At 70.2% G+C, this 113,012-nt stretch carries 100 protein-coding genes, 1 other RNA gene and 2 pseudogenes (1 of these 103 running past the window's edge); 38 read left to right on the top strand and 65 right to left on the bottom strand.

Annotation, left to right across the window (positions count from 1 at the left end; all coding sequences use genetic code 11):
• Positions 1–503: the 5' portion of a type I glutamate--ammonia ligase gene (gene glnA, locus AB0Q90_RS06835; protein WP_363159447.1), read on the bottom strand. Its footprint begins 859 nt before the window's first position; the window shows 503 of its 1,362 coding nt (coding positions 1–503); its start codon is at positions 501–503; the stop codon falls past the left edge of the window.
• A 312-nt stretch (positions 504–815) separates the two neighbouring features.
• Between glnA and AB0Q90_RS06830 the strand changes: the two genes are divergently transcribed.
• Positions 816–1,994: a globin domain-containing protein gene (locus tag AB0Q90_RS06830; protein ID WP_363159448.1), complete on the top strand. Its 1,179-nt coding sequence runs from the start codon at positions 816–818 to the stop codon at positions 1,992–1,994.
• On the opposite strand, the gene AB0Q90_RS06825 is transcribed toward AB0Q90_RS06830, so the two are convergent.
• Complete coding sequence (locus AB0Q90_RS06825) at positions 1,976–2,431, bottom strand: Rrf2 family transcriptional regulator (RefSeq protein WP_363159449.1); 456 nt, start codon at positions 2,429–2,431, stop codon at positions 1,976–1,978. The genes AB0Q90_RS06830 and AB0Q90_RS06825 overlap by 19 nt on opposite strands.
• Positions 2,432–2,597: 166 nt before the next feature.
• Here AB0Q90_RS06825 and AB0Q90_RS06820 point away from each other — a divergent pair, with 166 nt between their 5' ends.
• On the top strand, positions 2,598–3,260 hold the full coding sequence (locus tag AB0Q90_RS06820; protein ID WP_363159450.1) for a DUF3105 domain-containing protein: 663 nt from the start codon (positions 2,598–2,600) through the stop codon (positions 3,258–3,260).
• Positions 3,257–3,874: a DUF305 domain-containing protein gene (locus tag AB0Q90_RS06815; RefSeq protein ID WP_363159451.1), complete on the top strand. Its 618-nt coding sequence runs from the start codon at positions 3,257–3,259 to the stop codon at positions 3,872–3,874. Before AB0Q90_RS06820 ends, AB0Q90_RS06815 begins: the two co-directional genes overlap by 4 nt.
• A gap of 171 nt (positions 3,875–4,045) precedes the next feature.
• Here the strand turns inward: AB0Q90_RS06815 and AB0Q90_RS06810 are convergent, their stop codons facing one another.
• The 4 genes from AB0Q90_RS06810 to AB0Q90_RS06795 form a co-directional block, all read right to left on the bottom strand.
• Entirely contained in the window at positions 4,046–5,266 is a 1,221-nt protein-coding gene (locus AB0Q90_RS06810; protein ID WP_363159452.1) for an MFS transporter, read from the bottom strand.
• Positions 5,267–5,381: 115 nt separating this feature from the next.
• Complete coding sequence (locus AB0Q90_RS06805; RefSeq protein ID WP_363159453.1) at positions 5,382–6,434, bottom strand: endonuclease/exonuclease/phosphatase family protein; 1,053 nt, start codon at positions 6,432–6,434, stop codon at positions 5,382–5,384.
• Positions 6,435–6,614: 180 nt separating this feature from the next.
• Positions 6,615–7,256: a TetR/AcrR family transcriptional regulator gene (locus tag AB0Q90_RS06800; protein ID WP_363159454.1), complete on the bottom strand. Its 642-nt coding sequence runs from the start codon at positions 7,254–7,256 to the stop codon at positions 6,615–6,617.
• Between the two features lie 51 nt (positions 7,257–7,307).
• Positions 7,308–8,858 (bottom strand): MFS transporter, encoded by a 1,551-nt coding sequence (locus AB0Q90_RS06795; protein WP_363159455.1) that lies wholly within the window; start codon positions 8,856–8,858, stop codon positions 7,308–7,310.
• Between the two features lie 192 nt (positions 8,859–9,050).
• On the opposite strand from AB0Q90_RS06795, the gene panB reads away from it, so the two are divergent.
• From panB to AB0Q90_RS06780, 3 genes are all read left to right on the top strand, one after another.
• Entirely contained in the window at positions 9,051–9,938 is an 888-nt protein-coding gene (gene panB, locus AB0Q90_RS06790; protein WP_363159456.1) for a 3-methyl-2-oxobutanoate hydroxymethyltransferase, read from the top strand.
• A gap of 135 nt (positions 9,939–10,073) precedes the next feature.
• Complete coding sequence (locus AB0Q90_RS06785) at positions 10,074–11,099, top strand: ATP-binding cassette domain-containing protein (protein ID WP_363159457.1); 1,026 nt, start codon at positions 10,074–10,076, stop codon at positions 11,097–11,099.
• Positions 11,096–11,908 carry an ABC transporter permease gene (locus AB0Q90_RS06780; RefSeq protein WP_363159458.1) on the top strand — a complete coding sequence of 271 codons (813 nt, stop codon included), beginning with the start codon at positions 11,096–11,098 and terminating at the stop codon, positions 11,906–11,908. The genes AB0Q90_RS06785 and AB0Q90_RS06780 overlap by 4 nt, the downstream gene beginning before the upstream one ends.
• Positions 11,909–11,917: 9 nt before the next feature.
• On the opposite strand, the gene AB0Q90_RS06775 is transcribed toward AB0Q90_RS06780, so the two are convergent.
• Both AB0Q90_RS06775 and AB0Q90_RS06770 read right to left on the bottom strand, forming a co-directional pair.
• Complete coding sequence (locus AB0Q90_RS06775; protein ID WP_363159459.1) at positions 11,918–15,169, bottom strand: BTAD domain-containing putative transcriptional regulator; 3,252 nt, start codon at positions 15,167–15,169, stop codon at positions 11,918–11,920.
• Between the two features lie 35 nt (positions 15,170–15,204).
• Entirely contained in the window at positions 15,205–15,894 is a 690-nt protein-coding gene (locus AB0Q90_RS06770; RefSeq protein WP_363159460.1) for a DUF6578 domain-containing protein, read from the bottom strand.
• Positions 15,895–15,997: 103 nt separating this feature from the next.
• Between AB0Q90_RS06770 and AB0Q90_RS06765 the strand changes: the two genes are divergently transcribed.
• Positions 15,998–16,798 (top strand): site-2 protease family protein, encoded by an 801-nt coding sequence (locus AB0Q90_RS06765; protein WP_363159461.1) that lies wholly within the window; start codon positions 15,998–16,000, stop codon positions 16,796–16,798.
• Here AB0Q90_RS06765 and AB0Q90_RS06760 read toward each other — a convergent pair.
• From AB0Q90_RS06760 to AB0Q90_RS06750, 3 genes are read right to left on the bottom strand one after another with little or no spacing between them, the layout of a single operon-like run.
• Positions 16,788–16,970, bottom strand: a complete 183-nt coding sequence (locus tag AB0Q90_RS06760; protein ID WP_363159462.1) for a hypothetical protein — start codon at positions 16,968–16,970, stop codon at positions 16,788–16,790. The genes AB0Q90_RS06765 and AB0Q90_RS06760 overlap by 11 nt on opposite strands.
• Positions 16,971–17,029: 59 nt before the next feature.
• A complete protein-coding gene (gene npdG / locus AB0Q90_RS06755; RefSeq protein ID WP_363159463.1) occupies positions 17,030–17,737 on the bottom strand; it encodes an NADPH-dependent F420 reductase in 708 nt (235 codons plus the stop codon).
• Positions 17,738–17,774: 37 nt separating this feature from the next.
• On the bottom strand, positions 17,775–18,866 hold the full coding sequence (locus AB0Q90_RS06750) for a sialidase family protein (protein ID WP_363159464.1): 1,092 nt from the start codon (positions 18,864–18,866) through the stop codon (positions 17,775–17,777).
• Between the two features lie 80 nt (positions 18,867–18,946).
• On the opposite strand from AB0Q90_RS06750, the gene AB0Q90_RS06745 reads away from it, so the two are divergent.
• Both AB0Q90_RS06745 and AB0Q90_RS06740 read left to right on the top strand, forming a co-directional pair.
• Entirely contained in the window at positions 18,947–19,549 is a 603-nt protein-coding gene (locus tag AB0Q90_RS06745; RefSeq protein WP_363159465.1) for a hypothetical protein, read from the top strand.
• 181 nt (positions 19,550–19,730) lie between these two features.
• Positions 19,731–20,999: an MFS transporter gene (locus tag AB0Q90_RS06740; protein ID WP_363159466.1), complete on the top strand. Its 1,269-nt coding sequence runs from the start codon at positions 19,731–19,733 to the stop codon at positions 20,997–20,999.
• Here AB0Q90_RS06740 and AB0Q90_RS06735 read toward each other — a convergent pair whose 3' ends face one another.
• Positions 21,000–21,230 carry a hypothetical protein gene (locus AB0Q90_RS06735; protein WP_363159467.1) on the bottom strand — a complete coding sequence of 77 codons (231 nt, stop codon included), beginning with the start codon at positions 21,228–21,230 and terminating at the stop codon, positions 21,000–21,002.
• Positions 21,231–21,288: 58 nt separating this feature from the next.
• On the opposite strand from AB0Q90_RS06735, the gene map reads away from it, so the two are divergent.
• Together map and AB0Q90_RS06725 are read left to right on the top strand one after the other, a co-directional pair.
• Complete coding sequence (gene map / locus AB0Q90_RS06730; RefSeq protein WP_363159468.1) at positions 21,289–22,146, top strand: type I methionyl aminopeptidase; 858 nt, start codon at positions 21,289–21,291, stop codon at positions 22,144–22,146.
• A gap of 120 nt (positions 22,147–22,266) precedes the next feature.
• Complete coding sequence (locus AB0Q90_RS06725) at positions 22,267–22,914, top strand: biliverdin-producing heme oxygenase (RefSeq protein WP_363159469.1); 648 nt, start codon at positions 22,267–22,269, stop codon at positions 22,912–22,914.
• Positions 22,915–23,057: 143 nt separating this feature from the next.
• Here the strand turns inward: AB0Q90_RS06725 and AB0Q90_RS06720 are convergent, their stop codons facing one another.
• The 4 genes from AB0Q90_RS06720 to AB0Q90_RS06705 are packed head-to-tail and all read right to left on the bottom strand — an operon-like array spanning position 23,058 to position 27,514.
• Entirely contained in the window at positions 23,058–23,702 is a 645-nt protein-coding gene (locus AB0Q90_RS06720) for a PhzF family phenazine biosynthesis protein (RefSeq protein ID WP_363159470.1), read from the bottom strand.
• Positions 23,695–24,561: a hypothetical protein gene (locus AB0Q90_RS06715; protein WP_363159471.1), complete on the bottom strand. Its 867-nt coding sequence runs from the start codon at positions 24,559–24,561 to the stop codon at positions 23,695–23,697. The genes AB0Q90_RS06720 and AB0Q90_RS06715 overlap by 8 nt, the downstream gene beginning before the upstream one ends.
• 10 nt (positions 24,562–24,571) lie before the next feature.
• Entirely contained in the window at positions 24,572–26,056 is a 1,485-nt protein-coding gene (locus tag AB0Q90_RS06710; RefSeq protein WP_363159472.1) for an HtaA domain-containing protein, read from the bottom strand.
• 33 nt (positions 26,057–26,089) lie between these two features.
• Positions 26,090–27,514, bottom strand: coding sequence for an HtaA domain-containing protein (locus AB0Q90_RS06705; RefSeq protein WP_363159474.1), 1,425 nt, complete (start codon positions 27,512–27,514; stop codon positions 26,090–26,092).
• A gap of 180 nt (positions 27,515–27,694) precedes the next feature.
• Between AB0Q90_RS06705 and AB0Q90_RS06700 the strand changes: the two genes are divergently transcribed.
• The 7 genes from AB0Q90_RS06700 to AB0Q90_RS06670 all read left to right on the top strand — a co-directional run bounded on the left by AB0Q90_RS06700 (position 27,695) and on the right by AB0Q90_RS06670 (position 35,294).
• Positions 27,695–28,693: an ABC transporter substrate-binding protein gene (locus AB0Q90_RS06700; protein WP_363159475.1), complete on the top strand. Its 999-nt coding sequence runs from the start codon at positions 27,695–27,697 to the stop codon at positions 28,691–28,693.
• Complete coding sequence (locus AB0Q90_RS06695) at positions 28,690–29,769, top strand: iron ABC transporter permease (protein WP_363159476.1); 1,080 nt, start codon at positions 28,690–28,692, stop codon at positions 29,767–29,769. Before AB0Q90_RS06700 ends, AB0Q90_RS06695 begins: the two co-directional genes overlap by 4 nt.
• A 202-nt stretch (positions 29,770–29,971) precedes the next feature.
• A complete protein-coding gene (locus tag AB0Q90_RS06690; protein ID WP_363159477.1) occupies positions 29,972–30,793 on the top strand; it encodes a heme ABC transporter ATP-binding protein in 822 nt (273 codons plus the stop codon).
• Between the two features lie 207 nt (positions 30,794–31,000).
• Complete coding sequence (efeO, locus tag AB0Q90_RS06685; RefSeq protein WP_363159479.1) at positions 31,001–32,161, top strand: iron uptake system protein EfeO; 1,161 nt, start codon at positions 31,001–31,003, stop codon at positions 32,159–32,161.
• A gap of 11 nt (positions 32,162–32,172) precedes the next feature.
• Positions 32,173–33,456, top strand: coding sequence for an iron uptake transporter deferrochelatase/peroxidase subunit (gene efeB, locus AB0Q90_RS06680; RefSeq protein ID WP_363159480.1), 1,284 nt, complete (start codon positions 32,173–32,175; stop codon positions 33,454–33,456).
• A 4-nt stretch (positions 33,457–33,460) separates the two neighbouring features.
• Positions 33,461–34,333 carry an iron uptake transporter permease EfeU gene (gene efeU, locus AB0Q90_RS06675; protein ID WP_363159481.1) on the top strand — a complete coding sequence of 291 codons (873 nt, stop codon included), beginning with the start codon at positions 33,461–33,463 and terminating at the stop codon, positions 34,331–34,333.
• Positions 34,293–35,294, top strand: a complete 1,002-nt coding sequence (locus AB0Q90_RS06670; RefSeq protein ID WP_363159482.1) for a hypothetical protein — start codon at positions 34,293–34,295, stop codon at positions 35,292–35,294. The genes efeU and AB0Q90_RS06670 overlap by 41 nt, the downstream gene beginning before the upstream one ends.
• Positions 35,295–35,345: 51 nt before the next feature.
• On the opposite strand, the gene AB0Q90_RS06665 is transcribed toward AB0Q90_RS06670, so the two are convergent.
• Positions 35,346–36,098 (bottom strand): bifunctional DNA primase/polymerase, encoded by a 753-nt coding sequence (locus AB0Q90_RS06665; protein ID WP_363159483.1) that lies wholly within the window; start codon positions 36,096–36,098, stop codon positions 35,346–35,348.
• A gap of 148 nt (positions 36,099–36,246) precedes the next feature.
• A complete protein-coding gene (locus AB0Q90_RS06660) occupies positions 36,247–36,873 on the bottom strand; it encodes a TetR/AcrR family transcriptional regulator (RefSeq protein WP_363159484.1) in 627 nt (208 codons plus the stop codon).
• A 113-nt stretch (positions 36,874–36,986) separates the two neighbouring features.
• Here AB0Q90_RS06660 and AB0Q90_RS06655 point away from each other — a divergent pair, with 113 nt between their 5' ends.
• Complete coding sequence (locus AB0Q90_RS06655) at positions 36,987–37,172, top strand: DUF6243 family protein (protein WP_363159486.1); 186 nt, start codon at positions 36,987–36,989, stop codon at positions 37,170–37,172.
• 39 nt (positions 37,173–37,211) lie between these two features.
• Here AB0Q90_RS06655 and AB0Q90_RS06650 read toward each other — a convergent pair whose 3' ends face one another.
• Genes AB0Q90_RS06650 through AB0Q90_RS06640 form a run of 3 tightly spaced genes read right to left on the bottom strand, consistent with a single transcriptional unit; the run spans position 37,212 to position 38,901 of the window.
• A complete protein-coding gene (locus AB0Q90_RS06650; RefSeq protein ID WP_363159487.1) occupies positions 37,212–37,661 on the bottom strand; it encodes a hypothetical protein in 450 nt (149 codons plus the stop codon).
• Positions 37,658–37,972, bottom strand: coding sequence for a hypothetical protein (locus AB0Q90_RS06645; RefSeq protein WP_363159488.1), 315 nt, complete (start codon positions 37,970–37,972; stop codon positions 37,658–37,660). The genes AB0Q90_RS06650 and AB0Q90_RS06645 overlap by 4 nt, the downstream gene beginning before the upstream one ends.
• A gap of 44 nt (positions 37,973–38,016) precedes the next feature.
• Positions 38,017–38,901 carry a hypothetical protein gene (locus AB0Q90_RS06640; protein WP_363159489.1) on the bottom strand — a complete coding sequence of 295 codons (885 nt, stop codon included), beginning with the start codon at positions 38,899–38,901 and terminating at the stop codon, positions 38,017–38,019.
• A gap of 189 nt (positions 38,902–39,090) precedes the next feature.
• On the opposite strand from AB0Q90_RS06640, the gene AB0Q90_RS06635 reads away from it, so the two are divergent.
• Positions 39,091–39,648: a hypothetical protein gene (locus AB0Q90_RS06635; protein ID WP_363159490.1), complete on the top strand. Its 558-nt coding sequence runs from the start codon at positions 39,091–39,093 to the stop codon at positions 39,646–39,648.
• A gap of 31 nt (positions 39,649–39,679) precedes the next feature.
• On the opposite strand, the gene AB0Q90_RS06630 is transcribed toward AB0Q90_RS06635, so the two are convergent.
• Positions 39,680–40,033: a hypothetical protein gene (locus AB0Q90_RS06630; protein WP_363159491.1), complete on the bottom strand. Its 354-nt coding sequence runs from the start codon at positions 40,031–40,033 to the stop codon at positions 39,680–39,682.
• Positions 40,034–40,365: 332 nt separating this feature from the next.
• On the opposite strand from AB0Q90_RS06630, the gene AB0Q90_RS06625 reads away from it, so the two are divergent.
• Together AB0Q90_RS06625 and AB0Q90_RS06620 are read left to right on the top strand one after the other, a co-directional pair.
• The gene (locus AB0Q90_RS06625; protein WP_363159492.1) at positions 40,366–41,079 is read left to right on the top strand and encodes a hypothetical protein; all 714 of its coding nucleotides are present in this window, start codon (positions 40,366–40,368) and stop codon (positions 41,077–41,079) included.
• Positions 41,080–41,354: 275 nt separating this feature from the next.
• Positions 41,355–41,753, top strand: coding sequence for a DUF4440 domain-containing protein (locus AB0Q90_RS06620; RefSeq protein ID WP_363159493.1), 399 nt, complete (start codon positions 41,355–41,357; stop codon positions 41,751–41,753).
• 174 nt (positions 41,754–41,927) lie between these two features.
• Here the strand turns inward: AB0Q90_RS06620 and AB0Q90_RS06615 are convergent.
• From AB0Q90_RS06615 to AB0Q90_RS06605, 3 genes and pseudogenes are all read right to left on the bottom strand, one after another.
• Positions 41,928–42,032: pseudogene (locus tag AB0Q90_RS06615) on the bottom strand (IS5/IS1182 family transposase); the annotation flags it as partial.
• Positions 42,033–42,492: 460 nt separating this feature from the next.
• The gene (locus tag AB0Q90_RS06610; RefSeq protein WP_363159494.1) at positions 42,493–43,710 is read right to left on the bottom strand and encodes a hypothetical protein; all 1,218 of its coding nucleotides are present in this window, start codon (positions 43,708–43,710) and stop codon (positions 42,493–42,495) included.
• A gap of 588 nt (positions 43,711–44,298) precedes the next feature.
• On the bottom strand, positions 44,299–52,992 hold the full coding sequence (locus AB0Q90_RS06605; protein ID WP_363159495.1) for a DNRLRE domain-containing protein: 8,694 nt from the start codon (positions 52,990–52,992) through the stop codon (positions 44,299–44,301).
• 312 nt (positions 52,993–53,304) lie between these two features.
• Here AB0Q90_RS06605 and AB0Q90_RS06600 point away from each other — a divergent pair, with 312 nt between their 5' ends.
• Together AB0Q90_RS06600 and AB0Q90_RS06595 are read left to right on the top strand one after the other, a co-directional pair.
• Complete coding sequence (locus tag AB0Q90_RS06600) at positions 53,305–53,811, top strand: hypothetical protein (RefSeq protein ID WP_363159496.1); 507 nt, start codon at positions 53,305–53,307, stop codon at positions 53,809–53,811.
• The gene (locus tag AB0Q90_RS06595) at positions 53,808–54,773 is read left to right on the top strand and encodes a L,D-transpeptidase family protein (RefSeq protein WP_363159497.1); all 966 of its coding nucleotides are present in this window, start codon (positions 53,808–53,810) and stop codon (positions 54,771–54,773) included. The genes AB0Q90_RS06600 and AB0Q90_RS06595 overlap by 4 nt, the downstream gene beginning before the upstream one ends.
• A 21-nt stretch (positions 54,774–54,794) precedes the next feature.
• Here the strand turns inward: AB0Q90_RS06595 and AB0Q90_RS06590 are convergent, their stop codons facing one another.
• Positions 54,795–55,793 (bottom strand): small ribosomal subunit Rsm22 family protein, encoded by a 999-nt coding sequence (locus AB0Q90_RS06590; protein ID WP_363159498.1) that lies wholly within the window; start codon positions 55,791–55,793, stop codon positions 54,795–54,797.
• 211 nt (positions 55,794–56,004) lie between these two features.
• Between AB0Q90_RS06590 and AB0Q90_RS06585 the strand changes: the two genes are divergently transcribed.
• A complete protein-coding gene (locus AB0Q90_RS06585; RefSeq protein ID WP_363159499.1) occupies positions 56,005–56,355 on the top strand; it encodes a type II toxin-antitoxin system Phd/YefM family antitoxin in 351 nt (116 codons plus the stop codon).
• 315 nt (positions 56,356–56,670) lie between these two features.
• Here AB0Q90_RS06585 and AB0Q90_RS06580 read toward each other — a convergent pair whose 3' ends face one another.
• Positions 56,671–57,213: an ATP-binding protein gene (locus tag AB0Q90_RS06580; protein ID WP_363159500.1), complete on the bottom strand. Its 543-nt coding sequence runs from the start codon at positions 57,211–57,213 to the stop codon at positions 56,671–56,673.
• Between the two features lie 132 nt (positions 57,214–57,345).
• On the opposite strand from AB0Q90_RS06580, the gene AB0Q90_RS06575 reads away from it, so the two are divergent.
• Together AB0Q90_RS06575 and AB0Q90_RS06570 are read left to right on the top strand one after the other, a co-directional pair.
• Positions 57,346–58,254, top strand: a complete 909-nt coding sequence (locus AB0Q90_RS06575; RefSeq protein WP_363159501.1) for a helix-turn-helix transcriptional regulator — start codon at positions 57,346–57,348, stop codon at positions 58,252–58,254.
• A complete protein-coding gene (locus AB0Q90_RS06570) occupies positions 58,251–58,448 on the top strand; it encodes a DUF397 domain-containing protein (protein ID WP_363159502.1) in 198 nt (65 codons plus the stop codon). Before AB0Q90_RS06575 ends, AB0Q90_RS06570 begins: the two co-directional genes overlap by 4 nt.
• Positions 58,449–58,608: 160 nt before the next feature.
• On the opposite strand, the gene AB0Q90_RS06565 is transcribed toward AB0Q90_RS06570, so the two are convergent.
• The 3 genes from AB0Q90_RS06565 to AB0Q90_RS06555 form a co-directional block, all read right to left on the bottom strand.
• The gene (locus tag AB0Q90_RS06565; RefSeq protein WP_363159503.1) at positions 58,609–58,971 is read right to left on the bottom strand and encodes a hypothetical protein; all 363 of its coding nucleotides are present in this window, start codon (positions 58,969–58,971) and stop codon (positions 58,609–58,611) included.
• Positions 58,972–59,748: 777 nt separating this feature from the next.
• Entirely contained in the window at positions 59,749–60,918 is a 1,170-nt protein-coding gene (locus AB0Q90_RS06560) for a serine hydrolase domain-containing protein (RefSeq protein ID WP_363159504.1), read from the bottom strand.
• Positions 60,876–62,174 (bottom strand): multidrug effflux MFS transporter, encoded by a 1,299-nt coding sequence (locus AB0Q90_RS06555; protein WP_363159506.1) that lies wholly within the window; start codon positions 62,172–62,174, stop codon positions 60,876–60,878. Before AB0Q90_RS06555 ends, AB0Q90_RS06560 begins: the two co-directional genes overlap by 43 nt.
• 85 nt (positions 62,175–62,259) lie before the next feature.
• Between AB0Q90_RS06555 and AB0Q90_RS06550 the strand changes: the two genes are divergently transcribed.
• On the top strand, positions 62,260–63,276 hold the full coding sequence (locus tag AB0Q90_RS06550) for a Gfo/Idh/MocA family oxidoreductase (protein ID WP_363159507.1): 1,017 nt from the start codon (positions 62,260–62,262) through the stop codon (positions 63,274–63,276).
• Here the strand turns inward: AB0Q90_RS06550 and AB0Q90_RS06545 are convergent.
• Positions 63,263–64,903, bottom strand: coding sequence for an alkaline phosphatase D family protein (locus tag AB0Q90_RS06545; protein WP_363159508.1), 1,641 nt, complete (start codon positions 64,901–64,903; stop codon positions 63,263–63,265). The two genes, AB0Q90_RS06550 and AB0Q90_RS06545, sit on opposite strands and share 14 nt — an antisense overlap.
• 138 nt (positions 64,904–65,041) lie before the next feature.
• Between AB0Q90_RS06545 and AB0Q90_RS06540 the strand changes: the two genes are divergently transcribed.
• From AB0Q90_RS06540 to AB0Q90_RS06530, 3 genes are all read left to right on the top strand, one after another.
• Complete coding sequence (locus AB0Q90_RS06540; protein WP_363159509.1) at positions 65,042–65,818, top strand: SDR family oxidoreductase; 777 nt, start codon at positions 65,042–65,044, stop codon at positions 65,816–65,818.
• Between the two features lie 355 nt (positions 65,819–66,173).
• Positions 66,174–67,607 (top strand): ABC transporter permease, encoded by a 1,434-nt coding sequence (locus tag AB0Q90_RS06535; protein WP_363159510.1) that lies wholly within the window; start codon positions 66,174–66,176, stop codon positions 67,605–67,607.
• A gap of 24 nt (positions 67,608–67,631) precedes the next feature.
• Positions 67,632–68,318, top strand: coding sequence for an ABC transporter ATP-binding protein (locus tag AB0Q90_RS06530; RefSeq protein ID WP_363159511.1), 687 nt, complete (start codon positions 67,632–67,634; stop codon positions 68,316–68,318).
• Between the two features lie 49 nt (positions 68,319–68,367).
• On the opposite strand, the gene AB0Q90_RS06525 is transcribed toward AB0Q90_RS06530, so the two are convergent.
• On the bottom strand, positions 68,368–70,560 hold the full coding sequence (locus AB0Q90_RS06525) for an MMPL family transporter (RefSeq protein WP_363159512.1): 2,193 nt from the start codon (positions 70,558–70,560) through the stop codon (positions 68,368–68,370).
• Positions 70,561–70,923: 363 nt separating this feature from the next.
• Here AB0Q90_RS06525 and AB0Q90_RS06520 point away from each other — a divergent pair, with 363 nt between their 5' ends.
• Positions 70,924–72,114, top strand: coding sequence for a hypothetical protein (locus tag AB0Q90_RS06520; RefSeq protein WP_363159513.1), 1,191 nt, complete (start codon positions 70,924–70,926; stop codon positions 72,112–72,114).
• 62 nt (positions 72,115–72,176) lie between these two features.
• Here AB0Q90_RS06520 and AB0Q90_RS06515 read toward each other — a convergent pair whose 3' ends face one another.
• The 20 genes from AB0Q90_RS06515 to AB0Q90_RS06420 form a co-directional block, all read right to left on the bottom strand.
• Positions 72,177–73,352: a hydroxymethylglutaryl-CoA synthase gene (locus AB0Q90_RS06515; protein WP_363159514.1), complete on the bottom strand. Its 1,176-nt coding sequence runs from the start codon at positions 73,350–73,352 to the stop codon at positions 72,177–72,179.
• Between the two features lie 3 nt (positions 73,353–73,355).
• Complete coding sequence (locus AB0Q90_RS06510) at positions 73,356–74,417, bottom strand: hydroxymethylglutaryl-CoA reductase (RefSeq protein ID WP_363159515.1); 1,062 nt, start codon at positions 74,415–74,417, stop codon at positions 73,356–73,358.
• Positions 74,414–75,505, bottom strand: a complete 1,092-nt coding sequence (fni, locus tag AB0Q90_RS06505) for a type 2 isopentenyl-diphosphate Delta-isomerase (protein ID WP_363159516.1) — start codon at positions 75,503–75,505, stop codon at positions 74,414–74,416. Before fni ends, AB0Q90_RS06510 begins: the two co-directional genes overlap by 4 nt.
• Positions 75,495–76,655 (bottom strand): phosphomevalonate kinase, encoded by a 1,161-nt coding sequence (locus tag AB0Q90_RS06500; RefSeq protein ID WP_363159517.1) that lies wholly within the window; start codon positions 76,653–76,655, stop codon positions 75,495–75,497. The genes fni and AB0Q90_RS06500 overlap by 11 nt, the downstream gene beginning before the upstream one ends.
• A gap of 341 nt (positions 76,656–76,996) precedes the next feature.
• Positions 76,997–78,013, bottom strand: coding sequence for a diphosphomevalonate decarboxylase (mvaD, locus tag AB0Q90_RS06495; RefSeq protein ID WP_363159518.1), 1,017 nt, complete (start codon positions 78,011–78,013; stop codon positions 76,997–76,999).
• On the bottom strand, positions 78,003–78,929 hold the full coding sequence (gene mvk, locus AB0Q90_RS06490) for a mevalonate kinase (RefSeq protein ID WP_363159519.1): 927 nt from the start codon (positions 78,927–78,929) through the stop codon (positions 78,003–78,005). The genes mvaD and mvk overlap by 11 nt, the downstream gene beginning before the upstream one ends.
• 160 nt (positions 78,930–79,089) lie before the next feature.
• On the bottom strand, positions 79,090–80,328 hold the full coding sequence (locus AB0Q90_RS06485) for a polyprenyl synthetase family protein (RefSeq protein WP_363159520.1): 1,239 nt from the start codon (positions 80,326–80,328) through the stop codon (positions 79,090–79,092).
• Positions 80,329–80,332: 4 nt separating this feature from the next.
• The gene (locus AB0Q90_RS06480; RefSeq protein ID WP_363159521.1) at positions 80,333–81,334 is read right to left on the bottom strand and encodes a UbiA family prenyltransferase; all 1,002 of its coding nucleotides are present in this window, start codon (positions 81,332–81,334) and stop codon (positions 80,333–80,335) included.
• A 43-nt stretch (positions 81,335–81,377) separates the two neighbouring features.
• Positions 81,378–82,568 carry a flavin-dependent oxidoreductase gene (locus AB0Q90_RS06475; RefSeq protein ID WP_363159522.1) on the bottom strand — a complete coding sequence of 397 codons (1,191 nt, stop codon included), beginning with the start codon at positions 82,566–82,568 and terminating at the stop codon, positions 81,378–81,380.
• Between the two features lie 40 nt (positions 82,569–82,608).
• On the bottom strand, positions 82,609–82,938 hold the full coding sequence (locus tag AB0Q90_RS06470) for an antibiotic biosynthesis monooxygenase family protein (RefSeq protein WP_363159523.1): 330 nt from the start codon (positions 82,936–82,938) through the stop codon (positions 82,609–82,611).
• A 96-nt stretch (positions 82,939–83,034) separates the two neighbouring features.
• Positions 83,035–84,651, bottom strand: coding sequence for an NAD(P)/FAD-dependent oxidoreductase (locus tag AB0Q90_RS06465; RefSeq protein ID WP_363159524.1), 1,617 nt, complete (start codon positions 84,649–84,651; stop codon positions 83,035–83,037).
• 58 nt (positions 84,652–84,709) lie between these two features.
• Positions 84,710–85,345 (bottom strand): phenazine biosynthesis FMN-dependent oxidase PhzG, encoded by a 636-nt coding sequence (gene phzG, locus AB0Q90_RS06460; protein ID WP_363159525.1) that lies wholly within the window; start codon positions 85,343–85,345, stop codon positions 84,710–84,712.
• Positions 85,346–85,355: 10 nt separating this feature from the next.
• Positions 85,356–86,531 (bottom strand): PhzF family phenazine biosynthesis isomerase, encoded by a 1,176-nt coding sequence (locus AB0Q90_RS06455; protein WP_363159526.1) that lies wholly within the window; start codon positions 86,529–86,531, stop codon positions 85,356–85,358.
• Positions 86,518–88,401 carry an anthranilate synthase family protein gene (locus AB0Q90_RS06450; RefSeq protein WP_363159527.1) on the bottom strand — a complete coding sequence of 628 codons (1,884 nt, stop codon included), beginning with the start codon at positions 88,399–88,401 and terminating at the stop codon, positions 86,518–86,520. The genes AB0Q90_RS06455 and AB0Q90_RS06450 overlap by 14 nt, the downstream gene beginning before the upstream one ends.
• Positions 88,398–89,030, bottom strand: a complete 633-nt coding sequence (locus AB0Q90_RS06445; protein WP_365732706.1) for an isochorismatase family protein — start codon at positions 89,028–89,030, stop codon at positions 88,398–88,400. The genes AB0Q90_RS06450 and AB0Q90_RS06445 overlap by 4 nt, the downstream gene beginning before the upstream one ends.
• Positions 89,027–90,256, bottom strand: coding sequence for a 3-deoxy-7-phosphoheptulonate synthase (locus AB0Q90_RS06440; RefSeq protein ID WP_363159529.1), 1,230 nt, complete (start codon positions 90,254–90,256; stop codon positions 89,027–89,029). The genes AB0Q90_RS06445 and AB0Q90_RS06440 overlap by 4 nt, the downstream gene beginning before the upstream one ends.
• A gap of 55 nt (positions 90,257–90,311) precedes the next feature.
• Positions 90,312–90,800 (bottom strand): PhzA/PhzB family protein, encoded by a 489-nt coding sequence (locus AB0Q90_RS06435; protein ID WP_363159530.1) that lies wholly within the window; start codon positions 90,798–90,800, stop codon positions 90,312–90,314.
• 221 nt (positions 90,801–91,021) lie between these two features.
• Complete coding sequence (locus AB0Q90_RS06430; RefSeq protein ID WP_363159531.1) at positions 91,022–92,275, bottom strand: sigma-70 family RNA polymerase sigma factor; 1,254 nt, start codon at positions 92,273–92,275, stop codon at positions 91,022–91,024.
• A 25-nt stretch (positions 92,276–92,300) separates the two neighbouring features.
• Positions 92,301–92,654, bottom strand: coding sequence for a YciI family protein (locus AB0Q90_RS06425; protein ID WP_363159532.1), 354 nt, complete (start codon positions 92,652–92,654; stop codon positions 92,301–92,303).
• A gap of 94 nt (positions 92,655–92,748) precedes the next feature.
• Entirely contained in the window at positions 92,749–93,075 is a 327-nt protein-coding gene (locus tag AB0Q90_RS06420) for a nuclear transport factor 2 family protein (protein ID WP_363159533.1), read from the bottom strand.
• 132 nt (positions 93,076–93,207) lie between these two features.
• Between AB0Q90_RS06420 and AB0Q90_RS06415 the strand changes: the two genes are divergently transcribed.
• Positions 93,208–93,765, top strand: coding sequence for a DoxX family membrane protein (locus AB0Q90_RS06415; protein WP_363159534.1), 558 nt, complete (start codon positions 93,208–93,210; stop codon positions 93,763–93,765).
• A gap of 37 nt (positions 93,766–93,802) precedes the next feature.
• Here the strand turns inward: AB0Q90_RS06415 and AB0Q90_RS06410 are convergent, their stop codons facing one another.
• The 6 genes from AB0Q90_RS06410 to AB0Q90_RS06385 all read right to left on the bottom strand — a co-directional run bounded on the left by AB0Q90_RS06410 (position 93,803) and on the right by AB0Q90_RS06385 (position 98,829).
• Positions 93,803–94,192, bottom strand: coding sequence for a metalloregulator ArsR/SmtB family transcription factor (locus AB0Q90_RS06410; protein ID WP_363159536.1), 390 nt, complete (start codon positions 94,190–94,192; stop codon positions 93,803–93,805).
• A gap of 63 nt (positions 94,193–94,255) precedes the next feature.
• The gene (locus tag AB0Q90_RS06405) at positions 94,256–94,987 is read right to left on the bottom strand and encodes a response regulator transcription factor (RefSeq protein ID WP_363159537.1); all 732 of its coding nucleotides are present in this window, start codon (positions 94,985–94,987) and stop codon (positions 94,256–94,258) included.
• Positions 94,988–95,127: 140 nt separating this feature from the next.
• Positions 95,128–96,000: a phosphate ABC transporter ATP-binding protein PstB gene (pstB, locus tag AB0Q90_RS06400; protein WP_363159538.1), complete on the bottom strand. Its 873-nt coding sequence runs from the start codon at positions 95,998–96,000 to the stop codon at positions 95,128–95,130.
• Between the two features lie 5 nt (positions 96,001–96,005).
• The gene (gene pstA / locus AB0Q90_RS06395) at positions 96,006–96,914 is read right to left on the bottom strand and encodes a phosphate ABC transporter permease PstA (RefSeq protein ID WP_363159540.1); all 909 of its coding nucleotides are present in this window, start codon (positions 96,912–96,914) and stop codon (positions 96,006–96,008) included.
• Positions 96,911–97,861 carry a phosphate ABC transporter permease subunit PstC gene (gene pstC, locus AB0Q90_RS06390; RefSeq protein WP_363159542.1) on the bottom strand — a complete coding sequence of 317 codons (951 nt, stop codon included), beginning with the start codon at positions 97,859–97,861 and terminating at the stop codon, positions 96,911–96,913. The genes pstA and pstC overlap by 4 nt, the downstream gene beginning before the upstream one ends.
• Positions 97,858–98,829 carry a PstS family phosphate ABC transporter substrate-binding protein gene (locus tag AB0Q90_RS06385; protein ID WP_363159543.1) on the bottom strand — a complete coding sequence of 324 codons (972 nt, stop codon included), beginning with the start codon at positions 98,827–98,829 and terminating at the stop codon, positions 97,858–97,860. The genes pstC and AB0Q90_RS06385 overlap by 4 nt, the downstream gene beginning before the upstream one ends.
• A 1,441-nt stretch (positions 98,830–100,270) precedes the next feature.
• Here AB0Q90_RS06385 and AB0Q90_RS06380 point away from each other — a divergent pair.
• The 3 genes from AB0Q90_RS06380 (at position 100,271) to AB0Q90_RS06370 (ending at position 102,058) form a co-directional block, all read left to right on the top strand.
• Positions 100,271–100,879, top strand: a complete 609-nt coding sequence (locus tag AB0Q90_RS06380; RefSeq protein ID WP_363159544.1) for a hypothetical protein — start codon at positions 100,271–100,273, stop codon at positions 100,877–100,879.
• Positions 100,880–101,011: 132 nt separating this feature from the next.
• Positions 101,012–101,392, top strand: a complete 381-nt coding sequence (locus AB0Q90_RS06375) for a hypothetical protein (protein ID WP_363159545.1) — start codon at positions 101,012–101,014, stop codon at positions 101,390–101,392.
• 537 nt (positions 101,393–101,929) lie between these two features.
• Positions 101,930–102,058, top strand: coding sequence for a DUF6408 family protein (locus AB0Q90_RS06370; protein ID WP_363159546.1), 129 nt, complete (start codon positions 101,930–101,932; stop codon positions 102,056–102,058).
• A 52-nt stretch (positions 102,059–102,110) separates the two neighbouring features.
• Here AB0Q90_RS06370 and AB0Q90_RS06365 read toward each other — a convergent pair whose 3' ends face one another.
• The 6 genes and pseudogenes from AB0Q90_RS06365 to AB0Q90_RS06340 form a co-directional block, all read right to left on the bottom strand.
• On the bottom strand, positions 102,111–104,117 hold the full coding sequence (locus AB0Q90_RS06365; RefSeq protein ID WP_363159547.1) for a DUF2075 domain-containing protein: 2,007 nt from the start codon (positions 104,115–104,117) through the stop codon (positions 102,111–102,113).
• 289 nt (positions 104,118–104,406) lie between these two features.
• Complete coding sequence (locus tag AB0Q90_RS06360; protein WP_363159548.1) at positions 104,407–106,317, bottom strand: DUF2075 domain-containing protein; 1,911 nt, start codon at positions 106,315–106,317, stop codon at positions 104,407–104,409.
• 306 nt (positions 106,318–106,623) lie between these two features.
• An RNA gene (rnpB, locus tag AB0Q90_RS06355) (RNase P RNA component class A) lies at positions 106,624–107,026 on the bottom strand.
• A gap of 103 nt (positions 107,027–107,129) precedes the next feature.
• Positions 107,130–107,879 (bottom strand): annotated as a pseudogene (locus tag AB0Q90_RS06350) (DMT family transporter); the annotation flags it as partial.
• A gap of 54 nt (positions 107,880–107,933) precedes the next feature.
• Positions 107,934–108,746: an AraC family transcriptional regulator gene (locus AB0Q90_RS06345; protein ID WP_363159550.1), complete on the bottom strand. Its 813-nt coding sequence runs from the start codon at positions 108,744–108,746 to the stop codon at positions 107,934–107,936.
• Positions 108,747–108,836: 90 nt separating this feature from the next.
• Entirely contained in the window at positions 108,837–110,273 is a 1,437-nt protein-coding gene (locus AB0Q90_RS06340) for an RNB domain-containing ribonuclease (protein WP_363159551.1), read from the bottom strand.
• A 75-nt stretch (positions 110,274–110,348) separates the two neighbouring features.
• On the opposite strand from AB0Q90_RS06340, the gene yaaA reads away from it, so the two are divergent.
• Both yaaA and AB0Q90_RS06330 read left to right on the top strand, forming a co-directional pair.
• On the top strand, positions 110,349–111,131 hold the full coding sequence (gene yaaA, locus AB0Q90_RS06335) for a peroxide stress protein YaaA (RefSeq protein ID WP_363159552.1): 783 nt from the start codon (positions 110,349–110,351) through the stop codon (positions 111,129–111,131).
• 213 nt (positions 111,132–111,344) lie between these two features.
• The gene (locus AB0Q90_RS06330; protein ID WP_363159553.1) at positions 111,345–111,977 is read left to right on the top strand and encodes a bifunctional 4-hydroxy-2-oxoglutarate aldolase/2-dehydro-3-deoxy-phosphogluconate aldolase; all 633 of its coding nucleotides are present in this window, start codon (positions 111,345–111,347) and stop codon (positions 111,975–111,977) included.
• Here the strand turns inward: AB0Q90_RS06330 and AB0Q90_RS06325 are convergent.
• On the bottom strand, positions 111,952–113,012 hold a 1,061-nt coding region (locus AB0Q90_RS06325; RefSeq protein ID WP_365732701.1), incomplete at its 5' end, for a bifunctional RNase H/acid phosphatase. The two genes, AB0Q90_RS06330 and AB0Q90_RS06325, sit on opposite strands and share 26 nt — an antisense overlap.

Below are 113,012 nucleotides of genomic sequence, written 5' to 3'. Positions count from 1 at the left end.
CGGCGGAAGTCCATGCCGATGTTCTGCGGGGTGTGGTCGAAGTAGCCCGAGTTGTCGGCGGGGGTGGGGCGTGAGCCGTCCAGCGGCCTGTCCTTCAGGAGGAAGAACTCGATCTCGGGGTGGGTGTAGAAGGTGAAGCCCAGGTCCGAGGTGCGGGCCAGGGCTCGCTTGAGGACGTAGCGCGGGTCCGCGAAGGACGGGGAGCCGTCCGGCATCAGGATGTCGCAGAACATGCGGGCCGTGCCGGGGGCCTCGGCGCGCCACGGCAGGATCTGGAACGTGGACGGGTCCGGCTTGGCGATCATGTCGGACTCGTAGACCCGGGCGAAGCCCTCGATCGCGGAGCCGTCGAAGCCGATGCCCTCGTCGAAGGCCTGTTCCAGTTCGGCCGGGGCCACGGCGACGGACTTGAGGAAGCCCAGCACGTCCGTGAACCACAGGCGTACGAACCGGATGTCGCGCTCCTCCAACGTACGGAGCACGAACTCCTGCTGCTTGTCCATCTTCCGCTTCCCCATCCTTGCTGGTCAGGCCGCCTTCCCCTCGCGCCACGGGAGGCGGTCGGGCACCTGAGCATCCCACCACAACACCATTTCATGCGCGTTGCCGACCTTGATCGTCGAACCGACCTCGGCCTGAACGCCTCACGACTGGCAGGTGTACGGCTCTGGTGCCCATCTTGCCTGCTCGGACAGACATACGTAATGCCCGGCCCCGGTCGGCTGTCCCGGCCGGGGACCCCGCTTTAATTGGTATTTCAGATGCAAGTTTTAATGGGTCCTGTCCGTCGAGTCGACAGCCCGAAGGAGATCCCGATGCTGTCCGAAAAGTCCGCCATCACCGTCCGCGCCACCCTCCCCGCCGTCGGTGCCAACCTCGGCGAGATCACCGAGCGCTTCTACGCCGGTCTCTTCGCCGCCCACCCCGAGCTGCTGCGCGACCTGTTCAACCGCGGCAACCAGGCCGCCGGCACCCAGCGCCAGGCCCTCGCCGGTTCCATCGCCGCGTTCGCCACGCACCTGCTGGAGCACCCGGACCGGCGGCCCGACGCCATGCTCGCCCGCATCGCTCACAAGCACGCCTCCCTCGGGGTCACGCCCGAGCAGTACGAGGTCGTCCACAAGCACCTGTTCGCCGCCATCGCCGACGTCCTCGGCGAGGCCGTCACGCCCGAGGTCGCCGCCGCCTGGGACGAGGTCTACTGGCTGATGGCGAACGCGCTCGTGGCCCTGGAGAAGCGGCTGTACGAGGAGGCCCGCGAGCCGGGCTGGCGGGAGTGGGAGGTCGTGGAGCGCGTCCAGGAGACCTCCGATGTCGTCACCTTCCGGCTGCGTCCCCTCGACGGTGGGCCGGTGGCGGACTTCCGGGCCGGCCAGTACGTCTCGGTGCGTGTCCCGCTCGCCGACGGTGCCCGGCAGATACGGCAGTACAGCCTGTCCGGGGCGCCCGGGTCGACGCTGCGGCAGATCAGCGTCAAGCGGGTGGCCGACGGGGAGGTCTCGGATCATCTCCACACGCGTGTGGACGAGGGTGGTGTGGTCGAGCTGTCCGCTCCCTACGGTGACCTCGTTCTGGGCAGTACCGGTGAGGCACCTTTGCTGCTCGCCTCCGCGGGGATCGGTGTGACGCCGATGGTCGCCATGCTGGCCCAGCTCGCCGAGGACGGGCACGAGGGGTCCGTCACGGTCGTGCACGGTGACCGGTCGCCCGGCGAGCATGCCCTGCGCGCCGAGCAGGAGGCGTACGCGGGGAAGCTCGCGGATGCGCGTGTGTCTTTCTGGTACGAGGAGGGGGCGGACGCGGATGCCCGTTCCGGGCTGGTCGACCTCGGGGACGTCGACGTAACGGAGGGCACGCGCGCGTACCTGTGCGGGCCGCTGCCCTTCATGCGGGTCGTGCGGGAGCAGCTGATCGGCAAGGGCGTGGCTCCGGCCGATATTCACTACGAGGTGTTCGGGCCCGACCTGTGGCTGGCTCAGACGTCGCGCGCCTGACGAGGCGCTCTCCTGCCGATCTCCAGCAGCAGCGGGCCCGTCGGCGCTTCCACCATGTCCCCCACCGTCAGCGGGTCCAGCGAGGCGTAGAAAGCCTCCTGGGCCCTGCGCAGGGCCCCGCGCAGGCGGCAGGCCGAGTGCAGGGGGCAGGGGGTGGTGCCCTCGCATTCGACGACGTCGCCGTCGCCCTCGAAGGTGCGGACCACCGCGCCCACGGACGCCGTGCGGCCCTTCTCGGTGAGGGCCAGGCCGCCGCCGCGGCCACGGCGGGCGTCGACCAGGCCCTGGTGCTGGAGTTCGGCGACGACCTTCGCGGTGTGCGTGTAGGGCACGCCCATGTCCGCGGCGACCTCGCGGGTCGTGGGCGTGGACGTGTCGGGGACGGCGAGTCGCATGAGGACCCGCAGGGCGAGGTCGGTGGAGCGCAGCAGCCGCATACCGGAAGGCTAGGTAATGCGCATCTGCGCTTCAAATTATTCGCCGGGGTACCTGTCGATTCGGTAGCGATCCGGCCCTTTCCTGTGACCTCCCTTCGGGAGGCCACTTGCTCCCCATTACGATCAGCGGACTCGACCGTCCCTTTCCCCAGAAGGACATCACGCCATGGGATCCGCCAAGAAGAACTCCGCGGCGCGCAAGGCCCGCATAGAAGAGATGCGGCGCGCCGAGCAGGCTCGCGAGCGTCGCAACCGGATCCTCACGATCGGCGCCAGCGTGGTGGTCGTCGTCGGCCTCGTCGTCGGCGGTGTGGTGCTGGTCCAGTCGCAGGACGACGACAGCGACTCGGTGGCCGACTCCAAGACGACCGGCTCCCTCGTCGCCGGCGCGGACGGGGTGAGCACCTGGAAGGGCGGCAAGCTCTCCCAGACCCACGTCACCAAGAAGGTGAAGTACCCGGTGCAGCCGCCGGTCGGCGGTGACCACAACCCGGTCTGGCAGAACTGCAACGGCGACGTCTACACCGAGGCCCTGGCGAACGAGAACGCCGTGCACTCGCTGGAGCACGGCGCGGTCTGGGTGACGTACACCAGCAAGGCGTCCAAGGCCGAGGTCGAGGCGCTGGCGGCGAAGGTGAAGAAGACGCCGTACACGCTGATGAGCCCGTACGAGGACCAGAAGGACCCGATCATGCTCTCGGCCTGGGGGGCGCAGCGCACGGTGACCGGCGCGAGCGACCCGAACCTCGGCAAGTTCTTCGAGAAGTACGTCCAGGGCGAGCAGACGCCCGAGCCGGGTGCGGCCTGCACGGGCGGTAAGGCTCAGTGAGGAAGCACGTCGGCTGGATCGCGGGGTCCGCGGCGGCGGTGCTCGTCGCGGCCGGAGCGATCACCTACGCCGTCGCCTCGGACGGGGGTTCGGACCGGACCCCCGCCGCCGACTCGGCGGACGCCGGTTTCGCGCGCGACATGGCGGTGCACCATCAGCAGGCCGTGGAGATGTCGTACATCGTGCGCGACCGCACCGACGACACCGAGGTGCGGCGCCTGGCCTACGACATCGCGCAGACCCAGGCCAACCAGCGCGGCATGATGCTCGGCTGGCTGGATCTGTGGAAGCTGCCGAAGGTGTCGTCGCAGCCGCCGATGGACTGGATGGGCATGAGCGACATGGCCTCCGGCGAGGACGGCGCGCTGATGCCCGGCATGGCGACCAACGCCGACATGAAGAAGCTGGAGGGGCTCAGCGGCAAGGCCGCCGAGGTCTTGTACCTCCAGCTCATGACCGAGCACCACAAGGGCGGCATCCACATGGCCGAGGGCTGCGTCGAGCGGTGTTCGGTGGACGTGGAGAAGCGGCTCGCGCAGGGCATGGTGGTCGGGCAGGAGTCGGAGATCCAGCTCATGGCGGACATGCTGCGGGACCGCGGCGAGAAGCCCTGACGCTCCGCTGGAACGGCCGCATCGTGCGTTGTGCCGTCGGCCGGCTGCGGCGCCGTCGTGGCTGGTCGCTCCCCCACGCTCGGCTTCGCTCGCGCGGGGGGACCCCCATCGCGGCGGAGCCGCATTTCGATACAGCCCCGCGCCCCTTCAGGGCGCTCCTGGCCGCAGCCGTCAGCCGCTCACCGTCTCCGCCTCCTGCGGTACGTGCGCGGCGACCAGCCGTTCCCGGCCGGCCCGCGGAGCGACCCCGCGCCGGTCCACCGCGTACGCCGCCGTCGCCACCGCCAGGCCGAGCACGGCCAGCCCGGCGCCGGCCACCGCCGGGGAGGTGACGCCGAAGCCCGCGGCCAGGGCGAGGCCGCCGATCCAGGCGCCGCCCGCGTTGGCCAGGTTGAACGCGGCCTGGTTCGCGGAGGACGCCAGGGACGGGGCCGTGGCCGCCTTCTCCATGACCATCAGCTGGAGCGGGGAGCCGGTGACGAAGGCCGCCGTGCCGAGCATGACGACCGCCAGGGCCGCGCTCCAGGCCGTCTCCATCAGCAGCGGGAACAGGGCCAGGACCAGCGCCAGCGAGGCCAGGCCCGCGAAGAGCGTGGCCCGCATCGCGTGGTCGGCCAGCCGTCCGCCGAGCAGGTTGCCCACCGTGGCGCCGACGCCGAACAGCGCGAGCAGCAGCGTGACGCTGGCGTCGGCGTACCCGGCGGCGTCGGTGAGCATCGGGGTGATGTAGCTGTAGGCGGCGAAGAGCGCGCCGAAGCCCGCCACCGTGGTGCCGAGGGCCAGCCAGACCGGGAGGGACTTCAGTGCGGCCAGTTCGCCGCGCAGGCCGGTGGCCGGGGCGTGGGCGTCGTCGTGCGGGATCAGCAGGGCCAGCGAGGCGATCGCGGCGACGCCGATCGCGCTGACGGCGAGGAAGGTGGCCCGCCAGCCCAGGTGCTGGCCCATGAGCGTGGCGGCGGGGACGCCGACGACGTTGGCGACCGTGAGGCCCAGGAACATCAGGGAGACCGAGCGGGCCTTGCGCTCCGGCGCGACCATGCTCGTGGCGACGACCGCGCCGACGCCGAAGAAGGCGCCGTGCGGCAGGCCGCTGAGGAAGCGGGCGGCGAGCAGCCAGCCGTTGTCGGGCGCGAGGGCCGACAGGGCGTTGCCGGCCACGAACAGCGCCATCAGGCCGATCAGGACCCGGCGGCGGGACATCCGGGCCGTGACGGCCGCGAGCAGCGGGGCGCCGATGACGACGCCGAGGGCGTAGGCCGAGACCAGGTGGCCGGCGGTCGGCAGCGAGATGCCGAGGTCGTCGGCGACGTCGGGCAGCAGGCCCATCATCACGAACTCGGTCGTACCGATGCCGAAGGCGCCGACGGCCAGGGCGAGCAGGGCCAGGGGCATGGAGGGGCCTGTGCCTTTCGAGGAGCGGGGTTCCGTACCATCTTATGTTCAAGTACGGAACAAAGCCTCTCGGGCTCAGTATTCCGGCGGGTTACGACCGGGTTGACGGGGGCTTTCAGGACGCGGTTGTGTCGACTTTCACACGCGCCGCCACCGGCAGGTGGTCACTGCCCGTCTCCGGCAGCGTCCACGAGCTCACCGGCTCGATGCCCTTCACCAGGATCTGGTCGATCCGGGCCATCGGGAACGACGCCGGCCAGCTGAACCCGAACCCGCTGCCCGCCGCGCCCTGCGTGGAGCGCATCTGGGAGGTGACGGCGTTCAGCGCGCGGTCGTTCATCGTGCCGTTCAGGTCGCCGAGCAGCACGCTGTGGGGCAGCTTCTCGGCGGCGATGGCCTCACCGAGGGCGTCGGCGCTCTTGTCGCGCTGCCGGGCGGTGAACCCGGCCTCCAGCTTCACCCGCACCGACGGCAGATGGGCGACGTACACCGCGACCTGCCCGGACGGCGTGGTCACCGCGGCGCGCATGGCCCGCGTCCAGCCCAGCTTGATGTCGACGGCCTTGACCCCGCTCAGCGGGTACTTGCTCCACAGCCCGACCGTGCCCTGCACCGAGTGGTACTTGTACGTCGACGCCAGCGCCTCCTCGTACACCGGCACCGCCGACGCGGTCAGCTCCTCCAGCGCCAGCACGTCCGCTCCGGAGGCGGCGACGTCACGGGCGGTGCCGGCCGGGTCCGGGTTCTCGGCGTTGACGTTGTGCGTCGCGATGGTGAGGTCGCCGCCCGGCGCGGTCTTGTCGCTGACGAGCCCGCCGAAGAGGTTCAGCCATACCGTCGCCGGCAGCAGTACCGCGATCAGCGCGGTGGCGGACTTGCGGATCAGGGCCAGCACGAGCAGTACCGGGATGAGGACGCCCAGCCAGGGCAGGAAGGTCTCGGTGAGGCTGCCGAGGTTGCCGATCCGGTTCGGGATCTGCGCGTGCAGCAGCATCACCAGGGCGGTGATCACCGCGAGCGCGGCGACGACCGTGCCCCGGCGCCAGATCCGCGGGTCACCGCGCCAGCCCGCGACCAGCCGCTCCAGCAGGCGCCGGAAGCGGTTTCCCCGACGCTCGGGTCCCGAGCCGCCGTTGTCCGTCTCCGTCATGTATGCCTGCTGCGCCATACCGTCGCCTCACTGCCTGCCGTGCACACCATCATCCCCGCGTCTTACGACCCTAGGGGATGATCGGTTCTCTTCCTGCCGTCCCATGACGGCCGTACGGGCACGAGGACGAACAAGTCCGCTTTCGGAGTTCCGGATACGGGGTCCAAAGCGCGCTCTGTGACGAAACGCGCACATCCGCTACGTGCGCGGGGAACTGACGGACGGTGAGCTGACGGGTCGTAGGCCTTCGAGCAGCAGGTCGACGATCTGCTCGGCCAGGTGCTCGGGGAGGTCGGCGTCCGGGCGCATGACGGAGCGGACCAGCATGGGGCCCACGAACAGGTCGTAGACCAGTTCGAGGTCGCCGTCCGGGCGCAGTTCGCCGTTCTCCACGCCGCGGCGCAGGACGTCGATGCCGAGCCTGCGCCGGGGTGCGACGACGCCGTGCTGGTACGCCGCCCAGATCTTCGGGCTGCTTCTCATCTGGGCGTAGACGTTGTGCAGGATCGCCGAGGACCGGCTGGCCAGTCCGCGGCGGCGCAGCGTCTCCAGGAGCACGACGAGGTCGTCGCGCATCGAGGTGCCGGGGAGTTCGGGGTCCTCGGGTTCGGCGCTGCGGATGACGTCGACGAAGAGTTCCTCCTTGCCGCTCCAGCGGCGGTAGATGGTGGCCTTGCCGACGCCGGCGGTGCGGGCGATGCGCTCGATGGAGAGTTCGGCGAGGGAGACGCCGTCCTCCAGGAGTCTCATGACGCCTTCGATGATGGCGCGTTCCACGGACTCGCTGCGGGGGCGGCCCCTGTGGGGGCCCTCTGTCCTGGGTGCGTCAGCGAGGTTCACGTGGGGGGTTCCTTTCCGTGTGCTTCAGGGATTATCCGCGGCTGCGCGCCCCTATCGGGGCGCCTGCCTGCCCGGGAGGAACAGGGCTACGACCACTGCGCCCACCACCGCTATGCCCGCTCCCCATACGGCCGTGACGTGCATCGCGTGCAGGAAGGCCTCGTCCGCCGCGGCGATCAGGGGCTTGCCTGCAGGGCCCAGTTTCTCGGCGATGCCGAGGGTGGCCTCGATGGAGTCACCTGCCGTGTGCCGCAGGGACGGGGGGACGGTGGTGAGGTCGTCCTCCATGGCGCCGCGGTACGCCGTCGAGAGGACCGAGCCGAGGACCGCGATGCCCAGCGCCCCGCCCACCTGGCGGAAGGTGTTGCTGAGGGCGGAGGCCGAGCCGGCCTTCTCGCGGGGCAGGGCCTGCATGATGACGACGCTGACCGGGGTCATGATGTGCGCCATTCCGGTGCCCATCAGGAAGAAGATCACTTCCAGGAGCCAGATCGGGGTGTCCGCGTCGAACGTGGCGAAGGCGGCCAGCGTGGCGGCGATGAGCAGCATGCCCGCGGTCGTGGTGGCGCGGTTGCCGAAGCGGTCGACGAGCAGACGCGCGCGCGGGGCGAAGACCAGCTGGGCGGCGGCGAGCGGGAGCATCAGCAGGCCGGTCTCCAGGGGCGAGTGACCGCGCACGCTCTGGAGGTAGAAGACCGAGAAGAAGGTCACGCCCATCAGTGCGAAGAAGACCAGCGCGATGGCGGCGATCGCGGCCGAGAAGACCTTGTCGCGGAAGTACCGCATGTCCACGGACGGGTGGTCGCTGCGTATCTCGAAGACGACGAAGGCGACGAGGACGGCGAGACCCGCGGCGATCGTCGACAGCACGGTGACGTCCGTGAAGTCGGCCAGCTCGCCGCCCCGGATGATGCCGTAGACCAGCAGGACCAGGCCGACGACGGACAGGGCGACGCCGGTGGGGTCGATGCGGCCGGGGGCCGGGTCGCGGGAGTCGGGGACCAGCCACAGCATCAGGGCGAGGGCGAGGGCGACGATCGGGACGTTGATGAGGAAGACGGAGCCCCACCAGAAGTGGTCGAGGAGGACACCGCCGGTGATCGGGCCGATGGCGATGGCGAGGCCGACGCCGCCGGCCCAGATGCCGATGGCCTTGGGCTGTTCCTCGCGTTCGAAGACGTTCATGAGGACGGCGAGGGTGGCGGGCATCACGAAGGCGGCGCCCAGGCCCATGACGGCGCGGAAGCCGATGAGCTCGCCCGGTGAGCCGGCGAAGGCGGCCAGCGCGGAGCCGAGGCCGAAGACGGTGAGACCGCCGAGCAGGACCTTCTTGCGGCCGAGCCGGTCGCCGAGGAGGCCGGCGCTGAACAGCAGTCCGGCGAAGACGAGGGTGTAGGCGTTGATCGCCCATTCCAGCTCGCTCTGGGTGGCGCCGAGGCCGGTCGGGGCGGGCGTCGAGATCGTCTTGAGGGCGACGTTCAGGATCGAGTTGTCCAGGACGACGATCAGCAGGCTGAGCATGAGGACACCGAGGATGGCCCAGCGGCGGCGGTGCACCGCCTCGGGTATCCGGGGGGCGGGCGGAGCGGAGGTAGAAGCCATGCGGCCGAGCCTAGGGAATTTACGATACGAGACCGTGCCGTATCGTAATTCTTTTACCCGGCTCTTACGTCCGGCTCGGGTTCCGCTCGACGTGACGGGGGTCCCCTAGCCCCGCTTGGCACGAGGTGCCACCATGGAGGGGATCCGGGGACGCCGTCAGGGCGCCTCGAGATGACGTAAGGAGCCGTTGCCATGACGCAGCTTTCGGCTGCCCAGAGCGCACAGGGCGCGCAGGCCAAACCGACCTCCGACGGCAGCAAGGCGCTGTACGGGGGCAAGAGCACGCGCCGCATCACCGTTCGCGACATCGCCGCCGCCAAGGAGCGCGGCGAGAAGTGGCCCATGCTCACCGCGTACGACGCGATGACCGCGTCCGTCTTCGACGAGGCCGGGATCCCGGTCATGCTCGTCGGTGACTCGGCGGGCAACTGCCACCTCGGGTACGAGACGACCGTGCCCGTCACGCTCGACGAGATGACCATGCTGTCGGCGGCGGTCGTACGGGGCACCTCGCGCGCCCTGATCGTCGGCGACCTGCCCTTCGGGTCCTACCAGGAGGGTCCCGTGCAGGCGCTGCGGTCGGCGACCCGGCTGGTGAAGGAGGCCGGGGTGCAGGCCGTGAAGCTGGAGGGCGGCGAGCGGTCGCACGAGCAGATCCGGCTGCTGGTCGAGTCCGGGATCCCGGTGATGGCCCACATCGGGCTGACCCCGCAGTCCGTGAACGCGATGGGCTATCGCGTGCAGGGGCGCGGCGAGGAGGCGGCGCAGCAGTTGCTGCGGGACGCCAAGGCCGTGCAGGACGCGGGGGCGTTCGCGGTGGTGCTGGAGCTGGTTCCGGCGGAGCTGGCGGCCGAGGTGACGCGCGTGCTGCACATTCCGACCGTCGGGATCGGGGCCGGGGCCGAGACGGACGCGCAGGTGCTGGTCTGGACGGACATGCTCGGTCTCACCGGTGGCCGGGTGCCGAAGTTCGTGAAGAAGTACGCCAACCTCCGTGAGGTCATGGGCGACGCGGTGAAGGCGTTTGCGGAGGACGTCGTCGGCGGAACGTTCCCCCTTGAGGAGCACTCCGTCCACTAGGACCACTGCGGCACAGAGGCAGCCCGCCGATTTCCCCCGTCGGCGGGCTGCTGTTTTGTCCCGGCGCACCCCCTGTCGGCGGTCTGTCGGCGGCCTGTCGGTCGTTTGTCGGTGGGGACTGACACCGTCCTTGGCATGACGCGAATCGACAACAACCCCAGCGGCGCGGGCAGCGCCGTCACCGTGCGGGGGCTGGTCAAGCACTACGGCGAGACCAAGGCGCTGGACGGCGTCGATCTGGATGTGCAGGAGGGCACCGTGATGGGGGTGCTCGGGCCGAACGGGGCCGGCAAGACCACCCTCGTGCGGATCCTGTCCACCCTGCTGGCCCCGGACGCGGGACAGGCCACCGTCGTCGGGTACGACGTGGTCCGGCAGCCCCGGCATCTGCGCCGGGTGATCGGCCTCACCGGCCAGTACGCCTCCGTCGACGAGAAGCTTCCGGGCTGGGAGAACCTGTATCTCATCGGGCGGCTGCTCGATCTGTCGCGGAAGGACGCCCGGGCCCGGGCCGACGAGCTGCTGGAGCGGTTCTCCCTGACGGACGCGGCCAGGCGGCCCGCGGCGACGTACTCCGGCGGTATGCGGCGCCGGCTGGATCTGGCCGCCTCGATGATCGGGCGGCCCGCCGTCCTCTTCCTCGACGAGCCCACCACCGGCCTCGACCCCCGCACCCGCAACGAGGTCTGGGACGAGGTCAAGGCCATGGTCGGGGACGGTGTCACCGTCCTGCTGACCACCCAGTACATGGAGGAGGCCGAGCAGCTCGCCTCCGAGCTGACCGTCGTGGACCGCGGCAAGGTCATCGCCCAGGGCGGCATCGACGAGCTGAAGTCGAAGGTCGGCGGACGGACGCTGCGCGTGCAGCCGGCCGATCCGCTGCAACTGCGCCCGCTCGCCGCCTACCTCGACGGTCTCGGCATCACCGGGCTCGCCGCCACCACCGTGGACTCCGAACGCGGCGCCCTGCTGGTCCCGATCCTCAGCGACGAGCAGCTCACCGCCGTCGTCGGCGCCGTCACGTCACGCGGCGTCACCCTGTCCGCCGTCACCACCGAACTGCCCAGCCTGGACGAGGTGTTCCTGTCCCTCACCGGCCACCGCGCCAGTGCCCCGCAGGACGTCGTACCCGCCGAAGCCCGCGAGGAGGTCGCCGTATGAGCGCCGTCACCACACCTGTCGCAGCCGACGTCCGTATCCCGCTGCGCGGGCATCTGCGGCACACCAGTGCCCTCATCCGCCGCAATCTGCTGTGGATCCGGCAGGACCCGGAGTCGATGGCCGACGCCGTGCTGATGCCGGTGATCTTCACCCTGCTGTTCGTGTACGTCTTCGGCGGCTCGATCGGGCTGGCCCTCGGCGGGGGCCAGGACGCCTATGTGCAGTACGTGATTCCCGGCATGCTGGCGATGATGAGCATGACGATGGCGCAGGGCGTCGGCACCGGCTTCAGCCAGGACTTCAACTCCGGTGTCATGGACCGCTTCCGGTCCCTGCCGATCGGGCGCGGCTCGGTGCTGTTCGCGAAGATCGCGGTGGAGGTGGTGCGCATGCTCTTCGCGACCACCCTGCTGCTGCTGGTCGCCCTCGCGGTCGGTTTCGACGTCACCAACTGGGGCGGTCTGCTGGCGGCGGTGGCGCTGTCCGCGGTGTTCGCCTCGTCGATCATGTGGGTGTTCCTCACCCTGGGCGTGATCATGAAGAGCGCGCAGTCCGTGCAGGCGATGGGCTTCCTGGTGCTGTTCCCGCTCCAGTTCGGCTCGTCGATCTTCGCGCCGACGGACTCGATGCCGGGCTGGCTCCAGGCGTTCACCGACTACAACCCGCTGTCCACGCTGGCGGACGCGGCACGCGGACTGATGGTGGGCGGCCCGGTCGCGCAGGACCTGTGGGTGACGCTGGGCTGGTCGGCGGCCATCACCGCGGTGATGGCACCGGTCGCGATCCACAAGTTCCGTACCAAGAGCTGACCTTGCGCGTCAGACGAGGGCGGCGGCCTCCTTCGAGGAGAGGGCGCCGCCTTCGGCGTATGCGGCCCGGTACGTCTCGTCGTCGAGTGCGGCGCGCACCGCGGCGACCGCCGTCCGGACTCCCACGCGCTCCAGGCGGGTGCGCCGATGCCCCGTCGGCATGGCCGCTTCGGCGGCCCCGAGGCAGCGGGCGGCGTCACGGGCGTCGCTGTCGGCCAGGGCCAGCGCGGCGACGACGAGGTACATCGAGAGCAGCTGCGGGGCCATGGCCCGGGTCAGCGGGTCCTCGGCGTGCACCATGCCGCGCCGGATCTTCTCCCGGGCCTCCTCGTGGAGGCCTTCGGACACGTCCAGCCAGGCCTCCTGGGAGAGGATGAAGGCGTCGAAGACGACGAAGAAGGCGATCGTGAAGTCCTCGCGCAGCAGCCGGATCTGCTCGCGCGCCTCGGAGAGCCGGCCGGTGATGCTGAGCCATCCGGCGAGGATGATCCGGCAGAACGGCATCGCCTCGTTGTGGCCGCCGTCCAGGTTGTCCAGTACGTCGCGCAGCAGGCGTTCGCCCCGCTCCTCCTCGCCGGACTCCAGCAGCGCGGCGGCCAGCCTCGCGGACAGGACCGCCCCGTGGGCGTGGGCGTCGAGCCGCTCGGCGTGCTCGATCGCCGACTCGTAGTCGGCGGCGGCCTTGACGAAGTCCCCTTTGCGTTCGTAGGACTCGGCGCGTGCGGACAGCGCCTCGGCGGTGCCCCAGGAGTCGCCGAGACGCCGGTAGATCCCCAGTGCCTCGTCGGCGTCCCGGAAGGCCTCGTCCGCCCGGTCGGGCCGGTTGGCGAGGAGGTTGGCGCGCATCTGGAGGGTGGCGGCCAGCTCCCACTCGAAGTCGTCCGGGGCCTGCCGGCAGGTGGCCACGGCGGCGTCCATCAACGTGGCCATCCGGTCCATCTCGCCGGACAGCATCACGGCGTAGAGCGCGAGCATGCCGGGGCTGCGGCAGGACTGCGGGAGTCCCGGTTCGTACACCTCGGTGATGACACGCAGCTTCCGCTGGGCCGTCGGGGTCTGCCAGGCCTCCAACTCGGTGTCCATGCAGGCGAGGTGCATCAGGTGGACGCCCCGCCGGGCCTCCATCAGCACCTCGCCGGTCATCGGGGGCGGTTCGGCGGTGCAGCGCCGCCAGACCGGCGCGGCCGGTGTGACGGGCTCGGAGAACGGGTCGGGGCCGAGTGCCATGACCTCGACGCACCAGTTGCGGCTGTCGATGCGCAGGGCGCGCAGCTGCCAGTACCAGCCCAGGGAGAGCACCAGGGACAGCGCCTCCTGCTCGTCGCGGGCGGCGACGGCGTGCCGGAGGGCGGTGCGCAGGTTCTCGTACTCGCGCTGGAACCGCTCCACGGCGGCCAGTTGGTCGGGGCCGCGCAGCAACGGGTCGGTGGTGCGGGCGAGTTCGCGGTAGTACGTCAGATGCGCGCGCTCGGTCTCCGTCCGCTGTCCGGCCTCGTCGAGCCGTTCGCCCGCGTACTCGGCGACGGTCTCCAGGAGCCGGTAGCGCATCTCGCCGTCGCCCGAAGGCCCGGCCACGACCAGGGACTTGTCGACGAGCGAGCCGAGCGCGTCCAGGGCGGCGGGCCCGCACACGGCCTCGGCGGCGGCGAGGTCGCAGCCGCCGGCGAACACGGACAGGCGGCGCAGTACGTCGCGTTCGTCCTCGTCGAGCAGCTCCCAGGACCAGTCGACGACGGCCCGCAGCGTCTGCTGGCGGGGCAGGACGGTACGGCTGCCGGAGGTCAGCAGGCGGAAGCGGTCGTCGAGCCGGTCGGCGATCTGCCGGGGCGCGAGCATCCGTAGCCGGGCGGCGGCGAGTTCGATGGCGAGGGGCAGGCCGTCGAGGCGGCGGCAGATCTCCGCGCACGCCTCGGGGTCGTCGTCGATGCTGAAGCCGGGCCGGGCGGCGGCGCCGCGGTCGGCGAGCAGCCGCAGCGCGTACGGTTCCGGCAGTGGTTCCACGGGCCGCAGCACCTCCCCCGGTACGCCGAGGGGTTCGCGGCTGGTCGCGAGCACGGTGACGTCGGGGCAGCGGGCGAGCAGTTCCTCGGCGAGCCGGGCGGCGGCGTCGACGACGTGCTCGCAGTTGTCGAGGACGATCAGCATGCGGCGCCGGGCGCAGTGCTCGACGAGGCGGTCGACGGGGTCGTCGTGCCGGTCGCCGGCGCTGCGGACCTGCTCGGCGCCGGCGCCGTAGAGGACGGTCTCGCGGCCGCCGACGGCGGTGAGCACGGCCTCGGGTACGGCGTCCGGGTCGTCGACGGGGGCGAGCTCGGCCAGCCAGACCCCGTCCCGGGCGGCGTCCCGCATGGTCTCGGCGGCCTCCTGGGACAGCCGGGTCTTCCCGGCCCCGCCCGGACCGAGCAGCGTCACGAGCCGGGCCGCGGTGAGATCCCCCCGAATGGTCTCGATGTCGGCCTTCCGGCCGACGAAGGAGGTGAGACGGGCGCGCAGGTTGCCGGGCGGTGCGGGAGCCGGGGCGGGCCTGTGCTCCGTCGGGGCCAGCAACTCACCGTGCAGGGCCCGCAGTTCGGGCCCCGGATCCGAGCCGAGCCGGTCGGCGAGCAGATGTCGTACGTCGTCGTAGGCGGCCAGTGCCTCGGCCGGGCGGCCCGCGTCGCGCAGGGCGCGCAGGCGCAGGGCCTGGAGCGGTTCGTCGAGGGGGTGGGTGTCGCACAGGGCGGTCAGTTCCGGCAGCGACTGTTCGGCCTGGCCGAGGGCGAGGGCGGCGGCGTGCCGGGCGCGCAGCGCGTCCAGCCGCCGGGCCTCCCAGCGGGCGGCCTCGGCGGTGCGGTCGGGGAGGTCGGCGAGGGCGGGGCCGTGCCACAGGGAGAGGGCGTCGTCGAGGACGCCGACCGCCTTGGCGGGGTCGCCGTCGGCAAGGGCGCGGGTGCCGTCGCCGGTGAGCCGCTCGAAGCGGTGCAGGTCGACGGCGTCGGCGGAGGCGGCGAGGCGGTAGCCGCCGTCCACGGAGCCGACCGCCTCCGCTCCGAGGGCCCGGCGCAGCCTGCCGACGAGCGCCTGCAGCGCGCCCGCGGCGTCGGCGGGCGGATCACCGTCCCAGACCTCGTCCACGAGCAGCTGTGGGGGGACGGTGCGGCCGGGCCGCAGGGCGAGCACGGTCAGCAGGGCACGCAGCCGGGCGCCGCCGACCGGGACGGGGGTGCCGTCGGGGCGGAACGCCTGGGTGGTGCCGAGGATGCGGTAGCGCACGGGGTCCATTCTCTCCGGTGGAGCGGGGGTACGGGGGCCGGGCGTCAGTTCGGTGGCCCCGCCACCCCGCTGAACGTCGACAGCAGCGCCGCCAGTGCGGCTCCGTCGAGTCCCGCCGTCTCCGCGCCCGGTGGGGCGTCCTTAGGGAGGCCGGTGGCCTCGCGGACGGCGTAGGAGAGCCAGGAGTCGGTGTCGGGGACCTCCAGGGTCACCACCACGCCGGCCTGGATGTGGCGTCGGTTCGTGCCCACCCCCTGGTCGGTGAACCACTTCGGGCAGGTGTCCACGGCGTGCAGCCACCGCTCCCCGGCGACCGGACGCCAGGCGTCCGCGGACTCGGCGAAGCCCTGGGTCAGGAGCTGCACGGCCCGGACCCGTCCCCGGGTCTCGGGCAGCCGGGCGCCGTGGGTCTCGACCTTGAGCAGGCCGACCAGGCGGATCCAGTCCCCGGGCCGCTCGGCGTTCCGGTCCTCGTCCGAGAGGACGTCGACGGGGTCCTCGTGCAGGGCGAGGACCAGCCCGTTCTCGTCCCGCAGCACCCGTACCGCCCCGTCCTCCGTCGGCACGTCCGCCACCTCACCGGTGACCTTGGTGAGCTGGTCGTACCAGCCGCCGCCGAAGTAGCCGTCGGCGGCGTGGAACCGCAGCGGCCAGCTCACCTCGTCCCCCACCGTGAACGGTGTGCCGCAGCACTCCATCTGCCAGTTCTCGTAGAACACGTGCCACAACCCCATTCCCCCACCTTCTACGGAACCGGGGACCGGCCGCGAGACGTTTTCCCGTAAGCCCGGTACCGTCGGGCAGTCCCACCGCGTGCCGACAAGTCCAGGGAGCCGCATGACCACCGCCACCACCCGCAACGGCGAGCGACGGATCAGTTCCGTCTTCGTCGGGATCCTGGCCGTCACCGCGGTGACCGGCTGGGCCACCTGGACCGGGTTCGCCGAGCAGCCGGGCGTGGCCGTCTTCCTGTTCGTGACGGCGGCCTGGATCGTCTCGCTGTGTCTGCACGAGTACGCGCACGCGCGCACGGCCCTGCACAGCGGCGACATCTCGGTCGGCGCGAAGGGCTATCTCACGCTGAACCCGCTGAAGTACACGCACGCCCTGCTGAGCATCGTGCTCCCGGTCCTGTTCGTGATCATGGGCGGGATCGGTCTTCCCGGCGGTGCCGTGTTCATCGAGCGCGGCCGGATCCAGGGGCGCTGGAAGCACAGTCTGATCTCGGCCGCGGGGCCGCTGACGAACGTCCTGTTCGCGGTCGTCTGCACGGCGCCGTTCTGGCTCGACGCGCTCGACGGCGTCCCCGCGGACTTCCGGTTCGCGCTCGCCTTCCTCGCCCTGCTCCAGGTCACGGCGGCGATCCTGAACTTCCTGCCGGTGCCGGGCCTGGACGGCTACGGCGTGATCGAGCCCTGGCTGTCGTACAACATCCGCCGCCAGGTGGAGCCGTTCGCGCCGTTCGGCCTGCTGTTCGTGTTTGCGCTGCTGTGGCTGCCCGCGGTCAACGGCGCCTTCTTCGACATGGTCGACGCGTTCCTGCGCGGCCTCGGGATCAGCGACTTCGACACGTACTGCGGCTACGACCTCTACCGCTTCTGGCGCGGTTCGAGCGAGGTCTGCTCGGTCAGCCCGTGACGGACGACCGGCGGATCTTCTCGCGCTTCAGGTAGTACCAGCACATGTTGGACGACAGTCCCGCCAGCAGCACCCAGATGATCCCCAGGAAGCTGCCCTGCGCGAAGGAGACGACGGCGGCGGCCACGGCGAGGACGCAGACGATCAGGGCGTAGAGGGCGAGGCGGGGCATGCGAGGGGCTCCTGTCGGGGGACACCGGTGTACGACGCCGTCCAGTGTCCCCCATCCCCTCATACGTCCGTGATGCGGAGTCCCGCGTGCGCCTTGTAGCGGCGGTTCACGGAGATCAGGTTCGCGACCAGGGACTCGACCTGGTGGGCGTTGCGCAGCCGTCCGGCGAAGATGCCGCGCATGCCGGGGATGCGCCCGGCCAGCGCCTGCACGATCTCCACGTCGGCGCGCTCCTCGCCGAGGACCATCACGTCGGTGTCGATCTCGTCGATCTCCGGGTCCTGGAGCAGGACCGCCGACAGGTGGTGGAAGGCGGCGGTGACCCGGGAGTCCGGGAGCAGGGCCGCGGCCTGCTCGGCGGCGCTGCCCTCCTCGGGCTTGAGCGCGTAGGCGCCCTTCTTGTCGAAGCCGAGCGGGTTGACGCAGTCGACGACCAGCTTCCCGGCCAGGTCCTCGCGCAGGGACTCCAGCGTCTTGCCGTGGCCCTCCCACGGCACGGCGACGATGACGATGTCGCTGCGGCGGGCGGTCTCGGCGTTGTCGGCGCCCTCGACGCCATGGCCGAGTTCGTCGGCGGCGGCCTGCGCGCGGTCCGCGGCCCGCGAGCCGATGATCACCTTCTGGCCGGCCTTGGCGAGCCGGTAGGCGAGGCCCTTGCCCTGCGGGCCGGTCCCGCCGAGCACACCGACGACGAGCCCGGAGACGTCGGGGAGGTCCCAGGGGTCCTTGGCGGGAGCCTTCTGTGCAGCACTGTCGGAAGAGGTCATGGCCAGACCTTACGTCCGTGTCCCCGGCCCCATCCGCTCAGGTGAGCCGCGTCACGGGCACCCGCCGGAAGACGATCCGCTCGTAGGCGCCGAAGTCGCCCGTCTCGTACAGGAGTCCGACGGTGTCGGGGTCTACGCGCACGAGGTCGGAGTAGGCGGCGGGCAGGCCGTCAATGGTGACCCGGGAGCGCCAGGTGGTGCCGGAGTCGGTGGAGGCGCGGACGGTCATCAGGGCGCGGCCGCCGGGGAAGGCGGGGCCGGAGAAGAGGAGCAGATCGGGGTCGCGGAGTTGCAGCACGCTTGCCTCGCAGACGGGTCCGTCGAGTCCGGCCTGGGGGCGGAAGGGGTGGTGGAGGGTCTCTCCGCCGTCTCGGGAGTGGGCGTCGGCGCGGTTGCCTGGGCTCGGGGAGTCGTTGCGGGTGTTGAAGTAGACGCGTCCGTCGGGGAGTTCGGCGGCGGTGGTCTCGTTGACGTTGACGTATCCGTCGGTGTTCTCGTCGAGGTAGCCGAGCGTCCAGGTGGCGCCGCGGTCGTCGCTGAGCAGGCAGTGGCCGCTGTTGTACCTGGCCTCGGCGCCGGTGTCCGTGCCGGTGGGCGGGAGGGTGTGGTTGGCGGGGACGAGGACCCGGCCGGTGCTCAGTTGGACGGCGTGGCCGGGGGTGGTGGCGTACCAGCGCCAGCCGGGCTTCTTCACCGAGCCGGTGATCTCGCGGGGGCCGGACCAGGTGACGCCGTCGTCGTCGCTGTGCTGCACCCAGACCCGGCGGCCGTCGGCCTCGGAGACCTGGCCGCGCAGGATGGCGGCCTCGGAGGCGGAGGCGGCGGAGCGGATGTGGACGAGCAGGATCCGGCCGGTGTCGAGGACGACGGGGGCCGGGTTGCCGGCGAGGTGGACTCCGTTACTGGCGGCCACTTCCAGCGGGCCCCAGGTGCGGCCGCCGTCCGTCGAGCGCTTGAGCACGATGTCGATATGACCCCAGTCGCGCGCGGAGTCCACCCGGCCCTCGCAGAAGGCGAGGAGCGTGCCGGCCTCGGTGCCGACGACGGCCGGAATACGGAAACTGGCGTAGCCCTCCCGGCCCGCGCGGAAGGGGACGGAGGCCGGCAGGGCGGCGGCGGATGCTGGCATGTCGTAGCGGTTGCCCAGGTTGGGCGAATTCGGGGTGAACTGCCGGTCACGAGTGACCCGTTGCGGCAGGATGCGGTCGTATGGATGCGGTACGGGTCGCTTTGCTGCGTGAAGTCCTTGCCGGGACGGAGTGGTTGGGGGCCACACGACGGTTCGCGGGTGCGCTGCGGGGCTCGGTGGTCTCGCACGGCGGCGGGCTGCTGCTCGTCGGCACGGCGGAGTACGAGCCGTGGCATCTCGCGGCACATCTGGTGGACGAGGCCGCCTGGTCGGGGACGCCGGAGCTCGTCCCGACGCTGGTACGGCATGACGCGCGGGCCTCGGATCCGGCCCATCTGGCGGTCGGGCCGGGCCGGTTGGCGGCGGCACGGCGGGGCGAGACGCTGCTGGTGGTGGCGCCGGAGGCGACGCGGGCGCCCCTGCTGGAGCGGGTGCACGACGCGCGTCGGGCCGGGGCGACGGTGCTGGCGCTCGGGCCCGGCGAGGGCGACCTGGTGACGATGGCGCACGAGTCACTGGCCGTACCGGAGGGCACGGACCTGGACCTGGACACCGTGCAGCACCTGGTGAGCGCGGCGGCCGGGGAGAACTCGGCGCCCTCCCCGCGGGCGCCCCGGCGCTTCCGTGACCGGCTGTCGGCGCTGGCCGACCAGTTGACGGCACCGCCACCGGCGCGGTGGTGAGCGGATCCGGGCACCGCCGGCGGCACGGTGGGGAGCGGCCCCGGGCCGAGCAGCGGTGCCGATGCCGCCGGTCGTAAACGCCCTGTGCCGAAACCCGGCGCCGCCACCGGCCCGGTCGTGAGCGGCCCCGCCTCGAAAAGCAGTTGCCGGGGTCTGCCGCGCCTGCGGACCATGGCCCTTTGTGACCTCTCTCCTGCCCGACCTCACTCCTTGGCGTGCCTCGGCCGACTTTCGGCGGCTGTGGCTGTCGGGGCTGGTCTCCAACTTCGGCAGCTTTCTGACGTTCGTGGCGCTGCCGGTGCAGATCAAGGAGCTGACCGGTTCCGCGGCGGCCGTCGGGGCGATCGGCGCGGTGGAGCTGATCCCGCTGATCGTCTTCGGGCTGTACGGCGGTGCGCTCGCCGACGCGCTCGACAAGCGCGGGCTGATCGTGTGGACGGAGGCCGGGCAGGGCCTGCTGAGCGCGGTGCTGCTGGTCAACGCGCTGATGCCGAGCCCCGCCGTGTGGCCGCTGTATGTCGTGGCCGCGCTGTCCTCGGCGCTGGTCTCCGTGCAGCGTCCCGCGCTGGACTCGCTCTGGCCGCGGATCGTCGCCCACGAGCACCTTCCGGCCGCGGCCTCCCTCAACAGTTTCCGCTGGACGGTCGGCGGGGTCGCGGGCCCGGCCGTGGCGGGCGTGGTCGTGGCGTACGCGGGGCTCGGCTGGGCGTACGCGGCCGACCTGGTGACCTTTGTCGTCTCGGTCCTCCTGATCATCCCCATCGCCTCCTCCCCCGCCTCGCACGAGGCCGCGAAGCCGTCACTGAAGGCCATCGCGGAGGGCGCGAGGTACGCGTGGAGCCGCAAGGAGCTCCTCGGCACCTACGCCGTCGACCTCGCCGCGATGTTCCTGGCGATGCCGCTGGCCCTGCTGCCGTTCCTGGCCGACGAGATGGACGCCGAATGGTCGCTGGGGCTGATGTACGCGACGATCCCGCTCGGTTCGATGCTGGTGAGCGTGACCAGCGGCTGGACGGCGCGGATCCACCGGCACGGCCGGATGGTGGTGCTGTCGGCCGCGCTGTGGGGCGCGGCGATCGCGGCGGCGGGTGTCGTCGGCAACCTGTGGCTGGTGCTGCTGTTCCTGACCGTGGCCGGCGGCTGCGACATGGTGAGCGGGATCTTCCGCGGGATCATGTGGAACCAGACGATCCCGGACGAGCTGCGGGGCCGGCTCGCCGGGATCGAACTGCTGTCGTACTCGGTCGGACCGACCCTCGGCCAGGTCAGGTCGGGCGGTTTCGCCGCCTGGTGGGGGGTGCGGGCGTCGGTGTGGTCGGGCGGGCTGCTGTGCGTCGGCGGGGTGGGGCTGCTCGCCCTGTGCCTGCCGAAGCTGATGTCGTACGACGCACGGACCAGCGAGCACGCGGCGCGGGTGCGGGAGCAGCGGGAGGCCGCCGCGCCCGCCTGATCACTCCTCCTCGCCGCTCCCCGTGGGGGCGTCGTGCCACTTGGGGTCGTTCTCCCACTGGAGGTTGCGCTCGCGGGCGGTCTCCATCGCGTGTTCGGCCTCCGCCCGGGAGGCGTACGGCCCGAACCGGTCCTTGCCGGGGCACTCGGGCCCCTCCTCGACCTTCTTGTGTTCCAGGCAGTAGTACCACTCGCCCGGCTTGCCGGCCGTCCGCTTCTTGAACAAGGCCATGACCTGCTCCTCTCGCCACCGACATGTTCCCCCACGGCCGCTGGTTAGACTCGCTGGCATGTCTGGCCAGTCGCTGCTCGTACCAGGGGAGCTGTCTCCCACCCGTTCCGTGCCCGGAAACATCCGGCGTCCCGAGTACGTCGGCAAGCCCGCGCCGACGCCGTACACCGGCCCGGAGGTGCAGACCCCGGAGACCGTGGAGGCGATGCGCGTCGCGGGGCGTATCGCGGCCCGGGCGATGGCGGAGGCCGCGAAGCTGATCGCGCCGGGAGTCACGACCGACGAGCTGGACAAGGTGGCGCACGAGTACATGTGCGACCACGGCGCCTACCCCTCGACGCTCGGCTACCGCGGCTTCCCCAAGTCCCTGTGCACGAGTGTCAACGAAGTGATCTGCCACGGCATCCCGGACTCGACGGTGCTCAAGGACGGCGACATCGTCAACCTCGACGTGACGGCGTACATCGGCGGTGTGCACGGCGACAACAACGCTACGTACCTGGTCGGCGACGTCGACGAGGAGAGCCGGCTGCTGGTGGAGCGCACCCGCGAGTCGCTCAACCGCGCGATCAAGGCGGTCAGGCCGGGCCGCCAGATCAATGTCATCGGCCGTGTCATCGAGTCGTACGCCAAGCGCTTCGGCTACGGCGTCGTCCGTGACTTCACCGGCCACGGCATCAACTCGTCGTTCCACTCGGGCCTGATCATCCCGCACTACGACAGCCCGCACGCGACGACCGTGATCCAGCCCGGGATGACGTTCACGATCGAGCCGATGCTGACGCTCGGCACCCACGAGTACGACATGTGGGACGACGGCTGGACGGTCGTGACGAAGGACCGCAGGCGGACGGCCCAGTTCGAGCACACGCTGGTGGTGACGGAGTCGGGGACGGAGATTCTGACCCTGCCGTAGCGCACCCACACCCCTGAGACCCGTTCCCTGCTGGGGGCGGGTCTTTTCTTGTACGCTTTTACCGACAGGGTGTCGGGAACCTATTGACTTAGGTAAGGCTTACCTCAGAGGATATGCGCCATGGACTCCTTCTCGACAGTCATCCGCACCGCTTCCCACGAACAGCACGTGGAGGCGGAGACCTCGACGTTCATGAGTGACCTGCTCGGCGGCCGGCTCGGCGTCGACGCGTACGCGCGCTACACCGAGCAACTGTGGTTCGTCTACGAGGCGCTTGAGTCCGGGGCAGAGCGGCTGGCGTCGGATCCGGTGGCCGGGCCCTTCATCCAGCCCGAGCTGTTCCGGCTGCGCGCGCTGGAGGCGGATCTGGCACACCTGCGCGGGCCCGAGTGGCGGGCGGGCGTCTCCGCGCTGCCGGCGACGCGGGTGTACGCGGACCGGGTGCGGGAGTGCGCGGAGCAGTGGCCGGCGGGGTACGTCGCCCACCACTACACGCGCTACCTGGGCGACCTGTCCGGCGGCCAGATCATCCGCGACAAGGCCGAGAAGACCTGGGGCTTCGAGAAGAAGGGCGACGGCGTCCGCTTCTACGTCTTCGAGGAGATCACCAACCCGGCGGCCTTCAAGCGGGGTTACCGCGAGCTGCTGGACGCGGTCCGGGTGGACGAGCTGGAGAAGCAGCGGATCGTGGCGGAGTGCAAGAAGGCGTTCGCCTTGAACACGGGGGTATTCCGGGCCTTGGGCGAGGAGTTCCGCCTGTCTGCGTGACCGCGTTGCTGTCTGCGGGTGCGTGGGGGCTGGTCGCGCAGTTCCCCGCGCCCCTATCGGGGCGCTCAGCCTGCGGCGCTGCTCTAGCGGCACCCCGATAGCGCCGGGCTGCGCGACCCACCCCCGGCCCACCCCAACGCCGATCAGCGTTCCAGGAACACCCGGCCGCCGATCTCGACCCAGCCGCCCGGCTGCGGGGCCGTGAGGATTTGGGAGCCCGCGCCCTGGGTGATGTTGAGGGCTCGGCCCAGCTGGTCGGTCAGGAGCAGCGCCGCCGCTCCCGTGGCCTCGTCCTCGTCGATGCCGTCGTCCCGGCCGGGGAACGCGCGCGCCCGGACGCGGCCCGCCGGCTCGTCCTCCCACGCCCAGGCGTAGATCCACTCGCCCTTCGGCGGCACAGCCAGATCGTCGACCTCCGCGGCCGTCGCGTACTGGCGAAGCGTCCTCGGCGGCGCCCACTCCGCCCGCGCCTCGATCCAGCAGAACTCACCGTCCTGCCGCGCCCCGACCACACCGGCCGGGGTGACCAGTTCGGGCACGTCGAGCAGCCAGGCCGCCCCGACGCACGGGTACCCGGCGAAGGGCAGCCGCAGGGTCGGCGTGTAGATGTCGATGACCCCGCGCTCGGGGTCGTCCACGAACACGGTCTCGCTGAAGCCCAGCTTCGCGGCGAAGGCCTGCCGGTCCGCGCGCTCGGGCATGGCCGATCCCTCGCGGACAACGCCCAGTTCATTGCCGTAGCCGCCGTTCGCCCCGCAGAAGACGCGGAGCACGTCGTAGTCACTCACGGGGGCATTGAAACATCACCCGGGCGGCGAGCTCGTCCCAGGTCTCGGCTCCGCCGGGGAGGTCGTGGAGGCGGGTGGGCGGCACGCCGTAGGGCAGGGAGGCGATGGTGTCGGCGTACGCCCGTTCCACAGCGGCGCGCCGGGGCTCGTCGTCGAGTCCTCGCATGCGGTGCTCGTGGGCCTCGGTGACCTCCTCGGCCGCCCGCCGCCACTGCTCCTCGCCGGGGACCTGGGTCAACTCCACGCACTGCGGCGTCCGTTCCTCGGCGAGCGCGGCCACCGCCCTGTCGTGGCCGTCGAGGATCACCCAGCCGTCGAGGAAGGACACCCACCACAGCAGCACGGGCGCGAGCGTGCCCTCGCGGGCGTGCTTGCGGTACGCCTTCACGCGTCCGGCGTCCGGCGGCGAGAGCCTGCGCAGCGGGAGAACGCCGTGCCAGCCGCCCCCGCAGTACAGCTCCAGCCGGCCGGACGGCCATGCGCGTACGAAGTCCTCGGTCCAGATGCCCGGCGGGAAGCCGCCCCGTCGGGCCAGTTCCCAACGCCCGTCCCACAGAGGGGTTCCGTCCGACTCCTCCAGCCAACCTGCGTACCGATGCGGCCAGTTGACGGACGAGCGCATCTCCGCCGAGCGCAGTGGCGGGAGGGGCGAGCGGTAGCCGTCGAGGCGGTGCAGGTACAGCTCCGGACAGCAGCCCTTGCCCACGGACCGGCCCAGCAGCACGGGCCGCTCCCCCTGCCGCAGCAGGAGCCGTCCGCCGCTCGCCCTCTCGAAGCGCAGCGCGGGCGGGCCGGGGCGGTCGGTGACGTTCAGCACCAGCCGCCCCGGCCCGAGCAGTTCTCTGTGTCCCCTGTTCACGGGGACAGTCTTACGCCTGCGTACGCCGCCTGCGCATCGCAAAAACGACACCCGCGCCCGCCGCCACGGTCACCGCGGCCGCGGTGCCGAGGGCCGCCGCCGGCACGTCGGAGCCGGTGGCCGCGAGGCCGCCGGTCACCCCGCCGGTGGTCGAGCCCGTCGTACCGGTGCCACCGGTGCCGCCGGAACCGCCCGTGCCCCCCGTGCCGCCCGTGGAGCCGTCGCCGTCCGGCAGGTCCGCGTCCTCCGTCAGCGCCACCGACAGGTCCACCGGGTCGAGTTCGGTGCCGGCGGTGTAGAAGCCGCCGAACGCCTCGGCGCCGGCCTCGGTGAGGGTGGCGGTGATGTCGTCGACGGTGATGACGTCGTTCTTCGCCGCGAGCTCGGAGGTGTCCGCGTCGAGGTCGGCCAGGACGACGTCCTTCGAGGTCTCGCCGAGGCTGGTCACATCGGCGGTCAGCTCGCCGGAGCCGCCGTCCAGGGTGACCTCCAGGCCGGCGAGGGTCAGGTCGAGGCCGTACTCGTCACCCTCCTTGTGCCCCCTGAAGTTCACCGCGCCGTCGAAGGCGGCGGAGAGCGTGTCGGCGTCCGTGTCGTACGCGCCGGTCGCGTCGACGAACGTGAACGCGCCGTTGCCGTCGGCCTGCGAGGCACCGGCCGACGCCGTGATCTCGCCCTTCGCCACGCCGTCCACGACGTACGTACGGAAGGACTCCTTCACGCCCCAGCCGAGCGTGCCCTCGACGATGTCACCGGCGGCGGGCGCCTCGGTGGCCGTGGCCGTGGCGGACGGGGAGGCGCTCTCGGACGCGGACGCCGACGCGGTGGGTGTCGGCTTCGCGGTCGTGCTCGGCGTCGCGGACGGGGTGGCCGTCGGGGTCGGCGTCGTGGACCCGGTCGCCGTGGGGGTCGGGCTCGGCGACTGCGGCGGCGTCTTCTGGACGACCGTCAGCGGGTCGCCGGCCGCGCCCTCGTAGCTCGCGCTGCCGAAGACGTCCGCGGCCTCCTTCGTCAGGACGGTCGCCATGTCCGTCATCGAGCGGGTGACGGTGACGTCGGCGAGCGGCACGTCCTGCGTGGTCGTGCCGGACTTCGTGACGTCCGCGGTGATCTCGGCGTCCGCGCTGTCGAAGCTGATGTCGGACAGGGAGATCTCGAAGCCGTGCAGCTTCGACTCGATCTTCAGGTTGCCCTTGAAGCCGAGGTCGACGGCGTGCGTCGTGGACTCGTAGGTGCCGGCCCCCTCCGTGAAGGTGAACGCCCCGTTCTCCGCGGCCTGCGAGGCACCGTCGGTGGCGGTGAAGCTGCCGGCCGCCATGCCGGTCACGTAGCTGCGGTACGACTGCTTGATGCCCCAGGTCAACTCATAGCCGCTGAGCGGGACTTCGGCTGCCGAAGCGGTGGTCGTGGCGAGTGCGGTGGCGCCCAGGGCGGCGGCCGTGGCAACGGCGGCGGCGAGGGCGGCAGGGCGGCGTCTGCTCGGGGTGGCGGACATGGTCGGGGGGTCTCCTTGAGATCGGGGGGTGGGTCAGTCGTCTTCGGAGGCGGAGGCCTCGACAGCCGCCCGGGTCCGGCGCTTGCGGGCGACGACGGCGTAGGCCGCGGCGGCGAGCAGCAGGGCGCCGACCGCGAGGCCGACGGGCAGGGCGGCGGGGACGCCGTCGTCGTCGGAGGCGCTCGCGACGGGCTCGGTCGACGGTTCGGGGGCGGCCGAGGATGGCTTCGGCGACTCGCTTGCCGTGCGGGCGTTGCCCAGGTCGGGCAGGGCGGGCAGTTCGGCGTCGTCGGTGAGGGCGACGGCCAGGGACACGGGGTCCATCTCGGTGCCCGCCTGGTACATCGCGCCGAAGGCCTTGGCGCCCTTGGCGGTGAGTTCGGCGGGGGCCTCGGTGAGCTGGACGAGCCCGTTCTTCGCCTTGAGGTCCTTGGCCGTGAAGGTGACCAGCGGGACCTTCTTGCCGGTGAAGTCCTCGCTCGTCACATCGGCGTAGAGGGTGCCCTTGTCGTCCTCGACGACAACCCGTACGGCGCTCAGCCTCAGGTCGAGGCCGTGTGCGCCGGTGAAGCGGACGGCACCCTTGAAGGACGCCGCCAACTCGCCGCTCCGGTACGTCCCTTCACCGTCGGGGAAGCGGAACAGCGCTCCCCCGTCCTGGGCGCCGGCGGACAGCGTCCACTCTCCCTTGGCGATGTCGCCGGTGACGTACTCGCGGAAGGTGCGGCGCACGCCCCAGTCGACGGCGCCGTCCTGGATGCCGGTGTCCGAAGTCCCCTTCTTCGTGGGGGACTTCGAGGCGGTGGGCGTGGGCGACGGGGTCGCCGCCTGCGGTACGTCCGCCGCGAGGCTCACCGGGTCGAGTGCGGTGCCGGCCGTGTAGTACCCGGCGAAGGACTGGGCGCCCTGCGCGGTGAGCGTGGCGGGGAGGTTGTTCAGGACGACCGAGGTGCCGCCGCCCTTCATGTCGATGCCGCCCAGGGAGAGGGAGGCGAAGGGCACCTGGCTGGACGTCGTGACCGTCCCGGTGTCCTTCGCCTTGCTGGTGACGTCCACGTAGAGCGTTCCGGCGCTGCCGGAGATACGGACGGTGGGGCGGCTGATGGTGAGGTCGAGCTGGTACGTCCCGGCGTCCGTCCGGTGGCCGAGGAAGTGCACTCCGCCGGAGAAGGACGCGGTGAAGGCGCCGGTGTCGCCGTCGTAGGTGCCGGTGGCCGAGTGGAAGCGGAAGCCGCCGGTGCCGACGGTGGCGGCGCCGCCCGTGAGGGAGTAACTGCCGTTCGCGATGGGGCCGGTGACATAGCTCTGGAAGGAGGACTTGATGCCCCAGTCGAGCCGGCCGCCCTGCACAGTGCGGTTCGCGGCGTGTGCGTCGGCCGCCGGGGCGAGCGCCCCGAGAACGGCCAGGCACAGCGCGGCGACACCGCCGTACAGGCGCCGTGGCAGGGATGGGGACATGGGTGACCTCCGGGGACAGCAAGATCCGGCCAGCCTCCGTTGACTTCTGGCCAGGTCAGGTAAGGCTAACCTAAACTACGTCCCGCTCCGATCGGTAGACCGGGGCGTCAACACAGCCCACTCACAGGGAAGAAGCGCACGTCGGACGGGCGCGGAGAGGAACGGCCAACAGTGCGACGCTTGCGCACACGACTGGCGGGAGCACTGCTGGCGGTGCTCACCCTGACCACGGCGACGGCATGCGGGGGCGCGTCCGCGGCCTCCGGTTCGGCGCCCGCCGCCTCCGGCGCCGCCGCCGACCGGGTCGAGCCCCTCGCCGACACCCCGACGCCCGAGCTCCCGGTCACCGTCGCCTCCGCCGACGGCAAGAAGGTGACGATCGAGCGGGCCGAGCGGATCGTGCCGCTGTCCGGCAGCCTCAGCGAGATCGTCTTCACGCTCGGGCTGGGCGACCGGGTCGTCGCCCGTGACATCACCGCCACCTTCGAGCAGGCCGGGAAGCTGCCCGTCGTCACCCGGGGCCATGACGTCTCCGCCGAGAGCGTGCTGTCCCTCAAGCCCGACCTCGTCGTCGCCGAGACCAGCTCCGGCCCCGCGGAGGCCATGGAGCAGATCCGCGCCGCCGGCATACCCGTCCTCGTGGTCGACCCGGCGCAGGGCCTGGACGACGTGGGCACCCGGATCCGGACGGTGGCGGACGCGCTCGGCGTACCGGCGGCCGGGAAGGAGCTGACGGCGCGGTCGGAGCGCCGAATCGCCGCCGTGCGCAAGGACGTTCCGCGGGCGGCCGACAAGCCGCGGGTCGCCTTCCTCTACCTCCGCGGCTCCGCCTCCGTCTATCTCATCGGCGGCAGGGGATCGGGCGCGACCTCGCTGATCGAGGCCGCCGGGGGTGTCGACGCGGGCGCCGGGTCGGGGCTGTCGAAGGACTTCACCGCCATCACCAGCGAGGCGCTCGTGAAGGCGGCGCCGGACGCGATTCTCGTCATGAGCAAGGGACTTGAGTCCGTCGGCGGCATCGACGGACTGGTGAGGATCCCGGGGGTCGCGCAGACCCCGGCCGGGATGGACCGCCGGGTCGTCTCCGTCGAGGACGGTGTGCTTCTCAACTACGGTCCGCGCACCGACCAGGTGCTGAAGTCCGTCGTCCAGCAGCTCTACAAGGACGGTGCCGCATGACCGTACTGGAGAAGGCGGCGCCCGTCGCCGAGGCCACCGCGCGCAGACCCCGCACGGCGGCCTGGCTGCTGACCGCCGGGCTGGTCGTCGCCCTGCTCGTGCTGCTGCCGGTCGCGGCGGGCATCGGCGCGTATCCGGTGCCGGTCGGTGATGTGCTCGCCTCCGTGCAGCACCGGATCGGGCTGGGCGGCACGGAGTTGGACCGGGTCGCGGAGTCGGTCCTGTGGAACGTCCGCTTCCCGCGCATCGTCCTCGCCCTGCTCATCGGCGCCTCGCTGGGCTGCGCGGGCGCGTTGATGCAGGGCGTGTTCGGCAACCCGCTCGCCGAGCCGGGCGTCATCGGCATCTCCTCGGGTGCGGCGGTGGGCGCGGTCGCGTCGATCGCGTTGGGCCTCAACTTCCTCGGTACGTGGACGGTTTCGGTGGCGGCGTTCGTCTCCGGGCTCGCCACCGTGCTGCTGGTGTACGTGATGTCGCGGTCCGGTGGCCGGACGGAAGTCGTCACGCTGATCCTCACCGGTATCGCGGTGAACGCCTTCGCGGGCGCGCTGATCGGGCTGTTCCTGTTCTTCGCGGACGCCGCGGCCATCCAGCAGATCACCTTCTGGCAGCTCGGCTCCCTGTCCCAGGCGACCTGGCCGAAGGTGCTGGCGGTCCTGCCGTGCGCGGCGATCGGTCTGGTCGTCGCGCCGCTCTACGCCCGCCGCCTGGACCTGCTGGCGCTCGGCGAACGGCCCGCGCGGCACCTGGGTGTTGAGGTGGAGCGGCTGCGGATCACCCTCGTCTTCGTCATCGCGCTCCTTACGGCCGCGGCGGTGAGCGTCTCCGGGATCATCAGCTTCGTGGGCCTGGTCGTGCCGCATCTGCTGCGGATGGCGGCGGGGCCGGGGCATCGGTTCCTGGTACCGGGCGCTGCGCTGCTGGGGGCGGTGGTTCTGCTGGCCGCGGACTTGGCGTCCCGCACGTTGGCTGCGCCGGCGGAGCTGCCGTTGGGTGTGCTGACGGCGCTGCTGGGGAGCCCGTTCTTCTTCTGGCTGCTGCGGAGGACGCGGCGCAGGCAAGGGGGGTGGGCGTAGGGGTTCGTCGGTCGTATGTCGTCTGCGGGTGGGTGGGGGCTGGTCGCGCAGTTCCCCGCGCCCCTGACCATGCTGCCCTCACCGCCGATTGCACGGCACTGTCTCGCACCCTCCCCCGGTTTCCCACCGCCCCTCACCATCACCCCTACTCCTTTGTCGGCGGTGCCCGACTCTCCTCAGCCCTCGCCTCAAGGACCCCGCCATGAGACTCCTCCGCCCCCGCCCCACTCCCCCGCCCCCCGCCGCCCCCGGAGACGTCCTCGCCGAGGCCGAAGGCCTCCGTGTCCGGCTCGGCAGCCGGGACGTCCTCCACGGAGTGGACGTCAGCGTCCGCGCAGGTGAAGTGCTCGCTCTCGTCGGGCCCAACGGTGCCGGCAAGTCCACGCTGCTGGGCGCTCTGGCCGCCGACACCCCGGCCGCCGAGGGGGTCGTACGGATGCATGGGCGGCCCGTCGCGGAGTGGTCCGCGCCCGAACTCGCCCTGCGGCGCGCGGTGCTGCCGCAGTCCGCGTCGCTCTCGTTCCCGTTCGCCGTCGAGGAGGTGGTGAGGATGGGCCGCGCGCCCTGGGCCGCCCTCGGGCTGGAGGACGACGACGCGGCCGTGGCGGAGGCGATGGCCGCCACCGAGGTGAGCGGGTTCGCCGCCCGCCCCTTCTCCGCGCTCAGCGGCGGTGAGCGCGCCCGCGTGGCGCTCGCCCGGGTGCTCGCCCAGCGGGCCCCGCTGCTGCTGCTCGACGAGCCGACCGCCGCCCTGGACCTCAAGCACCAGGAGCTGGTGCTGCGGCTCTGCCGGGAGCGGGCGCGGGCCGGCGACGCGGTGGTGGTCGTGCTGCACGACCTCGGGCTCGCCGCCGCCTACGCGCACCGGGTGGCGATCCTGCGCGCCGGCCGGGTCGCGGCCGACGGTCCGCCGGAGGAGGTCTTCGACGAGGAGCTGCTCTCGGACGTGTACGACCAGCCGGTCGAGGTGCTGCCGCATCCGCGGACGGACGCGATCCTCGTCACCCCACGCCGGAATCTTTGACTCTCCTTTGACTTGTCTATGACCCTGGTTGACCTCCCCATGACGTCCGGTTTGAGCCACCGTGATCGGCCCGTGCTCATACACCGTCCATGAGAGCTGAATCACCGCAGGGGTGGTTATCGCGCAGGAAATCCTTGGATACGTTAGGCGAGCCTCACCTTACGTGAGCCACGTCACGCGTCCTTTTCAGCCAGCCCAGGAGCCTCCATGCGCGCCGCCAGACTCTCCGCCGTCGCCGCCACCGCCGTAGCGGCCGCACTGACCGCTGTCACGGGGTGCACCGAGAAAGGCGGCGGCGCGGAAGGCGACGACCGGCGCATCGAGGTGACCGCCACGGACGACAAGTGCGAGGTCTCCAAGAAGGAGTTCCCGGCCGGGCACGTCGAACTCGCCATCGAGAACAAGGGCTCGAAGGTCACCGAGGTCTACATCCTCTTCCCGGACGACCGCGTGGTCACCGAGCGCGAGAACATAGGCCCCGGCACCAAGCAGACGGTCACCGCCGAGGTGAAGGCGGGCGACTACCAGATCGCGTGCAAGCCCGGCATGAAGGGCAAGGGCATCCGGCAGACCGTCAAGGCCACCGGCGACGGCGCCGCCGCCAAGCGCGACCCGCGCCTCGACAAGGCGGTCGCCGCCTACCGCGAGTACGCGCAGGCGCAGGCCGACGAGACGCTGCCGCTCGCCGAGGCGTTCGCCAAGGCCGTCAAGGACGGCGACATCGAGGCCGCCAAGAAGGCCTACGCGCCCTCCCGCATCGGCTGGGAGCGCACCGAGCCGGTCGCCGAGTCCTTCGGTGACATCGACCCCAAGGTCGACCTGCGCGAGGACGGTCTGGAGGAGGGCCAGGACCTGGAGAAGGACTGGACCGGCTGGCACCGCCTTGAGCGCTCGCTGTGGAAGGACAAGAAGCTCACCGACCGCGACTCCGAGCTCGCCGACCTGCTGATCGCCGACCTGAAGGACTGGCAGAACCGGGTCGGCAAGGCCGAGATCACCCCGACCTCGATGGCCAACGGCGCCAAGGAGCTCCTCGACGAGGTCGCCACCGGCAAGGTCACCGGCGAGGAGGAGCGCTACTCGCACACCGACCTCGTCGACTTCAAGGCCAACGTCGAGGGCGCCGAGAAGTCCTACGAGCTGCTCAAGCCGGTCGCGCAGGAGAACGACAAGGCCCTGGTCACCGAGCTGGACAAGCAGTTCGCCGCGCTCAACACGCTGCTGGACAAGTACCGCGCGGACAAGGACTCGTACGACTTCACCTCGTACGACAAGGTCGGCGACGCCGACCGCAAGGAGCTGTCGGACGCGGTCAACGCCCTCGCGGAGCCGCTGTCCAAGCTCGCCGCCGCCGTCGTAGCGAAGTAGGGGGACCTCTGATGACGGACAACACCCCGTCCCGTCGTGCGCTGATCGGCTGGGGCGGTGCCGGGCTCGCGCTCGGCGCCGCCGCGGCGGGCAGTGCCGTCGCCCTGACCCGCGACGCCGGTGACGACGTCGCCCCGGCCGCCCAGGCGGGCGCCGCCGTCGCCTTCCACGGCGCCCATCAGGCGGGCATCGCCACGCCGGTGCAGGACCGGCTGCACTTCGCCGCGTTCGACGTGAAGACCGAGGACCGCGCCGAGTTCGTCCAGATGCTGAAGGACTGGACCGAGGCCGCGCGCCGGATGACCGCCGGGCAGGCGGTCGGCGAGGGCGCGTACGGCGGGCTGGCCGAGGCGCCGCCGGACGACACCGGTGAGGCGCTGGGCCTGAAGCCCTCGCGGCTGACGCTGACGATCGGCTTCGGCCCGTCCCTGTTCGAGAAGTTCGGTCTTGCGGACGCCCGTCCCGAGGCCCTGGTCGATCTGCCGAAGTTCGCCGGCGACAACCTCGACAAGAACCGCAGCGGCGGCGACCTGTGCATCCAGGCCTGCGCCGACGACCCGCAGGTCGCCGTGCACGCCATCCGCAACCTGGCCCGGATCGGCTTCGGCAAGGTCGTCATCAAGTGGTCGCAGCTCGGCTTCGGCAAGACGTCGTCGACGACCCCCGAGGAGCAGACCCCGCGCAACCTCATGGGCTTCAAGGACGGCACCCGCAACATCGCGGGGACGGAGACGGACCGCCTGAAGAAGTTCGTGTGGGTGGACGGGAAGTCCGGCCCCGACTGGATGGTCGGCGGCTCCTACCTCGTCGCCCGCCGTATCCGTATGCACATCGAGACCTGGGACCGCACCTCGCTGCAGGAGCAGGAGGACATCATCGGCCGCGACAAGGGCGAGGGCGCCCCGGTCGGCAAGGCCAAGGAGCGCGACGAGCCGTTCCTGAAGGCGATGCTGCCCACCGCGCACGTCCGGCTCGCGCACCCCAAGTCCAACGACGGGGCGACGATCCTGCGCCGCGGCTACTCCTTCACCGACGGCACGGACGGTCTGGGCCGCCTGGACGCGGGCCTGTTCTTCCTGGCGTACCAGAAGGACGTCCGCAAGGGCTTCATCCCGATCCAGCGCAGCCTGGCCCCGGACACCCTCAACGAGTACATCCAGCACGTGGGTTCGGCGATCTACGCGGTTCCGCCGGGCGTCCGCGACAAGGACGACTGGTGGGGCCGGGCGCTGTTCTCCGAGTCGTCCGAGTCCTCCGAGTCCTCCGAGTCCTCCGAGTCCTCCGAGGGGGCGTAGGCCGGTGTTCGCGAACTATCTGATCGGCCTGCGCGAGGGTCTGGAGGCCAGCCTCGTCGTCTGCATCCTCGTCGCCTACCTGGTGAAGACGGACCGCAGGGACGCGCTCAGGCCCGTCTGGATCGGCATCGGCGTCGCGGTCGCGCTCGCCCTCGGCTTCGGCTGCGCCCTTGAATTCGGCTCCCAGGAGCTGACGTTCGAGGCGCAGGAGGCGCTCGGCGGCACCCTGTCGATCCTGGCGGTCGGCCTGGTGACGTGGATGGTGTTCTGGATGCGGCGTACCGCCCGGCACCTGAAGGCGGAGCTGCACGGCAGGCTGGACGCCGCCCTCCAGATGGGCACGGGCGCACTGGTCGCCACCGCGTTCCTCGCGGTGGGCCGGGAGGGCCTGGAGACGGCCCTGTTCGTGTGGGCGTCGGTGCGCGCGGCCGGCGACGGCTCCCCGCGCCCGGTGGTCGGCGCGGGCCTGGGCCTGCTCACCGCGGTCTTTTTGGGCTGGCTGTTCTACCGCGGTGCCCTGCGCATCAATCTGGCCAAGTTCTTCACCTGGACCGGCGGCATGCTGGTCGTCGTCGCGGCGGGCGTACTGGCGTACGGCTTCCACGACCTCCAGGAGGCCGACTGGCTGCCGGGCCTGAACGAGAAGGCCTTCGACATCACGGGCACCATCCCGCCGGACAGCTGGTACGGCACGCTGCTCAAGGGCGTGTTCAACTTCCAGCCGGATCCGACCGTCGTCCAGGTCACGGTGTGGCTGCTGTACCTGATCCCGACACTCGCACTGTTCCTCGCCCCGGTAGGGTTCGCCTCCGGGAAGGGGAAGGTGAAGCAACCCGATGAGCACGGATCGCAGCCCTCTGAGGCGCCGCAGGCTTGACCGGAGGGTGCTGATAGCGACCTCGGTGACCGCTTTGTCGTTGACTTTGTCGTTGACGGCGAGCGGATGCGTGGTGGTCCACGGGGAACGCGAGCTGGTCCCCGCGGCCACCCAGGCCGAAGCCGCCAAGGCCCTCAAGGAGTTCACGACCGCGTACAACGCGGCCGACAAGGCCTACGACAGCTCCCTGGACGCCGACCATGTCACCGGCGCGCTCGGCGACATCGACGAGGCGCGGCTCACGGCCGGGCACGCCAACAGCCCGGAGGGCAACACGGCGCACAGCCCGCTGGAGTTCACCGACGCCGAGTTCACCATCCCCAAGAAGGCAGGCTGGCCGCGCTGGTTCGTGGCCAACGCCCAGGGCAACCGGGGCGGCGACTCGCGCTGGCTGATGGTGTTCACCCGCGAGGGACTCGCCGAGCCCTGGGAGGCGGCGTATCTGACGCTGGTGGGGCCGGACGACCTGCCGGAGTTCAAGAAGGACAAGGACGGCTGGGCCGAGGCCGTCGACGCTGAATCCCTCGAACTGGCCGTCCCCCCCGCCGACTTGAGCAAGGACTACACAGACTATCTCCGGGACGGCGGGGACACCTTCGCGGACGGCAGCCACACCTCGGGCTGGCGGGAGAAGCGCACCAAGAACGCCAAGAAGCCGGGCCTGGTCACGCAGTACATCGACGAGCCGCTGACCGAGGGCGACTACGCGCCGGTGGCCCTGCGCACCGCGGACGGCGGGGCGCTGGTGTTCTTCACCACCCACCACTTCCAGAAGCAGACCGCGGCGGCGGGCACGTCCGTGCCCACTCCCAACGACTCGGTGCTGGCCCTGACGAAGGGCGAGATCAAGCAGTCACTGACGATGGAGTTCGTGTCGAACGAGGTGGCGCTGGACCCGGTTGAGGGACAGGTGTCGATCCTGGGCAGGATCGAGGGCCTGACGGGGGCGAAGGGCGAGTAGGGCGTCGCGTCTCGCCGACCCTCCATGGCCCTCCATGGCCCCCCGTGGCTCTCAGTGGCGCAGGGGCCAGGCCGAGGGCACGTGGTGGTCGGGCTCCTGCCCGGCGTGGCGGCCGCAGGCGTCCGTGAGGATCTCCAGCAGCGTCAGCGGATCCGGCAGCGGATGCTCAAGGCCGCGTACCCAGTGCACGGTCTGCCCGTCGTCCCCCGGCAGCCGCGCCGGCGGTACGAGCACGTACGACCCCCGGCAGTGCCAGCGCAGCCCCGGGTGCTCGTCCATCGTCTCGGGGTGGCAGTCCAGCTCGCAGGGCCACCACTCGTCCTCGTCCTCGGGCGTACCGCGGGTGAGGGTGAAGAAGAGAAGCCGCCCGTCGTCGCTCTCGGCAACGGGCCCGACCTCGACGCCGGCCGCGAGAAGCCGCTCCAACGCCTCCCGCCCGGCCTCCAGGGGCACGTCGAGAACGTCGTGGACCATGCCGGTCGCGGTGATGAAGTTGGCCTGCGGCTGATGCCGGGCCCAGCGCTCGATCTGCCCGCGGTCGGTGGTGGACTGCGTCTGCCAGGCGAAGGACACCGGATGCCGGGCGGGCGTCGGACACCCGACACGATCGCAGGAGCAGCCGTATCCGGGCGCGGGATACGCGGCGGGCGCAAGCGGCAGTCCCGCCCCGGCGGCGGCGAGCAGCAGGGACTCACGACCGCCGTCGTCGGCGGCGGTGGTCTGCCGGGGGCGGCGTCCGCGCAGCCACCGGGAGAGTGTGCCCTGCAGTCCTCGATCGCCTCGGTCGCCGAACTCCGCGCTCATCTATCCCCTCGCCTCGCTGTCGTGCGGAACAGCATGCCTCATCGTCCCACCATCCCGCGCTCCGGGGGGCCGGAGCGGATAAGAGGGGCAGGTGGGACGAGAGGCGGCGGGCCCGAGGATCAGCCGCTATGACACGCTTTGGCAGGATTTACCCATTCCCTCGGGGCGCAAGACCGTGGAGGGCGTAGTCGACGAGGGTGTCGGTGTACTCGTACGAGAACGGGGCCGTGCGCTGGAGCCAGCGCTGCGCGAGGGGCGAGACGAAGAGCTCAAGGGCGATCCGCGGATCGATCTCGGGCCGTACGTCACCGGCGTCCTGGGCCGCGCGCAGCCGGTCGACGTAGAGCTGCAACGAGGGCTCAAGCAGCGCGGCCACGAACCGCCGCCCGACCTCCTCATTGACGACACCTTCGGCCGCGAGGGCACGGGACGGCGCCTCGAAGACGGGATTCTGCAGCTCGTCGACGGTGGCCCGCAGTACGGCCTTCAGATCGGCGGCAAGATCACCGGTGTCCGGAATGGCGTACGGCACCTGCCCCGCCTCCCGGGCAGCCTGCTCGCTCAGATCGAGAAACGCGTCGAGCAGCACGTCCGCCTTGGAGGACCACCACCGATAGATCGTCTGCTTCCCCACCCCGGCCCGAGCAGCAATCCCCTCCACGGTGACCTTGGGATACCCGACTTCCACGACGAGGGCGAGCGCGGCGTCGTAGATGGCGCGGCGGGACTTCTCGCTGCGGCGGGTGGTGTCGGGGGTGGTCCTCTGCGCGGTCATGCCCCGAATTTATCACCTTGACAAGACGGAGCGTCTCGCGGACGCTGAAGGGAACGCGCTGTCGAGACGGTACGTATCGTCACGCCGCGACCACTACCTGAGAGGAGCCCCCCATGACCCGAGGCGGAGCAGGAAACATGCTGGGCGTCGGCGGCACCCGAAAGAACCTCGGCCGCCAGTCCCTACGCGGCACCGGCCGCGGGGGCCGCATCGGCGGCGGCGCCCCGAACCCCGAGGCTCAGAAGCGGGAGCTGCTGCGGAGGCTGCAGGAGAGGCGGGAGGGGGAGGGGCGGGATTAGGGGGTCGGGGGCGCCAAGCACCCTCTGGCCGTCCCGCCCTCAGACCCGGAGAGGGACGACGGAGTCGCCGCCGGGCAACTGGCCCAGATACGCGGCGATGTCGTCCGGATCGGACGTGGCAACAAGCGCTGCCCCGACCTGAAGCGCGGTGAGCGCAACAAGACCGTCGACCGGGTCGGGCTTCTTCCGGGCAGGGAGTTCGGCCCGTCCGATCAGCTCTCCGACTCGCCGCCACTCGATCTCGGTGTAGCAGCAGACGACCGCGCACTCCTTGAGCGCTCGCGCAAGGCCGGCCTGACTCGCACCGCCTCGCCACGCCTGCGCCACGACAGGAGCCGGAACGACCGGAAGCCCCCTGCGGCCGAACTCACGGTGACGCACGACGGCCAGCCCAGGCCGCTTCTCCGCGAGGGCGATCAGCATGCCCGCGTCGTAGACGACGTCACCGAGTGAGTCGAGGTCCGGGCACGTCGGGCAGCCGAGGTTCACGCGACAGCACCGCGTCGACGCGCGGCGGACTCGGCACGGGCAGCCGCAATCTCCGCCTGCACCTGGGCGACCTCATCCTCGTCCAGCTCATCCTCGGGCGGCCACACCAGCTCTTCAGCCTCGGCCTCGGCCGCCGCGATCGCGGCATCGATCTCGGCGAAGGACTCAGCGAGGCGCGCCAGCCGCACCGCCTCTTTCCGCCCCGCCAGAACCAGGAACGCCGACACGTCCAGTCCATTCTCCGCGGCGACCGCCTTGATGAGTTCGGCATCGCCGGGATCGAGGCTGATGGAGATACGGGTCTTCGCCATAGGGTGAAGGTAACACGCCGTATTACGGTTTGCCCCTGCGCTCATTACAGGGCACCCCCAACCCGAAGCACGGCCCGCGCAGCCGCCGCACCGCGCACGGCGACCTGGGCGCGCCCGCCTCCCGCCGCCTGGGTACTGCGGCAGTCCCGGCACAGAGGCTCGTCCGCAACCGGCCGGAAGAGCAGCGGCTGGGTGTGGCTTCCTTCGCACTCCCGCATCTGCGCGACGCGTGGCGACGGAGGAGCGGCGGCAGGCACGGGCGGAACGTCGCGCAGTACGTATCGCACGAGCCCGCCCGGCCGGTGAATGGCATGCCCCCGCCCGGGCAGAGCACGGCGCACATGCTCGCGCACGTCGGCCGCCGTGTGACCGCACGCCAGCCACTCGACCGCGAGCGCGGCAAGCTGCGGGAGCATGCCGCGCGGCATACGCAGCCGAGGATCCAAGTCGCCCAGAGACTCGACGACTTGGCGTGCCTGGGCGAGTTGCTCAGCGGGAGGGAGGGAGGTGTTCTCCCGAACGGGGTTCTCTGGATGACGGCCGACGCCCCGACCACCCGGCTCACCGGCGGCCGGAGGCCCGCCCGCCGGAACGGGCTCGCTCCCCGAGGCCCGCGCCGCCGCAGCCTCCTCCCCGGTCAAGGGCACGTTGGACACGAGCTGCACGGTCGCCCACAGCCCCCGCACCCCCTGCTCCCGCCACTCGTGCAGGTACCCCTCGGCCTTCAACTCCCGCTTCGCCCGAAGGAAGGCACACTTACCGATCCCGGCCCGCTCGGCGGTACGCGACAGGGAGTCCTTCGCGTCGGCAGGCAGAGACAACTGCCAGGTCAACAGCCGTACGGCGTCGGAGGAGAGCCGGGGATTACGGATGATGTCGTTCGGCACCTGGGTGAAGTGACGCGCAGGCGCGATAGCATGGCGAAGCATTTTCCGGTGGGTCCTGTCCACTGGTGATGAAAGGCCCTCGACGCCGGTTGCAGCCAGCGACGGGGGCCGCTTCATGTCCCGCACAAGGACGAGCAGTACGGGCAAACGAAGCAAGCTGTCGCGCAAACCGTACCGCAACTTCCGTACACGCATGGTCACTTCGAGTGACGACCGCGAGAGGGACCTGCCGTGTCCAACTCCTACGCGCAGCCCATCCTCAGGACACCCGACCGCGCGAAGGCTATGCGTGTGGTCGAGGAGCTGCTCAGCATCGCCGACACAGGCGAACTCGAAGTCGACTTCGAGGCACGGATCTCCTCAACGCAGGCGCTGGCGCCGCTGATTGAGCTCTTGCCGAGGGCGAATTGGTTCACCGACGGGCACGGCGACGCCTCGTCGGCCAAGGAAGATGACCCGGCAGCACATCTGCCCATCTGGCTGCAGAGCTGGGCTATGCAGCCGGACATCGTGGAGCCACTCCTGCAATCAGCCGGCACCTCTCCTGCCGCGATCCGGTGGGACTTCCAGGGCTGGCCCGAGGCTCCCGAGGCGGGACTCGGCCCAGGCGGCTGCAGGGGCGCGTTCATCACGCTGTGCCTAAACGCCCGCGACATCGACCTGGACGAGCCCGCGACCGACCACATGGTCTTCGTCCACGTGAAGCAGGTCGAAGCCGAACGCGCCCCCTGGCTGGCAGCCCAGGTCGGACTACGGGTGATCGGCGACTTGGTGATGGCTCCGCACTGAGGCAAGCACCGAGCCCGGTCCGCGGCGTCGACTAGGACTGGGCTGTTTCCTTCGGATCACCGCCGCGCGGACCCCACACGCTGGATGCACGCAGCATTCCGCGCACGTCCTCGTGGCGGTCCACGTGCGCTCGGATCTCCCGTTCGGTGCCAGAGGTGAAGATCACCCACGGCCCGTCCACCACCACAGGGTCCCCCCGCCACACCTCGACATCGGGCTCGGGAAGCGGCGGTGTCCAGTCGGGATCCAACGCTGCAATGCTGGCAAACAACCGCTCCATGTCCGCAGAAACCGGGCCATTGAGCAACATGCCGTTGTTGGCGGGCCGCCGGAACACGGTCCCCTCACCCCATATGACCCACGCTTCGGGCTCGTCGTCCGACATCCCGTCCCGTTTCTCGTGCCGTTCTGCCTCTATCAGCTGCTTTGAAAGTAGAGGCTAGGCGGGATCATGCTGGCACCGCAGCAACCCTGGTCAACTCACTCGGCGCATGATCGCCAGGACAAGTCCCAGCCGGCACACCTCGTTTGGCTGACGCCAAGGTCGTACTACGAAGCTCCGAAGGGCTCCCCTCCTCAAACCCACACGCCGGTCAGAATCCATGCCTTGTCGGACCTCCCACCTGGCCATGGCCGCCTCCCGGTCAGAACCAGGTCGTCCGTACACAACACCGGCGCCCGGGAACCCTTTTACAAGGTCGCGGCTAGGGTGAGCGAGTGCTGACCGAACCTGACGCAAGGGATACCCGCGCGCCGCTGCCCGCCCATGCAATCGAGGTCGGACCCGAGCCGCTGCGCGAGCCGGCGCGGAACTCGGTGGGTGGCTGGCCGTTCCTCGACGACACCCAGGCATGGCCGGAGTGCTTCTGCGGCGAGCGGATGGCACTGTTCTTCCAGCTGGACATCCCTGCGGACCTGGAACCCTTCGGCGGAGACCACCTGCTGATCTTCCACTGCCGCGCACACAACGACGCATCCGACCCCGAACTGGCCGACGGTCGACTCGTCCCCAACTACTGGGACGCACCACAGCCGCCGTACCCACGCCCCTTCTGGCGCGTGCTGCTCCAACGCCACGCGACACTGCCGACGGCGGACCCCGAACTGTCCGTGCACGCCCTGCCGTTGAGCCTGCGACCCTTCGAAGACACCCCCAACGCGCGCGGGCGAGGCGCCCAAGTATTCAAGGTGGGCGGTACGCCGTCCTGGGCGCAGGATCCCGAGTACTACAGGTGTGCGTGCGGAGCGGACTTGGTGTACATCTGCCAGGTGCCGGAGGACATGGAATTCGCCGTCCACCCCGGCCAACCGGAACAGCCCTACAGCATCGGCCTCAACACCTACGGGCTCTTCCTCGGCAACGAGGTGTATCTACTGGCCTGTCCGGCCCACTGCCACCCCGCCGCGGTGTGGCCGGTGAACCAGAACTGACGCCAGGCGGACAGACTGTGACGTGGCCCCTGGGTACTCTCGCCACTACTTCCGACGCACCCCAGAGCTCGTAACACGATCATGGTGAAGGGCTGTTGAGTCGTCTCCAGCAGATCAGTCCGCAGGCCAGGGAGACTATGGCGGTGTGGAGGTCGAGCCGTCTGCCAGCGGACTGCGAGGCGCTTGAACTGGCGCGCCACGGTCTGCCCCGACGACCTTCCGCAGCCTGTCGAGACCGACGATGTCCGGCGCCCCTTCGCTGTTACTGTCGCGCCATGTCCAAGATCGAGATAGACGTCGTGACCGCCGAGTTCTTCGATGCCTTTGACAACCGGGGCGGCAAGGCTGCCGACGTGGCCCGGATCCGCCGGCTGGTTCTTCCGGGTGGCGTGATCGTCAAGACCGGCCCGGAGTTCACGGTCTACACCGTGGACGAGTTCATCGAGCCTCGCCAGCGGCTGCTGACCGACGGTCGGCTGGTCGAGTTCTCCGAGTGGGAGACCTCTGAACGGACAGAGATCGCGGGCGATATCGCGTCGCGGTTCGGCGAGTACCGCAAGTCCGGGATCTTGGATGGTGAGCCGTTCGAGGGAGACGGGACCAAGACCATCCAGTTCGTCCGCACTTGCGAGGGCTGGCGGATCGCAGCGTTTGCCTGGTACGACCAGCCCTGACCGCGTGGCGGTCCGGTTGCGGCTTTTCAGCTTGGGTTGATGTGGTGCATCGCACCGGGCTCAATCATCCTCGTTCGGCACGGCATATCGAGCACCTTGACAGCCGGGTCGCCCCGTCCCCGGAATCGTGGACGCAGGGCGCTTTGAGCTCGTAGCACGGTCATGACTGTGCTTCTTGAGGCGTCTCCAGCAGATGAGGCTGCATGCGAGGGAGACGAAGGCGTCGTGGAGTTCGGTGCGGCGTTCCCAGCGGACGGCGAGGCGCTTGAACTGGTGGAGGACCTCGGCCCTTTGGTCGCTCATGCCATCAAGATGCAGGTCAACGTAGACGTCCACCAGTCCTCCTTCGCCGAGGGGTGCTGTGACGTCCTGTCGACGTCACAGCCCCCCTACTCTTGTCGGTCGGTTCCTACTTGGTAACCGTCACTCTGGGTTCCGAGACGGGTTTGCGCAGTCCGTGATCACAGCGCGGTGCGCCGTATCGACATGGAACGAAGCCGTATAAAGAACCCCGGAGATCGATTGATCAAGCTGGGAGGTCTTCAGCGCGGTCGGATTGCTCCACCAGACAGTGCAGGGAAGACGCAAGGGTTCCGGGGGCACAACGGACGTGAGCAGGAACCGCCCGCTCTCCCTCTCAACATCTCAAGTGATCACGAAATGGGCGCCCGCCGACTGCGCCGAAGCCCTGGGGGTCGGCCCAGTCGGGGGATGTGTGAGCCGCGGGTCCCGGCGGCCATTAGCTCCTCCGGATCAGACGGTGTCCCGGCTTCTCGCGGAACACTGCGGCGCGACTGTCGAGCAGGCCGCACACCACGACGGTCGCCATCAGGAATGCACCCATGGCCGACAGCAGGGCGACCTCCTGGTACGACTGCGGCATCACCCGAAGCGCCAGGGCAGCGGCGACGGCTCCGGTCAGGAGCGCGCAGCCGATGCGGGCCAATAGCCCGAGAACGGTGAGGGCACGCCGCTCGGTGCCGACCAGCCTCTCGCGGACCGTGCGCACGCAGGCCACCGCAGCGGTGAGAGCGCCCGCCGCGAGAGCCAGCCACGACGTGCCGAACAGCAGTCCATAGCGGATCGCCAGCGCAGGCACGAAGAACAACGTCAGCCAGAGACGAAGGGCGTCCACCACGAAGGACAGCGTGGGCGCGGACCGATCCGGCAACCGGGAGGCGGCCACCCGCAGTCCGAGGAGCGCCGCCGCGGCCACCAGAGCAAGCGGCATACGATCGTCCAGCCGGCCCAGGCTGTACAGCAGGGCTGTGTCGTAGACGACCAGCACCAGCGCGCCCAACGCACCCATTGAACCGACGAAAACCAGCACCCCCGGCACCGAGGCCGGCACCCGGGTCGTACTCGTGTCGCGCGCCGCGACGCGGGCGAGCAACAGCGGGGTGACGATCGCCGACACAGCACGGATCACCACGTCATCGACGGTGTACGGATTGCGCAGATCCCACTCGACCAGACAGAACACGACCGTGTAGGAAACGGAGGCCAGTGGCAGCAGGTACGAACACGCGACCTGGCGGTACAGGCCAGCGTCCAGCCAGCGCACCACCATCGCGAACGCCAGCAGCACAAAGGGGAGTTCAAGAAAGGCTTGCACACGCAGCACGCTCGGCGCGAGCAGACCGGGTGTAGGGAAGAGCGTGGCGAGGGCGCGCAGGGCAGGATTTGCCGACGCCAGGTCGAACCAACCAGCGGGCAGATACTTGGCGATGAACGACGGATCGCCGCCGTGCACGCGCAGAACGTAGACCGTGAACAGCACCTGATTGACGTAGACCAACCCGGTCACCATCGCCAGCCCGACGGCTGGTGAGACGGAGCGCCGTGCCGCGCCAGGTCTGTGGCTGGTGCGGTGGGACACGACACGCGGGGCGACCGCGAGGGCTGGAACGACCGACGCGACCACAACCACGTTGACGTACAGCTGAACAGCCGTCATCGGGGCTCACGTGTCCCTTGATTAAGATCGATCCATATCGAAACTGATGCGGACCGTACCGTTTGGAAATCTCTCAGAAATGGCGACATAGTATCCGTCATTGCGCTGAAATTTCACGAATGCACATCTCCCGCTCAATCCGTCAGGGAAGCACTCGTCGACACCCCATTGATTCAAGCGAATGACGCTTGAATCTTCCCCCCATGTCAGATCGTCCAGCCCGTAACCAAATTGCCCGAGAAGTTGGTCAGCCTCCCTCGCCGAGCCGTCGATCACAAGTGAAAGCGATTCACTGTCCCACGTCGTGACGATACGGCACCGCACAGTCCGAGCGCGCGGTGGAACAGTCACTCCGAACCGCTTCGACAGTCGGTCACCACCAACGTCCCTCTTGCATGAAGAACTAGAAATGTCATCGAGAGTGTCAGATTGCGAGCATCCAGCAACAAAAGAGAGTGAAACAGAAAGTAGAGCAGTAAACTTTATGAAGCGCCGCACACGCAACCCCTTTTGGGCATACCGGGCAGGGTGAACGCGGGGGCATGGCACTGGGACCAAGCCCCCACGGTCTCCGAGACGAGCGCTAGGCTACGGCAGTGGTCGACCGCAGCAAGGGTAGTTGGATCCGTACACAGCGAAGCGTGCACTGCCAACTACGTTGAAGTCCTTGGCCAGGCCGACCGCATGTAGGTGCGCCAGACCTTCCTGCTCCACGCGCACCAGCCCTCCTGCCGCGACGAAGTCGTTCTTGTGCTCCTCCTTGTTTCCGAAGTTGTACCGCTTGAACATTTGAACCGTGTAGGTGGCGTTTCCTCGACCGTCGGATGACCCCACCACGCGCCACTGCACGCTGTTGAGCGCGTAGTACCAGTCCTGGAAGTCGTCTTGGACGCCCTCCGGGAGGTCCTTTCCGCTTTCATGTAGATCATCGATCCACTTTCCGGCATTGAAGTTGGACCACCCGGAATCGAAGTCCCCAGGCTTCCCCGCCCGTTCGGCCACATAGTCGTCCACGAGCCCGTTGAGGCCTGGGTACGCCTGAAGGATCTCGCGGGGATCGACTTCGTAGTCCGTTCCGGATGCGTTGAGCCAGTGGTACATCAACTGGGCTGCGTTTCCGTACCCCTTGGCCTCTGATGCCAGTCCAACGGCGATCATCTTGAGTCGACGATTATTGTCGGCTATTCCGGGAGATGCCGAGTTGAAGATGCGATCCGTGCCGAAGTCGGACGCCGAGAACGCGGGCGATGTCCCGGCCTCCCGCTCGGCGCGAATCGTCGAGGTTTCGCGGTACACACCCCCGCACATCCCCGTGATGTCGCAACTGGTGTGCCCGTCATACTCGGCGCGGCTGGTGGGGTTTCCGCCGGTGAAGGCATATCGGTTGGCGGTGTACGGGTCCGCCCCGAGGCCCATGTCGGCGAGGGCGCCGTTGTACATGTCCCGGGTGGTGAAGCGGTTCAGACCCGGGCTGTAGTCACGGAAGCCCATGTCGTAGGTGCCGGACTGGGCGTCCCAGCGCTTGGCGTTGTAGCGGTAGGCGTTGTACGCCTCCTTGGTGGGATCGGCGGCATCGGGCTTGTCGATGCCGGTGTACTCGGAGGTGTCGTCGGAGCCGTAGGCGGTGTAGCCGTAGGTCGCCTTGGTGTTGCCGCCTGCGTCGGTGAGCGTTTCGACGTCGGTGTGGCTGTTGTAGCCGTAGTAGCCGTCCTCGGTCGTGCCGTCGCTGTTGTGTTTAATCTGCGACAGGCGTTCGCCCCAGGGGCTGTACTGGTAGGACTTGGTGAGCTCGCCCGCAACTCTCTCGTCCAGGACCTCTGAGGACAGGCCGAGGTAGGAGAAGTCGGTGGTCTTGCCGTCGGCTGCTTTCGACGCCGTGCGGTCCAGCGGGTCGTATGTGTACTTCGTCGACTTCAGGGCGCCGGTGGAGTCCGCCTTTTGGGACTCGATGACGTGGTCGAAGCCGTCGTACACGCTCCGCTCGATGATCTGGCCGGCCGAGGTGACTGATTCCTGGCGGCCGAACGGGTCGTAGTTGTAGTTCGCAGTGGAGGTGCCCACGGTCGCCTTCAGCAGGCGGTTGCGGTCGTACTCGAACTGCGTGGTCTTGTTCTTGACGGTCTGGCGGATGACGTTGGCGTTGTCGTCGTGGACGTACGTCTCCGTCCCCGCGCCGTTGCCGGTCTTGACCGACTCCTTCAGGCGGTCGGCGGGGTCGTAGCTGTAGTTCGTGGTGGAGTCGAGGTAGGCCGTGTTGTTGTCGGCGTTCATCTTCTTCGCCACGTCCTGCGCCTTGTTGCCGTTGGCGTCGTAGGCGTAGGTGTGGGAGGAGACGAGGGTGCCGTTGGCCTTCTTCTCGGCCGTCGACTTCAGGGCCGCGTCGAGGTAGTAGGTGTAGTCGACGGTGTTGCCGTTGGCCTTGGTCTCCTTCAGCTTCAGGCCGCGGTCGGTGTAGGTGTACGACGTCACCTTCGGCGCCGCGTCCGTCGCGCTCTTGCCGACCGAGACCGACTTGACCAACTCGCGCAGGTCGTAGGTGTACTTGGAGTACTGGTCGGGGTGGGTGACCGTGTCCGGCTGGCCGTTGGCGTCGTACGTGTACGATGTGGCCTTCTTCTCCGCACCGGCCAGCGCCTCGGTCACCTTCTGGACCTGGTTCAGGCCCGTGTACGCGACCGTGTACGCGTCGATCTTCGCGGTCGACGACGTGTCGTCGATCTTGGTGAGGTTGCCGTTGAGGTCGTAGGTGTAGGCGAAGTTGCTCTTCTCGCTGTCCGTCTCACCGGCCGTGTCACGGACGAGCTTGACGCCGTCGGCGACCACGATGCCGCCGCTGTTCTGGAACAGCTGCAGCTTGGCGGCGTTGCCCTGCTTGAAGGCGTAAGCGCCCAGCGAGACCCAACTTCCCTGGTTCGCCGCCGCGTTCTGGTCGAGTGTCTTGTCGGCCGTCCCCGTCGAGTGCGTGACCGTGTACTTCGCCGTCGTCGCCGCGCCCGTCACCTTCGGGAACTTCACGTACGCCGTGTACGTGCCGTCCTTCGGGAACTTCACGTACGCCGTGTACGTGCCGTCCTTGGGGATGTTCAGCGTCCACGTGAAGGCGTCCGTGCCCGTGCCCGCCGCGTGGGTCTCGTGGTCGTAGCCGTGCTGGCCGGTGATGTTCCCCTTCGTCCAGGTGCCGGTCTTCGAGGTGTTCTGGGTGTCGGAGTTGTCCACCAGGACCACCGACTTGCCCACCGGCACGCCGTCGTCCGAACGCGCCTTCAGCGAGCCGTCGGCGTAGTACGACCACGTCATCGTGCGGTTGGAGGAGCCGCCCGCCGAGGTCAGGGTGCGCTTGGTCTGCTGCCCCAGCTCGTTGTAGTCGTACGTTGCGGCGATGTCCCACGGGTCCGTGGACGACTCCACCCAGCCGTTGTCGAAGTAGCTGTAGGTGGTGTCGTTGCGGACCGTCTCGCCCTCCGACGGCGGCAGGGAGGTCTTTGCGACCCGGCCCACCTCGTCGTAGGCGGTTTGCGTGTAGACGTTGGCGTCGTTGTAGGTCGAGTCCGCCGGGTCGTACGGCTGGAACTGCTTGACCGGGCGGTTCAGCGCGTCGTACTCGGTGCGGGCGGTGAACGCCGTTGTCGTACCGGCCGCTACGGCACGCGGGGTGAGCACCTTGGTGGTGTTGCCGACCTGGTCGTACTCGTACTTCGTTGTGCGGTACGTGATCGGTGCGGTGCCCGAGTGCGGGACCTTCTGCTCGATGACCTTGCCGCGCTGGTCGTAGGTGATGAGTGTGGTGTTGTTCTCCGCGTCCGTCGTGGAGACGACGCGGCTGTCCTTGTCGTAGGACGTGCTGGTCGTCTTCCCGGCCGCGTCCGTGACCGACGTGACCCGGTGGTTCAGGTCATAGGCGGTCTTCGACGTGTAGTCGGTGGTGTCGGCGGTCGCGTTCTTCTTCGGGTCGATGACCTTGGTCGCGTTGCCGACGTTGTCGTACTCGTAACTGACCTTGTCACCAGCCGAGTTGACGGACGAGGTGAGCTGGTAGATCTCGTCGTAGTGGTTGGTGGTGACGTAGTCGGTCGCATCCGTCGTCGTCGCGGTGCCCTTGGGCTCCGTCGTCGTCTTCAGGTTGCCGACCTGGTCGTAGGTGTACGTCGAGGTGCGCGGCGCGGTGAGGTTGTTCGCCGGTGCCGTCGCCGATTTGATCTGGTCCGCCTCGTCGTACACGGCCGTGGAGACAGCGCCGTTGGGCGAGGTGGACTCGGTGACGTTGTCGTTGGCGTCGTACTTCGGGGCCGGGGTCGTGATCAGGGCGCCGGTGTCCTGCTTCTTCGGCACCGTGCTGACCAGGGGACGGCCGAATGTGTCGTACGTCTGCGTGGTCTTCTTGCCCAGCGCGTCGGTGACCTCGGTGACCTGGCCGCGCTCGTCGTAGACGTACGTGGTCGACTTGTTGAGCGCGTCCGTGATGGTGCTCGGGTAGCCCGTCGGGCCGAAGCCGCTGTACGTCGTCGGGTTGCCGTTGGCGTCCGTGGCCTTGATGAGCTGGCCGTAGGAGTTGTAGTCGTACGACGTCGTGTAGTCGCCGGCCGTCGCCGTCGACACGCCCTTGGGGTCCGTGACCGTCTTCAGGTTGCCGAAGGTGTCGTAGCCGAACTGCCAGGCGTGGCCCTCCGGGGAGGTCTTGCGCCACAGGTCGGCGGAGTAGCCGTCGGCGCGGGTCTGGTACTGGTACTTCGCCGCGTTCGCCGGCCACTTGGTGGAGTCGGTGACGCAGGTGGCCGTCTGGTCCGGGACACCGGCGGTGTTGTTCTCCGCGTCGCGCTGCCAGAGCGGGTAGCCCGTCTTCTGGTCGTAGCAGTAGGCGGTCTTGGCGCCGTTGGCCTCCTCCAGGTAGGTGACGTTGTTGTCACCGTCCCAACTCATCTTCGTGGTCTGGGACTTGGCGTTCGTCGTCGATACCGGGCGGCCGAAGTCGTCCAGCACATAGTCGGTGGCGTGGGTTTCGGCGTCCGTCACCTTGGTGTCGGTGAACTTCGGGTTCGTCGTCGTGTTGGGCTTGTACGCGAAGTTCGTGGAGCCGTTCAGGCGGTCGGTGATCGTCTTGGTCCACCAGTGGTACTTGGCGTCGCCGGTGGGCGGCTCGTGGTACGCGAGCGAAGTCGCGTTTCCACGCGGGTCGGTGGCCTTGACCAGCTTGACGTTCTTGTTGCCCTGGGTGGCGTGGTAGGTGAACTTGAAGACCTTCGGCTGGGCCGAACCGTCACCGTCGGTGAACTGCCCCAGCAGGCCCTGGGTCGTGTAGTGGAAGGAGACCTTGCGGCCCGAGATGTCGGTGATCGACTTGACGTGGTCGTAGATCTTGGGGCTGGTGAGGTTGCTGCCGGTGACCTTGGCGCCGGTGTCGTCAATGTAGTCGTACGACGCGTCGCCCCGCCGGTAGTAGTCGACCGTCAGCGACTTCCGGCCCGCCGGGTCGGTGATGTACTTCAGGAACTTGGTCGGCTGGCCGCCGCCCGACTTGCGCTCCTCGTACGTGTAGGTCTGCGTGTTGCCGTTCTTGTCCACGACGGACGTCAGATAGCCGTCGCAGCCGAAGAGGAAGCGCGTGCCGTCCGGGCGCAGCAGGGTCCAGGCGTCCGGGACCGGGTCCTTGTCCGGGGTGCAGTCCAGGCCCGGCTTCATCGTCAGGCGGTAGTGGACGCCCGCGGGAGCCTTCCAGCTGCCGTCCGCCTGCTTGGCGAAGACGTGCGTGGTGCCGTCGCCGTCCGGGAGGCGGATCTCGGTGGCGTTGGCGTTGGGCTTGGGGTGGATCTCCAGGTGGGCGCCGAGCCGGATCGGGCCCGAGAACTGCCCCGACCAGCCGTGTCCCAGCAGCGAGTCGGACGTGTCCAGCGAGTTGTACGCGAACCGGGCGAACGTCGTCAGGCCCCGACCCGGGTTGCTGAACGCGTTGTACGACCACACGGTGTTGCCGGAGGCGAGGTTGTTCATCACCGTCGAACCGGCACCGGTGTTCTTGCCGGTGTAGGAGTAGAACTTCTCCAGGCCCAGCATGTTGGAGGTCGGGTCCTCCACCGCCACGTTCTGTTTCAGCGGCGGGATCCCGCCCGTGCCCGCCGAGAGCCAGGTGCCGTCGGAGACCTTCTTGATGTCCCAGCCCAGCACGTACTCGGTGCGCTTGTTGCCGGCATCGGAGTTGATCGGCGTCTTGACCTGCGCCTGGATCGTGGCCGACTGGCCGGGGCTGAGCGCCGGGATCGCCGTGGCCAGCGAGGTGCCGGCGTTGGCGGGGGCCGTGCCGTCGGGCAGCTTCCAGGTGTACGACAGCTGCCGCTCGCCCGTCGCCCACGCACTGGAGGTGGTGTTGGTGACCGTGAAGTCCACCGTGTACGTGGAGTTGGGGGTCATCCGGGCCGGGGTCTGCGGCGCGTAGTAGGTGTCGTCCGTCGTGGAGTCGACGTAGATCACGCGCAGCAGCGGGCCGATCTGCTGGTCGGCGGCCTCCGAGGCCAGGAACACCGTCTGTTCCTGCGGGCCCGTGGAGGTCTCGTCCTTCAGCTTGACCATCGCCCCCTTGTTGCTGGTCGGGGTCTTGATCCAGCCCTGGGTCAGCGAGGTGGCGTCCCACCAGTGCCGGCCCACCTCCGAGACGGAAGCAACCGTGTCGGAGACCGTCGAGGAGAAATCACCACCGGCCGACGTCCACGCCGTAGTCGACGTCGCGTTGTTCCACGTCGTAGTCGTCTCGTCGAAGTCCCTTGTCAGACCGTGGAGTTCGTAGATCGCGCCATCGGTCTTCGTCGTGGTCTCCGCACCCCACATGAACAGCCGCGACTCCAGGACCGTGGCCGTGGTCGGGATCGCGGAGGTGGGGAACTTCATCACCGCGCGGGTCTTCTCGGTCCCGTTCGTGGGCGTGTTGTTGCCCACGCTCAGCCACTTCTGGCCCACGCCGTCCCGGGCGATGGTGTCCCGGTTCGTGGTCGGGGTCGCCGAGGACAGCGTCGAGTCGGTGACGCCTCCCGCGGTGCCCTGGAGCAGGCGCATCGTGCGGCCCGCCTTGGGCACGCCGACGATCCGGGTCGGCGAGCCGAGCAACTGGCCGTCCGCCGTCTTCACCGCGAGCTGGTAGTAGTACGACCGGCCGATCTCCACCGAGGAGGAGTCCGGGGTCGGCGTCGCGGTCGTGTCCGTGTAGCTGGTGACCGACTTGTCCAGCGGCGCGACCAGGGTCGCCGCGGACGGCGTGAACGCCTGCTGCGTGGAGCGGTGCAGCTGGTACTCCGCGATGTCCAGGTCCGCATCCCCGGTGGTGTTGGAGTACGCCTTCCAGGACAGCTCCGGGCCCGTGGAGTGGATCACCGTTGGCGAGTTGAGCGTCGTACCGACCTTGCCGTACGTCACCGTCAGCCGCGGGATCGTCGACGTCTCGCCGCCGTAGTCGCCGTCACCGGCCTCGTAACGCGGGCCGCCGAGCGCCGTTGCGGCCAGGGTGTCGTCCTTGGCCTGGAGGACGAAACCGTTGTTGACCTCGGTGCCGTTGATCCACTTCTGGACCGTGTTGGTGACCGGGAAGTTGTGCCACTGGCTCAACTCGCCGTTGTTCTTCACGATTTGCGCGGGGTTGCTCAGCCTGACCGCATCCGCGATCACTGCCGAGCCGGCCGGGGTCGCGGTGTCGCCCAGAGCCACCTTGTAGCCGGTGCCGCCCCGGTTGAACTGGTACTGGGTGCCGCCGCCCAGCGCCGCCCACACGCCCTCGGTGCCGGACGTCTGGTCGACATTCGTGGTGGCCGTACCGCCGTTGTAGGTCACGGTGTACGGCGCCGCCGTGGTCCGGTTGGAGGAGGCCACGTAGTGGACGTCCACCTTGTAGCTGCCGGTGTCTCCCACCGGGGTCTGCCAGGTGTGGCTGTCCCCGGCGATCGAGTCCTGGTTGACCCGGTAGTCGCCGCCGATCGCGTACTGGGTGAGCGTCGAGCCCGACGAGGGCCAGGCGCCGACCGCCGCCGTTCCCGTATCCCCATCGTCGAACTGGACTGTGGTTCCGGAGAGTTCACCGGCCAGCGCGCTGGTGTTGGACCAGGTAGCCGTCGTCTCGTCCCAGGCCCCGGTGGCCCGCCGCACCTCGATGGTGTTGTCGTTCGCGCCCGTGGTGTGCGCCTGGTCGAAGTACATCTCCAGGCGGGCCGAGTCGAGGTCCACGCCGGACGGGATCTCGTCCAGCGGGAACCTGATCAGAGAGCGGGCGATGCCCGTCTCCGTCTTGCCCGCCGACAGCCGCCATGAGCTGTTGTAATTCGTCGACGGCGCATCCGAGATGACCATGACGTCCTGGGACTGCGAGGGGCTCGGCGCGATCGTGATCGTCGGATCGATCACGACCGGGTACTGCCGTGCCTTGGACGCCAGCCACTTCGCGTCGGGCGTGACCGTCAGCTTCCAGGACCTGCCGTCCCTGGTCAGCTTCTGGCTGACCTTCGTGCTGTAGGTCTGTCCGAAGACGGACTTGGCGTCCTTCTTGGCGTCCGTCATGTACGGCGCCGGGATCACCATCACCGGCGTGTTCGGCAGGTCACCGAACAGGGCGATCGAGCCGTCCTTGCGGGCCTTCGGGGTGAGCCCGTCAGTGTCGAGCGTGAAGGTGAACTTCAGCGGCCCGTCCGGGCGTTCGGCGAGGGTGATGTTCTCCTTCACCTGACCCGGGCCGACCACATACTCCAGGTCCGCGCCATGCACCGCGTCCTTGTACGTGACCGTCGAGCCCTTCGCCGCCGGCTTCAGTGCCCGATCCGCGCCGTCCAGACCCAGGGTGACCGAGCGGCCGTCCGGCGACTTGAAGCGCACCAGCCGGTCGGCGTCCGTGCCGAACCAACTGCGGCCCTCGTTAGTCGTATTGGCGAAATCGAACCCCTTCGCCTCCGCCTCGCGCACCGTGGTGTCGATCGACTTCCACGACGAACCCGACCGGTACGACGTCGGAGCCGCCGACAGCTCCGCCTCGACCCGCCCGTCCGACAACTGCCAGAAACGGGCGTTGGCCGTGCGTTTGCCCTTGAGTTCCCTGACCCGCTTCGCGGGTGGCAGAGCCTTCTCCTTGGGCAGTTTCTCCCGGTCGGCCACCTCCAATTCATCATGCGACGGCGGCTTTTCAGCCTCGTCGTCTTCTTCCTCGTCCGTAAACCAGCCCTTGACGGTATCGACAATTCCCTTGTCGTCACCGCCGCCCGAATCGGACGCGGCATACGCCACCTGCGGTAACGCGGTACTGGTCACCGCGGCTACCATCAGGCAAGCTATCGTTCTCCCCAGTCTGGGTCTCACACCAAACCTTCCCGAAGAAGCTGACTGAAATTCGCCGCCATGGCCGGTTTTCAGGCATGCGTAATAGAGGCCATGAATGGCGGCGCCAGGTTCTTAATGGGCCTGCTGACGCCCCGTCAAGTCGCCGTACATACTGGACAGTTCACGTGAAGTGACCGCCGGGTGCCCGAAATATCCCCGCGCTGGCTATCGCGCCCGGACGTCATGTATAAAGCGCCCCGTCATACCTCCAGTCCGGGCCAAGTCCATTTCCGAAGGGGACGTTTTGTGGGCGCTATGACCGGGAGAGCGGCAGCATCCCCGCCGGAATCCGAGAATGAGGAAAGAGGAAGCGGGACGTCCGAATCCCGCTCCCCTCGCCCCGACCGCGCGGGCCTGCTCATCGCCGGCGCCGCGCTCGCCGCCTGTGCCGGACTCGTCCTCTACGGCGTCCTCGACAGCAGCCAGGACGACGACGCACCCGAACGCCGCGTCCCTACCGCCGCGGTGACCTACGAGGTCACCGGCACCGGCATCGCCGACATCACCTACCAGGCACGCAGCGAGTCAGGAACGGCCGTGACCGTCAAGGCGGCGGCCCTGCCGTGGCGCAAGACCGTCGCCGTCCCCCTCGGCCGCGAGCCGATCGTCAGCATCGTGCTCGGCGAGAACGGCAGCCAGGCCCGCTGCACCCTCACCATTCGCGGCCAGTACGTCCAAAGCGGCACCGCCAGCGGCGCGTTCGGCCGCACCACCTGCACCGGCAGCCTGCCCCGGCCGGGCACGGCGGAGAGACGGACATGACCAGATCCCGCAACCAAGAGCGCAAGGAGCCCACCGTGCACGCCCTGCCCCGGCACATACTGATCACCGCCACCGTCATCGGCGCCCTGGCAGTGACCTCCGCCTGCGGCGGGCAGGACGACCAGCAGGAGACGGCATCGGACTCGGTCTCGGCGCCGCAGACCTCGCAGTCCGGCTCACCCGATGCCTCCGGAAGCGCGTCGCCGAGTGCCTCCGGCTCACCGTCCGCCAGTTCCTCGGCCTCCGCCTCCGCATCCCCGTCGCCCTCCGCTTCCGCCTCGGCCAGCGCCGCCAAGAAGGGGAGCACAACCTCCGACGGCGGCAGCGGGACGGGAGGATCCGGCGGTGGCGCAACGGCGCCCACCGCACCGGACTTCCCGGTGCCCGTCGAGGTCGGCGACGCGACCCAGGTGATCACGGTCAAGTCCAGCGGCTCCTACGCCACCGTCACCGCGTGGGCCAAGGGGTCCTCCGGCTGGAAGGCGCAGTTCAGCACCGGCGCCGGCCGGGTCGGCTCCAACGGCGTGACCGACGGGGCCACCCGGATGCAGAACACGTACACCACGCCCGGCGGCACCTACACCATCACCGAGGGCTTCGGACACGTGTCCGGCGGCACCGCCATGCCGTACCACGTCGTCACGGCCGACGACTGGTGGGTGCAGGACCCGGAGTCGAAGTTCTACAACCAAATGCACGGCGAGGCGGGCGCGGACTTTCCGCTCACCGAGTCCGGCGACCGGGGCAGCGAGCACCTCATCAACTACCCCACCCAGTACGCCAAGGCCCTTGTCATCAACTTCAACCGCTGGCCCGCCACGCCCGGCCGCGGCGCGGGCATCTTCCTTCACGTCAACGGCAGCGGCGCCACCGCGGGCTGCGTGTCCGTCCCCCGCGCCACGATGGACCAGATCATGGGCTGGATCACGCCGTCCGCGCACCCGCGTATTGCCATCGGCTGAGCGGTCCCGCTCGGTGGCCGGTCAGTCCTGCGTGTCGTACGGCGGCCAGGCGTCGCCCCAGTCCGCGTCGCGGGCCGCCTTGTAGAGGTCGCCGTGGCGTTTGGTGACGGTGGTGCGGGTGAGGGCCGGGTCCGTCTCGCACAGGTCGAGGAGGACCTGGCCCTTGCGGATCTGGGGCTTGCGTACGACGCGGGAGGGGGCGGGGTCGACCGGGAAGCGGGCGGCGGCGACGTAGGCGAACTTCTCGTCCTCGTAGGCGAGGGAGCCGCCCTTGACCTGGCGGTGCAGCGAGGAACGGCTGACCCGCGTCGAGAAGTGACACCAGTCCTGGCCCGGAACGATGGGGCAGGCCGCGCTGTGCGGGCACGGGGCGGCGATGTGGAAGCCGGCGGAGATCAGGCGGTCGCGGGCCTCGATTACGCGGGCGTAGCCGTCCGGGGTGCCGGGTTCGACGATCACGACGGCCTGCGCGGCGGCCGCGACGGTGTCCACGAGGGTGGTGCGGTCGGCGGCGGTGAGCTCGTTGAGGACGTAGGAGACCGTGACGAGATCGGTGCTCTCGATGGTGAGCGCTGCTCCGATCCGAGAGCGCTGCCAGCGCACATCGCGCAGGGCGGGGTTGGCGGCGGCGATCTCCCGACCGAGGGCGAGGGCGGGCTCCGCCCAGTCGAGCACGGTGACGTTGCGGCGCGGGTCGGGCCAGGTGGCGCTGACGGCCCAGGTCGCGGCGCCGGTGCCGCCGCCGACGTCGATGTGACTCTCCGGGGTCCACTCTGGGGCAGCGTCCGCGAACGCCTCCAGCGCGGAGTGGACGGCCTCGAAGGTGGCCGGCATGCGGTACGCCGCGTACGCCGCCACGTCCGCGCGATCGCGCAGGATCGGGGCGTCGGTGGGGGTCGCCCCGCGATAGCTGGCGATCAGCCGGTCCACAGCCGCGGCGGCCTGGCGGGGCGGAAGCCCGTCGAGCAGTCCGGCCAGGGCTGCGCGGAGGGTTTCGGCCGGGGATACGGGGTCGTTCACCCGCTGATTCTAAGGTTGCCGGGCGTCTGGGTGGCCATCTCTGGGGCCGAGACGCCTCACCGGCCGTTCAGTCAGGAGCCCGGCGGACAGGTGCGAGCGGCGACGGCCCCGGGAGCTCGTACTCCGCCCAGACCCGTCTTCCGGCCCGTCCACCAAATCAGTACTGAAATCTGTACAGAATTCTGACCGGATTCCAGGTACGGTTTTCGTTATGCGAGTACCTGAGATCGTCACCGTGAGCGACGCCCGGAGCGGTCTGTCGCGGATACTGGCCGAGCTGGCCGAGGCCGGCCCGGAAGCGGAGCCCGTGCTGATCGGCGCCCATCGCAAGGCGCAGGGCGTACTCCTCTCGATCGAGGCGTACGAGAGCCTCACGGGCCGCGCCGCCCGCAGGGAAGCGGCCGATTCCGCCGCGGGTTCCCTCGCCGCCGAAGGCCTCCGGCCGACCGCCGCCTCCGACCAGGACGCCGAAGCCTACGTACGCGGCACTCTGTCGGCCGAGGACATGGCCGACCGCGCCCTGGCCCGTCACCGACCTGACACGCGCCAGGAAGCTGGATGACCGACCCGTACGTCCTGCCGAACGGCGTCCTGCGCAACCGCCTCGGCATCACTGACGCCTCCGCGCTCGCAGCCGCCGAGGCCGACATCACGCGCGCCCGGCTCGGAGGCCTTCGGCCGGCTCGGCGCCGCAGACCACCTGCGCGGCCGCCGAACTCTACGGCGACATCAACGCGTTGCACCCCTTCCGCAAGGGCAATGGACTCACTCATCGCGCCTTCCTCGCCGAACTGAGCAAACAGGCGGGCTGGCCGATCAGTTGGGCCACGCTGACTCTCAGACGAGAACCGGGATGCCTCGGCCAAGAGTTGACTCGTCAGTCAGCAGCCCGGCTGACAAGTGCGAGTGGCGACGGCCCCGAGAGCCCGTACTCCGCCCAGACCGTCTTGCCGGGCCCATCCGTCCGCTGGTGCCAGCCCCAGCGAGTGGCCAGATGCGATACGAGGAGTAAGCCGCGGCCCGTCTCCTCGGTATCGGTGGCGTCCGACTCGGTGGGGCGCCGGGGCAGCCGTTCGGCGCGGGTGTCGGTGACTTCGACCCGTACGGTGCGGCCGTCGGCGAGGGCGTAGAGGCGGAGGTGGAAGTCCCGGGCGGGGACGTGGCCGTGCCGGACGGCGTTCGCGGTGAGCTCGGCGACGATCAGGACGATCGTGTCGTGGGGTTCGGTGCCGCATGAGACGCCCCACGCGTCCAGCCGGAGGGCGGTGAGGCGGCGTGCGAGGCGGGCTCCGCGGGGTGTCGAGGTGAAGCACATCTCGCAGGTGCGGGCCGGGGGCGACGCGTCGGCGGTGGCAGTCAAGTGGGGTGTGGGGGAGGCGGGTTGAGTGATGTCTGTGGGGTCCGCGGGCTTCGTCGTCATGCCGACAACGGTGTCGCCGGTCGCGTAGCGTGACCAGGGGTGACGCACCGACGCGGGCCGGCTGTACGCGCAGTGTCGGTACGGGTACGAGGCGCGCGGTGATACGGCGTTGGGCCGGGGAGGCGGTGGGCGATGGCGGAGCATGCGGGTGCGGCGGCGGGGGACGGCACCGGGGGCGGGGTCGTCAGCCTCGGCGACGGGTGGGAGAACGACGACGGGGATGAGCGGCGGCCCGAGGACGGCACCGCGAAGGGCGTGGTCGTGGCGTTCGGGCAGACCATGAAGACGCTGCGGGTCCGGGCGGGGCTGGGCCGGGAGGAGTTCGGACGGCGGATCGGGTACTCCGCGTCGACGGTGGCGTCGTTCGAGCAAGGGCGGAGGATTCCGTCGGCTCGGACGATTGATCGGGCGGATGAGGTGGCGGGGGCGGATGGGCTGCTGAGCCTGTGGAAGGAGGAGGTGGAGAGGGCTCAGTATCCGGTGTTCTTTCAAGGGATGGCGGCGCTGGAGAAGCAGGCGATGGAGCTGCTGTCGTACGACACGCTCGTGGTCAAGGGTCTGCTCCAGACCGAGGAGTACATGCGAGCGCTGCTCGCCATGCGGCGGCCGGTTCTGGATCAAGAGACCATCGAGCAGCGCGTGGCTGCCCGATTGGCCAGGCAGGACATCTTCGACCGTTGGCCTGCACCACTGCTGAGCTTCGTGCTGGACGAGTCCGTGCTGCGGCGTCCCTACGGTGGAAAGGGTGTACTGCAAGGACAGTTGGAGCACATTCTTCTGATCGGCCAGAAGCGGAACGTCGAGGTCCAAGTCATGCCGCTTGGTCGCGAGGAAAGCGCCGGTGTGGACGGGCCGTTCACGATCGTCATCCGCAAGGACGGCAAGAAATATGTGTACGCGGAGGCCCAGGGCACGAGCGCCCTCCAGACGGACTCGGAACAGACGACTCTCGCCGCCGCCCGCTATGGGATCATCCGATCACAGGCTCTCCCTCCGCGAGAGTCACTGGAGTTCGTCGAAGGATTGCTGGGAGCGCTATGAACAACGCTGAGTCCTCGTCCGTTGCCTCCGGCCTCGCCTGGTTCAAGAGCAGCCACAGCGGAGCCGAGGGCGGCGATTGTGTAGAGGTCGCGACCGGTACGGCAGTTGTGCACGTCCGGGACTCCAAGGCCGTGGCCAGGCCCATGCTCACGGTGTCGCGCGAGGCGTGGGCGGGGTTCGTCGGGCTGGTCTGACGTTCTTAGGGGCGCGAGGGGCCTGCCGGTTCTTGTCGGACGGCAGGGCTTGGCTGGTCAAAACGAGAAGTACTTGACCACCGCCCAGCCCCGCTCCGCCGACCTGAAGTAGAAGGCTCGCAGGTCCTCGTGGTATCGCGCCAGGCGTTCCCGCAGCTCCTCATCCGAATCGGACGAAGGCAGCTGCCGCCACTCCTGCCACAGGTCCGGGAACGACACCCTCTCCAGGTACGCTGCCGCGCGCCACCTCCGGCGGCTCAAGCACCACGTGGCCCGGATCGCTGCCGGGGTCCGGTATGTACCGGCCGCCGAAAACGGGGAGCTCCCGGTCGCCACCCGGCTCCGACGGGGGCCAGTAAAGCTCGTTCAGTTGGAAGAAGCCGCTCCCCAGCCGTACTGCACCTCCTGTGCGGACCTGCCGCCTCAACTCGTTGAACCCCACATCGAATAGGGCTTCAAAACCCGCCACGTCCCCGGGCAGCGCGGAGGATTCAAGCCCTTGAAAGTAGATCCACATACTCACGCCCGGCAAACTACCTGGCGCCACTGACACCAACACCGTGGCAACAGCACACCGCAGGCTGGGATGTTCGGTCCGAAGGGCATGCAAGCCACCAAGTCCGCGGCACTGTATGGGGGTAACCCTGCGCTCGGCAATTCCTTCGAACCAGCGACAAGGTGAACGGTAGGTTCGCAGTTCTCGGCTCGACGTCGAAGAGCGGATCAGGGGGTCGAGAGTGAGCCGACTGGGACTACTTGCCGCGGGGCTCATGTTTGCCTCGCTCGCCTCCTGCGTCGCGCCGGACAGTGGCTCGGGACATGGTCCCGTCGGATCGCGGGATGCCGGCCGAGATGGGCAGGGCGCGTGTTCCGTACAGTCCGACGTGTCACCTATCACGAGGCGTTTCCCCATGTTCGGGAAGCCGAAGCGAGTGCGCTGGTGTGGCGTGGTCCTGACCACGGACAGCGGACGCGTGCCAGGACCCACGGACGTGAGACTGGTCGGTGTCGTCGAACTCACGGCTGGATCTTTCGCCAAGGTGATGGAAGCGATGGGAGAGGGAGTAGTTGCGGACGCTCCGAAGGATCTCCCCAAGGAAATAGCGGAGTTGCTCCCTAAGGGAGCGAATTGGCTGAAGAGCTCCCAGCTTGATCAATCGATCTCCAGGGGTCTTTATACGGCTTCGTTCCATGTCGATACGGCGCACCGCGCTGTGATCATGGACTGCGTAAACCCGTCTCGGAACCCAGAGTGACGGTTATCAAGTAGAAACCGTTTGATCCGTTTCACGGAGCCCCCTCACATCCCCCGCACCGCCCGCGCAACCCGCGTACACGCCGCCGCCCTCGGCCCGTTGTCCCCCGCCCGCCTCCGCGGATGCACCGCATTCCCCAACAACACCAAAAACGTGTCCGTAGCCCGGTCCAAAACCAGCATCGTCCCCGTGAACCCCGTATGCCCCGCAGCCCCCCGCCCCGCCAACTCCCCCATGAACCACGGCTGATCGACCGCGAAGCCCAACCCCGGCGGAGTCAGCAGCAGTTCCACGAAATCCGGGCCCAGAATCCGTGCCGGCCCGTACGAGCCCCCCGCCAGCAGCGCCCGGCAGAACACCGCCAGATCTCGCCCCGTCGAGAAAAGACCCGCGTGCCCGGCGACACCCCCCAGCGCCCACGCGTTCTCGTCGTGCACGACCCCCCGCAGCATCCCCCGTTCCGCTTTCGCCCACGGCCGTCGCTGGTCCTCCGTCGCCGCGGCGCCCGGGCAGGGGCCGAAGCAGGTGGCGGACATGCCCAGGGGGCGGGTGATGCCGTCGCGCACCAGGACGTCGAGCCCACGGCCCGTGATCCGCTCCAGGACGTGTTGCAGCAGGAGCGGGTTCAGGTCCGAGTAGCAGTACGTGCCGGGCACCCCCACCGGCGCCTCCGCCCGCAGCCGCGCCAGCCGCTCCGTGTCGTCGGGGTAGTTGTACAGCGGGAGTTCCGGGCGCAGTCCCGAGGTGTGGGTGAGGAGTTGGCGTACCGTCACGCCGTACCGTGCCGCGCCCCGGAAGTCCGGCAGGTACGCGCCGACCTCCGCGTCGATGCCGAGCGTGCCGCGCTCGATCTGCTGGACGGCGGCGACGGCCGTGAACAGCTTCGTGAGCGAAGCGAGGTCGAAGGGGGTGCCCACCGTCATCGGCACCCGCGACCCCGCCGGCAACTCCACCCCCGTATCGCTCTCCGGGTCGTAGGAGGCGTATCGCACCGCCCACCCGGCGGCCTCCTCCACGGCGACACAGGGGCCTCGTCCGGCGACCACCACCGTGCCCGCCGCCCAAGGGCGCTCGCCGGTGGTGAGGTCGTGGACGTCGCGGGCGAGGCGGCGGAGTTCCTCGGGGTCGAGTCCGGCCCGTTCCGGTGTGTCGCTGCGCAGTCTCGGTGCGCTCAGCTCCCCGCTCCCTCCGCACGGCTGTTCCAGGGACGGCACATTCCCACGAAGCAGGCCGACGCCACCAGTGCGGCGGCCAGTTGGACTACGGCCATTGGGACGGCGGTGTCCTCTCCGGCGATGCCGACCAGCGGGGAGGCGACCGCGCCGATCAGGAAGGACGACGTGCCGAGCAGGGCGGACGCCGATCCGGCGGCCTGCTTGGTGCGCAGCAGGGCGAGGGTCTGGGTGTTGGGCAGGGTGACGCCCATCGCGGACATCAGGACGAACAGCGCCGCCGCCACGGGAACGAGTCCGACCTCGCCGAAGACCCCGAGGGACATCAGCAGCAACGCACTCGCCGCGACCAGGACCACCGCGAGGCCGCCGGCCAGCACCACGTCCAGGCGAACCCTCCCCACCAGCAGCTTGCCGTTGATCTGGCCCACCACGACCAGGCCGATGGAGTTCAGGCCGAACAGCAGGCTGAAGGTCTGCGGGGAGGCGCCGTAGATCTCCTGGATCACGAACGGTGAGGCCGAGATGTAGGCGAACAGGGCGGCAAAGGCGAAGCCGCCCGTCAGCATGTAGCCGGAGAAGGCTCGGTCGGCGAGCAGGGCGCGCATCGAGCGCAGGGCCTGGCCGACTCCGCCGTCGTGCCGGTCGGCGGGGGCGAGGGTCTCCGGGAGCTTCGCCCAGACGACTCCGGCGAGGAGCAGGCCTACGGCCGTCAGTACGACGAACACGCCCCGCCAGTCCGTGACCCGCAGGATCTGGCCGCCGATCAGCGGCGCGATGATCGGCGCGACTCCGGAGATCAGCATGAGGGTGGAGAAGAAGCGGGCCATGGCCACGCCGTCGTACAGATCGCGGACGACCGCTCGGGCGATCACGATGCCCGCCGCGCCCGCGAGGCCCTGCGCCAGGCGGAAGGCGACCAGGGCCTCGACGGTGGGTGCCAGGGCGCACAGGGCGGTGGCGAGGACGTAGACCGCGAGGCCGATGAGGAGCGGGCGGCGGCGGCCCCACTTGTCGCTCATCGGGCCGACGACGAGCTGTCCGAGGGCCATGCCGGCGAGGCAGGCGGTGAGGGTGAGCTGGACGGTCGCGGCGGGGGCGTGCAGGGACTCGGTGACCTGCGGGAGCGAGGGGAGGTACATGTCCATCGCCAGCGGGGGCGTGGCGGTCAGGCCGCCGAGGACGAGGGTGACGAGGAGGCCGGTGCGGCGCACGGAACGGGCGGCCGGTTCGCCCTTCGGTACGGCCGCCTGTGTGTCGTTCGGTATGGATGCCCTGGACGCCCCGCTCTCGGGCATGTGCCCTCCCTCTCCTCGCGTTCCGGCCCCTATGCTCTCAGCTCGAACACACTGCCGAGGGTCGTGGAACGAGGGTGGGGCGGGGATGACGGAGAAGAAGGTGCGCTGGGGGATCCTGGCGACCGGTGGGATCGCGGCGGCGTTCACGGCCGATCTGGTAGATCTGCCGGACGCGGAGGTCGTGGCGGTGGCCTCGCGCTCGCAGGAGTCGGCGGACGCGTTCGCGGAGCGGTTCGGGATCGGGCGGGCGTACGGCGACTGGGGTGCGCTGGCGGCGGACGAGGACATCGATGTCGTGTACGTCGCCACCCCGCACTCGGCGCACCGGGCGGCCGCCGGTCTGTGTCTGGAGGCCGGGCGGAACGTGCTGTGCGAGAAGGCGTTCACGCTCAACGAGCGGGAGGCGCGGGAGCTGGTCGCGCTGGCGAGCGCGCACGGCAGCTTCCTCATGGAAGCCATGTGGATGTACTGCAATCCGCTGGTCAGGAAGCTCAAGGCGCTCGTGGACGACGGGGCGATCGGGGAGGTGCGCAGCGTCCAGGCCGACTTCGGGCTGGCGGGTCCGTTCCCGCCCTCGCACCGGCTCCGCGACCCCGCGCAGGGCGGCGGCGCCCTGCTGGACCTGGGCGTCTACCCGGTGTCGTTCGCCCATCTGCTCCTCGGCGAGCCCTCGGACATCACCGCGAGAGCGGCGCTCTCGGAAGAGGGCGTCGATCTCCAGACGGGAGCACTGCTCTCCTGGGAGAGCGGTGCTCTCGCTTCGGTGCACTGCTCCATCATCGGCGGTACGGCGACCTCGGCGTCGGTCACCGGTTCGCTCGGCCGGATCGACATCCCGAACGGCTTCTTCTACCCGGACCACTTCGTGCTGCACCGCGACGGCCGCGACCCGGAGAAGATCGCGGCCGACCCGGCCGACGGCCCGCGCGCCACCCTGCGGCACGAGGCCGCCGAGGTGATGCGCGCCCTGCGGGCCGGCGAGACCGAGTCCCCGCTGGTCCCGCTGGACGGCACCCTCGCCGTGATGCGGACGCTCGACGCGATCCGGGACCGCGTCGGCGTCCGCTACCCCAGCGAGACGGGCCAGGTCACGCCGGTGTGAGCCCCTGGTTGTCCGCCTCCGTCACGAAGGACGCGTACGTCGTGAGCGGCGCGCCCTGCGTCGTCACGTACGGCACGGTCTTGTAGTCGATACGCGCCAGCTCCCGGCCGAGGGCCACCGTCGCATAGCCGCGCTGCCCGTTGTAGAACTTCATGTGCGGGTTGGCGGCGAGGTAGGTGGCCCAGTTCGACGGCCGCTCGGAGCCGTTGCCGCCGCTGGAGATCGACGTGGCGACGATCTCCGTCCCCATGGTCTTCGAGCCGGGGTCGGAGAAGTCCCGCTTGATGTCGAAGCCGTAGTGCACATGCACATCGCCGGTGAGGACCATCAGGTTCCGGATGCCTGCGGCCTCCGCCCCGGCCAGTACCCGCTCGCGAGAGGCCGGGTAGCCGTCCCAGGAGTCCATGGAGACCTTGGACGGTACGGCGGTGGTGTTGAAGCGGCGCGAGAAGGTGACCTGCTGCGGTACGACGTTCCACACGGCGTCCGACCGGTGCCAGCCGTCGATCAGCCAGCGCTCCTGGGCCTCGCCGGTCAGCGTGCGGCTCGGGTCCTCCGAGTCGGGGCCGGGGTACTGCCAGCCGTCGCCGTAGGCCTGGTTGGAGCGGTACTGGCGGGTGTCGAGCACGTCGAACTGGGCTAGGCGGCCCCAGTGCAGCCGGCGGTAGAGCTGGAGGTCGGGGCCCTCGGGGAGCTGGGGGCTGCGCAGCGGCATGTTCTCCCAGTAGGCCCGGTAGGCGGCGGCGCGGCGGAGCAGGAACTCCTCCGGCGGGACGGTGTTCTCGGGGGTGTCGCCCGCGTAGTTGTTCTCGGTCTCGTGGTCGTCCCAGGTGACGACGAAGGGGTGCGCGGCGTGCGCGGCCCTGAGGTCGGGGTCCGACTTGTAGAGGGCGTACCGCAGCCGGTAGTCCTCCAGGGTCACCGTCTCGTGGTTGAACAGGTCGGGCAGGGTGCCGGCCGGGTAGGAGCGGGCGCCGGCGGCGGAGTTGACGGCGTACTCGTAGAGGTAGTCGCCGAGGTGCACGACGACGTCGACGTCCTCCTCGGCCAGATGCCTGTACGCGGTCCAGTAGCCCTGGTCGTAGCGCTGGCAGGAGGCCAGGGCGAAGGTGAGGGCGGAGGTCCGGCTGTGCACGGGAGGTGCGGTGCGGGTGCGGCCCGCCGGGCTGACCCAGCTGCCGGCGCGGAAGCGGTAGTAGTACACCTGGCCGGGGGCGAGGTGGTCGACCTGGACGTGCACGGTGTGGTGGAACTCGGGGTGGGCGGTGGTCTCGCCGCGTCTGACGACACTGCGGAATCTGTCGTCGAGCGCCAGCTCCCAGCGGACACCGACCCGTTCGGCGGGCAGGCCGCCGTCGGGCTGGTGGGGGGCGGGGGCGAGCCGGGTCCACAGCAGGACCGAGTCGGGGTGCGGGTCGCCGGAGGCGACGCCGAGGGTGAACGGGTCGTCGGTGAGCTGCGCGGGGTCGAGTTCGTCGGCGGCCGCGGTGCCGGCGGTCGGCAGGTTGACGGAGAAGGCGAGCGCGGCGGCCGCGCCGGTGAGGGTGAGGAAGCGGCGGCGGCCCAAGTGGCGGGCGGCCGCGTGGAGTTCGGCGGCGTGCTGGGACGGGCGTGCTGCGGGTGTCATCCGGTCCTCCCCTGAACAAATGGGTCCAGGAGGCATTGGAGTGGCCGGGGACGACCCATGTCCATCGCGTACATGACATCCAGGTGGCGGACGCATGAGTTCCGTACGGTGGACAGGCCTCCCGTACGCTGCGGTGCCATGACTGACAGTGGATCGAAGATCGCGGTGGTGACCGGCGCCGGTTCCGGGATCGGGCGGGCCGTCGCTGTGGAGCTGCTGCGGGCCGGCTGGTCCGTGGCGCTGGCGGGGCGTCGCCCCGAGACCCTGGAGGAGACGGCGGCGCTGGTGCCCGGGGGTGCGGCGAAGACGCCGGGCGACGTTCTCGCCGTACGGACGGATGTGTCGCAGCCGGCGGACGTGGCCGCGCTGTTCGCCGCGACCGTGGACCGCTTCGGGCGGGTGGACCTGCTGTTCAACAACGCAGGGACGTTCGGGCCGGGCGGGGTGCCGGTGGAGGAGCTGCCCTACGACGCCTGGCGGCACGTGGTGGACACCAACCTCAACGGGGCGTTCCTGTGCGCACAGGCGGCGTACCGGCAGATGAAGGAGCAGGACCCCCAGGGCGGCCGGATCATCAACAACGGGTCCATTTCCGCCCATACACCCCGGCCGCACTCCGTCGCCTACACGGCGACCAAGCACGCGCTGACGGGCCTGACCAAGTCGCTGTCGCTGGACGGGCGGCCGTACGGCATCGCGGTCGGGCAGATCGACATCGGCAACGCGGCTACCGACATGACCGCGCGCATGCAGACCGGCGCGCTCCAGGCCAACGGGGACGTCGCACCGGAGCCGGTGATGGATGTCGCCGATGTGGCGCGCACGGTCCGGCACATGGCGGAGCTGCCGCTGGAGGCGAATGTGCAGTTCGCGACGGTGCTGGCGACGGCGATGCCGTACGTGGGGCGCGGCTGAGCGTTCCCGGGAAGCTCGCGCTCCACAACTTGCACAACCGGAATTTGACCGTCCGCTCCATTGCGGCCGGTCGGCGGCTTATGCTCAACTCTCCTCCACAAGAGCTTCACAGTTGGAGTGGAGGGCTTCCGGCCAAACCGAGGGGGGAGACGGCAGCCGTTCACGGCACCGGGTGGGGGTGGGCCTCGCGTGGGACCGCGGGGCACGCACCGGGCCGTGGGCGGCTGCCGTGCATTCTCAGCTCGCACACATCGCTTCCCAGCTCTCACACATCCCTTACTCACGGCCACCCCATCTCCCGTCCCTACCTTGAGGCCGCGCCCACAGCGGGCGCCAAGAACCTCTGAGGAACGGGATGTTTGGCATCTATCTCAAGCGCGAGCTGAGCCGGCGCAAGAAGGCCGCTCTGGTCGTCGCACTGGGTCTGGCGCTCGGTATCGCGCTGGTCATCACCGTCAACTCCGTGTCGGCGGGGATGCAGCAGGCGCAGGACAAGGTCCTGAAGTCCCTCTACGGCCTCGGCACCGACATGACCGTCACCAAGGCCCGCTCGGCGCCCACCGGTGACAGTTCGGACGGGCCGAGGTTCGAGTTCGACGCCACCTCCGACGACGAGGAGGAGCAGAGCTCGGACCGGGTGATGACACAGGGCGGTCAGGCACTGAAGTCCTCGCTCGTGGCGAAGGTCGCCGGGCAGCAGGGCGTGTCGGCCGCGGTCGGCGCGCTGAGCCTGAACGTCACCAAGGTCGACGGCTCCTTCACCCAGGGGCAGGCGCAGTCCGAGCAGTCCGAGGGCGGTCCCAGTAGCGGCGGACAGCCACCGGTCCAGGGCGGCGGCGCCGCGTTCGACGTCAACTCCTACTCCGTGGCCGGCGTCGACGTCACCAACCAGGACCTCGGCCCGCTCGCCTCGATGGCCGTCACCTCCGGCAAGACCTTCACCGCGGCACAGACCAACGCCAAGGTCGCGGTGGTCAGCAAGTCCTACGCCAAGGAGAACTCGTACAAGGTCGGCGAGAAGCTGAAGATCTCCGGCACCAAGTACGAGATCATCGGCATCGTCACGCCCGACAGCAGCGACTCCTCCACCGACGTCTACCTGCCGCTGAAGCAGGCCCAGACGCTGGCCGACGCCAAGAACCAGGTCACCACGATCTACGTCAAGGCGACCGACTCGCAGCAGATCGAGACCGTCAAGTCGGCCATCCAGAAGAACATCTCCGGTACGACGGTCACCACCTCCGCCGACCTCGCCGACACCGTCTCCGGCTCGCTGTCCACCGCCTCCGACCTCGCGGCCGGCGTCGGCAAGTGGCTGTCGGTAGCGGTCCTCGTCGCCGCCTTCCTGGTGGCCGCGCTGCTGACCTCCTCGGCGGTCTCGCGCCGGGTGCGCGAGTTCGGCACGCTCAAGGCGCTCGGCTGGCCGAGCCGCCGGGTGACCCGGCAGGTCGTCGGCGAGTCGATGGTCAACGGCCTGATCGGCGGCGCCCTCGGTATCGCGCTGGGCCTCGCGGCGGCCTGGACGGTCACCCTGATCAGCCCGAAGCTGACGGCGCAGCTCGGCGCCACGAGCGGCGGCGGGGGCGGTATGGGCGGCGGCCCCGGCGGCGGCCCCGGTCAGCAGTCGTCGCAGAACACGATGGAGATCGCCCTGTCCGCGCCCGTCTCCGTGACCACCATCGCCCTCGCGGTCGGTCTGGCGGTGGCCGGCGGTCTGATCGCCGGTGCGATGGGCGGCTGGCGTGCCTCCCGGATGCGCCCCGCGGACGCCCTGCGCAGCGTCTCCTGACCTCAGAACCCCTTAAGGAAGCTCATGTACAAGCTCACCGGCGTCACCAAGCGCTACACGCGCGGCAAGGAGACGGTGGAGGCGCTGCGCGGCATCGACCTCACCATCGAGGACGGCGACCAGCTCGTCATCCAGGGCCCGACCGGCGGCGGCAAGTCGACGCTGCTGCAGATGATCGGCGGCCTGGACCGTCCGACCGAGGGCAGCGTCGAGCTGGACGGCGTCGACCTCGGAGCCGTGGGAGAGGCCCGGCTGACGCGGCTGCGCGCCGAGAAGATCGGCATCATCTTCCAGGCGTTCAACCTCATCCCGACGCTGACGGCGCAGGAGAACGTCGAGACCGCGCTGGTGCCGCTGGGCGTCAGGCCCGCCGAGCGCCGCGAGCGGGCCGCCGAGGCGCTGCGCTCGGTCGGCCTCGGCGAACGCCTCGCGCATGTCCCGTCGGAGATGTCCGGCGGCCAGCAGCAGCGCGTCGCCATCGCCCGCGCGCTGGTCAAGCGGCCGAAGGTGCTCCTCGCCGACGAGCCCACCGGCAACCTCGACGAGGGCACCCGCGACGACATCATGGCCCTGCTGGAGGGCCTGTGGCGCGAGCACGGTCTGACGTTCGTGATCGTCACCCACGACTCGTCGATCGCCCGCCGGGCCCCTCGACTGGCCACGATCAGGGCGGGGCAGATCACGCTGACCGAGCGGGCGACGGCCCGCTGAGACCCGGCCGCGGGGCCGCTCACCGTCGCCGGTGGGCGGCCCCGCGCGCTCAGGGCGTCTCGCGCTGTTCGGCCGGTCCGCCGACCTGGACCGGGCCGGGGTTCGCGCTCTTTTCGGCCCGGGGCGGCTCCTCCTCGGTGAGCCCGATCCGGGCGTGCAGCCGGGCCAGGGGGGCCGGGGCCCACCAGTTGTAGCGGCCCAGCAGCCGCATCATCGCCGGTGCCAGCAGGCACCGTACGATCACGGCGTCCACCAGCACGGTCAGGGCGAGGCCCAGGCCGAACAGCTGCATGAAGGACACCTTCGACACGCCCATGCCGGTCAGCACGATGGCCATGAGGACCGCGGCCGCGGTGAAGACGCGCCCGGTGCGGGCCACGCCCATCGCCACGGCGTGCGTGTTGTCCTCGGTGGTGGCGCGCCCCGAGGCCAGCCATTCCTCGCGGATCCGCGACAGCAGGAACACCTCGTAGTCCATGGACAGCCCGAAGGCCAGGCAGAACATCAGTACGGGGATGTTCGCCACGAGGTAGCCGGTCGCCGTGAAGTCCAGCAGGCCGGACAGGTGCCCCTCCTGGTACACCCACACCATCGCGCCGAACGCGGCGCCGAGCGACAGGGTGTTCATCACCAGCGCCTTCAGCGGCAGCACCAGGCTGCCGGTGAACAGGAACAGCAGCACGAACATGCTGATCGCGATGAGCGCGGCGGCGTACGGCAGCGGATCGGCGAGCGCGTCGATCACGTCCTGGTTCTCCGCGGCGGCACCGGCGAACAGGCTCTCCCCGGGGCTGTCCACGGCGCGCAGCCGGTCCAGCAGTTCCTTGCCCTCGTCGGCGTAGGGGTCCACGGCGGTGCCGACGCGCAGGGCCGCGCCCGTCTCGTTGGTCATGCCGGGGGTGGCCGGTCCGGCCTGCGTGCCGTCGACGAAGGTGCCGGCCCCGCTCAGGACGTCGGAGACGCCCTCGACCCGGGAGAGCTCCGTGGCGTACGCGGCGAGTTCCTGGTCGCCGCCGTCGTAGCCGGGCAGCACGATCGTGGTCGCGGCGGCGGCGTCCTCCGCGAAGTCCTCCCGCAGCAGGTCGCCGACCTGGCGGCTCTCCGAGACCGCGGCGGTGATCACCCGGTCGTCGGGGTAGCCCCACTTCGAGGACAGGAAGGGCGCGCCGAGGAGCAGCAGGAGGGCGGTGGTCAGGACGGCGATCGGTGTGGCGCGCCGGGTGACGGCGACGACCATGCGGTACCAGCGGCTGTTCTCGGGGGCGACCACGCTCGGTGGTTTCAGGCCGAACCAGCGCCGCAGCGGGACGCGTACGTCCCACTTGTCGACCCGGTCGCCGAGCAGGATAAGCGCCGCGGGCAGCACGAGCACCGCGGTCAGCACGCCGACCAGGACGACGGCGACGCCGACGTAGGCGAAGGACTTGAGGAAGAACACCGGGAACACGATCAGCGCGGCGAGGGCGAGGGCGACCGTCACGCCCGAGAAGACCACGGTGCGGCCGGCCGTCTGCACGGTGCGCAGGACGGCGCCGCGCGCGTCGAGCCCGGCGGCCAGTTCCTCGCGGTAGCGGCTGACCATCAGCAGGCTGTAGTCGATGCCGAGGGCGAGGCCCAGCACGGTCGTCATGTTGAGGGCGTAGATGGACACGTCGGCGAACGTGGTCACCAGCCGCAGGACGGCGAGGGTCGTCACGATCGAGACGGCGCCGATCAGCAGCGGCAGACCGGCCGCGACGAAACTGCCGAAGACCACCATCAGCACGATGAGCGTGATCGGGAAGGCCACCGCCTCACCGAGCGAGGCGTCCTTGGTGACCTGGCTGTTCAGCTCGGCGTTCAACGGGCCGTAGCCGCCGACGCGGACGGTGACGCCGTCCGGTCTGGGCGCCTCGTCCAGCAGTTCCTCGGAGACCTTCGGCAGATCGGTCTCGCTGGCGTCGATATGGGCCGTGACGAGTCCGGTGTCCCCGTCCTCGCTGCGCAGCGCGGCTCCGGCCTCGGGGCCGAGGCTCCAGTAGGACCGGATGCCGTCGATGTCGTCCCGCTCGTCCAGCCAGTCCGAAAGGGCCTGTCCGGCCGCCCGCGCCTCGGCCCCGTCGGCTCCGTCGGCTGTGTCGTCGGAGGTGACCGCGATGATCAGATTGGGCTGTACGCCGCTGAAGTGGTCGTTGACGAGGGTGGTGGCCCGCGCCGACTCCGAGTCCGGTGAGGTGTATCCACCGGCCTTCAGACGGTCCATCACAGAAAATCCGACAGCACCGCACAGCAGAACGGCCAAAAGCGCGCCGATGAGCACCGACTTCGGCCGGTCGATCGCAAGCCGAGCAATTCGGGTCAGCATCCCTGCACCCCTACCACGGGCCACCTCGTGTTTGTTGCCTGGGCATTCGCACCGAGCGTAGGGATCCGCACTGCCGATCACTACCAATGGGTTGCCGCACGCAAAGTGCGCGTGTGAATTCGGCCGAACTTCTGAAAACAGGCGTCCGATTCCCTCTGGCGTGGCACATCTCGCGGGGCTGTCGATCTGGGCTGTCGCTCATTCGACGAATTGGGTGAGAGACCTCAAGGGGAGGTCAGGGACAGATGGGGGACGGGACGAATGGACTCGGCCGGTACGACGGCCACGACGCTCGCCGAGCGCAGGACGCTGACCCATGCCGTCGCCACCCGCTACGCGCGCGCCGGCAAGCAGGAGAAGTCGGAGATCCTCGACCAGGTGTGCGCGGTGACCGGCTGGCACCGCAGCCATGCCCGCAAGGCGCTGCTGCGGGCGGCCCGCCCGCAGTCGGCCCGGTCCGCGCGCAGCCGTCACGCCAAGTACGACAGCGAGGTCATCTCCGCGCTGGCCTTCTGCTGGACCGTGCTGGACCAGCCGTCGGGCAAGCGGCTGGCGCCGGTGCTGCCCGATCTGGTGCCGGTGCTGCGCCGCCACGGAGAGCTGGACATCAGCGACGAGACGGCCGGGCTGCTGACCGGCATGTCGGCGGCGACGATCGACCGCCGCCTCGCGCCGCACCGGCAGCGGTCGGCGGTCTCCCGGCACATCCGGGCCGGGTCGCTGCTGCGCAACGAGCTTCCGCTGCTCACCTGGCAGGAGTGGGACCACACCATGCCGGGGTTCATGGAGATCGCGGTCGTGGCGCACGACGGCGACGGCCCGGACGGCGACTGTCTGCGGACGGTGACGGCCACCGACATCGCCACCGGGTGGACGGAGAACCGTACGGTGCGCGGGGTCAACCGGGTGCCCTTCGCCCTGGACGAGATGGCGCGGCTGCTGCCGTTCCCGATGCTCGGGCTCGACTCGGGCAACTCGGGCACGGAGGCGGAGGAGATCCTGCTGCGCTGGTGCCGGCAGCGCCGGGTGACCTTCACCCACGCCCGCCCCGCGACCGGCGGCAACCATCACGTCGGCCAGAAGAACTGGAGCATGCTCCAGACCATCGCGGGCGACCTCCGCTACCACACCACCGCCCACCTGGTGCTGCTCAACCGGATCTGGGCGGCACTGTCCGGGCTCACCAACTACTTCTATCCGCAGCAGCACTCGGTGCCGGACTGCGGCCGGGGCCGCAAGGAGTACGACACGGCCACTCCGTACCGTCGCACGCTGCGCCACCGCGAGGTCACCGCCGAGGACAAGGCGATCCTCGCGGACACCTACGTCTGTCTGAACCCGGCCAAGCTGTACCGCCGGATCGGCTCGATGACCGCCCGACTGCACTTGATGGCCACGGCGGCGGACCCGGCCCACCGGCACGCGCTCTCCGTCCCGGGCGCCGCGTCCTGAGACATGCGTGCGCCCTTACGGCCCTCCTCGGGCCGTAAGGGTGCACGCACGGTCGGCCGGGCTCAGCAGGGCTCGTAGAGGCGCTTGTGGTCGCAGATCCCGGACAGGCGGTACGGGCCCTCGGTCTGCCGGGGCAGGAGGTGTTCGCCGCCGTCGGCCGGGAGCCGGTGTGCGCGCAGGTCGCGGTAGCCGGCATAAGTGACGGGCCGGCGCCCGGCGACGGCCTCGCGGTGCGCGGCGGTGCGCAGTTGCGCCCGGTAGCCGGGTACGACGGTGCCGGCGAAGAACTCCGCGACACTGCCGGAGCCGTAGCTGAGGAAGCCGACGGCCTGTCCGGTCAGGTCCTCCGCGTCGTCGAGCAGCGCGGCCAGAGCGAGGTAGACGGAGGCGGTGTAGCTGTTGCCGACGACGCTGTTGTACGCCGTCGTACGGCTCAGCACCCGGTCGATCACCGCGTCGTCGGTGTTCTCGCCGCAGCAGTGCAGCAGATGCCGGTGCGCCTTGTAGGCCATCCTGGTGAAGGGCTGGTGGTAGCAGATCGCGGCGAACTCGCCGAGCGCACGGCCGCCCTGCTCGCCGTAGTCCTTCCACGCGCCCTCCATCGCCTGGAGGTAGGCGGAGATCGACTCCTGCCCGTCGACCAGCGCGCAATCGCGGTAGTTGGGCCGCCAGAAGTCCATGACGTCGGCGGTGAACAGTCCCGAGGGGTTCTCGATGCGCAGCAGCGCGGGGTCCGCCGAGACCAGCATGGCCACGGCCGCCGCGCCCTGGGTGGCCTCGCCGGGGCTGTCCAGGTCGTACTTGGAGATGTCGCTGGCGATCACCAGGACGCGCTGCGCGGGGTCGCGGTGGACCAGGCCGACGGCGAACTGGAGTGCCGCCGTGGCGCTGTAGCAGGCCTGCTTCAGCTCGACGACCCGGGTGGAGGAGGGCAGTCCGAGCAGCGAGTGGACGTAGACGCCGGCCGCCTTGGCCTGGTCGACGGAGGACTCGGTGGCCAGGACGACGGTGCGGATGCCGTCGGTGCCGTGCCGGCCGACCACGGGTGCGGCGGCAGCGGCGGCCATGGTGACGATGTCCTCGTCGAGGGCGGGCACGCTCATCGCCCGCTGGCCGATGCCGATGTGGTACTTGCCGATCTCGGTGCCGTTGTGGCGGGCCAGTTCCGCGTGCGCAAGGACGAACCGCGTCGTCGCGAACGACAGATCGTGCAGTCCGATGGAGCCGGAGCCGACCATGCTCTACACCCCGATCCGGGTCGTGTCGTTCTTGCGTTCCAAGTGGACGTGGGCGCGCATCAGTTCGCCCGGGTTGGTCTGGGCGGCAAGAAGCGACAGCTCGCCGCAGAGCACCGTCGCGGCGGCGATGACGGCAAGGCGGCGGGCGTTGTCACCGGGGGCGCGCTCGGCCCGGCAGCCCAGCCGGGTGAGGTTCGCCTCGACGAAGTCGAGTTCCTTGCCGTTGCCCACCGTGCCGACGATCAGGTTCGGCAGGGTGCAGGAGAAGTACAGGTCGCCGTCGCGGTCCTCGGCGACGGTCACGCCCTGCGAGCCCTCGACGATGTTGGCCGCGTCCTGGCCGGTCGCCAGGTAGAAGGCGAGCAGCATGTTGGCGTAGTGGGCGTTGGCGGAGCGGATGCCGCCGGCGAGAAGGGTGCCGATGAGGTTCTTGCGGACGTTCAGTTCGACGATCCGCGCGGCCGTCGTGTGCAGCCGGCTCTCCACCACCTCGCGCGGTACGAACAGTTCGGTGACGACGTTCTTGCCGCGGCCGAGGATGCCGTTGATCGCGGTGGCCTTCTTGTCGGTGCAGTAGTTGCCGGATATCGACCCGTAGGCGATGCCGGGAACGGTCGCCAGGATGTGGGTCAGCAGGGTGTCGGCCGCGAGGGTGGCCATGTTGTGGCCGGAGGCGTCGCCGGTGGTGAACTCGAAGCGGATGAACAGCAGCCGGCCGGTGATCTCGTGCCGCAGGCCGATCAGTTCGGCGTATCTGCTGCACCCGCGCACCACCTCGCGCAGTTCGTCCAGGCGGGCGTCGAGCAGCCGGGCGGCGGTGTACGCGGTGGGCGCGTCGCGCGCCTCGACGAGCACCGAGCGGGTCATCCGGTCGTCGACCAGGGTGGCCACGATGCCCTGTTCGGCCAGGCGGGAGATCCGTGCGCCGCGCTGCACAGAGGGCCACAGCGGCGACTCGTAGGTGGCCAGCGGGACTTCGGTCTCGGTGGTCGCTACGTTCCCCGAGATCCGCAGGGGTCCCACCCATCTCATCGGGACACCGGCGGTCTGGTGCGTGTCGTTCATCGTGTGCTTCCCGTCATGTCGGGGCTGGGGCCGAGGGAGCCGGACCGGGTGGCCGTCCGGTGTGTGTCGATGCCGCGGTCGGCGCAGAAGGCCCGCAGGTCGCCGTGGATCAGTACGTCGCACCGGGCCAGGTCCGCGGGGGTGCGGGCGCCGAGCGCGGTCATGAGCGCCGCCAGCTGGTCGAGCCAGGTGGTGATCAGGCCGACCAGCGCGGGCACCCCGCCGTCCAGCAGGGTCTTCAGGAATCCCCCGGAGGCGCCGGCGGCGCGGGCGCCGAGGGCCAGCGAGCGGGCGACGTCGAGGGGGTGGCGCACCCCGCCGGAGGCCAGCAGCGGGATGCCCGCGTCCTGTGCGTCCAGCAGGCAGGCGGGGGTGCTCTGTCCCCAGCCGTCGAGGTAGGCGTAGTCGGCGAGGTCGCGCCGGCCGTTCTCGATCCGGGCGAAGTTGGTGCCGCCGCGACCGCCGACGTCGGCCACGGCCACGCCGAGCTTCTGCAGCGTCGCCACCGTCTCGCGGCTCAGCCCGAAGCCGACCTCCTTGACGATCACCGGGATGTCCACCGCGGCCGCGATCTCCTCGATGCGCGCTCCCCAGGAGCCGAAGGAGCGGTCGCCCTCCGGCATGACCGTCTCCTGGACGGTGTTGAGGTGGATCTGCAGGGCGTCCGCGCGCAGCAGATCGACCGCCCGGCGGGCCTGTTCGACCGTGGCGGTGGCGTTGATGTTCGCCATGATGAACCCGTCGGGGTTCTCCTCGCGCATCACGCCGAACGTCCCTGCGGAGGACGGGTTCTTGAAGTAGGCGCTCATCGACCCGGTGGCGATCGGCAGTCCGGTCTCGCGGGCGGCGACGGACAGGTCCCGGTTGATGCGGCCGGTCTTCTCGCTGCCGCCGGTCATGGCGTTGATGTACAGGGGGACCGGCCAGTCGATGCCGGCGAAGCGGGTGCGCAGGGACACCTCCGACCGGTCGATTCCGGCCAGTGCGTGGTGGACGAAGGTCACCTCGTCGAACTGGTTGCGTTCCCCGGTCCCGCGCTGCTGTTCGACGGCTAGCCGGACATGGGCGTCCTTGCGGTCAGCGATCATCACGCGCGTCCTTTCGGTCGGCGGTACGGATGGGCAGCGGCACGATCCCGGCGCCTCGCCAGCCGGCCCGCAGCCGGGCGAGTTCCTGGTGCGCCTCGGCCGGCAGCAGGGCGATGCCGCAGTCCCCGCCTCCGGCGCCCGAGGGCTTGGCCGCGCCGCCGACGGCCTCGGCGGTGTCGCACAGGGCCCGCAGGCCCGGGGTGAAGATGCCGAGGCCGGTGTCCTCGTCGAGCCGGGCCATGATCCGGCGGGCGGTGCGGATCCGGTCGAGCAGTGCCGCGCGCTCTCCCCGCTCGAACGCCCGGATCGCGCCCTGTACGCAGGTTTCGCTGCGGGCCAGGAACCGCCGGTGGGACTCGGTGCCCCGCCACTGCCGGGCGCCCAGGTCCGCCACCAGCGCGGCGGTCGAGGCGGGGCGGCCGGTCCAGCCGACGACCAGGGTGAGCCCGGGCGGCGGGGGCAGCCGGCGCAGCTCGAAGTCGGGCCAGGGGGTGCGCAGGGCCTGTTCGATGCCCCGGCGGCGGGCCGCTTCGAGGACGGCGGCCCGGTCGGGCGCCCGGTAGGCGATCCAGCCGCCCCAGGTGCTGGCGGCGAGGTCGCCGCCGGAGGGGCCGGGGTCGATGCGCGCGGTGGCGAGCAGGGCGAGCCGGAACCTGGCCTCCGGTGACAGCTCCAGGCCGCACCAGTCCGCCACGGCCTGGACGGTCGCGACCGTGACCGCGCCGCTGGAGCCGAGGCCGAACTTGGTGCCGTTGTCGTGCAGTCGGCTGCTGACGCTCAGGTGCAGGGCGGGTGCGGGCAGCCCGCGTTCGGTGCGCAGCCGGTCCACGACCTCGATCGCCGACACCACATGGGCCAGGCCCGCGCGGGCCCGCCGGTCGTCGTCCGGGGTACGGCCGACGAGCAGGCCACCGCGCCGCAGCAGCCGGACCGGGGCGGGCAGGGTGTCGGAGGCGATGACGATGTCGGAGCCGCCGGCACCGGGCACGGTGACGGGGCCGCCGGGGCCGGGCATCGTGCCGGAGCCGCCCAGGCCGGACACCGTGCCGGGGCCGCCCAGGCCGGACACCGTGCAGGAGCCGCCGGCGCCAGACACCGTGCCGGAGCCGCCCAGGCCAGACACCGAGCCGGAGCCGCCGGAGCCGGACACCGTGCCAGAGCCACCAGCGCCAGACACCGAGCCAGAGCCACCGAGGCCAGACACCGAGCCAGAGCCACCAGCGCCAGACACCGAGCCAGAGCCACCAGAGCCAGACACCGAGCCAGAGCCACCAGCGCCAGACACCGAGCCAGAGCCACCAGAGCCAGACACCGAGCCAGAGCCACCAGCGCCAGACACCGAGTCGGAGCCGCCGAGGGCGGTCACGGTGACGGAGACCTGGCGGTCGACCGCGGCCAGGATGGCGGGGTGGCCCGGCTCCACGACCGCGTACTCGCCCGCGGCGAACAGCTTGCCCGGGGCGTGCCGGGTGACCGCCGCGCCGGTCGCCGTCACCGGACCTCGCTGTGCAGTCGGGCCCCGGGGCCGCACCGGGCGACGACGACCGGGCAGGAGGCGGCGGCGCGGACCGCGGCGGCCACCCGGTCCGCGTCCGAACTCCGGCACAGCACCTTGGTGTTGGGGCCGGCGTCCAGTGTCGCGTAGGCCGCAACGCCGTCCTGCCGGAGCTGTTGCACCGCGTCGAGCACGGTGAGCGTGGCCGGGGTCAGATAGCGCACCGCCGGGCGCGCCGCGAGCATCGTCGCGTGCATGCCGAGGGCATTGCGTTCGGCGATCTCCCCGACCGCGTCCAGGTCCGCGCGCAGCAGGGCCCGGCGCATCTCGGCGAGGTCGGCCCTGCTGGAGTCGGCCCAGCCCTGGTACAGGGGCGAGGTCCGCACCGTGCGGCGCATGGCGTCCCGGCTGGAGACGGGCTTGGGTCCGGTGTGCAGCAGAGCGATCACCAGGGCCGGGTCGAGGCCGGCGACGGGCACCGGTTCGGCGTACGAGGCGAGATCCGGGTCCGGGGCGTCGGCCGCGCCCGCGTACCAGACGGCGAACCCGCCGTGGAGCGATCGTGCGGCGGAGCCGGAACCGCGCCGGGCCAGCCGGGACAGGTCCCGGGTGTCGTAGCGCAGTCCGTAGGCGGCGGCCGCGGCCACCGCCAGGGCGGCGAACCCGCTGGCCGAGGAGGCGAGTCCGGCGCCGGTCGGCACGGTGTTGCGGCTGTCCACCACGGCCCGCTCGGCGCGTCCCGCCCGCTCCCGCACGAGGTCGAGGAACGCGGTGACGCGGCGCCGCGCCTCCGCCTGCGCGGGCCTGCCGTCGAGGGTCACCTCGTCCGCGGGCGCGTCCGGCGCGAGCCGGACCGAGGTGGTCGTCGCGAAGACGTCCAGCGTCATCGACAGGCTGTCGGTGTACGGCAGGACCAGCCGCTCGTCGCGCTTGCCCCAGTACTTGACCAGCGCGATGTTCGGATGGGCGACGGCGGTCGCGCCGCCGGCCAGGACCAGGTCGTCAACGGGCATGACCGGTGAACCTCTCCACGGGGACGATCCAGGTCCGCACCGCACCGGCGGCGCTCAGCCGGCTCGCGGTCTGCCGCGCCCGCTCCGCGTCACCGGCCAGGGCGATCATGCAGCCGCCCAGTCCGCCGCCGCTGATCTTGGCGCCGAGGGCGCCCGCCGCGTGGGCCGCCTCGACCAGGGTGTCGATCCGGTCCGTGCTCACGCCCACCCCGGCCAGCAGTGCGTGACAGTCGGTCAGCCGGGCGCCGAAGTCGGCGTCCCGTCCGGCGGCGAGGTCGCGCACGGCCGCCCGCGTCAGCTCCGTGGCCCGGCGCACGAAGTCCGCCCGGGTGTGCGGTTCGCGTGCGAAGCGGCGGCGCAGCAGTTCGACGGCGTCCTTCGTCCGGCCCGCGACTCCGCAGTCCGCGACGACGACGGCGCCGTCGAAGCCGATCCGCGGCTCCCGGGCGAAGCCGCCGGACAGCAGCACGGGGAACGGCGAGCCGGTGACGAGTGTGTCGATGCCGCTGGCCCGGCCGTGGGCCACGTTCTCCGCGACCTGGACCAGGTCGAAGATGCTGCCGGGGTCGAGCGTGACGCCGTACAGATCGGCCAGTGCCAGGACGACGGCCCGGGCGCAGGCCGCGCTGGAGCCGAGCCCCCGGCCCGCCGGGATGCCGCAGTCGACGAGCACGTCGACATGCGGGCCGCCGCTGACGCCGGTCGTCTCCTTGAACTCGGCCACCAGGCGCCGCAGTCCGTCCGACGCCTCCATCGCGACCGGCCCGGACTCCCCTGCCACGGTGAAGGTGACGTCGCCCGGCTCGGCGGAGGGGTGCGGGGACAGGGCGGCGCTCGCCGTGACCGTCAGTTCCGGTACGGGAAGCGCGAGCGCCGGGGCGCCGTAGACGACCGCGTGCTCCCCGAGCAGAATCACCTTTCCGTGGGCGCATCCGATGCCGAGTCGGCGGCTTTTCGAATTGCTCGGCGTGCCCTGTGCCGAAGTCGGCAAAGTCAACGCGCTCAACCCCCTCTGTTTTCTACGGCGTTGAATCGACGGGACTGCAAACAATGTCGGCGGCCGGGGTAATGCGGTGTCACCGCGCTCGCTGGGTCGCGCGCAGTGCCATGTCGGCCAGCCGGTCCAGGGCGTGTCCGGCCGCACCGCTCGACCGCAGGGCGGTGAGCGCCCGTTCGGTGCGGCGGGCGATGTCCTCCTCGACGAGGTGCACCGCGCCCACGTCGACGAGAAGGGCCCGGATCGTGTCGAGTTCGTCGTCGCCGAAGGGCGTGCCGACCTTCGCGCGCAGCAGCGCCGCCCCGGCCGGGTCGCGCCGGTCGGCCTGCCGCAGTGCCTGCGCGAGCAGCACGGTCCGCTTGCCCTCGCGCAGGTCGTCGCCGGAGGGCTTGCCGGTCACCTCGGGGTCGCCGAACACGCCGAGCAGATCGTCGCGCAGCTGGAAGGCGATGCCGATGTCGGCGCCGAACGCGCGATAGGCGGACACCAGCGGTTCGTCGGCGCCGGCGATCGCGGCACCGAAGTGCAGCGGCCGTTCCACCGTGTACGAGGCCGTCTTGTACCGGTCGATGCGCAGTGCCGTCGCCAGGTCCTCGGCGCCGCTAAGCGCTCCGCTGGAAGAACCGCACTGTGCCGTCGGTCGGCTGCGGCACCGTCGTGGCTGGTCGCGCCCACGCGGCGGAGCCGCATATGTCACAGCCCCGCGCCCCTTCAGGGCGCTGCCGAACCGCCGGCGACTGCGCCCGGCCTGCTTGGCCTCGGCGGTCAGGTCGAGCAGTTGCCCGCACAGCACCTCGGTGCGCATCGCCGACCACACCGGGCCGACGCGGGCCTGGGTCCGGTCGGGCAGCCCGGAGCCGCGGACCAGGTCGTCGGCCCAGGCCAGGGCGAGGTCCCCGACCAGGATCGCGGTGCCGGTGCCGGACTCCGCCGGGCTGCCGGACCAGCCCCGCGCCCGGTGCCGGCCGGCGAACGTGATGTGCGCGGCGGGCCGGCCGCGGCGGGTCTCTGAGGCGTCGATGATGTCGTCGTGGATCAGCGCGGAGGCGTGCAGCATTTCGAGGGCGGCGCAGGCGCGGGCCACCGCGGGGGCGGACGGGCCGGCCTCGTCGCCGCCGGCGCCCAGCCAGCCGAGCCAGGCGAAGGCGGGCCGCACCCGCTTGCCGCCGCTCAGCACATAGTCCGCCAGCTCGGCGACCGCGTGGGCCACGCCCTCCCCCATCGCGTCGGCGTCCTCGCGGCGGTCGGTGAGGAACCGCCGCAGGGCCGCGTCGAAGAGCTCGGTGCTCGCGACCGTCTCCGTATGCCCGACGGCCATGGCCTCAGCGCTCCGCCAGGACGAAGAAGGCCAGCGCCGCGGTCGTGAAGCCCAGCACCACTCCGTGGTACGGCAGGGAGAGGGCGTGAGCGCGGACGGTGGCGAGGGCCGTCTCGAAGGGCCCGCGGGTGCCCCGGGTGATCGTCCAGATGAACCGCTGGGCCACCAGCCAGACGACGAGGTAGAGGATCAGCCCCCAGGTGAAGCCGAACTCCAGCCAGGCCCCGGCGAGAACGAGGAGCGCGCCGAGGGCCAGCATGGTGGACTGCACCCGCATCGCCTTGTTGATGCCGAGGGCGAGGACGTAGGTGCGGATGCCGAACTGCTGGTCCTCCAGGTAGTCCTCGGCGTGGTTGGTGACGAACGACCCGGTCAGTGTCAGCGACAGACCGACGACGATCACCACGCTGCCCCATTCGAGACCGTGCTCGAAGGAGCGCAGGGCGAACAGGCCGGGGATGAACACGCACCCGAACTGCAGGGTGGGCAGCTGCCAGAGGCCGGCGCTCTTGAGGTGCAGCGGCGGCAGCGAGTACTGCACGCCCATCAGCCAGCCGGCGAACGCGATCGGCACCAGGTCCCAGTGTCCGGTGCGGGCGGCGAGGAAGACGGCCGCGGCGAAGTACAGGGTGGTGGTGACGGCGATGTGCGCGATGACCTTGCGCACGCCGAGACCGTAGATGGCGCGCGGCTGCCGGGACTTGTAGGTGGCGTCGAGTTCGCGGTCGGCCAGGGCGTTGAGCATGTCGGCGAGTTCCATGTGCGTGACACAGAACAGGAAGGCCACGAGCGCGTTCAGCGAGGCCAGTTCGCCCCAGGTGTGGGCGCCCAGCACGGTCGGTACGAGGCCGATGACGACGTGGATCGGCAGGAACTCGATACGGCGTATGACGAGGGCGTACTTCAGGCGCGTGCCCAGCGGGGCAGGCTCGGGGGGTACGCCACGGGTGTCGGTGAAGACCTCGGTGAGTCTCGCACCCAGGGTGGTGGCGCTGGTGGTGGACATGGGTGTCCGTCCCTTTCTGGCTGCTTGGGCGTCGTACGGCCTGCTACGGGCGTCGTTCGACCGCCGCGCGGTACTCACGGGTGATGGTGCGCAGTTCGGTGGACACATCGGTGTCCAGGCGGCCGGCCAGCGCTCGTTCGGAGCGGTCCATCCTGCGGTTGGCGTGCACGATCGCGGTGGTGGCCGGGCGGCGGTCGTCCTCGTAGCGGCGCAGCGCGGCCACCGGGTCGTCGTCCTCGGCCAGTTGGGCGGCCAGCGCGACGCCGTCGCGGATCGCCTGGCTGGCGCCGTTGGCGCCGATCGGGTACATCGGGTGCGCCGCGTCGCCGAGCAGGGTGACCCGGTGTTCGCCCCAGGAGGGCAGCGGGTCGCGGTCCACCATCGGGTAGTGCAGGATCTGCGGGCTCGCCGCGAGCGTCGCCCGCACGTCGAGCCAGTCGAACTCCCAGTCCGCGAAGTGCGGCAGCAGGTCCTCCAGCCGGCCGGGGCCGGCCTCGAAGGTCCCGTCGTCGCCGCCCTCCACGGAGGCCAGGCACACCCAGTTGAGCAGGACCGAGCCGCGCTGGGCGTGCCGGTGCGAGCAGGGGTAGGCGACGATCCGGTTGGCGCGGTCGTCGGCCGCGATGATCATCGTCCGCCCGTCGATGAACTCGGGCAGCTCCGTGAGGCCGCGCCACATCCGTACCGACGTGGTGCGCAACGGCGGCTCGTCCGGGTGCAGTTGGGCCCGCACCGCCGAGTTCAGCCCGTCCGCGCCGACCAGGGCGGAGGCCTCGACCGTCGTCATGTCGCCGACGCGTACGGTCACTTGGCCGTCCGTCTGCTCGAACCCGCGGACCTCGGCGCCGGTGCGGACGGCGTCCGCGCCGAGCCGCTCGCGCACCGCGTCGAGCAGCAGCTGTTGCAGTTCGCCGCGGTGGATGGAGTACTGCGGTGCCGGATGACCGGCCGCCACTCCCCTGGGCTCGGTCCACAGGGTGGCGCCCCGCCGGTCGAGGTAGCGGTGCTCGCGGGTCGGGATGCCGGTGGCCGCGAGCGCGTCGCCGAGGCCGAGCGCGATGAGCTCGGCCACCGCGACGGGCTGGATGTTGATCCCGACGCCGAGCGGCCGGATCTCCGGGGCGCTCTCCAGCACGGTGGCGGTCAGACCGCGGGCGTGCAGGGCCAGTGCGGCCGTGAGTCCTCCGATGCCGGCGCCGGCGATCACGATGCCGGACGGGGCTGCCTTGGTCATGGCGGCTGTCACCTTTCTGGGCAGGTGAGCGGGGTACGGGTCAGGGGGCGACGGCCACCGAGACCACCGAGTACACGGCGGCCGCGGGCCTGCCGAGTGCGGCCGTGCGCTGCATGTACTCCTGTGCGGCCGGGTCGGCGAGCGAGGCCTGGACGTCGTCGGGGCCGCGCCACTGGGCGTAGTTCACGACCCGGCTGCCGTCCTTGGCGGCGAGGATGTGCGCCGACACGAAACCGGGGCGGTGCCGGAACACCTTGTCGAGGCCCTCATTGAGCACGGCGACGAGTTCTTCCTGCTTCGCCGGCTCCACGTCGAACACATTGATGACGGTGACGAGATTGTCGCTCGCGCGAATTACGGATTCAGTCATGCTGCCGAAACTAACGACCGTCAAAAGGCCCCGGCAATACATGCGTTGACTCACCGGAGTGCGCGCAGGATTGGGTTCCGGCGGATATTCCAATTGTTAGGCGAGTGACGTCCGGCCGTCCAGGCCGAAGCCCTCGTAGCCGGCCGCGGTGATCTCCCGCAGCCGCTGCCGGTAGGCGCCGATGCCGCCGAAGTAGAACAGCGTGCGCAGCTTGCGGCCGGGTATGTTCGTGCCGAAGATCCACGACTCGGTCTGTGCGAACAGGCTGTGCTCGGCCATCTGGCGGCACATGCCGGTCCACTCCTCCTCGGCGGCGGCCGTCGCCTCGATCCGGGCGATGCCGCGCCGCTCGGCCGTCCCCACCATCTCGGCGATCCACTCGATCTGTGTCTCCAGGCCCGGCGGCAGGTTGCAGAACACACTGCCCGGCCCGAACACCATGAACAGGTTGGGGAATTCATGGACGGCGATGCCGAGGTAGCTGCTCGGGGCCTCGCCCCAGTGCTCCTCCAGCGTCACTCCCCCGCGCCCGCGGATGTCCACCTGGTGGTAGCTGCCCTCCATGGCGTCGAAGCCGGTCGCGCACACGAGGACGTCCAGTTCGTGTGCGGTGCCGTCCTCGGTGATCACGCCGGTGGGGGTGATCCGCGCGATCGGGTTCTCCTTCGTGGCCACCAGCGTCACGTTGTCGCGGTTGTACGTTTCGTAGTAACCGGTGTTGCAGATCGGACGCTTGGCGTAGAAGTCCGTCGGGGAGAGCTTGCGGGCGGTCTCCGGGTCGTGCACGATCTGCCGGATCTTCGACCGGATGAACGTGGCCGCCGACTCGTTGGCGGCCGGGTCGAAGGCGAGGTCGGCGAAGGTGCCGAACATGAAGCGGAAGCCGTTGCCGGCCGCCCAAGCCTCCTCGTAGACCCGCTCCCGCTCGGCCGCGGTGACGCTCATCGCGGGTGTCTGGCTCTCCTCGAAGCCGCAGCCGACGCGTGAGGTGAAGACCTGCTCCCAGATCTTGTCGTAGTTCTCCCGGACGTCGGCGAGATAGTCGTCGCCGAGCGGGCCGTCGCCGGAGGGGACGACGTACTGCGCGGAGCGCTGGAACACGGTGAGGTGGGCGGCGGTCCGGGCGGCGGCGCAGATGAACTGGGTGCCGGTGGAGCCGGTGCCGATCACGCCCACGCGCTTGCCGGTGATGTCCAGGTCCGCGGGCCAGGACCCGGTGTGCACGACCGGCCCGGCGAAGCTGTCCAGCCCTTCGATGTCGGGGTGGTTGGCGCTCGACAGCGGGCCGAGCGCGCTGACCACGTACCGGGCGGTGAACTCCGCGCCGCCGTCGGTCCGCGCGGTCCACAGGCCGCTGGTCTCGTCGTAGGCGAGCGACTCGATCGCCGTGTTCAGCTGGATGTCCCGGCGCAGATCGTGCCGGTCGACGACCGCCTCCAGGTAGGCGAGGATCTCCGGCTGGGTGGCGTAGCGGGTCTTCCACTGCCACTCCTTGAGCATCTCCTTGTCGAAGGAGTAGCGGTAGACGACGCTGTCGACGTCCGCCGCGGCGCCGGGGTAGCGGTTCCAGTACCAGGTGCCGCCGATGCCGCCGGCCTTGTCGAAGGCCCGTACGGTGAGGCCGGCTTCGTCGCGCAGCTTGTGCAGCATGTAGATGCCGGCGATCCCGGCACCGATGACGATCGAGTCGAGGTGGGTCGGTTGATCGGTCATGACGGCCTTTCGGTGGATGCGGACATGACGGGGCCGACGGTCGGGCTGGAGTCGGTGGTCAGGGCTGGAGTCGCTGGACTCGCCACCCCGTGGTCGTGATCTCGTAGCGCAGCCGCCGGTGCAGGCGGGTTTCCGCGGCGGACCAGAACTCGACGGAGTGCGGGCGCAGCCGGTAGCCGGCGAAGCGGTCCGGCCTCGGCAGCGCGGTGCCGGTGCCCTCGTGCCGGTGGGCCTCGTCCAGCAGGCGCCGCGGGTCGTCGAGCGGGTCGCTCTGCCGGGAGGCGGTGGTCATCGGGTGCAGACCGGGGTCGCGGCCGTGCCAGAGCCGGTCGTTCTCCGCGTCGTCCAGTCGTACGGCGGGACCCGACAGGGACAACTGCTGCCCCGTCTCCCGCCAGTACAGAAGGCCCGACGCCCATCCGGTCTCGGCGATCTCGCGGCCCTTGCGGCTGGTGCTGTGCGTGGTGAACAGCAGTCCCTCGGCGGACACGTCCGTGACGAGGACGATCCGGGTGGAGGGGCGGCCGCTGCCGTCGGCGGTGGCCAGGGCCAGGGCGTACGGCTCGCGCACGCCGCGTTCGACGGCCGTCGCCAGCCAGTTCAGGACCAGCGGCATCGGTTCCGGCGGCGGGTTGTCGTATTCGGGGAAGTCGAGGTCGACGGCTCCGGTGAGGCTCTCCAGTTTGCTGCTCACGTGTCCCTCGTCAGACGTGGATGGTGCCCTCGGCGGCGACCGCGCCGTAACCGCTGACCCGGATACGGGCGATGGCGCCGGCGGCGTCGGTGGTGGCCTCGGCGAACATCACCGAGTGGCGGCCGAGTTGGACACCCTGGTGGATCTCGACGGTCTTGCCGTACTCGGCGAGTCCGTGCCGGGCGAGGTGGACGGCCAGCGGTCCGGCCGCCGAGCCGGTGGCCGCGTCCTCGACGACGCCGTAGGCGGGCGAGAACATCCGCATCTGCCAGGCCTCGCCGTGCGGGGCATAGCAGTTGGCGGCCATGTCGGGGAAGGCGGCCAGCGCCCGGTGGTCGGGGTGCAGCGCGGCCAGCGCCGTGACGTCGGGCAGGCCGACGAACACATGCCGGGGGCCGTTGCGGTAGATCTCGACGGGCTGGGTGGCGGAGTCGAGGCCGAGGGCCGCGAGCAGGGCGTCGGCGTGCTCGTAGGGGCGCCACTCGGGGATCGGCTGCTCCATGGCCGCGTGGGCCACGGTCCGGCCGGGGCTGCGGGCGACGTCGAACGGCACGACGCCCATCGCGGTCTCGAAGCGCAGCCGGTCGGTGCGGGCGTCCAGGGCCACCGCGACCGCCGTTCCGAGCAACGGATGCCCGGCGAAGGGCAGTTCGTTGACCGGGGTGAAGATCCGGACCCGCAGGTCGGCCTCCGCGGTGGTGGGCGGCAGCAGAAAGGTCACCTCGGAGAGGTTCATCTCCCGGGCGATACGCTGCATCTGACTCTCCGTCAGATCAGCCGCGTCGAAGAAGACGGCGACCGGGTTGCCCCGCAGGGGTTCGTCCGCGAAGGCGTCCACGACGACATACCGGTGCCCGGCGGCCCGCTCCCGGCCGGCGCCCCGGACGGCGGCCTGCACCTCGAACCGTTCGCGGTGCGTCACGGGGCCGCCGATCAGCCCGGCCGCCCTGTTCTCCGGCAGTACGTCGGGACGCTCGCCGTCCCACACCATCACCGCGCCCCAGCGGTTGCCGGCCCGGTCGGCGATCCAGTACTTCTCGTGCAGGCCGGCGACCTCCTGCCAGCTGCCGACGACTCCGTCCTCGCCCAGATGCCGCTGGAGACCGTCCACCGTCACCGGGCGGCCGTCGAGGTCCCACCAGGCGATCTCCAGGTTCATGGACGTCTCCGGCTCAGTCTCTGTCATGCGCCAGCACCCATTCGGTCAGGTCGGTCAGGATTCGTGGTCCGTCGACGGTGAGCAGTGACTCGGGGTGGAACTGAAGCGAGGCGAACCGGTGTCCGCGCAGCGCGTGCACCGCGCCGTCGTCCGGGTCACGGCTGATCTCCACGGGCCCGGCGGGGCCGCCGTCCTGATGGTCGGCGCCGGCCCGGGCCTCGAAGGTGTTGTAGAAGCCGACGCGTTCGGACGCGCCGAACAGGCCGATGTGCCGCTGGACGCCCTGGTTGGGGCGGGCGCGCCGCACCACCGGCAGACCGAGCCGCCGGCACAGCACCTGGTGGCTCAGGCAGACGGCGAGCACCGGGCGCCGCTCGGCCATCAGGCCGCCGATGATCCGGTCCAGGGCGGCGATCTTCGGATCGTCCAGGGCGCAGGGGTCGCCGGGTCCGGGACCCACGACGACCAGGTCGTGGTCGCGTGTCTCGTGCGGTTCGTCGAAGCGCCGTACGGTGACCGCGAGTCCGAGCGCCCGCAGCTGGTGTTCGAGCATCGAGGTGAAGGTGTCCTCGGCGTCGACGACCAGCGCCTTGTGCCCGTCCAGCCGTTTGGAGCGGGCGTAGCGGACGGCGTCACCGGTGGTCCAGAAGGCGGCGATGCCGTCGTTGCGGCGGCTGAGGCGGGAGAGCACCTCCGGGTGGCCGGCGAAACTCCGGCCCTGTCCGGCCTCGCCGAAGGCGGCCAGCAGCGCCGAGGCCTTCGCCCGGGTCTCGGCCACCTCGCCCATCCGGTCGGAGTGCCGTACGAGGGTGGATCCGACCGACAGGGACAGGCGTCCGCCGGGGTCGATGGCGGCGGTGCGGATGAGGATGGCGGAGTCCAGTGTGCGGCGGCCGTCCCCGTCGCTGCCGACCAGGCCGATGATGCCGCTGTAGTAACCGCGGCCGCCGGGCTCGTAGCGCTGGATCACCCGCGCCGCGCTCTCGACGGGGCTGCCGGTCACCGTGGGCGCGAACATGGTCTCGCGCAGCACCTCGGGAACGCTGCGGTCGGTCCGCCCCCGGATGTGGTACTCGGTGTGCGCGACCCGTGCCATCTCCTTCAGGTGCGGGCCGGTCACCTGCACGGTTCCCGGCACGCAGAGGCGGCACATCATCTTCAGTTCCTCGTCGACGACCATGTACAGCTCCTCCGCCTCCTTGCGGTCGGCGAGGAAGCCGGTCACGCCGTCGAGCGTAGGACCGCCGTCGGGGTAGCGGTAGGTGCCGCTGATCGGGTTCATCATGACGACCTCGCCGGCCAGCCCGACGTGGCGTTCCGGCGAGGCGCCGACCAGGGTCACGCCCGCGGTGCGCACCAGGAAGGTCCAGTACGCCCCGCGCTCGGCGGCGAGCAGTTCCCGGAAGGCCGACAGCACGACGTCGGGGCCGTGGTCGGTGAGTTCGGCGAGGTAGGTGCGCTTGATGACGAAGTTGGCACCCTGGCCGGTGCCGATCTCGTCGGCGAGGACCGCACCGACGGTACGGGCGTAGGCGGCGTCGTCGACGTCGAAGTGCCCGCCGGTCAGCTGCACCCGGCGGCGCGGCAGCCGGGCCAGCACGGCGGCGAGGGGGTGTTCCTCCTCGCCGGTCACGCTCATCGCGATCAGCGGGGTGCCGTCGTCGGGGGCGGGGTGACCGCGCTCGGCGAGCTGGCGGTAGGGCACCACGATGAGCAGTTCGTTGCGGGCCCGGCCGGGGTCCGGGGGCCCGGCGAGGCCGAGCGCGTCGAGCGATGCGGGGTGCGCGGTCGTCCCGGTGACGACGTGCACACTGCGCCCGTGCTCGCCCGCCCGGCAGATCAGCGCGTAGTCGCCGGCGGTGCCGTCCAGTACGGCGTCGAGCAGGTCCGCGGTCACGGCACGAGTTCCTCGGCCGTGGCGACCCGGGCGCAGCAGCTTGCCGTGTACTCCAGGGTCATCCGGTGCTTGGCCGCGGAGAAGTCGCCGATGGCGTCGCCGGCCAGGAAGACCTGTACGTCGTTGCTGTAGGCCTCCAGCGCGGTGGTGAGGATGCCGACATGGCCGTAGACCCCGCACACCACTAGCTGGTCGCGGCCGGCGGCGCGCATCCGCTCCAGCAGGCCGGTGCGGAAGAAGGCGCTGTAGCGCCATTTGACGAAGGTCCAGTCGTCGGGGGCCGGGGCGAGCTCGGCGGTGATCGCGCGGTCCGCCTCGGTGCTGGTCATGCCCGGTCCCCAGAAGTCCCGGAGCAGGCCGCGCTCCTGAGGCGTCATCCGGCCGGGCTGGGCCGTGTAGGCGACGGGCAGGCCGCGGTCCGCGCAGCGTTTGCGCAGGGCGGCGGCGGTGTCGACAAGCCGGGCCCGCATAGCGGGCTCGAAGGCGCCGAGGAAGTAGTTCTGCATGTCGTGGACGAGGAGCACGGCCCGTTGGGGCTCGACGCGCCAGTCGACGAGGTTGGCCGGCATGTCGTACCGGCCGGGAAGGTCGTACGGATCGACCCTGAAGGTTCTTAAGGTCATGCTCATGACAGTCCCCCTGTCGTGAGAACGGACTCGCCCTGCGGATCGCCGACGCCCGACCAGGCCGCGACGACCTGCGCGGCCTGGCCCGGATCGAGCCTCGGATCACACAGGGTGGGTGTGCCCTGGACCGCCGCGCTCGCGTCCGGCGGGCCGCCGACACATTCCCGGACGGCGTAGGGGCTGGCCTCCAGATGGAGCCCGTGTCCCCGTACGCCCGCCCGCGCCAGGGCCGCCACGAACCGGCACACCTCGTCGACGGCGGTCGCCACATGCCGGGTCTTGGTCCCGTCCCGCCGCTTGATGGTGTTGGCGTGCAGCGGATCACAGAGCCACAGCACCGGATGGCCGGCGTCGCGGACCGCGCGGGCCAGGGCCGGCAGCCGGTCGGCGACGGCGGCCGGCCCCATCCGCACGATCAGCGTCAGCCTGCCGGGCTCCCGGAGCGGGTCCAGACGCTCGCACAGGCCCAGCAGTTCGGCGGGGGTCATGCCCGGTCCGACCTTGCAGGCGACCGGGTTGACGACCGCGGAGAGCAGCTCGACATGGGCTCCGTCGAGCTGCCGGGTGCGTTCGCCGATCCACGGCCAGTGGGTCGAACCGAGCAGCATTCCCTCGCCGTCGACCGCGCGCAGCTGCGGCCGCTCGTAGTCCAGCAGCAGGGCCTCGTGACTGGTCCACAGCAGGGTGTCGGCGTCCCGCTCGGCCCAGTCGCCGTCGGCCCGCCAGCCCAGGTGCTGCATCACCTCACGGGCCGTCATGAAGCACATCAGCAGCCGCAGCGGATCGGGCCGTCTGCTGTGCGGGTCGGGGTCGGGGAGGTTGACCATGTGGCCGCGGTAGACCGGGAGGTGACCGACGCCGTCGATTTCCTCGACGGGCACCGAACGGGGTTTGGCGAACTGCCCGGCGATCCGGCCGACGCGGACCACCGGGAGGCCGGCCCGGGCGCCCATCAGGTCGGCGAGCCGGTGCGCCAGGGCGGACTTCGCCTCGATGTGGGTCTTGCGGCATTCGTCGGGGTGTTCGGCGCAGTCGCCGGCCTGGAGAACGAGCGCCTCGCCGCGGGCGGCCGCCGCGAGCGAGGCGCGCAGCGCGCGGATCTGTTCCGGGCCGACGAGGGAATCGGTGGCCGCCAGGACGTTGCGTACCTGGGCGACCTGGTGCGGAGCCTGCCAATCGGGTTGCTGGGCAGCGGGGAGCCGCTGCGTGGAAGCACGTCGATATGTCACGTTCGAACCCACCCCCGTGGGTCACCGGAGCACGAGATGCAGGCACGCTGCCGATTCAGGTCGGTATTCCTTCCCGAACGATGCGCGGCACCTCGATACCGAGGGAGCGGAACTGCTGCACCGGGTTCATGAATTCCCGCTGCTGCTTGATGAGTCCGTTCTCGAAACGGAAGTAGTGCAGGAAGTGATTCTCGTACAGGCCTTCCGGGTAGCCGGGGAAGCGGATCTTCCCGACGCCGTTGCACTCCACCCAGAACTGGTCCGGGTCCTGGGTATCGAAAATTTCGACATCGGTCCACTGCCAGTCCGGGAAGCACTTCAGCGACCAGACCGCGTGCTCGCCCAGCCGGTCCCTACCTCGAATGACGATGGGTTCACCGGTCTCTGTGGTCCACAGACCACCCTGCCCGTCCTCGGTGAACAATTCATGACGCCGCAGCCTGTCCTGGCCGCGCGTATTCATGTACCGGGCAACAACACTGCGATTGTGATCGCGATTCCGAGTGATTTCTTCGGCCGTTACAGGAGTGTGCGGGTCAGCCATTTTTCTCCTGTCGCATTTTTGGGTCGGACCTGCCTTGCCCATTGACGCTCGCGGACAGTACCAACGCGCCCTCCGGCGCTGCAATTTTCGGCTGCCTCATCAGAATGCGCGCGTTCCGCTTGCGCCTTGCGCAAACCAAACGGAATATCCCCTACCGCTATTAATGAAACGGAGGGGTTTCTGAAGAAACTGCGAACATCACGAACGGCACGGGCCGCTGGCTAGGGAAGGGTGCCGAGCTCTTCGAGCCGCGACCGGAGGAACTCGCGTTCGACGGAGTTCTCGGTCCGGGCGAGCGCCTCACGGTAGGCCGCCCGGGCCTCGTCGACCCGGTGCAGCCGGCGCAGAAAGTCCGCGCGGGCCGCCGCGAAGTACTGATAGCCCGTCAACTGCGGCTCCGCGGCCAGCTCCGCGAGCGCGTCCAGACCGGCCTGCGGGCCGTACGCCTGCCCGATGGCGATCGCCCGGTTCAGCGCCACCACGGGCGAGGGCCAGACCTCCAGCATGCTGTCGTACAGGTCCACGATGCCGCGCCAGTCCGTGGCCTCCCAGCTCGGGGCCCGGGCGTGCACGGCCGCGATCGCCGCCATCAGCGCGTACCGGGTCGGCGGCCGGTGCCGCGCGGCGGACCGCACCAGCCTGAGCCCTTCCTGGATCTCCTCCGCGTACCACAGGGTCCGGTCCTGCTCGGAGAGCAGCGCCAGCGAACCGTCCTTGCGCGTCCGGGTCAGCCGCCGTGCGTCCGTGAGCAGGATGAGCGCCAGCAGCCCCGCCGCACCCGACTGTCCGGGCAGCAACTGGTGCAGCACCCGGGCCAGATGCAGCGCCCGCTCGACCAGGTCACGGCGCTGCAAGCGGTCACCGGACGGCGCCGTGTACCCCGTACTGAACACCAGGTGTACGACATCCAGCACCGCGTCCAGCCGGGTCGGCAACTCCTCCGGGGACGGCTCCCGGTACGGGATCTTGGCAGCCTTGATCTTCTTCTTGCCGCGGGTGATCCGCGCGGCCATCGTCGGCTCCGAGACCAGCAGCGCCCGGGCGACCTCGGCGGTGGACAGCCCGCACACCAGCCGCAGGGTGAGCCCGATCCGGGTGTCCACGTCCAGCGACGGGTGACAGCAGGTGAAGATCAGCCGCAGCCGGTCGTCGGGGATGTCCTGGTCGGTGAAGTCCAGATCGGCGGGCGGGGCGATGTCGTCCCCGGCGAGCAGCGGCAGCTTGCCGCGGAGGGTGTCGTGGCGCCGCACGGTGTCCAGCGCGCGGCGCCGCGCGACGGTGGTCAGCCAGGCCTCGGGCCGCTTGGGCACACCCTGGTCGGTCCACTGGACCAACGCCTGGGCGTAGGCCTCCTGAACGCACTCCTCCGCCAGGTCGAGGTCGCGGGTGATACGGGCCGTGGCCGCCAGCACGAAGGCCCACTGCTGGCGGTGGGCCTTGGCGACGGCGGCGGCTACGGCGGATTCGGCGGGCACTGCGGGGGGTCGGGAACCGTCACCCTCAGGCATGCGGGAGGGAACGGATCGGACGGATCTCCACACCACCGTTGGGTACGGGGATCTGCCGCGCGACGGAGATCGCCTCGTCGAGGTCGTCCGCCTCGATCAGGAAGTAGCCGGCGACGACCTCCTTGGACTCCACGAAGGCGCCGTCGCTGATGCTCACCCCGCCGTCGATGTCGGGCCGCACCGAGGTCGCGGTGGACGTCGGATGCAGCCGCTGACCACGGCGCACCTGTGCTTCGTTACGGCGCATGAAGTCCTGAAACCGGGTCACCAACGCGGCGTCCTGCGCCGGTTCCAGCTCGCTCGTCCGGGCCTCGTCCTCGTAGACCAGCAACAGGTACTCCGCCACTTTTCGAGCCCTTCGCTTCGATGGGTCACCGGCTGCTCACGCTACCGCACCGATCTTGCCGGTCCGTGCCCAAGCTGCCCAGGCCCCCGGCGGTCTACGCCTGCCCGGTCTCGAAGCGGGAGATGCGGCCGTCGTCCTCGATCTCGAAGTGCCAGCGGGTGCGCATCTCGCCCCAGGTGTCGTTGCGGTAGCGGGCGACCAGGTCGCGGCCGCCGCGGGACTCGTTGTCGACCTCCATGTGGCCGTGGGAGGAGAAGATCTCCCGGTCGATCCAGTCGGTGAGGTCACGGTCGGAGCCGTCGTCCGACATCGTCGCGTCCGGCGCGAGCAGGCCCATGAAGGCCTCGCGGTCGTGGGCGTTGACGGCGCTGACGAAGGCGCGGACGGCCGGGTCGCTGAGTTTGGCGGGCTGAATCGTCATGTCCGCCAGACTCACACCGCTCCCGGCCGCCCGCCACCCGAACGGCCGCGCGGGCAGCCCGGCCGGGTGTCGGCGGTGCGACGGTGGATACGCGGGAGGGGACTGTTCCTGCTGTCTGCAACGGGAGACACCGTGACCTCTTACGACCGACGTGATCTGGGCCTGCTCCTGCTCCGGCTGGGTGCCGGCGGGGTACTGGCCGCGCACGGCGCGCAGAAGCTGTTCGGCTGGTTCGGCGGAGGAGGTATCGAGGGCACCGGCCAGTTCATGGAGTCCGTCGGCTACCGCCCCGGCCGGACCAACGCGACCATGGCCGGCCTCGCGGAGGCGGGCGGCGGCACGCTGCTGGCCCTCGGCCTCGCCACCCCCGCGGCGGGCGCCTCCGCGGCCGGCGCGATGGCCGGCGCGGCCGCGGTGCACACCCCCAACGGCTTCTTCAACGCGTCCGGCGGCTACGAGTACGCCGCGACCCTGGGCCTGGCCGCCACCGGTCTGGCGATCACCGGCCCCGGACGGCTCTCCCTCGACCACGCCCTCGGGCACGTCTTCGACCGCGGCTGGATGGTCCCGGCGGCCCTGGCCGCCACCGCCGCGGGCGTCGCCGTCGTCGTGGGAACGCGGAACAAGCGGCTGAGGGAGGACCAGGAGAACGAGCAGGAGGCCTTGTTCGAGGAGGAGTTCGTCCGGTAGCGCGCCCTCTGGACGCTCGCGGCTGTATCGCGACCGGTCAGGCCGCCGCCCCGGCCGGCTCCAGGATCTCGCGGACCCGCCGCAGCCCCTCGTGGTCGACGGCGTACCAGACCCAGGTGCCGCGCCGCTCCCGCGTCAGCAGGCCGGCCTCGGTCATGACCTTGAGATGGTGGCTGACGGTCGGCTGCCGCAGCCCCAGACAGTCGGTCAGGTCGGCGACGCAGGCCTCGCCCTGGGGCGCGCGCTCGATGAGCCGGAGCAGTTGCAGCCGGGTCGGATCGGCGATGGCCTTCAGCACGGCGGCCAGCCGCTCGGCCTCGTCACGGTCGATCAGCAGGCGGGACAGGGAGGGGGCTGGGGACAGGGATGGGGTGCGCGCTTCCGGTCCGTCGGTCGCGGCCTCCGTTTCCTCCGTAGAGACGCTCATCTATCCACCATAAGCGTCGACCGGCCGCACCCTTGATCCGAGCGGGTCCCGACTGCGATCTGTTCACCCACGGTTCACTTTCAGGGTGGCGCCGCTTTCCAGCCGGTAGCCCATGCCCCGGATGGCGTCGATGGTGCAGCGGCTGCCGGCCTCGTCGCGCAGCTTGTTGCGGATCCGGCGCACATGCACGGTGAGCGTGTTGCTGTCGAGCTTCTCCGCGCCCCACAGCGCCTTGGTCAACTCCCCCCGGCTGACGACCTTGTTGGGCCGCTCCATCAGATAGCGCAGCAGCAGGAACTCACGGACCGGCAGGGTCAGCGAGCGCCCGCGCACATAGACGTGAAACCCCTCGACGTCGAGCTCGATGTCACCGACGACCAGTCTGCGGTCCGCGTCCAGGGCGGGCCCGCGGCCGGTGAGCAGCGGCAGGATCTCCTCGGCCCGGTAAGGCCGGGCGACGAAGGCCACCGCCCCGGCCGAGAGCGCGGCGGTGGCCTCGGCGGCGCCCTCCGCCCCGGCGCCCACGATGACCGGCACCGGGTGCAGCCGGGCGATCAGCTCGGTGACCGTGGCGGCGCCGACCACCGGCAGCGGCGCGGCCAGCAGCACCGCCTTCGGTCGGCGGGCGCCGACCTGGAGCAGGGCCTCGGCCCCGTCGTGACAGACCAGGGTGCGTACGCCCGCCGCGGTGAACCGGGCCAGCACCCGCTCGGCCAGCTCGGGGTCGGGCTCGGCCAGCAGCAGGTCGGGCGCCGGGCCGTCACCGTCGGAACCGCTGTGTGCCTCGGGGGTCACCCGTACAACTCCTTTACGTGTGGCGAGGTGCAGCGCGCAAAGGGAACGAACGTCCAGGGGCGCGGGGGACTGTGCGACCGGCCACAACGGCGCCGCACCTGAAAGACGGCAGACCGCGGCCGGCCCGGCCGGGCGCCGGGTCAGCCGAAGCGGCCGGTGATGTAGTCCTCGGTGCGCTGGTCGGACGGATTCTCGAAGATCTTCTCCGTGGTGTCGTACTCGACGAGCCGCCCGTGCCGTACGCCCTTGTCGTCGACGTCCGCGGTGAAGAAGGCGGTGTAGTCGGAGACGCGGGCGGCCTGCTGCATGTTGTGGGTGACGATCACGATGGTGAAGTCGGCCGCCAGTTCCGCCATCAGGTCCTCGATGCGCGCGGTGGCGATCGGGTCGAGCGCGGAGCAGGGCTCGTCCATGAGGATCACCTCGGGCCGGACCGCGATGGCCCGCGCGATGCACAGCCGCTGCTGCTGCCCGCCGGACAGCGCGAGGGCGCTGGACTTGAGCTTGTCCTTGACCTCGTCCCACAGCGCGGCCCCGGTGAGCGCCTCCTCGACGAGGTCGTCCATGGTGCCCTTCATGCCGTTCACCCGCGGCCCGTAGGCGATGTTGTCGTAGATCGACTTGGGGAACGGGTTGGGCTTCTGGAAGACCATGCCGATGCGCCGGCGCACCTCGATGGGGTCGACGTCGGCGTCGTAGAGGTTCTCGCCGTGGTACGCGACCTTCCCGGTCACCCGGGCGCCGGGGATCAGGTCGTTCATCCGGTTGAAGCAGCGGATCACGGTGGACTTGCCGCAGCCCGAGGGGCCGATCATCGCGGTGATCTGACGTCGGCCGATGGTCATCGTGACGTCCCGTACGGCCTGGTGGTCGCCGTACCAGACGTCCAGGTCGGAGATGTGGAACACCGGGTCGTCGAGGGAGGGTTCGGGCCGGTTGCGGCGCCGGTTGCCGAGGGAGAGGGCCAGGGCGTGCGCGTCCTCGCCCCGGCCGGGAACGGAGTCTTCGGTCATGGGAATCACCAGCGCTTGCTGAAGCGGTTGCGCAGCCAGATCGCGGCCGCGTTCATGAGCAGGAGGATGGCCAGGAGGATGACGATCCCGGCCGCGGCGAGGTGGTGGAACTCCTCGCGGGACTGGCTGATCCAGCCGAAGATCTGGATGGGCAGCACGGTGTACGCGCTCTCCAGGCCCTCCGGGTTGAACGCCACGTACGTCACCGCGCCGAGCAGCAGCAGCGGTGCGGCCTCGCCGATCGCCCGGGACAGGGCGAGTATCGAGCCGGTCGCGATGCCGGGCACGGCGGCTGGCAGCACCTGGCGCCAGATCGTCTGCCACTGCGTCGCGCCAAGTGCCAGTGAGGCCTGCCGAATTGACTGCGGTACGGCTCTGATGGCTTCCCGGGACGCGATGATGACGACGGGCAGGACCAGCAGCGAGAGCGTGAGCGAGGCCGTCAACACGGTGGTACCGAAGCCGAGTTCGCGAGCGAGAAGCCCCAGTCCGAGGATGCCGTAGATGATCGAGGGCACGGCGGCCAGGTTCTGGATGTTCAGCTCGATCATCCGGTTGTACCAGCGGTTCGGATCGGCGTACTCCTCCAGGTAGATCGCCGCCATGATGCCGGTGGGCAGGCAGAACAGGGCGGTGAAGGCGATCACCCAGATCGTGCCGAAGATCGCGGACTGGGCGCCGGCGCGCTCGGGGCGGCGGATGGAGGGGAAGTTCTCCCACAGCCGTGAGTCCAGCCGGGGCCAGGCCTCCACCAGCACGTAGGTGAGCAGCACGCCGAGAAAGATGATGCCCACGGACAGACAGCACAACAGCAACAGCCGGAAGGCACTCTCACCGGGCCGGAAGCGCGGTCCGGTGAGCTTGCGGGGCGCGGCGTGGGAGGGCGGTTCGGTGACCCTGATCTCGGTGGTCATTCGTACACCTCCCGGTACTTGCGCACGAGGCGGATGCTGATCACGTTCATCACGAAGGTGATGACGAACAGCAGCGCGCCGACGGCGAAGATGGTCTTGTACTCGAAGGAGGCCACGGGCACGTCACCGGAGCCGGCCTGGGCGATGAACCCGGTCATGGTCTGCATCGCTTCCAGCGGATTGACGGTGAGGTTGGCCGTGAGCCCGGACGCGATCGCCACGATCATCGTCTCGCCGATGGCACGGGAGATGCCGAGGACGCAGGCGGCGACGATGCCGGAGAGCGCGGCGGGCACAACCACCCGCACGGAGACGGTCCGTTTGCCCGAGCCGAGCGCGTAGGCCCCGTCCCGCAGCGAGTCGGGTACGGCGGCCATGGCGTCCTCGGACAGCGAGGCGATCGTGGGGATGATCATGACGCCCATCACCAGCCCCGCCGACAGCGCGTTCTGGAAGTCCGGCCCGGCCCCGCTGCCTGGCCACCACTCCCGCAGCCGGGGCGTGACGAAGCTGAGAGCGAAGAACCCGTAGACCACGGTCGGCACACCGGCGAGGACCTCCAGCGCGGGCTTGAGCGCGGCCCGAACCCGCCGGTCGGCGTACTCGCTGAGATAGATGGCGGCCCCGAGCCCCACCGGAACGGCAACGGCCAGCGCGATCACGGTGATCAGCATCGTGGCGCCGAGCAGCGGCAGCACCCCGTACTCGGGAGTGCTGAAGAGTGCGGTCCACTCAGTCCCCCCGAGGAACTCGGCGAAACTCACCCGCTCGAAGAAGTCGACGGTGGGCGGGATGAGGGAGACGACGATCCCGACGGTCGTGGCAACGGACACCAGCGCGGCTGTCAGCAACAGCCCCTGGATGACCCGTTCGCCATAACGCGGCTTGGCCCGCCGCAGGGACCGGGATCCGGTCCCTGCGGGGGCCTTGAGAGTCGGCGAGGTCACTTCGCCGCGTCCTTCAGTTTGTCGAGGTCGGCCTTGAGCTCGGTCTCCTGCTCACCGTTGAGCGGAATGAACTGCGCGTCCTCGGCAATGGCCTTGTGGTCATTGACGTAGTACTCGACGAACCCGAGAACTTCCTCCCGCTCAAGCGCCTTGGCGGAGGGGTAGATGAAGAGGGGCCGGGCGAGCGGCGTGTACGAGCCGTCCTGCGCACTCTCGACACTCGGCGCGACGCACCCTTCTCCCCCATCGATCTGAAGGGCCTTGAGCTTGTCGGTGTTCTCCTCGAAGTACGAGAACCCGAAGTACCCGAGCCCGCCCTTGGACCCGGCAACGCCCTGCACGATGACGTTGTCGTCCTCACTGGGGCTGTAATCGGTCCGGGACGCCCCTTCTTCCCCATTGATCTCATCGGTGAAGTAGTCGAAGGTGCCGGAGTCGGTACCGGGCCCGAAGAGCTTCAGCGGCTCGTCGGGGAACTTGGCGTCGATCTGATTCCAGCTGTTTACCTTGGAGTCGGGCTCCCAGATCTTCTTCAGCTGCTCGGTGGTCAGACACTCCACCCAGTCGTTCTCCTTGGGCACAACGACGGTGAGGGCGTCGTTGGCAACCTGGAACTCCTCGTAGGTAATGCCCTTGTCCTCGCAGGCCGCCTTCTCCTCGTCCTTGATCGGCCGGGAGGCGTCGGAGATGTCGGTCTCACCGTTGCAGAACTTCTCGAACCCGCCGCCCGTGCCCGAAGTACCCACGGTGACCCGGACCTTGGGCTGCTCCTCGGCGAAGAGCTCGGCGGCGGCCGTGGTCAGCGGCGCGACGGTACTCGACCCGTCCACCTTGACCGACCCCGACAACTCGTCACCACTGCCGGACTCCCCGGCATCGTCACCGCCACACGCACTCACCGCCAGCAACACAGCCGCCGTCAGAGCCAGGGGCGCCTTGGCCCGGCGCAACGTAGTGGGAATGTTCACGTGACTCTCGATCCTCGTGTCCGCCGGCTGCCCGGCCGGCCGTGTGGACGAGGCGCAAAGCGCTCCGCTTCGGACAGCTGGATCGAATCTCGCCTATATGAACTCTCCGTGTACACGACGCCACTCAAATATGAACGATAGCCGTTCATCTATATAGAGGGATCTTGATCCAACGTCACGGAAGGGTCACTTGAGCTGGGGGGTTGGCGTTCACTTGCAAGTCATGGTGGGGGTGGGGGGTGCGCGATGCGCATAAGCGGAGGGTGAAGGGCAGACGAGTCGGGCTGTACGCCGGGGGCAGCCGCACGGTGCGCAAGAACGGCCTCTGGCCTGTGACAACATCAGGCGGGAGGGCTACCGCTCTAGCAAGTAGGCCTATCGGCAGGCCGGCTGGCAGTGGGATCGGCAGGAGCATTCGAGGCACGTGCAACGGTGACGGATCACGTCCGCCTCGCCCCGCGTCAGGTCTCCGGAGACAACGCAAATCAGGCTGCACCTCCGAGCGGTGACGCGCGGGACCGCAAGAGCCTCGCCGACTCCGATGCACTCGGACGATACTCGGCACGCTCTGCGAGCGCCTACCAAAGGCGTTCTGGGGGTCGGGCCACACCGACGGACCGCGCAACGGGATCTCGCCGGTGGCGATCTCCCGGCGCAGCGCGGACGCGCTCAGCGTCGCGGGATCGATTCCGAGCGCTGCGAAGTCCAGTGGCCAGTCCCCGGTGGCCACCCACCAGATGCTCGCCCCGAGGGCGTAGGTCCGCAGGCAGGCCCGGGGCGACGGGGCATTGACCGTCTTCGAGCGCCCGGCCAGTTCGGGTGCCAGAAGGTGCGGCCTGCCGCGAATGAACATGTACGACGGCGCAAGGTGGTGGGCGTGCCACGCCCATGAGCAGTCGATGAAGTGAACGCCCTCGGCTGCGTGGATGGTGTGCTGCGGCTGGAGGCCGGAGTGCACCAGCGGTCTCGCGGGCGGGGATGGCGGCGCCTTCCTGACCGGTGCCGACTTTGAGGGCGACCGAGGGCGCAGGGTCCAACGGCGGAGCGACCCAGAAAGATGAACCCTTGCATTATGGGGCGGATCAACGAAGTCGACTCGCTGCCCCGTCGGCCTCGGCCAACTACGGGGACCCCGGCCACGTGGAGACCGGACCACGTTGCTGTCGTATGCGACGTCCAATCTCGCCAGTCTGGGGATGCCTTGCACCCAGGCCAGGCACAAGTTCCTTGACTCCAATGTCACGTTGAGCAACCCACGGGGGCACTCCAGGCACCAGGATTGGTCAAGCGACTCCGATCGGTGAGGGGGGCGCAGCACACGGCCGCCGCGGCGGCCTGTCCGAGAACAATCGAAGTCCACTCCTGACCTCCTTGCGTTCACTTTTGTACGACTCTCACACTCATGACCAGCGGGGCGACTTATCGACCGGTGGGGGTCCGCATGGAAGAAGGCAGTTCGGACTTACTGCACCTGCTGAACGACCGACTGCTGATCATGGCGAACGAGACGAAAGCAACCGACCTCCTGCCTCACGTCGACAAGCGAACCGGCGGCCTGATCCTCACGGGTGCGGACGCCCCCACCCGCTGCCGGCACCTGCGCAACAGGCATCCGGACACCGTCGTGGCAGTCGACCTGGCGGGACACGAGCACGGGGTCGCCACCGCGACCCGTCCCTTCGGTTACCGGGCAAAAGACGGCTGGCACGCTCTGGACCTCGCGGGAGTGGAGGAGATCCTCAACGGCCAGCTCGCCAACAAGGCCGCGTTCGCGGTGACGCCGACGGCCTTCATACCGCGCGATGACGACGGGGACGCACGCACGCTCAAGGCGGTCATCAGCCAGGCGAACGAGCTGGAGCGGGCGGACACGGTGGTACTGCTCCCGTGCAGTTGGCGATGGCTGACCGGCGACTCCCTGGAGCACCTGATCCGGCAGGTGCGGGCCAGTAGGCACCCCGTCTCACTGATCATGCAGCACTGGCGCGACCCCCTGAAAGCGAGGGGAGTGATCGAGGGACTACGGCAACTGTGCCGATCCTGCCCGTAGTTGTTGCTGTGGCGCACCGATCTCGCGGCGTTCGACGCGATCGCGCACGGCGCGATCGGTGCGGCGGTGGGGGTCACGGCTGCGCTCCGGCACGGGATTGCTCCGCGAACCGACAGCGGGGGCGGTGGGGGTATGCCGTATCCGGTGGTTCTCGTCCGCGATCTACTGGAGTACCGCCGGGTAACGACCCTCCAGCACTGGGAGGCACGCATCGGCCCGTGGCCGTGCGAGTGCCGAGTGTGCGAGGGCCGTTCCCTCACACGCTTCGAGAACAGCCCCGCAGCCGTACCGGAGACGCAGTGGCATACGGCCTGCGAACTGTACGCACTGCACGACGAGTTGACGTCAACTCACGCCGGTTGGGAGCGACTGCTGTGGTGGCGACAGATGGTGGCCGAAGCCATCGAGCGTCACCACCACCTGTCCACACGGCTCGGCGAGGAGGTGCCCACTCACCCTCAGGTCCTCCACGACTGGCAGCAGCCAAGTCCGCCGCCGCTTCCGCCGGACTGACCGCGGTGGGCATTGCGGCGAGTCACAACCAACGGGGTCCGGGGAGCCTGACAGTCCATCAGAGGGATGGCATCAAAGCTGTCGTGCTGTACGCGCACGGGGCCGCGCCCCAGTCGGCCGAGGTCAGGTTCTCTTGCAGGCGCAGCCAGCTGTCGGCGGGCCGTTGCACCCGACTCCGGTGACTTGTGGTGCGCGGACCACCAGTATCTTGGAGTCTCGCCAACGACCTCAGGCGAAATGCGCAAACTCCGCGCAGCCGACGTCATTGCGATCGACGCCGTCCCGCCCGGTGCCAACGTATCTGGCGCGTGGACGGAGACGCCACAGCGTCCAAAATCCATCTGTAACAACTGGCCCTTGCACTAACGTGGTTACCCGCTGCGCACCTTCCCGGAGGGTACGTCGGCGGTGTTCCAGGTGCCGGTCCTCGGCGATGAGTGACGAGTGGTCTCCACCGCGTGTCTCACACGGTGTGACTGCGGATGCCCGGTAGGGCGATCCCTGCCATTCCCAGCTCATGCTCAGGAGTGGAAACCGATGAACCCCGTTGAGTACAAGCGTGCACGTCGTGACCGGATTCGCCAGATTCTGGTCGACGTCACGGTGGGAGTCATCACCAGTCTGCTGGTGACGGCCCTTACCTTGGCAGCAAGCCTGGTCTTCTGACCGGCAGGTGGCGGGCCCGGGAGCCCGCCACTCCACCTACCGGTTCACAGTTTCAGAAGAGACGCATTTCTCCAGGCGGAGTGTCCTTCTTCTGGCGCTTCCGGCGGCGGCGCCGCCCTCGGCCGGGACGGGGTAGATGTGGCTGTCGCGCCTGCTCCGGCAGGTTCTCCCAGGTGGGTCGCAGGCCGTGGATCTCGACGTCGCCGACGAGTCCCTTCAGGTAGTCCCGGGTCTCCTCGTCCGTGGAGTAGAGCACGGTCGCCCGGCTGGCCCGGGTCATCAGCACGTGGTAGGCGTGCCGGACGAGTCGGGCGAACTCGTCGTCGTCCACGCTCTTCGGCTTCACCTTGGGATCGAACGACCCGGGGACGGCAACCCGCTTGACGCCCGCCTCCTTGTCCGCCCTCTCCTTGCCCCGGCGGAACACCCAGCGATCGCCCCGGCGCACCATGTCCTCACCCATGATCACGCCGCACCAGTCCCACTCCAGACCCTGCGCGGTGTACACGCAGCCGATCTGGCCGAGACCGTTTTCGTGCACGGACCAGATCTTGGAAGGCGGGACGGTCTTGTTCTCGCAGAAGGAGTCGCTGTCCGCGTTCCACGGCCGGTGCCAGTCGCCGATCCGGACATCGGGTTCCAGCCGCTTCTCCTTGCCCAGGGGCTTCGTCCAGGGCCAGCAGTATCCGGCGACCATGCGCGCGGACGCTCCCGCCGCGGCCTCGGAACGGATGATCCGCTCAAGTTCCTCAGGACTGTCCACGACCTCGACATGCATGAGTCCGTCCGGGGTCCACAGCTCCGGCTCCGCATCGGACACCTCCAGCGCGCCGCGTACCCAGCGGATGTAGGCGTCGCTGCCTCCGCACCGGAACTGTTCCCGCAGGCGGCAGCGGACCAGATGGGCGTCGTAGCGTCGTGCCGCGTCCTCCACGAGAGCAACGGTGCCGACCTCCTGCGGGCGCACGGACTGACCCTCGTCGAGGAAGAACACCGTCAACCGGGAGGCGTCGAGGAGCTCGTCCACCTGAGGCTTGGTGCCCCAGTCCTCGGGTTTCCAGAAGCGGTTGGTGGAGCGGTCGCGCAGGCGGTGGGCCTCGTCGCAGATCAACACGTCCAGCGGCGGGTCGGGCGGCGTGACGAAGTTGCTGAAGTAAGTGAAGGTCTCCTTGAACTCCCGGTCGCCGTAACCGACATGCTCCTGCAGAGCTCCGTTGAACGCCCGACTGCCGCTCGCATACTTGACCGTGCGGCCATCGGCTTCCAGTTCAGCCTTGAGCTGGAGGCCGATGGCGCTCTTGCCGGTGCCGGCACCGCCCGTCACGAGAAACACCACCCGTCGTTCGTCGGGGAGGAGCGCGGGCCGCTGGGGATCGGGAAGCACCTTGGCAGCTGTGTCGAGTATCTGGACCGCGACCTTCTTCTGACGGCCACGCAGGGTGAAGACCGTGTCCTCGCCGCTGGAGCGAATCATGGCGTCGAGCAGCGGAGTGTTGCGCAGGCCCATGCTCCGTAACAGGATCTCGGCCGCCGAGTCGGCACCGTCGGCGGCGAAGCTGCTCCGCAGGTCCGACAGCAGTTGGGCACGGCGGTCGTTGGTGTAGACACGGGCGTAGGAACCGGTCGGCGCGTCCACGCCGACCAGTGGGAGCACTGCGGCGTCGGTGGCATTGTGCAGATAGGCGAAGCCTCCACACTCGTAGTCCAGTCCGTACAGCGGTCCTCTGTCACTCGTGAACGCCTCGTAGTACTCGCGCAGTTGCAGCGCCGGATGCTTCTTCTCCCCCATACCGGGGACATGCACCAGTTCCGCGGTGGCTCGCTCCACCCGGGTCACCGTCGACCACCGTTTCAGCTCGACGAGTTGGACGGACAGCCCGTTCTCTTCGGGATGATGGCCCACGAGGACGACGTCGATGAGCCGCGGGGCACCGGGGCGGTCGGTCTCGTCGAGGGTGGCCGCGCACTCGACGACCATCTCGACGTTCCCGCGGTCGGCGGCGACCAGATCTTCGGCAAGATGTACCAGGCTCTCTGCCCAGGCGGAACGTTCGGTCAACGAAGCGTCGGTGCTGAGGAAGTGCTTCCACCTCGCAGCGAGGTGGGGCACCATACGGCGTCTTGAGTTCAGGGTCAGCAGATCCCGCGCTGCCAGTTTCAGCAGGAGCATGGACACGAGGTGGATCCCCCAGGGCACGAGTGACTCGTGCGGATGGGGGCATGTCCACGTGGGGAAGCCCGTCGGGCCGCAATGACGCCTGGGATCTTAAAGAAGTGATCGCCTTTCCCGACGCATATGACGCGTCGGTCGGCTGGAACCACGGACATCATGGCCGGATATCACGCGTTCACCGCCGCAGAAGGGACTCCTCGACTGCGGAAGACCGCGGCTCCGGTCGGCCGGACACCAGTTCCCGCAGCTTCTCCCTGGTCTCCGGATCGGTCGAGTACACGATCGTGCCGACCATCCCCCGCGTCAGCAGCACCTTGTACGTGTTCCGAATGAGACGGTCGACATCGGTGTCCGGTGTGGACTTCTTGAACACCGGGTCCTTGGACGCGGTGCGGTCGGTGATCCAGCGGTCACCCCGCCAGACCAGGTCTGGCCCGATGATGACGCCGGACCAGTCGTACTCGAATCCCTGGGCGGTGTAGACGCAGCCGATCTGCCCGAAGCCGGCAGGATCGGTGGCCCACAGCGCGGACGGAGGCGCTCCGGAGACCGACCGGTCCCCGCGCAGGTTCCAAGGCCGGGCCCAGCCCCCGATGACGACGTCGGGAGGCAGGGGATCGCCGGGCTTGGGCTCGGGGGACCACCGCCAGCAGTAGCCCGCGGACATCCGGGCACCGTATTTCTCGGCGCGGCGTGCGTCGAGGAACGCCTCCAGTTCTCCTGGGCTGTCGGCGACCAGCAGCTGCATGCGGTCGTCGGGCTCCCATACGACCGGCCCGCCGGGCTCGAGGCCGAGGAGCCGAACCACCCAGCGCAGGTAGGCGTCGCTGCCTCCGCAGCGGAACTGGCTGTCCAGGGGGACGACATGGCAGTCGATGCCCCGTCTGGCCGCGGCCTCACGGATTTCGTCCACGGTGCCCATCTCACCGGGACGCACCACCTGGTGCTCGTCGAGAAAGAAGACCGGTACGTGGGCCACGTCGATGAGTTCGTCGATCTGCGCCCTGCCGGTCCGCAGTGCCGCTCGGGTATAGCGGTTGGCGGAGGTCTCCCGGATGCGGTGCGCCTCGTCACAGATCAGAGCACTCAGGCTGTTCTTCTCTGTGGTCATGAAGCTGTTGAAGTACTTGAAGAGGTCCTGGACTTCCCGCTTCCGGGAACCGGCCACCTTGCGCATCGTCTTGGTGAACGACTGCGAGCCAGTCGCGTGGACCGCGGCCACACCCCTCCGGTACAGCTCGCCGAGCACTTGGAGGGCGATCACGCTCTTCCCGGTACCGGGGCCACCGGTGACGATGACGACTTCCTTGTGGTCGGCGCGCTTCGCCCGCTCCACCGCGTTGAGCACCATGCGGTAGGCGACCTGCTGCTCGTCCAGGAGAACGAACTGCTGTCGCTCCCTCACTTCTTGGGCTGCCACCGACATCAGCTGCTTCGACGGCACGGTTGCACCCGCGAGCAGCTCGTCGGCCGCACGAGCACCGGGGTGCTTGTCGCTCAGCTGCGACCGGAGGTGGTCCAGGAACGCACCGCGGCGTTCCCCCGTGAAGAGCCGCCCCTGCCCGTCGTGCTCGATGTCCCGTAGCCCCGCCACCCCGAACTCGGTGGCGTTGTGCAGGAAGGCCACTCCCTGGATCCGCTCGCCGTGCTCGGCCACCGCGCCATTGAAGTTGACCAGGTAGTCGCGGTATCGCCGCACCTGCTCAATCGGATTGAGCACGGGGTGCGCGTAGACGTCGACATGGCACAGGGTGGGGTCGTCCTCGTGCGGAGTTGCCTGGCTCCACTGCTTCAGCTCTACCACGACGTAGGACGGCTCCCCCGTGACCGGGTGCACTCCGGCGAGGATGGCGTCGGCACGCTTGCTGTTCAGCGGTAGCGCGTACTCCAGCAAGACCTCGACGTCGCCCAGGCCGGCGTCGTTGAGCGCAGCGGTCAGCAGCGGGATGCTGCGTTCCCAGGAACGCATCTCCGAGGCTCCGGGCCGATAGCCGTGTACGTGAACGAACTGCTCGGTGAGGTGCAGGAACAGCGAACCGTCGAGTGCCATGACGGCGACCGTTTTGGCGGACGCGCGGAACAGCAAGGACTTCCCCCAGGCAGCACGAAGAGACTCGTGCGGGTGGGGGCATGTCCTTCGAGACTCCACCGGGATGGAGCGGAAGCCCGTCGGGCCGCGTTGACGATGTGCTTGAGGGTACCTGGCGGCGCCGGCACCGGTACCAGCGGTCGCATTGGCGGCAGCAGACGCCGTGCCCGGCATCAATTGCCAACGTCTAGACACCCGTCGTCGGCTGTCAGCGTCACAGCGCCGACCCCGTTCCGACTCGCCTTTCCAGGCGCCATCCAGAGGATGGTGTCTACGGCCGATGGCTGTGGAAATGTGGGGTGGCAGACGAGTCGGGCTGTACGCCGGGTTCTGTTCCCAAGGCTCCTCGCGGAGCCGAGGGTGACGGCCATCCATCTAGGACCGGTGTTGCCACCGGTCTCGTGCGGTCTACCCGCGGACTCGGGCGGGCAGCCCTCGGTCGTCCGCGCAGGAGCACCGGGGTGCTCCCTCTTGACCTTGCTCCGGGTGGGGTTTACCTAGCTGCCCAGGTCGCCCTGGGCACTGGTGGTCTCTTACACCACCGTTTCACCCTTACCGAGGACCGAGGTCCCCGGCGGTTTGCTTTCTGTGGCACTGTCCCGCGGGTCACCCCGGGTGGCCGTTAGCCATCACCCTGCCCTGTGGAGCCCGGACGTTCCTCGGGAAGCCCCTCAAGGGGACTCCACGCGGCCGTCCGCCCGGCTCGTCTGCCGTGGCGACCATGTTACCGGCCTGCGGGGGGCCGCGGTCGCCAGGACCGAGCCCGCGAGGATGAGGGCGAAGGCCGCCGCGATGGTGGGGGTGAGCGGCTCGTTCAGGAAGACGGCTCCGGCCGCGACTGCCACCGCCGGGTTGACGTACGTGATCACCGTCGCCCGGGTCGGGCCCGCCTCCTTGATCAGCTCCAGGAAGGCCACGAAGGCGACGGCCGTGCAGATCACGCCCAGGGCTGCGAGAGACGCCAGGACCGAGGTGGAGGGCATCTGCGACGGCCAGGTCGCGGCCGCCGCGGGGGTGTAGACCAGCGCCGCCAGCGCCAGGCAGGGGGCCGTCAGCTGGAGGGTCGGGACGTCCTTCAGGTGGCGGGCGGCGATCAGCGGGGCCGTGGCGTAGCCCAGCACCGTCAGCAGGACCTCGGCCAGCGACTTCGCGTCGCCGCCGGTCAGGTGCGGGACGGTGAGGGTGCCGACGCCGGCCAGGCCCAGGCCGAGGCCGGTCATGCGCCGTACGCCCAGCCTCTCCGTGTCGCCGAAGAAGCGGGCCAGGACGACTCCGACGATGGGGACGCCCGCGATCAGCAGGCCGGCGGTGGAGCTGGAGAGGTGGCGTTCGGCGTCCGTCAGCGTGTACCAGGGGCCGACGATCTCGATGACCGCGAAGGCCAGCATCGGCCGCCAGTGGGTCCGTACGGTCCGGGGCAGGCCGCCCTGGCGTATCGCGAAGGGCAGCAGGAGCGCGGCGCCGAGGGCGCAGCGCACGAACACCACCATGGACGCGGACAGCGGGGCGTCCACCGCCACCTTGATCAGCAGGTAGGGGATACCCCAGATCAGTCCCATGAGGGAGAACAGGAACCAGCCACGTGCACTCATGCGGCCATCGTCGGCGGCGCGTCAGCGGCCGTCTTGAACGCTGTTGCGGTACGCCGCCGGCGTCACCCCCAGCACCCGCCGGAACCAGCGGGTCAGATGCGCCTGGTCGGCGAAGCCGACGCGGGCGGCGACCTCCGCCGGGCGCAGTCCGCACTCCAGCAGGGTGCGGGCCCGCTGCACCCGGTGCTGGGCGAGCCAGGCGTACGGCGGCACCCCCGTCGCCGTACGGAAGGCGCGCAGGAGCTGGTAGCGGGACAGGCCCAGGTCGGCGGCGAGGGTGGCGAGGGAGGGTGGGGCCGTCAGTTCGTCGGCCAGGCGGTCGCGGACCGTGCGGGCTATGCGGTCGGCGCCGGGGACGGGGGTGGTGACCACGTGTGCCGTGGAGTGGCGGTGGGTCAGGGCCGTCAGCAGCCAGGGCAGGCGGGACTCGGTCTCCAGCGGGTCGGGGCAGACGCTGAGCTCGGTGTGCGTGACGCGCAGGGCGGCGGCCAGTTCGGGGTCGTCGAGGACGGGTTCGCGGAAGTGCGGGAGCGCAGCGCCCTCCCCCAGCAGCGCGGGCTCCGCGTACAGGGCGCGGTAGGCGTAGCCGTCCGTGGCGTTGCCGGGGCCGCCCGTGTGCATCTCACCCGGCGCCAGCACGACGATGGAGCCCGGTCCCGTGCGGATGTGCCCGCCGCGGTAGTCGATGATCTCCGAGCCGCCCACGCACACCCCGATCGTGTACTCCTCGTGCGCGTGCGGGGCGTAGACGTGCTTGGTGAAGCGGGCGGTGAGCAGGTCGAGCGGGGGGCCGCAGCGGCCCACCCGCGCCCTGGTCCACAGTGCCTGTTCCACGCCTCGCCCCTGTCCGTCGTCGTCAGGGTGCAACACCGGGCGGCCCGGAGAAAAGTCCGGAGCGAAGTCCGGAGAGAAGTCCGGTGCAGGTCACGCGGGTACGAAGCGCACCTTCGCCACTCCCGGCTCCGCCTGTGTGAGCCGGACGCGCAACCGTTCGCCCAGCGGCAGTGCGCCGTCGCCGTCGATGCGGCCGATGACCGCCGGGGTCTCCAACTGGACGGTGCCGGTGGCCGGTTCGTGGTCCTTCACGTCCACCACGCAGCCGTCGAACTCCTCCCCCACCCGGTCCTTCAGCAGCGCCGCCTCCACGATGTCGACGCATTCGCGTTCGACGGTTCCGGCGCGGCGGCCGCCGTCCGCCATCTCCTCGGGCAGGGCGTCCAGGGCCGCGAGGACCCAGTCGGGCGGGGGTTCCTCCGCCACGGCCGCCATGCAGAGTTCGGAGGTGAAGCGGTCGGCGAGGCGGCGGAGGGGGGCCGTGCAGTGGGCGTAGGGGGCGGCCACCGCGGAGTGCGTGGTGATGGATGGCAGCCGGCCGTCCCTGAACACCGTGTAGCCCGCGCCCCTCAGCAGCGTCGTGCACTCCTGGAGGAAGGCCGCGTGGTGCGGGCGGTGCGGGTCGAGGGAGCGGACGAGGGCCGCGTACGAGACGTGGTGCGGCCAGTCGATGTGCAGGGCGCGGGCGGTACGGCGCAGGCGGCCGACCGCGCCGTCGGGGGCGGCGGGGAGGGTGCGCAGGACGCCCGTGCCGTAGGCGAGCATCAGGTCCGCCGCGGCCATCCCCGTCAGCAGGGAGATCTGGGCGTTCCAGCTGTCGGCGGGGAGCGGGGCGCGGTACGACAGCTCGTACGACCCGTCCCGTTCGACGATCTCCTGCTCGGGGACGTTGAGGGAGATTCCACCGCGGTCCGATTCCAGGCCCTCCCGCAGCCGGCCGATCTCCGCCAGCAGCGCGAGCGGCTCCTCGGCGGTCTTGGCGTCGATCTCCTGCTGTACGCCCGCGTAGTCGAGCTTGGCCCGGCTGCGGACCAGGGCGCGGCGGACGTCGACGGCGAGGGGGTTGCCGTACGCGTCGAGGTCGATCGTCCACAGGGCGGCCGGGCGGGTCTGGCCGGGGAGCAGGCTCGCGGCGCCCTCGCCGAGCACCGCGGGGTGCAGGGGGACCCTGCCGTCCGGGAAGTAGAGGGTGGTCACGCGGCGGTGGGTCTCGGCGTCGAGGACCGTTCCGGGTACGACGAAGGCGGCGACGTCGGCGATGGCGTACCGGACGCGGTAGCCGGTGCCCAGGCGGGACAGGTACATCGCCTGGTCGAGGTCGGTGGAGGTGGGCGGGTCGATGGTGAACAGGGGGATGTCGGTCGCGTCGGTGGGGGGAAGTGCGGGGTCCCTCGCGACGCGCTCGGCCTCCGCGAGCACCTCGGGCGGGAAGGTCTCGGCGATGCCGAGTTCGGTGCGCAGCGCGGTGAGGGCGGCCCGGAGGGGGGCTTCGGGGGCGCCGGTCACGCGGATGTGGCGGCGGGGCATACAGCGAGCGTAGGGCGGGGGCCGCCCGGTGGCACGCCGTACGCTGTGGCGAGCTCTACAGAAGGAGATCCGCCCGTGCTTGTCCTGCTGCCGCCGTCCGAAGGCAAGGCCTCCTCCGGTCGTGGCGCCCCGCTGAAACTGGAGTCGCTGTCGCTGCCGGGGCTGACCGCCGCCCGCGAGTCCGTCCTCGGCGAGCTCGTGGAGCTGTGCAGCGGCGACGAGGACAAGGCGCGCGAGGTACTCGGGCTGAGCGAGGGGCTGCGCGGCGAGGTCGCGAAGAACACCGAGCTGCCGACGGCCGGGGCGCGGCCCGCCGGGGAGATCTACACGGGTGTCCTCTACGACGCCCTCGGCCTGGCCTCCCTGGATGCCGCCGCGAAGAAGCGCGCCGCGCGCTCGCTGCTGGTGTTCTCCGGGCTGTGGGGCGCGGTCCGGGTGACCGACCGCATTCCCTCCTACCGCTGCTCGATGGGTGTGAAGCTGCCGGGTCTCGGGGCGCTGGGCGCGCACTGGCGTACGCCGATGGCGTCGGTGCTGCCCGAGGCGGCCGGGGACGGGCTGGTGCTGGACCTGCGGTCGGCGGCGTACGCGGCGGCGTGGAAGCCGAAGGGCGAGGTCGCCGGGCGGACGGCGAGCGTGCGGGTGCTGCACGCGCCGACGCGGAAGGTGGTCAGCCACTTCAACAAGGCGACGAAGGGGCGGATCGTACGGAGTCTGCTGTCGTCCGGGGTGCGGCCGGCGGGGCCCGCGGAGCTGGTGGAGGCGCTGCGGGACCTGGGCTACGTGGTGGAGGCTCAGGCGCCGAAGAAGGCGGGGGCGGCCTGGTCGCTGGACGTGCTGGTGGACGAGGTCCACTGAGCGCTCCGCTGGAGCTGCGGTGACGGGCCGACGTTCGGCTGCGGCGCCGTCGTGGCCGGTCGCGCCCGCGCGGCGGAGCCGCATATCGATACAGCCCCGCGCACCTGGAGGGCGTTGCCGAACCGCAGTGGACTTCACCGGGTCCGCTGGACGGTTGTTGCAACATACGCAATGACCTTTGCGCGTGTTGCATCGCGGCGGCAGGATGTCGGCATGACCTCCGTGCTGGACCTTGCGCCCGTCGTGCCCGTTGTCGTGATCGAGGATCCGGCCGACGCCGTGCCGCTCGCCCGGGCGCTGGTCGCGGGCGGCCTGCCCGCGATCGAGGTGACGCTGCGGACGCCCGCTGCGCTCGACGCGATCCGGGCGGTCGCCAGGGAGGTGCCGGGGGCGGTGGTCGGCGCGGGGACCGTGATCGCGCCGGAGCAGGTGACGTCGTCCGTGGCCGCGGGGGCGCGGTTTCTGGTCAGCCCGGGGTGGACGGACGTGCTGCTGGCGGCGATGCGGGCGTCCGGGGTGCCGTTCCTGCCGGGGGTGTCGACGACCTCGGAGGTCGTGGCGCTGCTGGAGCGGGGGGTGCGGGAGATGAAGTTCTTCCCGGCGCAGGCCGCGGGCGGGGCGGCGTATCTGAAGTCCCTGTCGGGGCCGTTGCCGCAGGCGCGGTTCTGCCCGACCGGAGGGATCGGGCCGGACTCCGCGCCGGAGTACCTCGCCCTGCCCAACGTGGGTTGTGTGGGCGGCAGTTGGATGCTTCCCGCGGAGGCGGTCGCCGCCCGTGACTGGGACCGGATCGAGTCCCTGGCCCGGGCGGCGGCCGGGCTCAGCGCAGGTGCGAGGTGTCGTTGAAGAGCCGGACGCTCGCGTTGCCGTCGGCGTAGTACGCCACCGCCGACAGGGAGGCCGCCGACAGTTCCATGCGGAACAGGGACTCGGGCGGGGCGCCCAGGGCGAGCCGTACGAACGTCTTGATCGGGGTGACGTGGCTGACCAGCAGCACCGTGCGGCCCGCGTACGTGGCGACCAGCTTGTCGCGGGTCGCGGCGATGCGGGTGGCCGTCTCGGCGAAGCTCTCGCCGCCGCCGGTGGGGCGGGCCTCGGGGTCGGCCAGCCAGGCGTTCAGGTCCTCCGGGTGCCGTTCGCGGACCTCACCGAAGGTGAGCCCCTCCCAGGCGCCGAAGTCGGTCTCACGCAGGCCCTCGTCAACGGTCACCTCAAGGCCCAGGCGGGCGGCCACCGCGGCGGCGGTCTCCCGGGTACGGGCAAGCGGTGACGCCACAACAGCCTGAATCGTGCCCCGCCTGGCCAGCGCCGCAGCCGCCCGCTCCGCCTGCTCCCGGCCGATCTCCGACAGGGACGGATCGCTGCCGCCACTCCCGGAGAACCGCTTCTGCGGGGTGAGCGGAGTCTCCCCGTGCCGCAGCAGCACGAAGGTCGCCGGGGCGCCCATGTCGGCGGGGGCCCATCCTGGGGCGGCGACGGTCTTGGCGGCACGGACGTCGGCGTCGGCTTTGGCGGCCACGCCGCCCAGCGGCTCCGCCGGTCCGCGGCGGGAATCGGGGGCAGCGGAGGAAGCCGGCGGCGGGACCGACGCGGCCCGGCTTGCGGAGGAAGCGGGCGCGGCGGAGGAGGCCGCCGGTGCGGAGGAAATCGGCGCGGCCGAAGCAGCCGGCGGCGCGGAAGAAACTGGCGTAGCCAAAGATGCCGCCGCCGCGGAGGAAACCGGCGCAGCCGAAGAAACCGCCACCGCAGAAGAAGCAGGCGCAGCCGAAGCAGCCACCACCCCGGAGGAAACCGGCGCAGCCGAAGAAACCGCCACCGCAGAAGAAGCAGGCGCAGCCGAAGCAGCCACCACCCCGGAGGAAACCGGCGCAGCCGAAGAAC

The sequence above is a fragment of the Streptomyces sp. NPDC079141 genome, from assembly GCF_040686775.1.
GTDB lineage: Bacteria > Actinomycetota > Actinomycetes > Streptomycetales > Streptomycetaceae > Streptomyces.
Note: the sequence above shows the minus strand (reverse complement) of the source record. Positions and strands in the feature narration are given on the sequence as shown.

Bases quoted from the DNA above. Each gene is read 5' to 3' on its own strand.
- AB0Q90_RS06480 (WP_363159521.1), bottom strand. From the start codon at position 81,334: ATGTCCACCACCAGCGCCACCACCCTGGGTGCGAGACTCACCGAGGTC.
- AB0Q90_RS06475 (WP_363159522.1), bottom strand. From the start codon at position 82,568: ATGACCAAGGCAGCCCCGTCCGGCATCGTGATCGCCGGCGCCGGCATC.
- AB0Q90_RS06630 (WP_363159491.1), bottom strand. From the start codon at position 40,033: ATGTCGGACGACGAGCCCGAAGCGTGGGTCATATGGGGTGAGGGGACC.
- AB0Q90_RS06690 (WP_363159477.1), top strand. From the start codon at position 29,972: ATGAGACTCCTCCGCCCCCGCCCCACTCCCCCGCCCCCCGCCGCCCCC.
- AB0Q90_RS06555 (WP_363159506.1), bottom strand. From the start codon at position 62,174: ATGCCCGAGAGCGGGGCGTCCAGGGCATCCATACCGAACGACACACAG.
- AB0Q90_RS06610 (WP_363159494.1), bottom strand. From the start codon at position 43,710: ATGACGGCTGTTCAGCTGTACGTCAACGTGGTTGTGGTCGCGTCGGTC.
- pstA (WP_363159540.1), bottom strand. From the start codon at position 96,914: ATGACCACCGAGATCAGGGTCACCGAACCGCCCTCCCACGCCGCGCCC.
- AB0Q90_RS06545 (WP_363159508.1), bottom strand. From the start codon at position 64,903: ATGACACCCGCAGCACGCCCGTCCCAGCACGCCGCCGAACTCCACGCG.
- npdG (WP_363159463.1), bottom strand. From the start codon at position 17,737: ATGACCTCTTCCGACAGTGCTGCACAGAAGGCTCCCGCCAAGGACCCC.
- AB0Q90_RS06600 (WP_363159496.1), top strand. From the start codon at position 53,305: ATGACCGGGAGAGCGGCAGCATCCCCGCCGGAATCCGAGAATGAGGAA.
- AB0Q90_RS06735 (WP_363159467.1), bottom strand. From the start codon at position 21,230: ATGGCCTTGTTCAAGAAGCGGACGGCCGGCAAGCCGGGCGAGTGGTAC.
- AB0Q90_RS06380 (WP_363159544.1), top strand. From the start codon at position 100,271: ATGGAAGAAGGCAGTTCGGACTTACTGCACCTGCTGAACGACCGACTG.
- AB0Q90_RS06340 (WP_363159551.1), bottom strand. From the start codon at position 110,273: ATGCCCCGCCGCCACATCCGCGTGACCGGCGCCCCCGAAGCCCCCCTC.
- pstB (WP_363159538.1), bottom strand. From the start codon at position 96,000: ATGACCGAAGACTCCGTTCCCGGCCGGGGCGAGGACGCGCACGCCCTG.
- AB0Q90_RS06330 (WP_363159553.1), top strand. From the start codon at position 111,345: ATGACCTCCGTGCTGGACCTTGCGCCCGTCGTGCCCGTTGTCGTGATC.
- AB0Q90_RS06465 (WP_363159524.1), bottom strand. From the start codon at position 84,651: ATGACCGATCAACCGACCCACCTCGACTCGATCGTCATCGGTGCCGGG.
- AB0Q90_RS06580 (WP_363159500.1), bottom strand. From the start codon at position 57,213: ATGACGACGAAGCCCGCGGACCCCACAGACATCACTCAACCCGCCTCC.
- AB0Q90_RS06670 (WP_363159482.1), top strand. From the start codon at position 34,293: ATGAGCACGGATCGCAGCCCTCTGAGGCGCCGCAGGCTTGACCGGAGG.
- AB0Q90_RS06455 (WP_363159526.1), bottom strand. From the start codon at position 86,531: ATGACAGAGACTGAGCCGGAGACGTCCATGAACCTGGAGATCGCCTGG.
- AB0Q90_RS06775 (WP_363159459.1), bottom strand. From the start codon at position 15,169: ATGGACCCCGTGCGCTACCGCATCCTCGGCACCACCCAGGCGTTCCGC.
- AB0Q90_RS06420 (WP_363159533.1), bottom strand. From the start codon at position 93,075: ATGACGATTCAGCCCGCCAAACTCAGCGACCCGGCCGTCCGCGCCTTC.
- AB0Q90_RS06570 (WP_363159502.1), top strand. From the start codon at position 58,251: ATGAACAACGCTGAGTCCTCGTCCGTTGCCTCCGGCCTCGCCTGGTTC.
- AB0Q90_RS06470 (WP_363159523.1), bottom strand. From the start codon at position 82,938: ATGACTGAATCCGTAATTCGCGCGAGCGACAATCTCGTCACCGTCATC.
- AB0Q90_RS06645 (WP_363159488.1), bottom strand. From the start codon at position 37,972: ATGGCGAAGACCCGTATCTCCATCAGCCTCGATCCCGGCGATGCCGAA.
- AB0Q90_RS06765 (WP_363159461.1), top strand. From the start codon at position 15,998: ATGACCACCGCCACCACCCGCAACGGCGAGCGACGGATCAGTTCCGTC.
- AB0Q90_RS06785 (WP_363159457.1), top strand. From the start codon at position 10,074: ATGACGCGAATCGACAACAACCCCAGCGGCGCGGGCAGCGCCGTCACC.
- AB0Q90_RS06530 (WP_363159511.1), top strand. From the start codon at position 67,632: ATGTACAAGCTCACCGGCGTCACCAAGCGCTACACGCGCGGCAAGGAG.
- AB0Q90_RS06710 (WP_363159472.1), bottom strand. From the start codon at position 26,056: ATGTCCGCCACCCCGAGCAGACGCCGCCCTGCCGCCCTCGCCGCCGCC.
- AB0Q90_RS06780 (WP_363159458.1), top strand. From the start codon at position 11,096: ATGAGCGCCGTCACCACACCTGTCGCAGCCGACGTCCGTATCCCGCTG.
- AB0Q90_RS06575 (WP_363159501.1), top strand. From the start codon at position 57,346: ATGGCGGAGCATGCGGGTGCGGCGGCGGGGGACGGCACCGGGGGCGGG.
- AB0Q90_RS06655 (WP_363159486.1), top strand. From the start codon at position 36,987: ATGACCCGAGGCGGAGCAGGAAACATGCTGGGCGTCGGCGGCACCCGA.
- AB0Q90_RS06830 (WP_363159448.1), top strand. From the start codon at position 816: ATGCTGTCCGAAAAGTCCGCCATCACCGTCCGCGCCACCCTCCCCGCC.
- AB0Q90_RS06725 (WP_363159469.1), top strand. From the start codon at position 22,267: ATGGACTCCTTCTCGACAGTCATCCGCACCGCTTCCCACGAACAGCAC.
- AB0Q90_RS06640 (WP_363159489.1), bottom strand. From the start codon at position 38,901: ATGCTTCGCCATGCTATCGCGCCTGCGCGTCACTTCACCCAGGTGCCG.
- AB0Q90_RS06370 (WP_363159546.1), top strand. From the start codon at position 101,930: ATGAACCCCGTTGAGTACAAGCGTGCACGTCGTGACCGGATTCGCCAG.
- AB0Q90_RS06485 (WP_363159520.1), bottom strand. From the start codon at position 80,328: ATGGCCGTCGGGCATACGGAGACGGTCGCGAGCACCGAGCTCTTCGAC.
- AB0Q90_RS06620 (WP_363159493.1), top strand. From the start codon at position 41,355: ATGTCCAAGATCGAGATAGACGTCGTGACCGCCGAGTTCTTCGATGCC.
- AB0Q90_RS06825 (WP_363159449.1), bottom strand. From the start codon at position 2,431: ATGCGGCTGCTGCGCTCCACCGACCTCGCCCTGCGGGTCCTCATGCGA.
- map (WP_363159468.1), top strand. From the start codon at position 21,289: ATGTCTGGCCAGTCGCTGCTCGTACCAGGGGAGCTGTCTCCCACCCGT.
- panB (WP_363159456.1), top strand. From the start codon at position 9,051: ATGACGCAGCTTTCGGCTGCCCAGAGCGCACAGGGCGCGCAGGCCAAA.
- AB0Q90_RS06665 (WP_363159483.1), bottom strand. From the start codon at position 36,098: ATGAGCGCGGAGTTCGGCGACCGAGGCGATCGAGGACTGCAGGGCACA.
- AB0Q90_RS06510 (WP_363159515.1), bottom strand. From the start codon at position 74,417: ATGAACGACACGCACCAGACCGCCGGTGTCCCGATGAGATGGGTGGGA.
- AB0Q90_RS06410 (WP_363159536.1), bottom strand. From the start codon at position 94,192: ATGAGCGTCTCTACGGAGGAAACGGAGGCCGCGACCGACGGACCGGAA.
- AB0Q90_RS06375 (WP_363159545.1), top strand. From the start codon at position 101,012: ATGCCGTATCCGGTGGTTCTCGTCCGCGATCTACTGGAGTACCGCCGG.
- AB0Q90_RS06540 (WP_363159509.1), top strand. From the start codon at position 65,042: ATGACTGACAGTGGATCGAAGATCGCGGTGGTGACCGGCGCCGGTTCC.
- AB0Q90_RS06605 (WP_363159495.1), bottom strand. From the start codon at position 52,992: ATGGTAGCCGCGGTGACCAGTACCGCGTTACCGCAGGTGGCGTATGCC.
- efeO (WP_363159479.1), top strand. From the start codon at position 31,001: ATGCGCGCCGCCAGACTCTCCGCCGTCGCCGCCACCGCCGTAGCGGCC.
- AB0Q90_RS06585 (WP_363159499.1), top strand. From the start codon at position 56,005: ATGCGAGTACCTGAGATCGTCACCGTGAGCGACGCCCGGAGCGGTCTG.
- efeB (WP_363159480.1), top strand. From the start codon at position 32,173: ATGACGGACAACACCCCGTCCCGTCGTGCGCTGATCGGCTGGGGCGGT.
- AB0Q90_RS06820 (WP_363159450.1), top strand. From the start codon at position 2,598: ATGGGATCCGCCAAGAAGAACTCCGCGGCGCGCAAGGCCCGCATAGAA.
- AB0Q90_RS06435 (WP_363159530.1), bottom strand. From the start codon at position 90,800: ATGGCTGACCCGCACACTCCTGTAACGGCCGAAGAAATCACTCGGAAT.
- AB0Q90_RS06595 (WP_363159497.1), top strand. From the start codon at position 53,808: ATGACCAGATCCCGCAACCAAGAGCGCAAGGAGCCCACCGTGCACGCC.
- AB0Q90_RS06525 (WP_363159512.1), bottom strand. From the start codon at position 70,560: ATGGACCGTCTGAAGGCCGGTGGATACACCTCACCGGACTCGGAGTCG.
- AB0Q90_RS06445 (WP_365732706.1), bottom strand. From the start codon at position 89,030: ATGAGCATGACCTTAAGAACCTTCAGGGTCGATCCGTACGACCTTCCC.
- AB0Q90_RS06770 (WP_363159460.1), bottom strand. From the start codon at position 15,894: ATGGGGTTGTGGCACGTGTTCTACGAGAACTGGCAGATGGAGTGCTGC.
- fni (WP_363159516.1), bottom strand. From the start codon at position 75,505: ATGATCGCTGACCGCAAGGACGCCCATGTCCGGCTAGCCGTCGAACAG.
- AB0Q90_RS06745 (WP_363159465.1), top strand. From the start codon at position 18,947: ATGGATGCGGTACGGGTCGCTTTGCTGCGTGAAGTCCTTGCCGGGACG.
- mvaD (WP_363159518.1), bottom strand. From the start codon at position 78,013: ATGCCCGTTGACGACCTGGTCCTGGCCGGCGGCGCGACCGCCGTCGCC.
- AB0Q90_RS06695 (WP_363159476.1), top strand. From the start codon at position 28,690: ATGACCGTACTGGAGAAGGCGGCGCCCGTCGCCGAGGCCACCGCGCGC.
- AB0Q90_RS06515 (WP_363159514.1), bottom strand. From the start codon at position 73,352: ATGGTCGGCTCCGGCTCCATCGGACTGCACGATCTGTCGTTCGCGACG.
- AB0Q90_RS06660 (WP_363159484.1), bottom strand. From the start codon at position 36,873: ATGACCGCGCAGAGGACCACCCCCGACACCACCCGCCGCAGCGAGAAG.
- AB0Q90_RS06520 (WP_363159513.1), top strand. From the start codon at position 70,924: ATGGACTCGGCCGGTACGACGGCCACGACGCTCGCCGAGCGCAGGACG.
- AB0Q90_RS06805 (WP_363159453.1), bottom strand. From the start codon at position 6,434: ATGGCGCAGCAGGCATACATGACGGAGACGGACAACGGCGGCTCGGGA.
- AB0Q90_RS06760 (WP_363159462.1), bottom strand. From the start codon at position 16,970: ATGCCCCGCCTCGCCCTCTACGCCCTGATCGTCTGCGTCCTCGCCGTG.
- AB0Q90_RS06810 (WP_363159452.1), bottom strand. From the start codon at position 5,266: ATGCCCCTGGCCCTGCTCGCCCTGGCCGTCGGCGCCTTCGGCATCGGT.
- AB0Q90_RS06535 (WP_363159510.1), top strand. From the start codon at position 66,174: ATGTTTGGCATCTATCTCAAGCGCGAGCTGAGCCGGCGCAAGAAGGCC.
- AB0Q90_RS06705 (WP_363159474.1), bottom strand. From the start codon at position 27,514: ATGTCCCCATCCCTGCCACGGCGCCTGTACGGCGGTGTCGCCGCGCTG.
- AB0Q90_RS06750 (WP_363159464.1), bottom strand. From the start codon at position 18,866: ATGCCAGCATCCGCCGCCGCCCTGCCGGCCTCCGTCCCCTTCCGCGCG.
- AB0Q90_RS06550 (WP_363159507.1), top strand. From the start codon at position 62,260: ATGACGGAGAAGAAGGTGCGCTGGGGGATCCTGGCGACCGGTGGGATC.
- AB0Q90_RS06795 (WP_363159455.1), bottom strand. From the start codon at position 8,858: ATGGCTTCTACCTCCGCTCCGCCCGCCCCCCGGATACCCGAGGCGGTG.